Here is a 115,343-nt window from a genome sequence, read left to right as displayed (position 1 = left end):
AACGTCGGCGAACATTGCGCCGAGCTGGTTAGCCTGCTGGATCTGCTGGATGAACTGCTCCGGAGCCATGCCGTAACGCTGCGCCTGGAACAGGATGCGCTCGGTGAGCTCGTCCTGGCCGACGGTGATGTCGTTGGCATCGGCGATGGAGTCGAGCAGGAGCTGCGTCTTGACGGAGCGCTCAGCGGACTCCAGCGTTTCCTTGTCGAACTCTTCGCGGCTGCTGCCCTGCTCTTCGAGAGCCTTGTTCAGTGCCTCTTCGTCATGGTTGAGACCGTGAACGGCGTCGTGCAATGCAGCGTCGACCTCAGCCTTGACGACAGCGTCAGGCAGCGGAACCTCGACGGTCTCGAGCAGCTGCTCGAGGACCTTGTCGCGGATCTGACCGGCCTGCTCGACCTTACGGACGCGTGCGACGCGCTCGCGGAGGTCTGCCTTCAGTTCTTCGAGGGTGTCGAACTCGCTGGCGAGCTGAGCGAACTCGTCGTCCTCAGCGGGAAGTTCGCGCTCCTTGACCGTCTGCACGGTCACGGTAACAACAGCTTCCTTGCCTGCGAACTCGCCGGCAACCAGCGTCGACGTGAAGTCCTTGGACTCCCCCGCCTTCAGGCCGACGATAGCTTCGTCAAGACCCTCGATGAGCTGGCCCGAACCGACCTCATGCGACAGTCCGCTGGCGGTTGCCTCGGCAACATTCTCGCCGTCGACGGTGGCCGACAGGTCGATGGAGACGAAGTCGCCGTCTTCGACTGCACGCTCGACGCCCGTGAGGGTGCCGAAACGCTGACGCAGCGAGAGCAACTGCTCTTCGATGGCTTCATCGGTGATCTCGATCGGATCGACCGTGACGTTGATGGAGCTGAAATCCGGGAGTTCGATCTCGGGGCGCACGTCGACCTCGGCCGAGAACTCGAGAACCTCGTTGTCTTCGAGCTTGGTGACCTCGATCTCGGGCTGGCCGATGGCCTTTACGCCGGCGCTGGTGACAGCCTCCGGGTAACGCGACGAGAGAGCGTCGTTGACGACCTGCTCGAGCACAGCGGCGCGACCGACGCGTGCCTCGAGGAGGCGTGCCGGTGCCTTGCCGGGGCGGAAGCCGGGGAGACGAATCTGCTGCGCGAGGGCCTTGTAGGCCTTGTCGAAATCAGGCTTGAGTTCCGCGAAGGGCACCTCAACGTTGATACGGACTCGCGTCGGGCTGAGCTGCTCGACGGTGCTCTTCACGAAACTTCGCTCCTTCGTCTGGTCTTGCTCACAACTTGTGTACTGCTGAACTTCTGATCTTTCGCGGCACTCCACCCCTACGCAAGTAGTGGTGAAGTACCGAGTTCGTACTGGTCGGGATGACAGGATTTGAACCTGCGACCCTCCGCTCCCAAAGCGGATGCGCTACCAAGCTGCGCTACATCCCGTTTTTCGAACATACGAAGCAAATCACACGATACGAGCGTCGCTCGCCGGTGACCGGATAGAACCTTATCGCGCTCACTACTCTCTCACGAATCCGCCCACCATTTGTACACGGATGGGAGTTGTTCACAGTGGGGCAGAACTGCCGGACCGCCCCGCCTGCACCCACAGTCACACCCTCTACACAACCGAGAAAACCAACCTTGTGAACATTTTGCCTGGTGAGAGCGTTGCCGACCCCCGATTTTGAATTCCAGACAGCCATTGGGTACAGTTTCGAATCGCAGACGACGAACACGGCGATCCCGGGTTTCTCGTATGCACGGGGATGTAGCTCAATGGTAGAGCCTCAGTCTTCCAAACTGATCACGCGGGTTCGATTCCCGTCATCCCCTCCATTGGAGGGAAACTTCCACAAGATCCGCATCGGCCTCGCCGGTGCGGATTTTTTGTTGTACCGGTCCGTATCCTGGAGTTGTCCGGATCTTTTGCAGCTCGGGAGGCCACTCGTGACCACGATTCTTCTCATCCTCGTTGTACTGGCCGTTGTCGTGTTCCTGGTCATGAAGAGCCAGCAACGCGGTTCCGGCAACAGCGCAACACAACTCGACGACGCAAAAGCCGATGCCCGGCAGGCGATCGAGCGCCTCGGCGGCCAGGTCTACAACCTCACGGGCAGCGACGACGCGTCGCGCCAAGCACTCGCCGACGCAGCCGAGCGTTACAACGCAGCGGGCTCGCAGATCGATCAGGCCAGCACGCCGGTCCAGGCCAGGCTCGCGAAACAGACTGCACTGGAAGGGCTTTACTACATTCGCGCGGCCAGAGTCGCCATGGGCATGGATCCGGGACCAGAGATTCCCACCATCGACGGCCAGAAAGCTGCGGGAGCAGTGACCGAAGCACGTGAGGTGGAGTTCGAAGGCCGCGAGATCGCCGCGTCCCCCACGCCGTCCTCACGAACCCCCAACTACTACCCCGGCGGACGCGTTGCCGGGCGCCCGGTTCCGGCCGGCTGGTACTCCGAACCGTGGTGGAAGCCTGCCCTGGTGGCCGGCGCCTGGGGCCTAGGTTCGATGATGCTGTTTTCGAGCATGTTCTCCGGAATGGCCGGAGTTCCTTACGGCGCACAGGAATTCGAAGCCGGCGGCGATCCGAATGCGGACCAAGGCGCCGACGCGGGCGATCAAAGCTATGACTCAGGCGATCAAGGCAATACCGACAACACCGCAGACGGTGGCAACTATGACGGCGGCGGGAGCGACGGCGGATTTTTCGACGGCGGCGACGGCGGAATGGACTTCGGCGGAGGAATGGACTTCTAGACCGCCTGACACACGGGGCACCAGAACAGGTTTCGTGCCTTCATGACGGAATGCAGGATCGGTGTACCGCATACGCGGCACGGCGATCCTGCTCTTCGGTAGACGTACGTACGCGGACGATCCTTCGCATAGGCAGGATCTCCGATGTCGTGCTCGTCGCGTACGACGTGCATCTGACCTCGTCGTACGCCCACTTTCATGAGCTCGACCAGATCCGCCCACATTGCAGCCCACTCGCCGTAGGTGACGAGGTTACCGGGGCGCTCGGGATTGATTCCGTGACGGAAGAGAAGTTCGGCGCGATACACGTTTCCGACTCCGGCCAGCACTGCCTGATCCATGAGAAGCGCACCGATTGCAGTCTTGGACTTGGAGATTCGCGCCCAGGCCCCGTCCGGATCTGCGCCACGTCGCAAAGGATCGGGCCCGAGACGGGCTTCGATGGCGGCTACCTGCGGCGGCATCAGAACCTCGCACGCAGTGGGGCCACGAAGGTCGGTGCCGAAATCGGCACCGACCATTCGCATCCGAACTTGCCCCACCGGTTCTTCCATCGGCAGGACGCTGTCGGTGAACTTTCCGTACAACCCGAGGTGCACGTGGACGATCAGCCCGTTGTCGTAGGTGTGCCAGAGGTGTTTGCCCCAAGCATCGGACGATACGAGTACATGACCGTCCACCAACCGCGCATCTTCCGCGAATCGACCTTGCGGACTGACAACGCGGACTGGTGAACCGACAAATTTACGGGCATGCAACCGTGCCAGTCGATGCAGAGTATGACCTTCGGGCACGGGACTATTCTTCGATCAGGCCTGCGGCAAAGCCGGTGCGACGCCGGTCTTCTCGTATTCGGACAGGATGTCGATGCGACGCTGGTGTCGCTCTTCGCCCGACCATTCGGTGGCGAGGAACGCGTCGACAATTGCCAGTGATTCCTCGAGGGAATGCATGCGGCCACCGATGCCGATGAGCTGAGCCTTGTTGTGCTCGCGGGCCAACTTGGCCGTCTCGACGCTCCAGGCCAGGGCGCAGCGAGCGCCGGGGACCTTGTTGGCTGCGATTTGCTCGCCGTTGCCGCTTCCGCCGAGGACGATGCCCAGGCTTCCTTCGTCGGCTACTACTCGCTTGGCTGCTTCGATGCAGAAGGCCGGGTAGTCATCCACGGCGTCGTACTCGTGAGCACCGCAGTCGATGGCCTCGTGGCCGTTCGCTTTCAGGTGTTCGATGATCTCGTTCTTACGTTCGAATCCGGCATGGTCGGCACCCAGGTATACGCGCATGCCGACAATTCTCTCAGGCCCAGCAGACACTGCTCACCCGGGCCTATCCTGGTGCAAATGTATCCCCAGCAAGGCCGAGTATTACCGGGAAACTCTCTCGTTCGACATCCTTGGGAGATCCCGCTCCTCGTTCTGGCCATTCTGACCACTGTCGCGACGTACGTCGTCGCGCTTGTCCTGATCGCGACCGGCAGCCTGTCGACGTGGATCTTCATTGTTCTGGCAGCACCGATCCTGCTGTTTTTCGCGCGTGGCCAGTTGTACGGTTCCCAGCAGGTCAACGGAATCAAGATGTCGCCCACACAATTTCCGGACGGCTATCAGCTGGTGGCAGAAGCCGCAGCTCGCTTCGGCCTGAAAACTGCTCCCGACGCCTTTGTCGTGCTGGGGAACGGCCAGATCAATGCGTTTGCGTCGGGCCATGGGTTTCGCCGGTTTGTTGTCGTCTACAGCGACCTCTTCGAGGTGGGCGGCGAAGCTCGTCAGCCGGATGCACTGGCGTTCATCATCGGCCATGAGGTGGGGCATATCGCGGCCGGCCACGCGTCGTATTGGCGTCAGTGGGGCCAGTTCGCGTCCAACTACATTCCGGTGATCGGATCTTCGCTCTCACGATCGATGGAATACACCGCCGACAATTTCGGATTCCACATGCGTCCGCAGGGAGCCGCCGGCGTGATGGGAGTGCTGGGCGCCGGAAAGTACCTGGTGGGTCTGGTGGGTTTCGACGAGCTGGCCGACCGGGCGACTCTCGAATCCGGATTCTTTCCCTGGTTCGTGAACATCCTCGCGAGCCACCCGGTGCTGACCTGGCGTGCGGCTGCATTACGCAACCGCACGCGCTCCGGTCATCTTTTCTTTCGGCCTAGTCAGATCTTCCGTTTCGATCTGGTCCGAACGACTCAGTCGAACTGAGGATCTTCGTTCCGGGTGCGCTTGAGTTCGAAGAAGTGCGGGTAGCTCGCGAGCGCAACGGCACCGTCCCAGACGCGTCCGGCGTCCTCGCCCCGCGGAATACGCGAGAGTACGGGGCCGAAGAAGGCAACTCCGTTGACGTGGATGGTGGGCGTTCCGACGTCGGGGCCGACTGCGTCCATGCCGTGATGATGGCTTTCACGCAGGGCTTCGTCGTAGTCCGTCGACTCGGCGGCATCCGCGAGATCTGCCGGGAGACCAACTTCCTCGAGTGAACTCTTGATGACGTCGGCAAAGTCCTGGTTGCCTTCGTTGTGGATCTTGGTGCCCATTGCCGTGTAGAGCGGCAGCAGGATGTCGTCACCCTTGAGTTTGGCCGCGGCGATCGCAACCCGAACCGGCCCCCACGCCTTGCTCATCATGTCGCGGTACTCCTCGGGCAGGTCGCGTCCCTCGTTGAGGACTGCCAGGCTCATGACGTGGAACTTCGCGTCGATGTTGCGCACCTGCTGGGCTTCGAGGATCCAGCGGGACGTGATCCAGCACCACGGGCAGAGGGGGTCGAACCAGAAATCAGCTCTGTCGGCGCTTGTATTCGGGGTTGCACTCACGAAGAAAACTCCCTCATATGTTCATGGTCTTATCGAGCGCGAAAGATTCCGCGCCCGCCAGGGCAACAATTATCCACCGACAATCCTTCCCGCGTACTCCCGAAGTACCTTCGCGCAGCAGTAATGTCGAAGTGACACGAGTGCGAAGGAGTGGTTCAGACATGAGCGCAAACCGGAGATTCGTCATCATCGGCGGCGGCTTGGCCGGCGCAAAAACCGCGGAGGCCCTGCGTGCACGAGATTTCACCGGCGACATCGTCCTGCTGAGTGAAGAAGATCATCTCCCCTACGAGCGGCCGCCACTGTCCAAAGAGTTCTTTGTCGGCAAGAAGACACTCCCGGAGTTCACGGTTCATGACGGCGAATGGTTCCGCGACCACCACGTCGACCTACGCCCGGGCACCACGGTGACAGCCGTGGACACTGCCGCACACACGGTCACGTTGCCCGACGGCTCGACCATGGTCTACGACAAGCTGGCATTGGCCACAGGCTCACGCTCACGACTCCTCGACATTCCGGGATCCGACGCGGCCGGCGTTCACTACATCCGAACAGTCGATCAGGCCTCAGCGCTTCTCGGAACACTCTCGGCCGGCAAGAAACTCGTCGTGATCGGGGCCGGGTGGATCGGCCTGGAAATCGCGGCATCGGCCCGAATTTTCGACGTGGACGTCACTATTCTCGAACACGGCAATCTCCCGCTCGAAACCTCTCTCGGTCCCGAGATGGGTGAAGTGTTCGCCGCATTGCATCGAAGCAATGGTGTCGACCTTCGAACGAGTACCGACGTGAAATCCGTTGCTGTCTCCGACGGCCGCGCAACCGGAGTTACCTTGGCCGACGGAAGCGTTGTCCCCGCCGACGCCGTCTTGATCGCCGTCGGCGCCCTCCCCAATACCGAATTGGCGTCGGCTGCCGGAATTGCCGTCGACAACGGGATACTGGTCGATGCCGGTTTACAGAGCAGCGACCCGGACGTGGTGGCCGTCGGCGACATCGCAGCTGCGATGCACCCGATCCTGAACTCTCGAATCCGGGTGGAGCACTGGGCAAACGCCCTCAATCAGCCTGCAACTGCGGCCGACACGATGCTGGGAAAGCCCGCCGAATACGTCCGGATGCCGTATTTCTTCACTGATCAATACGACCTCGGAATGGAATATGTGGGCCATGCACCTCGGGGCGCCTATGCATCCGTCGTCACCCGCGGCGACGTCGACAAGCGCGAATTCCTGACGTTCTGGCTGGACGCGAACAACAAGGTTCTGGCCGGCATGAACGTCAACATCTGGGACGCCGGTGATGCCATCAAGGAACTGGTTGCCACGCCGCACCCCGTTGATCCGAAACGACTGGCAGATCCCACAATTCCACTAGCAGAAGCGTCCGCGGACACACAGTAGTTCCCGTCATGATGGGATGGACACACTAGATCCACACCATCGACGAGGAGATCTTTGTGGCCGCACCGAATCTGACCCGCGAGACCGCAGCCGAGCGGTCAGCGCTGCTGACGATCGACAACTACCTGATCGAACTCGATCTCACCGACGGAAACGACGGTCCGGGAGACGACACGTTCTTTTCCAAGACCACCGTGACGTTCGCTGCCACCGCCGGAGCGAGCAGTTTCATCGACATCATCGCCTCCCGCATTCACTCGGCGGTACTCAACGGCGCCGCGTTGGACGTGTCGAGTTACGACGAATCCACCGGAATCGCACTGTCAGAGTTGGCTGCCGACAATGAACTGGTCATCGAAGCCGATTGCGAGTACTCGCACACCGGCGAAGGCTTGCACCGCTTCGTCGATCCGACGGACGATGCCGTCTACCTGTACTCCCAGTTCGAGACTGCCGACGCCAAGCGTATGTTCGCGTGCTTCGATCAACCGGATCTCAAGGCCACCTTCGACGTTCGCGTCAGCGCCCCCACGTCCTGGAAGGTCATTTCCAACTCGGCAGCCGTAGAGTCACTGGCCGCAGACCCCGGCAAACACATATTCCGCACCACCCCGAAGATGAGCACGTACCTCGTCGCTCTCATTGCCGGACCGTACGCGCAGTGGACCGACAACTATTCCGACGAGCACGGCAACATCCCCCTCGGGATCTACTGCCGCGCTTCGCTTGCCGAGTTCATGGACGAAGAACGCCTGTTCACCGAAACCAAGCAGGGCTTCGACTTCTACCACCGCAACTTCGGTGTCCCCTATGCCTTCGGGAAGTACGACCAACTCTTTGTTCCCGAGTTCAACGCCGGTGCGATGGAGAACGCGGGAGCCGTAACATTCCTGGAGGACTACGTCTTCCGCTCCAAGGTCACCCGCTACTCGTACGAGCGACGCTCCGAGACCGTGCTCCACGAAATGGCCCACATGTGGTTCGGCGACCTCGTCACCATGACCTGGTGGGACGACCTGTGGCTTAACGAATCCTTCGCCACCTTCGCTTCCGTCCTGTGCCAGACCGAGGCCACCGAATACAAGAACGCCTGGACAACGTTCGCCAACGTCGAGAAGTCGTGGGCATACCGGCAGGACCAATTGCCGTCCACACACCCGATCGCAGCAGACATTCCCGACCTGGCTGCGGTCGAGGTCAACTTCGACGGAATCACCTACGCCAAGGGCGCCAGCGTCCTCAAACAGTTGGTGGCCTACGTCGGACTCGAACCTTTCCTCGCCGGATTGCGAGAGTACTTCCGCGAACACGCATTCGGTAACGCAACATTCGACGATCTCCTCGGAGCACTCGAAAAGTCCTCCGGCCGTGATCTTTCCGACTGGGGAACCCAGTGGCTCAAGACCACCGGCCTCAACATCCTGCGTCCCGACTTCGACATCGACGCCGACGGTAAGTTCACCCGCTTCGCGATATTGCAGGACGGCGCCGCGCCCGGCGCCGGTGAGTATCGAGTGCACCGTATCGCCGTCGGAATCTACGACGACGTCGACGGCGCACTGGTGCGAACCCATCGCGTCGAACTCGATCTCGACGCGACGCCCAGCACCGACGTCCCCGAGATGGTCGGCATCCATCGTGGCCAACTGGTTCTGGTCAACGACGACGACCTCACGTACTGCTCGGTGCGCTTGGACCCGCAGTCGTTGGCGACGGCGATCGACCGCGTCGGCGATGTCGCTGAATCACTCCCCCGCACCCTGGTCTGGTCGGCAGCCTGGGAGATGACGCGCCAGGCCGAACTGAAGGCTCGCGACTTCGTGGCACTGGTTCAGCGTGGCATCAGCTCCGAGACCGAAGTTGGTGTGGTTCAACGTCTTCTGCTTCAGGCGCAGACAGCAATCGGAAGCTACGCAGACCCTGCCTGGGCGTCGGCCGAAGGCTGGGCAGGTTTTGCCAACCGACTCCTGGAACTCGCGCGCGAGGCCGAGGCCGGGTCCGATCACCAGCTGGCATTTGTCAACGCGCTCACCGGCGTAGCGCTCTCACCGTGGCACACCGAGGTTCTGCAGGAACTGCTCGACGCAGACCCCGCGACGGTTGGCCTGGACGGTTTGGTTGTGGACACCGACCTGCGTTGGCGCATTGTCGGAGCGCTCGCCGCGGCGGGTGAAATCGACTCCACAGGAATCGAGACTCCGTTCATCGATTCCGAAGCCCAGCGCGATCCGACGGCTGCAGGCGCCCGCCAGGCTGCTGCGGCCGCTGCGGGCCGACCGCAAGCTGCCGTCAAGGAACAGGTGTGGGCAAAGGTCGTCGGCGACGACTCGGTACCCAACATCACGGCACGATCCATCATCGGCGGTTTTGCCCGTGAGGGCCAAGACGATCTCCTCGAGCCGTTTGTCTCGCGCTACTTCGGCGATATCGCCGCGGTGTGGGAGCGACGCTCGAGCGAGGTCGCACAGACCGTCGTCGTCGGCCTGTACCCGTCGTGGTCGATCACCGAAGAATCCGTCGCCGCGGCAGATCGTTTCCTGACCGGCGATATCCCGCCGGCATTGCGCCGCCTGGTCGTAGAAGGTCAGGCCGGAGTAGTCCGGTCGTTGGCAGCCCGAAAGTTCGACGCGAGCTGACAAAAACTCCCAGACATACACAAGGCCGGTGCCCGCTTCAATCGAGGCGGGCACCGGCCTTGTCTGGCTGGAAGAACTTACGGCGCAGAAATTGCGGCGCTCATGACGCGGATCGCGCTGATCAGTCCGTCGATGAGGTTGCCCTCGCTGAACGAGCTGACCGCTGCGGTTGCACCGAGCTGGGCAACGCGGTCGGTAACACGATCGGCGATGACGCGGCCACTACGGACCTCGACGACGCGCTGGTTGGGCGAGACTGCGATCAGGACCGAACGCTCAGCTTCGGGCGTGGTCGGGAACAGTGCGTCGGCACCGGCTGCCGGGTTGGCACCCAGGTCACCGATGTACGCGTTGAAACGCACCTTGGTGGCGCGCGTGGCCTCGGTCAACGCTACGTCGAGGGCAACAAGATCCTTCGTCTCGAATGGGAGGTCGTCCGTGAACGGCTCCCCCACCCGGTGCACGCCGGAAATACGGCCACTGGACGTGATGACGCTGCCCATAGGCAGGTCTTCGGGCGCTACTGCGACCGCTGCCGAATGATCACCACTTGCCACTTGCGGACCCTCCAATCAGATCAGCCGAACCGGCTTCGATCGCGTGTGCACTGCCGTGATGGCCACCGCGAACGGTCACCTCGTCGACAGCACTCCACAGAACGGGGGCGTGATCCCACGACTCACCCAGATGGAACGCCGGCGGAACCGGACCCGGCGTCTTCTTCCCGAGGAAGGACGCACCCGCGAAGAAGGCGGTGATCAGGGCCGGGATCCCAACGTATATCAGTACTACCTCGAGAATGCTCACCCCAGAACGGTAGCCCAGAACTCCCCGAAGGAAAGCGTCAGGGCCACAAATTCTCGGGCAATTTTTTCTCGGGCATCCGGTCAGGCAGCGCCGACCCCGAGATACGGCATCCAGGAGGGGTGCAGTTCCTTGGTCGCAGCGAGCAGTCGCCAGTGCGGACCGGTCGGCGGAACCAGCTCGGCTCGGAGCGTCCACCCCAGTTCGCTGAGCATTTTGTCGGCCTTACGGTGGTTGCACGGCGCACAGCAGGCTACGCAGTTCTCCCACGAGTGCCCACCGCCACGACTGCGCGGAACTACGTGATCGATGGTTTCGGCTTTAGCTCCGCAGTACGCGCATCGGAAATGGTCACGATGCATGAGCGCGGCACGGGTCATGGGAATTCTGGCGCGATACGGGACGCGCACGTAAGTACGCAGTCGGATCACCGAAGGCACCTGCACCGACCAGTCCGCGGAATGGACGACGGGGCCGTGCTCGTCCTCGTGAACCGTATCGGCCTTTCCGCAGGCCATGAGGACTACTGCGCGACGCGCCGGAAGGGCGGTCAGCGGCTCATAGGTCACATTGAGAAGCAGCACCCGACGTTTAACCCACTCGGGAACCACGTGGTCGGAAAAAAGTGGGTCAGCCATCGGACTGAACCCGTCAGGAACAACTTCCAGAACAGCCCCTGACGCATGGTCTTTCCGTGCGCCAGTGGGCTGGAGTTGTCGGTGATTGCGTGCAGCGTGTCGGTTCTTCATACGACCTCCGGGTAACTGCCCCCAAGTTGACCACGGATGATCGAGTTGCGCACTCCTATTTCGCACAAAATTGTGTCGGCACACGGTGAATTTCGGGTGAACACAGCCCGAGCAACCCGGAAACCGCTCTCCATCACCATCAGGCACAATGGGACTCGCCATGAATGACGTACAGCAGACCTTTTACGACGCCGTCGGCGGAGCCGAGACGTTCCACAAGCTCACCGCGCGTTTCTACGAGGAAGTCGCGAAGGACGACGTCGTACGCCCGCTCTACCCCGAAGATGATCTGGGGCCGGCAGAGCGGCGCATGCGAATGTTCCTCGAGCAGTACTGGGGCGGCCCGCAGACGTACTCCGAGGAGCGCGGACACCCGCGCCTGCGGATGCGTCACAACCCATTCGTGATCGGCCCGATCGAACGCGACGCGTGGCTACGCTGCATGCACGTAGCCATCGCGTCGATCGACGACAAAACCCTCGACGCTGCGCACCGCAAGCAGCTGACCGACTACATGGACATGGCTGCGGCATCCATGGTGAATTCGGCCATCTGAACTTCTAGCGCGAACCGACCATCCGGCTGATCTTGCGCGCGGCTCGAACCACGAACGAGACACTCGGATGCAGGGGCACGCTCAGGATTGCGTGCTTGCGGACATACTCGTCGACGTTCCATTCCGACCAACTTCCGGCGCGGAACAATGCAGCATCACCGACGCGCAGCGTGCGCTTCTCGCTGCCATCCGATTCGACGGTGACCGAGCCTTCGATGATGTGGACGATCTCGTCTGCGGGGAAGTACCAGCGAAACTGCCCCTTGGTGCAGTCCCAGACGTGTGTTGTAGTGGTGCCATCCTTGCTGGCCGACCACTGCGCTGCCCGTGCTTTCGGAGTTCCGGAGATAATCCAGTCCTCGTTGATCGGATCGTCGTTCAACGGCAGTTGGTCCAAACTGACCGATTCGATCGCTGACAAACTCATGGTTGTGCCCCCCCATACTTTTGATCCCCCGGTAACGCAAAGGTTGCTGAAAGCAATCACTTCGCAAGAGCAAAGTACACCAAGGTGAGGTAAAGAACCACAAAACTCCCGTGTCCAAGTCGTCGGAGCGCTCGAGGTTTGGCACTATTAATCGCTGTGAGCACCCCCGCGGATTCGACCGTCGCCAACCCACCTCGTCCACCCTGGTGGAACGAGGCGGTTTTCTATCAGATCTATCCGCGATCCTTCGCTGATTCCAATGGCGACGGCATCGGTGACCTTGGTGGCATCGAAGACAAACTCGGATATCTGGAACTTCTCGGTATCGACGCACTCTGGTTGAGCCCGGTCATGCGATCCCCGATGGCCGATCACGGCTACGACGTTTCCGATCCTCGTGACATCGATCCCCTGTTCGGCGACCTCGCCGCCATGGATTCCCTGATCGAGTCGGCACACGAGCGTGGCATCAAGGTCACGATGGACCTCGTCCCCAATCACACCAGCAACCAGCATGAGTGGTTCAAAGCCGCTTTGGCTTCAGCCCCGGGTTCGGTTGAAAGATCCCGCTATATCTTCCGCGACGGCAAGGGCGAGAACGGGACCGAACCGCCCAACAACTGGCCCAGCATCTTCGGTGGACCGGCGTGGACCCGCGTCACGGAAGCCGACGGAACACCCGGCCAGTGGTACCTCCACATTTTTGCGACGGAACAGCCGGATCTGAACTGGAACAACCCGGAGGTCTTCGAGGATCTCGCGAAGACCCTGCGCTTCTGGCTCGGCCGCGGCATCGACGGATTCCGCATCGACGTCGCCCACGGGATGGCCAAGCCTGATGGTTTGCCGGACCATGACTGGGAACTCAACGAGCTCATGCGCAACTCCGACGACGACCCCCGATTCAACAATCCGACCGTCCACGAGATTCACCGCGGAATCCGCAAAGTCATGAACGAGTTCCCTCAGGCAATGACCGTCGGCGAGATCTGGGTACGGGACAACGAGCGGTTCGGCGAATACATCCGCCCGGACGAACTTCACCTCGGATTCAACTTTCGACTGGCCGAAACCGAATTCTCCGCGGAGTCGGTACGCGCAGCGATCGACAACTCCATCGCTGCAGTCGCTGCAGTCGGCGGAACTCCCACGTGGACGCTGTCCAACCACGACGTCGAGCGCGAAGTCACCCGATACGGCGGAGGCGACATCGGGACCCAACGCGCACGAGCAATGGCCATGGTCGAACTCGCACTTCCCGGTGCCGCCTTCATCTACAACGGCGCAGAATTGGGATTGCCCAACGTCGAACTTCCCGAAAACGCTCTGCAGGATCCGGTGTGGGAACGCTCCGGCCATGCCGAGCGTGGCCGCGACGGCTGCCGAGTGCCGTTGCCGTGGGAAGGTGCCGAACCGCCGTTCGGGTTCACCACCGCTGCAACCACGTGGTTGCCGATGCCGACCGAGTGGTCCACGTTGACGGTCGAAGCACAGATCGAGGACGTAGATTCAATGCTTTCGCTGTATCGCAGCGCCCTCGAACTACGTGCATCGACGCCGGAGATCTCCGGCAGTGACATCGATTGGTACGGGAGCCCTCCGGGGTGTCTGGCGTTCCGTCGACGGGGCGGCTTGATCTGCGCTCTCAATACGACGGACGAACCCATCGCGCTTCCGGGTGGCAAGGTCCTGCTCACCAGCGCACCGTTGATCGACGGTCAATTGCCGACCAACGCTGCCGCCTGGCTGATCTAACAGAATTGCTATCGGGCCACCATCAGCGGAATTGACCCACCGCGGTGCCGATAGATGGAACCGAACCGTGCGTCGAGTCGAACCCACGATTTACTTGCCCGCACACGCACCAACTCCGACGCGTCGATGAGCGCGAGGTCGATATCGGCCGTCATCGCGTCGGAGCCCGCGTGTGGAATGAATCCCATTGCCGTCAAAGCGAATATCACGCGCATCGAGATTCCGACCGTGCCTGACGGACCGCTGACCTCGAGCACGTCCTGATCCAGCAACGACGCCGGCGGACCCTGATTGCTGCCGTGCTCCTGCGCCAAAGCATTTCCGCGCTGGGCTAATTCGATCAACACGCGAGCGGGAACATCATCGAGATGCTCGTAACCGTCCATCGGCGGCAATGCCCCGCGCCAGGCAGAATCCATCGCAAAACCGGGATCGATGAACTCGTCGGTCGATTGTCTGAGGGCGGCCAGCAACTGATCCCCCGCGGCCGAGGTGTCGTCCGGGTTGATCGTGCCCACCACGGTGCGGGTTGCCAATGCGTCAAAACCTGTTGCTGCCCAGGCACTCACATGATCCGGGCCCCGTCGACGCATCCGGATCACGGCAGATTCGTCCAACCTGAGCGCGTGCCCGATGAAACCGGCCAAGTTCTTGCGCTCGGCTTCATCGGGCACGGTGAGCATTCGTTCATGCACGCTGCCAGCTCTCCAAATACTCCCGCTCGGGTCCGCTGAGTCGACGCAGACGCTGAGTATCGATGTCGAATGCAGCGATCTGCGTCGACGCGACAATCGACGGCGACACGTCGAGACCGGCGCCCTTGGGCCGCACCTCGTAGGCGATCGTGAAGTCCACTGCCCGTATTTTTTCCACCCACATCAAAATATCGAGCGGTGAATCTTCATGCCGCAGTTGACCTCGGTACCGCACATGCAAATCTGCAATCACGGCGCCGTCGCGCAATGTGACTGTGGGGCAGCCGTCTTGAAACAGCCAAGGAATTCGAGCCTCCTCCAGCAACGTCACCATGCGGGCATGGTTGATGTGCTGGAAGGCATCCATATCGGACCACCGAACCACTACGTCGGCGTGAAATCCTTTGCTCAACGTCCTACCTCCGATCGGGTGCCCATGCTGCGCACCATGCTACGAACCTGCCGCGCCGCCACCGAGAGCGTCGCCAGGTCAAGCGTCCCAGACTCGAAGATCTCACCGAGAGCTGCCCTCGCCCGACTGAGCCTCGACGCGTTGGTCGATTCCCATTCGTCGATCTTTTCCTGAGGTGACTCCCCGGGCTCACCGCCGGACAGCACTTCCATCGTGAGTTGCCGCAGTGAGCTGTAGAGATCGTCGCGCAACGCCAACCGCGCCAGCGAATGCCAACGATCTCCCCGTTCGAGTCCGGACACTGCGGTGAGCAGCCAGTCGATTCCGAGATGCGCGTCGAGCGCGTAATACAGTTGCGCAACTTCCGCGATGTCGTGCTCGGCGATATCGGCGATGTCCGCGATGTCGAGGAGGCAGTACACGTCCAGTAGCCGAAAGACTTCGAGCGCCAGGTCTTCCGGGGCGCCGCGATCGATAACCGATTGGGATCGGGCCAGCAAATCTGTCAACTGATGTCCGCCGAGCAAGCCGGGAACAAGTGGGGCCGTCGATCGGTAGGCCGCGGAATAGCGCGACACTTCGGCCCCCACCGCAATCGGCTGTGGCCGACTCGCGAGGAACCACCGCGATGCCCGATCGAGCAGTCGGCACGATTCGATGATCAGATCGTTCTCGAGATCAGCGGTGAGTCCAGCCGACCGGATCCGCTCCCACACGTCGTCGAGAGCAAACACCTCACGGACGGCCGCGTACGCCCGGATCGAGTCCGTACTGCTGGCACCGGTCTCCTCCGCCAACCGGTACGCGTACGTGATGCCGCCGTTGTCGATGACCTCGTTGACGAGCATTGTCGCCACGATCTGCCGTCGCAGCGGGTGGTCCTTGATTTCCGAAGCAAAACGCTCACTCACCGCCGACGGGAAATACCCGGGAATCTGTTGTGCAAAATATTCATTGTCCGGCAGTTCGGTGGCCAGCAGATCGTCCTTGAGCGAGAGTTTCACATGTGCTGTGAGAGTTGCCAATTCCGGTGACGTCAAACCGGATCCAGCTTCCAATCGCCGCTCGATCTCCGTGTCCGTCGGCAGCGCTTCGAGCTTACGATCGAGCCCGCGAGTCTTACCCAGATCAGTCAGCTGTCGGCGGTGGACAGCGAGCATCTGCGGCGCACTGACGCGCGATATTCCGAGAAGCGCATTCTGAGCGATGTTGTCGGCCAGAACAAGTCTTGCAACATCGTCGGTCATCAAGACCAACAACGGGTTCCGCTCCATGACGGGCAATGATCCGGAACGAACCAGAGTGTCGAGAAGGATCTTGATGTTGACCTCGTGGTCGGAGCAGTCCACACCGGCAGAGTTGTCGATGGCGTCGGTGTTGATGTGTCCGCCGCCGGCACTGAACTCGATGCGCCCCAGCGCTGTCACTCCGAGGTTGCCGCCTTCGCCGACCACCTTGACCCGTAGATCCTGACCGTCGACGCGTACTGCATCGTTGCTCTTGTCGCCGACCTGGGCGTTGGTTTCGCTGGCCGCCTTGATGTAGGTACCGATTCCACCGTTCCACAGCAGGTCCACCGGTGCGGACAGGATTGCCCGCATCAATTCGGGGGGTGACAGTTTGGTGACACCCTCGTCCAGTCCGAGTGCAACACGCACGCTTTCGGCGATCGGAACGGACTTGACCGTGCGATCCCAGACTCCGCCGCCTTCACTGATCAGGCTGGCGTCGTAGTCAGCCCATGACGATCTGGGCAGTTCGAAGAGTCGCCCACGCTCCACAAACGACCGCGCTGCATCAGGGTTGGGATCGAGGAAGATATGCCGATGATCAAAAGCGCCGACAAGTCGGATGTGGCGGCTGAGCAACATGCCGTTGCCGAAAACGTCGCCGCTCATGTCGCCCACGCCGACGGTGGTGAAATCCTCGGACTGCGTGTCGACGCCGATCTCGCGGAAATGACGCTTGACACTCTCCCACGCGCCGCGCGCCGTGATCCCCATTCCCTTGTGGTCGTATCCCACCGATCCACCTGATGCGAAAGCGTCACCGAGCCAGAAATCATATTGCGCAGCAACAGAGTTCGCCAGGTCGGAGAACGATGCAGTCCCCTTGTCTGCGGCGACTACCAGGTAACGATCCTCGTCGTCCTTACGCACCACCCGCTCCGGGGTGACAACCGCTCCCGTATCGGGATCGACGTTGTCGGTGATGTCGAGAAGCCCCGAGATGAAGGTGCGGTAGCACGCCTTGCCGGACTCCAATGTTGCCGTGCGATCTACCACCGGATCACCGGTCGGCAACGGCGGATTCTTCACGACGAACCCACCCTTGGCACCCACCGGCACGATGACGGCATTTTTGACGGCCTGGGCCTTCACCAAGCCGAGAACCTCGGTGCGGAAATCTTCGCGCCGATCCGACCACCTCAAACCGCCGCGCGCGACCGCACCGAACCGAAGGTGCACTCCTTCGACTTTCGGCGAGTACACATAGATCTCGAAAGCCGGCCTGGGCTTGGGCAATTCACTGATCCGGGACGGATCGAGCTTGATCGACAGGTAGTCGCGTGAACGCCCGTCCTCGTCGATGACGTAGAAATTGGTGCGCAACGTGGCTTTCACCAGCGAGAACATGCCGCGCAGAATGCGGTCGGCATCCAGACTGAGTACCTCGTCGATGGAGGCCCGCAACTGCTCCTCCAACTCGGCGACGCGCGCTTCATCGCGCAACTGCGGATCGAACATTGCCTCGAACAACTCCACCAACGCACAAGCCGTCTTCGGGTGTGTGAGGGCAATTCCCTCGATATGGAACTGACTATAGGGAAAGGTAGCCTGCCGCAAGTACTTTGCGTAAGCACGCAGCACAACTGCCTGCCGCCACGTCATTCCGGCACGCAGCACCAGTTCGTTGAAACGATCGGCCTCGGCGCGTCCGAACCACACGGCACCGAAGGCAGCGGTGAAACGCTTCTGCACCTCGGTCAGCGGAACTGTGCTGGTTTCCAACGGAACTTGTGTATCGAGGTCGATTTCCACGGACGCCCGTAGATCCGCCGGAACTGACAGCCCGAAATCGTAGATCCAGCACTGCACTCCGTCGAGGCGCTCCACAACGTGTGGCCTTTCGTCGAGCACCTCCACTCCGAGCGACTGCAATACCGGAAGAACCTGACTGAGCGAGATACCGCCGCCGCCGACAAAGAGTGTGAACCGCCACTGACCCGGATCGGAATCCTCCGCCCGATAAAGCAATACATCGATCGCTCCGGGTGCCAGGGCCTCCAGTCGAGCGATGTCGGACAGCGCTCGGGAAGGTTCGAAATCTTCTTTGTACCCGTCCGGAAGAACACGCGAATACCGCTGCACAAGTTCAAGTTCCGCACTCGACGCATCGCGCACAAGGTCCGTGATTCGGTCGTCCCAACTGCGACTGACCTCAGTCAGTAACCCCTGGACCCGCTCACGATTCTCCTCGGACACATCCAGATGAACCGGTTCGCTGCCCGGCTCGCGGCGGATCGTCACGTGAAGCAACGCCAGATCGTTCTCGGTAACCCGGGCTGTGTAATCGAGAGTGCCCGGACCGAATTCACGCCACAGCGTGTGCTGCATCGCCAGGCGCACACGCGTCGTATAGCGGTCGCGCGGCAGATACACCAGGCACGAGACAAAGCGCCCGAACGTGTCTTCGCGTACGAACAACCGCACCTGCCGACGCAGTCCGATGCTGTGGACAGCATGGACGGTCTCGAACAAGGTTTGTGTGTCACTCGAGAACAACTCGGTACGCGGGAACGACTGGATCACTTCGAGCATCGCCTGGCCGGAATACGAATTGAGATCCACACCGGCCCGTTTGATCACTTCACGTACACGGCGCTCGATCAGCGGAATCGCGAGTACGTTCTCGTGTAGCGCCACCACCGTGAACACTCCGAGAAACCTGTGCTCCCCCACGATGTTTCCGTTGTCATCGAGGATGGAGACGCCGACGAAATAGGGGTAAACCGCGCGGTGAACCGTGGCCGGGAACGAGCCTTGCGTGAGGACCAGCAGCGGGCGGTCCGGGAGATCCGCAACGGGCGGCAAACTCATCGGCCCTTCGGTGACGACATCGGTGCGGAGCACTCCCAGAGCGCTACCCTCGACGGTGCGTGAACCGTCGGAGGTGCCCTCGAATCGGCGGTATCCCAGCACCGCATAGTTGCCGTCGGCCATCCAGCGGAGCAACCGCGCGGTATCGGAAAACTCTTCGGGCGAAATTCTCCCCGACGCCGTGGATGCCGATCGCTCGAGTTCATCAGCGATACCCAACTCGAGCGCAGTCATGGCCGGAGTGTCGCCGACGACCTGACGGACATCTGCGAGCACTTTGCCCAGATGCGCACCGATAGCGTCGAGAGCTGATTCGTCGACTTCGGAATCCAACTGAACGTGCATCCAGGATTCTTGAATCCCGTTGCCGTCCAAGGAAACCAGATTGCCAGAATTGTCGCGTTCCACGGTCAGGATCGGATGCGCGAACTGACTGATTCCCACACCGAGCCGATTGAGCATCGCCGTGACGGACTCGACGAGCAGCGACATGTCGTCGGTGACGATCTGCACGGAAGCTCCGAGACCTTCCGGTCCCCCCGGGCGGTACACACGCCACACCGCGGTTCCCGGCGTCCGGTGTCGCCCGAGTGCAAGATGTGCCAGTAAGACTCGATCAGTTCGGCCATTGATCACATCGTCGCTGTCACCCTCGTCGATATGTGTGAAAAAAGCCTCGCGAAGGCGCGTGAGTAACGTCGCTTCGTCGAGGCTTGAGGAGGTCTCTTGTCGGTCCGTCATTCTTGACTCACATCCCTGTAGGTCTAGATCACGGTGAGTTCTGATCACCGCGGCCAATCTCTGACTCGAGACTAGCCGCGGCGACCACCATCTAGGGCGAACTACGAGACGAAATCTTGCGGTTCATTCACCGAGACGAGCGCAGCTTCGAGAACCGAACGTTCACTCTCGGCAAGGGTTCTGGACTTTTCGGTCACCTTGTCGAATCCGACCATCAGCGCGTCGCCGAAGGCGCACTCGGCACCCGTGTTGTCGCGGATGATGTGACGGACCGTGAACGACGACTTGCCGACATGTGTCGTGACGACGTCGATCTGCAACGGACCGGAAGAATCCGTCACAGGCTTGAGGAATTCGATAGTCATCTTTCGAACGACGACGTACCCCGGCCGCCCACCGTGAGCAGCAAGCTTCGACTCCAGAAACTGGATTCGAGCTTCCTGCATGTACTCGGCGTACTTGGTGTTGTTGACATGGCCCAGGCGGTCGGAATCACCCCACCGAACCTGGACCTCGCAACTGAATGCGTCTGCCACAGGTCAGTCCCGGGTGAGCTTGCGGTGCGTGACGCGGTGCGGACGCGCGGCGTCGGCGCCGAGTCGCTCAACCTTGTTTGCCTCGTAGCCTTCGAAGTTGCCTTCGTACCAGTACCAAGCAGCTTCGTTGTCGCCGAAGCCTCCTTCCCACGCCAGGATGTGGGTACACGTGCGGTCCAGGAACCAGCGATCGTGCGAGATCACGACGGCGCAACCCGGGAACTCTTCGAGAGCGTTCTCCAGCGAACCGAGGGTTTCGACGTCGAGGTCGTTAGTCGGCTCATCCAGCAGGATCAGGTTGCCGCCCTGCTTGAGCGTCATCGCCAGGTTCAGACGGTTGCGCTCACCACCGGAGAGAACGCCGGCCGGCTTCTGCTGATCGTGACCCTTGAATCCGAACGAGCTGATGTAGGCGCGCGACGGGAATTCGGTCTGGCCGACGACGATGAAGTCGAGTCCGTCGGACACGGTCTCCCAGACCGTCTTCTTCGGGTCGATGCCACTGCGGTTCTGGTCGACGTAGCTCAGCTTGACCGTCTGACCGATCTTGACCTCACCCGAGTCCGGCTCTTCGAGACCGACGATGGTCTTGAACAAAGTCGTCTTACCAACACCGTTGGGGCCGATGACGCCGACGATGCCGTTACGCGGAAGCGTGAACGAGAGGTCCTTGATCAGGACGCGGCCGTCGAAGCCCTTGTCGAGGTTCTTGACCTCGACGACAATGTCGCCCAGACGCGGCGGTGCCGGAATCTGGATCTCGTCGAAGTCGAGCTTGCGGGTCTTTTCCGCCTCGATCGCCATCTCTTCGTAGCGATCCAGACGAGCCTTGCTCTTGGCCTGACGGGCCTTTGCACCGGAACGAACCCACGCGAGTTCGTCCTTGAGCCGCTTCTGCAGCTTCTGGTCCTTCTTGCCGGACACCTCGAGGCGAGCGGCCTTCTGCTCCAGGTACGTGGAGTAGTTGCCCTCGTACGGGTAGAGGCGACCGCGGTCGACCTCACAGATCCACTGCGCCACATGATCGAGGAAGTAACGATCGTGAGTGACGGCGAGGATAGCGCCGGGGTAGGCAGCGAGATGCTGCTCGAGCCACAGGACCGACTCGGCGTCGAGGTGGTTAGTGGGCTCATCGAGGAGCAACAGATCGGGCTTGCTCAGCAGCAGCTTGCACAGTGCGACGCGACGCTTCTCACCACCGGAAAGGTGGGTGACCATGTCCTCGGGCGGCGGGCAACGCAGCGCGTCCATGGCCTGTTCGAGCTGGGAATCGATCTCCCAGGCGTTGGCATGGTCAAGCTTCTCCTGAAGCTCGCCCATCTCTTCCATCAGCTCGTCGGAGTAATCCGTAGCCATGAGCTCGGCGATCTCGTTGTATCGCTTGAGCTGAACCATGGTCTCGCCGAGGCCCTCTTCGACGTTCTCACGAACGGTCTTGGTCTCGTCGAGCTGCGGCTCCTGCATGAGGATGCCGACCGTTGCTCCGGGAGCGATGAATGCCTCGCCGTTGCCCGGCTGGTCCAGTCCGGCCATGATCTTGAGGATGCTGGACTTACCAGCGCCGTTGGGTCCGACGACACCGATCTTCGCGCCGGGGTAAAAACTCATCGTGACGTCATCGAGGATGACCTTGTCACCGTGCGCCTTGCGCACCTTCTTCATCGTGTAAATAAACTCAGCCATGACCGTCAGCCTATCGGCGATTGTCGCATTACCCACATTGCGCGTGGAGGTTCACACGCTCTGCAGTTCGGACGGCAGTTCCGTAGCGTCGTTGCCGGTAGCCGCGAGAAGCTGCGCATACCGTCCACCCCGTTCCACCAACTCGTCATGTGTACCCTTCTCCACGACCACGCCCTGGTCGAGCACGGCAATCAGGTCCGCGTCCCGAACCGTGGAAAGCCTGTGCGCCACAACAAGAGTGGTGCGCCCAACCATGAGTTCATCCAGGGCGTCCTGGAGCGCACGCTCGGTGCGATTGTCCAGCGCGCTGGTCGCCTCGTCGAGAACCAGGATCGGCGGGTTTCGCAATACTGTGCGCGCAATGGCGATACGTTGCTTCTCGCCGCCCGAGAACCGGTAGCCACGCTCACCAACCATGGTGTCGTAACCCTCGTCCAGACCGACAATGAACTCGTGGATCTGCGCGATGCGTGCGGCCTGCTCGATCTCTACGTCAGTGGCATCGGGTTTCGCGAACCGTAGATTCTCGCGGATCGTCGTATGGAACAAGTATGTCTCCTGAGATACAACGCCGATCAGGTCGGAGACCGTGGACAGATCGAGGTCACGTAGATCGACGCCGTCGATCGTCACGGAACCGGCCGTCGGGTCGTACAACCGCGCGGCGAGGTATCCGAGGGTGGTCTTGCCGGAACCTGTTGATCCGACCAGCGCGAGGGTTCCGCCGGCGGGGACACTCAGATCGATATCGTTCAACGTCTTGGAGTCAGTCCCGGGGTACGAGAAGTCGACGTGGTCGAATCGCAATTCGCCAGTCATCGTTGCCCGGTCGAATTCCTTCGACTCCTCCGGATCGGCAATGTCGATCGGCAGATCCAGGTACTCGAACACCCGACTGAACAGAGCCATGGAACTCTGTACTTCAACGCCGGTGTTGAGGAGCATCATGGTCGGCCGGAACAACTGAGTCTGCAAAGTCGTGAAGGCAACCAGGGTTCCGACGGTAATGGTGTTGCCGTGGTCGAGCGTGAATCCGGCAAACCAGTAGACCAATGCGGGCATTGCGGCAAAGGTGATCGACATGGTTGCCATTCGCCATTTTCCGGCCATCATCGCGCGCAATTCGACGTCGGCTACTTCGGCGGAGCGTTCGCTGAAGCGGTCGGTGAGCGCTGACTTCGCGCCGGTGGTCTTGCCGAGCAAGATGCCACTGACCGAGAGGGATTCTTCCACCTGAACAGACAGGTCACTGAGCAACTTTTGCCGGGTACCCGAGATCTTGCGGCGCTCGTTGCCGATCTTTCGCGCAATGCGGATGAAGACCGGCAGGATCGCGAGCGAGAAAATCGCCAGACGCCAGTCGAGCAGGAACAACGCGACGATGGTCGCGGCAACTGTTGTTGCGTTTTGCGCAATCGACGTTGCGGTGTTGGTGACTACCGATTGCATGCCGCCGATGTCGTTGGCGATGCGCGACTGCACTTCGCCGGTTCTTGTCCGGGCAAAAAATCCGAGGGACTGATTCTGCAGATGCGAGTACACCCGCACACGCAGTTGATGCATCAGTTTCTGGCCGATGCTGTTGGACATCCAGGTTTGAGCCACGCCGAGGCAACTGGTGATGATCGCAATGGCGATCATGCCGATCGCCAAGAAACTGACGAGTCCGAGGTTCTTGTCCGGGATAGCTTTGTCCAGCATTTCGCGGAGAAGCAGCGGACTTCCTAACGCAACGATCGCGCTGAGAGTGATCACGGCTGTGACTATCGCGATTTGTTTCCGGTACGGCCTGAACAATTCGAGCACTCGTCGCGGTGATACGGGGTCCGCCGGAGCAAACGGGGCGGCGGGCTTGTCAAAATCTCTGATGTGATCTGGTCTCACGTTTACCTCCTGGAGGCGCTTCTCACCCACACTTCATATTGATGAGGTTACCTCACTATGAGGCTGACACCAACAACGCTAGACTGACCGCATGCATTCCCGAGAGCGCGAACTCACCGACGTAGTGATGTCCGTAGCCCGAACCATTCGGCGACGCCAGATCGCCGCGTTGGAACCGTTCGGCCTGTCGCCATCCCAAGGCCGCGCGATTCGGGTACTTGCACGCGCCGGCGAACCAGTACGTTTGGGCTTCCTTGCCGAGCGACTGCGTATCGTCCCCCGTTCCGCAACCGACGTCGTCGATTCCCTCGAGGCCGCAGGCTGGGTTACGCGCATGCCCGATCCGGGCGATCGCCGCGCAGTACTCCTCGAACTCACCGACTCGGGTGCCACCCTGGCGGCGGACATCACCGAAGCTCAGCGGCGCGAATCCGCCGATGTGTTCGACGACCTCGATGATTCCGAGCAGAGTGTTCTGTACCAATTGCTCGAGCGAGTAGACGCGGGTCACGACCATGGCCGAGCCCGCGACTGCTCGAAAACCCGGAGCGTGAGCTAGTTCACGCAGCGACGGTATCGCTGATATCGACAGCGTCGCTGATATCGACAGCGTCGCTGATGTCCACCGAATCCTCCGACGGTACGAACTCGTCGGTCGACACAGGCTTGCTGTGCCGCTCGATCTTCGCGATACACCGCGCCAGGTCAGGCCCCACTGCGGTGGCCCGCATCTCCAGATCGGAGCGGGGAATCCCCTCTTTGGTCGTGTACTCGTTGGTGCGCAACTCCCCCGCGGCCATGACCGGATCACCCTTCATAATGGATGCGCCAACGCCGGTCACCAATCGTCGCCAGCACGTGACCGTCAGATAGAGCGTCGCGCCGTCGGTCCATTCGCCCGTGGTCGTGTCTTTGCGACGAGCGTTGCTCGCCATCCGAAAGCTCAGCACCTCTTCACCATTGGTGGTCTGCCGCTTCACCGGGTTGGTGATGACCGTGCCTACGACGACTACAGATGTCTCGTACATGTCTAATCCCCCTCGAATCCCTTTAGCCACGCGCCGATCGATCGTCGGCCCCTTCGAGTCTGAATCGGGAATCGAGGATTGTGCGGAATCGATTTCCGCCTGTGGATGAACAGGACCCCTGTGGAGAAACAGCACTGCCCGGGCCTTCCGGCCCGGGCAGTGTCGGTGCCGGCTGTTAGAAGCCTCAGCGAGCTACAGTCCGAGCGCATCCTCCATCTTGTCAGCGGTATTCCACTCGGGCAGGTCGGAACCCGGTGCCCACGTCGAATGTGTTCCGCTCGAGACGCGTTCGGGGAGTTTGATTCGAGCAATCGGACCGTCACTCAGTCGTTGCGCGTCAAATACCAGGCATTCCGAGATGTCCTTGTTCATGTCGGAGATGATGGTGATCAGGTAGCCGTCGTCTTCGCACGTCGACCCGATACGCGGCGCCATCGCGGTTTCGCTGCCGTAGATACCCTCCCCGAAGGAATAGGTCTCTTCTTTGCCGGTCAGAGTGTCGTGCTTGACCAGTCCACTGAACAGGAACCAGCCCGGAACCGCCTGTGCCGCATAGGTGTACCGATGCTTGACTCCCGCGTGGTTGGCATTGATCATGCCGAATTCGGTTACGAGATCCGAAAGATGCTCTTCCCGAGTCGTTCCCGTTCGCATGTTCAGTCGCCAGCGATGCAGACGTGTTCCCATCCGCTCCTGCGACAGGAAGCGGAATGCACGTTGATACGCGGAACCGACGCCGTCGTCGGCCGGCTCGGGATTCTCCTCGTAGAAGCCATCGAGAACAATCTCCTCACCTTCTTCGTAGGCGTTGACGAAGTGCAGCACAAATGTCGGGTCTGCCTCGAACCACTTGATGTCAGCGGTGTTTCCACGTCTGGGCACTACCGCGATCCGCAAGGGAATGTCGGGATAAAAGCGGGTGGCGTGCTTACCTTCGGCGAGGGCTTCCGGGATCCAGAACAACGGGCAATCATTGAGAATTGCGTAATTCTCAGTGAACGCCATGTCGTGCGGTAGCCGAGGCCCGGGTAGCGGAATGTCGATGTAGTGCACCAACTGTTCCTGCGCATCGACGACTCCGTAGTGCATATACGGTTCGTCTTTGCCGTAGTTGAAGAACAGCATCTCGCCGGTGCGGGTGTCGATCTTGGGGTGTGCCGATACGCCGACGTCGGAAGGGAATTGGCCGTTCCAGTCAGCCTTGCCCAGCGTTTCCAAAGTAGTGGGGTTGAGCTTGTAGAGGTCTCCGCACTGATAGAAGCTGGTGAGTGCGACCCCGGCATGCAGTGTGACATCGGTGCTGGAAGAATCCTTCAGACGACCGCGCGCACCCCAGCCGTCCTCGCGAATCGACTTGTTCGGATTGCCCACGATACCGGTCCAGAGTGGTCCACCGGATTCCTGTTCTGCCAGAAATCCATCAGTCTTGACAAACCGATTGCGGTAGAACACTTTTCCATCATGAAAACCGACAACATGAACCATTCCGTCACCGTCGAACGGATGGTAGTTGCCCAACGATGGATGGACCGGGTTCTCGGTGTTACGTAGATAGACCCCATCCAAATCTGCGGGAATCTCGCCTTCGACCACCAGATCCGTTGCCGACCACTCGGTGGTTTGCGGACGCCACGGGCCAGTGCGGTACGGGTGATCGTCGTCGTCCGGAATCGTGGACAGAACGCGGCCCAGAACTTCGATGTCCATAGCTGGCACTCCTTCGATCAACAGAAAGTATGAAAGTTGCAACTAGGTAAGGTTGTTCGGAAATATACCGGCGAGACTGCGCAATGTTCGCTCGCCCGCAGGGTCTGCGTCGGTGGCCGAGGGCAGAAACACGATGTCGTCCACTCCCGCGTCGATATACGCCTCGACGCGCGCGCGTGCCTGATCTCTATCGCCGATCACACCGACTGCCGCGACAAGCTCGTCAGGAACTCGGGCGAGAAGATCTCGTGGATGCGGACGGGTGCGGGCATAGGCCACCACGTCACCGAACCCTGCTCGCTCGAACATCTCCGAATAGCCCGGCGCGGCCAGGTATCCCACGACAGCACGTCGAATCTGGTCGATCGCAGGCTTGCCCATATCCACCGCGGCAGACAACCACACGGCAATCCTCGGGCACGGCCGGTCCAGTGCTGCAGCTTCTCGACGCAGGTCCGCGATCAACGCTCGCGCAGTTTCGACGCTCACCAGATTGAGGACCATCCGATCCGCGTATCGCGCTGCGGTTCGAATAGCCGACGGCCCGAAAGCAGCCACCGTCAAACTCGATTTCGGCGCGGGTAGCCGCAAGTGGTAACCGCGACTTCGCACCACTTCGCCGTCCAGGGAAGACTTTTCACCGTCCAGCAACGGACGCAGTGCCTGAGCCGATTCCGAGAGAGCGCGCGCCGAGCGAGCCCGCGATCGACCGTGCCACTCCTCCACCACAACCTGACTCGACGTTCCCAACGCCACGTCTACAGTCCGTCCGGACAGCGATGCAACAGACGCAACGCCCATGGCGATCATCATCGGATCTCGCACGGCGACAGCAAAAGGCCGCAGGGTCAGGCTGATTCGCTCGGTACGCGCCGCCACCGCCATGCCGAGTGCGCACGCGTCGTAGGTCGCCATCTCGCCGATCCAGAGTGCCGGGAATCCCAACTCGTCGGCAAGGGCGGCTGTCTTGAGCGCCTCCTCGGCGGGGCGGTCCTGCCACAATCCGAGTGATACTTCCAGGCGCGTGTTCATCGGACCCTCTCGAGTAGTACTGCCGATCCCAGTCCGGCCGCACCGCTGACCGCCGCCACACCGTAGCGACCACCGGACCGGCCCAGTTGCTCCGCGGCCTGGCCGACGAGAATGGCACCCGTCGCTCCGAAAGCATGGCCCATTGCGATGGTTCCGCCGTTGACATTGAACCGCTCGTCGCCGAAGCGCAGGTCACGCTGAATCTTGAGGCACAGCGCGGAGAATGCCTCGGCAAACTCGATTACATCGAGATCATCGGGCGTATGACCCGTCCGTTCCAGTACCCGTTCAATTGCGTGCTGCCCCGCGTGCAGCATGCGAACAGGATCCGATCCCGAACTTGCCGCACTGACCACCCGGGCATGCGGGGTCAGTCCGGCGCGTTGCGCAGCCTCTACCGTTCCGATGACCACCATCGCGGCGGCATCAGCGACGGACGGCGATGTGCCGCGCGTGTGCAGATGCCGAATCTCCCCCAGTTCGGGGAGGTGTCGCAGCGCCAAAGCGTCCTGACCCGATGCACCCAGCTCGGCGAATGCCGGTGGGAGATCTGCCAACTGCTCTGCGGTGACCGAGGCTCGCACGTGCTCGTCGTGATCCAGCGCCACCGCGCCCGCACCGTCGAGAACGGGCATGACGGTCGAATCGAAGAACCCGTCGGCCCACGCAGCGGCAGCGCGATGCTGCGTCCGTACCCCGTAGGCGTCGAGTTCTTCGCGTTCGTATCCGCCTTCGGTCGCGGCAATATCAGCGGCGATACCCATGTGAACGCTGCCGATGGATTCGATGACGTCGCTATCAGCCCACAGCGGACCCTTGTCGGCGAACATCGGTACGGACGAGGAGGATTCAACTCCGCCCGCGATCACGAGGTCGGCCTGGCCCGAGCGCACCAGTGCCGAAGCGAGCGATACGGCGTCGATGCCGGACGCACAGAAACGGTTGACCACCAAACCTGGAATATGCTGAGGCCAACCAGAAGTAAGAATGGCGGTGCGGGCGATGTTTCCGCCCTGCGGCCCCACCTGGGTGGCGGAACCAAGAATGAATTCGTCAACCGCATTCGGGTCGAGACCCAGCCTCGTCACCAAACCGTTCAACAACTGCTCCACCAGCTGCAGTGGAGTTGTACCGGCTAGTCCGCCCGATGCCGAGGACTTCCCACGCGGAGTTCGGAGAGAACCGAGAACATACGCTTCGCGATCGCGACTCATCGGACACCTCTCGTCACCACAGTGGACACGGCGGTGGTGAACGACCCGCCGATGTTGACCGTCAAAGCAGTACGCGCACCGTCGATCTGGTGTTCGCCGGCCCGTCCCGTCACCTGCTTTGCAGCGTCGAGAACCATCCGCACTCCGGTTGCCCCCACGGGATGCCCGTTCGAGAGAAGGCCGCCGCCGGGATTGACGGGCAAGCTGCCATTGCGGCCGATCACCTCTTGTGTGACGGCTTGACCGCCCTTGCCCGGAGCCGCCACTCCGATATGTTCGAGTGTGACCAGTCCGTTGATAGTGAAACAGTCGTGGATTTCTGCCACGTCGAGGTCTTCCACGCCCGTGATGCCGGCGCGCCGGTACGCGTCCTCAACGGCACCGCGCAGATGCGGGAACATGTAATCTGCGTCGGCACTTTGCTCCAACTTGTCTGCGAGTAGCAGTGTCGCTGTGCGATGCCCGAAGCCCGCGATGTTCGCTTCGTCCTCGAGTGCGCGGCCATTGCGCTCAGCCCAGGCTTGAGCGAATTTCGGCCCGGCAAGGATGACTCCGGCGGCGCCGTCGGTGATCCGGCCGCAGTCAGTCTTGCGAAGCAGTCCTTCCACGACCGGGTTGACGTCGTCATTCTCGTCGAACGAACCTTCCGGAAAGTCCCAATCACGCGTCTGCGCAAGATTATTGGTAGCGCCGTTGCCAAATGCGATTTCGGCAAACCGCCCCAACTCGACATGGTCAAGTCCGTAGCGCCGGTCGTACTCGGTCGCGATCTCGGCAAAGAGAGCCGGCCACGGGAAGGTTGCATCTACTGCCTCGCGGCCGGCCCAGGCTGCCGAGCCCAGGTGTTCGGCAGCTGTCTGCGCCGAAACGTTGCGCATCAATTCGACGCCGACCACCAGGGCCACGTCGTAGCGTCCGGACTGAATGTCGGCGCAAGCCGCCAGAACGGCAGTGCCACCCGACGCACATGCCGCCTCGTGGCGAGTGCTCGGCACTCCGTCCAACCCCGGCTCAGCTGCGACTACCATTCCGCCGAGCTGTGCCTGACCGGAAAATAGTTCTCCGGCAAGGTTTCCCACATGGATGACTTCCACCTCTGTCGCGTCGACTCCGGCGTCGGACAGTGTGGCCGGAAGGATCTCCGCGAACATGTCGAAGAGACCGAGTCCCTCTTTGGTCCAGTTACGAGCAAAATCGGTCTGGGCTCCGCCCAGGACGTAAACGGGGTCAGTCATCGGACCTTCTCCTTAACTCTTGGACGCACTCGACGAAACTGCGGCGACCATCGTTCGAAGGTCACGCTTGGCGACCTTCCCGACAGGATTTCTCGGCAATTCGTCGAGCACGGTCAAGGATTCGGGCAGTTTGTAGGCTGCAATATTCTGTGCGCGAAGGAAACTCAGGATCTCGTCGAGTGTGGGGTCGACGTCGCCGGAAGCCACGATCACCGCTGCGACGCGCTCGCCCATTTCCGGATCGGGAATCCCGATCATGGCGGCCTCGGCCACCGCCGGATGTCCGGCCAGCATGGATTCGAGCTCGGCCGGTGAAATGTTCATACCGCCGCGCACGATCAGATCCTTGGCGCGGTCGACATACTGGAGGTACCGCAGATCGCCGGTCTCGTCGGCGACGTACTGAAAAATATCGCCGGTCGCGAAGTATCCCTGCTTGTCGAACGGGTTCGACGATGCCGTTCCCTCGAGATATCCCGCGAAAACCTGAGGCCCCTTGATTCGCAGTTCTCCGGGCACACCCGCTGTGGTGATCTCTTCCTCCGTCGCGAGATCGACCAGTCGATTGTCCATCCCGAGCGACGCGGTGTTGTCCCAGGTGTGGTCGGGCGAACCGAACCGCGGGAAGTAGACGGCACGACGGCCAAGCTCCGGCACGGTTACCTGGTCACCGACAAGGCACGTGCCCTCATTGGAGCCGAAGCAGTTGTTGATCTCGATATCGAAACGTTCTTTGTACTCCCCGATCATGTGAGGAGACAACGGAGCCGAGCCTGAGCCGATGACGCGGACGCTGTCGAAAACACCTGCGGACGCCGCGTCGCTTGCGAGTGCGCGGGTCAGTAGCGCGGGCGGTGCGACGGTGTACGTGACTTTGCGCTGCATCAACTGGCCGAAGAAGGTAGGCGCATCGAACGGATGATGCTGCACCAGCGTCGCACCGGTCATGAGCCAGGGCAGGAACATGCCGGCAATTCCGGCCATGTTGACCATCGGAAAGGGGTTGAGCAGCACGTCATCTCGAGTGAGAGCAGCGGCAGATACGCTCCCCATGGCGGAGCCGTACCAGTCGTTGGCACACCGCGGAACTGCCTTGGGCGTCGACTCCGTACCCGATGTCCAGCAGATCGTGACGCAGTCGTTCGGATCGGCGGTGAATGTGGCGCGGTGCTCGTGTAGAGCGCTGAAATCAGTGACGTCTGCCGATGCTGCTCCCATGTCCACGGCGCCGGCAGGGAGGTTGTCACCGAATGCGAACACTGTCGTAAGGCTGGGGACACCGCTCTTGACCGTCACGGCCGAGTCGACCAGCCGGTGACTGCCAACGCGACTGACCGTCACGAATGCACGGAACTTCGCGAGCTCGGCCAGCTGTTCGAGCTCGTACTCGCGGTACTGGACGGGCAGAGGCGAGGCGATGGCGCCGATACTGGTGATCGCGAGCAGCGCCGCCGAGAGCTCGACCGAGTTGGGCAATTGCACGCCCACCACGTCGTCAATACCGATTCCTGCGTCCAACAGCGTGACTGCGAGTCGATCTACGAGGTCTGAAAGCTCCGCCCAGGTGAGTTCTCGCGGCGGACCGTCAGTGATGGCGGCCCGATTTGCCGGGTCGACGATGGAAATGGCATCGGGTTGCGCTGCGACGTTCTTTTCCAGCAGCACGTCCCACGTGTCCTGCCCCCACAAGCCGGCTCGGGTGTACTCATCCACCGTCGTTTGAGGATGCAGTCTCATCGCTGTGCACTTCCTTCTCGGGAATCGTCCGCAGAATCTGGACAAGGAGCTGGGAACACGGTTGCCGACATCACAATCGCTTGTCCCGAAGATTAGCGCCTTGATTCGATTACTACAAGACCCATAGTGACTCGACGATGTCGCTCGACATACGGTTAACCGACTTCTAGGGCTTATCTACAGATGAATTCGCCGATGCGGAACGCCCTCCGCTTCGCGAGAGCTACGTCATCACTTCGTTTACAAGAGTGATTCTGACTTCGGCGAACGCGGCAAGCCGGTCGAACGCGAGTACGGAGGTTTGCAATGATGAAGTCCATGTCCACGAAGCCGCATACCCCTGCGAACGCGCCGCGCCCCGCGTCGTCCGCCTTGGGGCACGCGCTCCTGATCGCCGGCGACAAATGGAGCCTGCAGATCATTCGCCACACGTTGGGCGGCGCGCGACGTTTCCGGCAGCTGGGTGACGACTTACAGATCTCAGATGCGGTCCTGTCGCAACGGCTCACCCGACTGACTGCCGACGGCATTGTCGAAGCACGTCAGTACTCGACCTCACCGCCGCGAAACGAATACGTGCTCACCGAATCCGGCGAGCAACTCTGGCAGACGTTTGTTGCGCTCTGGACTTGGGACCGAGCGTGGGCACCCCGAGCAAGCCGCAGATCCGATACCGCCCTTCGGCATCTCGCTTGCGGGCACCTGATTGCACCCGTATTCGGCTGCGGAGAATGCCATGCGATCGGCATCTCGGCCCGCGATGTCTACACCGAGGTCGACGACAGATTGCTTCTCGATGTCAGCGATCGCCGATCCCGCCGATCTTCCGCCAACGACGTGGCAGCCAACATGGACTCGACAAGTGTTCTCGCCGACCGTTGGTCCACCTTCATCTTGTCTGCCGCCTTGCAGGGCATCCGCAGATTCAGCGACTTCCAGGACGCACTCGGCTCGATTTCCCCGGTCACCCTCGCTGACCGCCTCACTGTCTTCGTCGAGAACGGAATGCTGGCGCGAGTGCCTGTCACAGACGGCGCCCGCCGGCAGGAATACCGTACGACGCCCAAGAGCCTGGACTTCTTTCCGGTTTTCGCGGCACTCAACGAGTGGGCCAAAGACCAACTGTCTCCGGACGGACTGTCCGGGCTCGAGTTCTTTCACCGAGCCGGAGATCACATCCTGCTCCCCCGCTACACCTGCAACGCCTGCAACATCGAGATCAGCCGAACCGACGTGGTGTTCGAGGCCACGGAAATACCGGCACTGCACTGACCCGATTTATTGATCGGTACTCAGTCTGCCGACGAAGATTCTTCGGACTTCTCGCGCGTCGGCCAGCCGTCGCGGTCACGTCGCGCAAGTTCGGCGAACATCGCGTTGTGAGCGGCCAGATCGGCGTCGTGATCGCGTTCTGCCGCACGGTCTGTCCGAACGGCTGTTTTGCGGTCACTGCGCGACCACTGCACCAGGAGCGCAAGCATGACCACCATCAGCGGGATCTCACCCGTCGCCCAGGCGATACTGCCGCCCAACTGCTGATCGCCGAGCAGATCGTTGTTCCAGCCCAAGCCCAATGAGCGGAAGAACTCTCCGCCCATGATCGTCGTGGTACTCATCAAGGCGATGCCGAAGAACGCGTGGAAGGGCAACGAACCGAAGACCATGGCCAGCTTGGTCACCGGTTGGAGTTGGCGCGGCGACGGATCGATACCGATCGCCACCCAGTAAAAGAGATAGCCGCTGAGGATGAAGTGCAGATTCATCAGCAGATGCGCGCTGTGGGAACCGACTGTCGCGCCGTAGATACCGCCGAGGTAGAGCACGTAGAAGCCGCCGACAAACAGAACGGCCGCAACAATCGGGTGGGTAATGAACCGCGAGAACGGGCTGTGGAGCGCGATCAAGATCCATTCGCGGATACCCGGAACGCCATCTTTTCCGGCGGGGTCGAGTGCACGCAACGCCAGCGTGATGGGTGCGCCCAGAACAAGCAGAACCGGAGCCAACATCGACAGTGCCATGTGTCCGCCCATATGAACGCTGAACACAGCAGTCGCGTACTTGCCGACGCCCGAGGACGTGGCAATGAGAAGCACTGCGCAACCGCTCATCCAGGCGATGGTCCGGCCGACAGGCCAGGCATCGCCACGCTTGGACAGCTTGCGCAGACCGATCACGTAGAGCACCGCAGCGACGATTGCCGCTGTGCCGAACATGAGATCGAAGCGCCATTCCGTCACGAAAGCCATGAACGACGGCGGATCCGGCAGGTTGTAACCGAGTTCGACCTCGGGAATCGTGGGGATGCTCGACGGCGGTGGCGGCGGAGTGCGGCCCAGTCCGATGGCGAGGCCGATGGTTGCGGCAAAGATGATGCCCTCGCCGCCGGCAAAACGGATCAGCGCCGAACGAGATTGCGGGTTCTCGGCGAGCGCCGGCAACGAGCGCGAACGCTGAGCCCAACCGAAGCCACCGAGAATGATCAGCGCAACGATCTTCGCGACGATCAAACGCCCGTAGGTCGTCGTGAATAAGTCGTCGAGCGGGAGACGAACAATCGCGTTGATGACGCCACTGAATCCCATGACGACAAAGCAGATGGTTGCGACGGTTGAAAAGCGTCGAGCAGCTACATCCGTGTACTCGCCGGCGCGGCGAGCGTGCGCCAGGAGCGCAAACAATCCACCAGCCCACAGCGAGGCCGCGACGAGGTGAAGGATCAGGCTGTTGGTCGCGATGTCGTGCGATCCGCCTGAGGACGAGTGACCGGTGAGGGCCAACGGCATCAGGCCTAGCAGGCCAACGACCAGCAGCAGCGGCGTCCACCACCAGCGCAGTGTCAAGCGAGCGAGAATCGCGAGTACTACAGCGATGACAGCTGTCCAGCGCCAGGCGCCGGCAATCTCGATCTGATCGAGTCCCGACCACAGGTTCGCCGGTTTGATCGCTTCGGAGAAAGGCTGGCCCGACGTGTCCGAGAGTGTCAGCGGGATCATTACCAGCGAACATGCTGCCCACACGACCGACGCGACCGACGCGGTCCGGACCGCCCGATAACCGTCGATATCGAGCACGCCGGACTTTTGCGGCGGAACAAAAAACGCGGCCAACAGTAGTGAACCGATAGCGATGACCGCCGCAATTTCCCCGATCGCGCGGACTGCCGGCAGTCCGTAAGTGGTGATCGGGCCGGGATCCGGAATGCCGAGCAGTGTCAGAGCCTGCGAAGCGGAAAGCCCCACGACGATGGCTGCGACCAGCCCGGCGATCAGCCCACAGACCACAAAAATCGCGGTCGAAGAAGCGCGGACGCTGCTCTGTGGAGGGGAATCAGTCGGCGCAAGGTCGGGTGTAGCCATAGCTCAAGGGTAGGACCTCGCATATCGCCGATGACAATCCACCTACGACACAGCGTCGGAGACGCCATTGAAACAGCGTCTCAAACAGCGTCGGAGACAGCTCGAAACATGGCGCGAAGCGCGGTCAAAGTATCCGCCGGCAGCAGGGCGTCGCAGTAGGGCAAGGCCGCCGCCATCGACCCTGTCAATGGTTCGAATTTGTCTGCTCCGGCCCGCGGGTTGAGCCACACCACTCGGTGGGCGCGGCGCCTCACTCGGGCCATCGCACGGCCGAGAATTTCGGGATCGTCGCTGTCCCAGCCGTCGGAGGCTATGACAACCACGGCCCCTCGCAGGGTTTGTCCGTGATGCGAGGAGAGCAGTTCCGCGACGGAGGATCCGATGTGGGTGCCGCTGTATTTGTCCACGACTCGGTCGTTGGCTTGGGTGATAGCCGCGTCGGCGCTACGGTGCGCGAGTGTCGGGGTGAGCCGGGTCAAGGTGGTGGAGAAGGCAAACACTTCGGCGTCGCCGCGCCGTGCTGCAACTCTCATCAAATGCAGATACATGTCCGCATATCCGTGCATCGAACGGCTCACGTCGCAGATCACGACAATGGTGCGGGGCCGGCTCTGCGTGTGGGCGCGGGCCAGTCGGATGAATTCGAAACCAGTCCGTCTCGACGAGTGCATGCTCGCCCGCAGATCGACGCGTCCACGACTACCCAGTCGACGCCTTCGGCGTCGGCGCCGGGGCCAGTCCTGTGCGGCTTGTTCGATCCACGCTCCGAGCAATCGGAGGTCGCGTGCACTCAGTTGCGCAAAAGGTTCTTCGGATTTCTGGGCGACGGAGCTGGGGAGCACTCGGCCTGTCCGACGTTGTTGCTGAACGTCGGCTTGAGGACCCGAATTGCCCCGGCTGATCCAGGGCAAGACAACCTCGTCGGCGTCGGTCTCGAGCCGTCCGGCATCGACGGGTCCGAGGCGTGTGGACGCGTCTGAGTTGCGTTCGCGCCCCACGCGGCGAGCCGGCGGATCCAGCGCGAAAGTGACCTTGTCGAAAACCTCCGAGAATGCCGAGTCGAAAGCGTCGAGGTCTTCTTGGCGGTTGATCAGGGTGATCCTCGCCGCCCAATAGAGGCGCGTCCGAGTGTGCGGCGACGCCACATTCAGGGCCAGGCTGAAATTGGCTGCGCCGACGGCCGACACTCCGACCCCGCTTCGGCGAAGCCTGTCCGCAAATGCCGTCGCGAAGGCCGCCACATCTACTCCGCGCAGCAGCGTCGCTCCGGAGGTGTTGATCATCGGCCGCGTCGACGCCAGAGGACAATCACCACGATCGCCAAGGCTGCAGCGGCCAGCACCGGCAATGCCCGTTTGGCGACTGACCCGCCGGCAAGTTCGATGACGTCGAGTGGCTCGACCGGTTGCGGTTCCAGTACCAGCGGCACATCAGTTTCTACGGGCCCGGCCAGTTTCAATTCCAACGAGGCCGCGAACTCCCCCATGAGCTTTTCGGACACTTGAGTGATCATGGAACTGCCGAACTGCGCCAGCTTTCCCACGATCTTCACGTCGGTATCGACGCTCACCCGGGTCTGTGATCCTTCCGGATACAACTGCGCCGTGATGACTGCACTCGCGTTGCCCGATCCCCGAGATTCGCGACCGCGGGCGTCGATGACCGCTCGGTGCGTCGCTTCGTCCTTCTCGACAAACTTCGCGCGGCCTGCGAACTCGCTCAATACCGGTCCCACTTTGATCGTGACTTTGCCGAGAAACTGGTCTCCCTCTCGTCCGGTCATCTGCGCTCCGGGCAATAGAGGCGCGATTCCTTCCAGATCGGTCAGAGTTGTCCAGGCTTGCTCGACGGGTGCGTTGACGGTGAATTCGTGTGCGATCTTCATCGTGTGCCTTTCATCCGGTGATCTGCGTGAGATAGGCGTCGCGAAGCACGGTGCGATCGTCAGGCGTTTTTGCCAACGCCCCCAAACTGACAATCACATCGTCGGTGACAAGGTCTGCCACCCCCAGCGTCACAAGCGCGGATACCCAGTCGATGGTTTCGGCGATGCCGGGTGCCTTGTCCAGGTCGGCGCCGCGGATCTGCCCCACGAAGGCGGTGGCATGCTCGATCATCGCGAGATTCGCCGACGGCACCATTCGGCGCACTATTGCCACTGCGCGCTGCGGCTGCGGGTAGTCGATCCAGTGGTAAAGACAGCGCCGACGGAGGGCGTCGTGGAGGTCGCGACTTCGGTTGGACGTCAGCACTACCACCGGTGGGTGCAACGCTGTGAACGTACCCAGCTCGGGCACCGTGACCGCGGATTCACCCAGAAACTCGAGGAGCAAAGCCTCGAATTCGTCGTCGGCACGGTCAATTTCGTCGATCAGCAGTACCGGCGCGGCGGAGCCTCGGTGGCGGACACAGCGCAGGATCGGGCGTTCCTGCAAGAACTCCTCGGTAAAGAGGTCAGCCTCATCGAGTGCGTCCCCGCGAGCTTCGGACAGTTTGATCGCGAGCAGTTGACGCTGATAGTTCCAATCGTAGAGAGCTTCGTCGGCGCTCAGTCCCTCGTAACACTGCAAACGAATCAAGGGCACTTCGAGTGTTTGTGCCAATGCCTTTGCTGCAGTGGTCTTTCCCACTCCAGGTTCGCCTTCGAGCAACAATGGTCGGCCCAACTCCAGCGCCAGATACAGGGCGGTAGCGGTACCTTCGTCCAGCAGGTAGTCACGTTTGTCGAAGCGGCTGATCAGTTCGGCCACATCGGAGAACTCGCCGCTCATCTGTTCTCGAACTGACTGCTTTTTTCATACTGGCGGCGACAACCCGGGCAGCAGAACCAGACGTCGACGCCGTCAATCTCGAGGTGTGGTGTATCCGGTCCGATTGTCACTACCATCCCGCAGATCGGATCAACTGAGGTCTTCGGCGTCGGTACCGCCGTTTCAACGGCGCCAAGACCGTCGAGGCGAATAGCACGGACCAAGTCAGCGACAATGGACAGTGCAATCTCGGCCGGCGTCTTGGCCCCGAGGTACAGCCCGACCGGGGAATGTACGCGCTCACGCTCGGAATCGGTCAATTCCAATTGGTCAAGGACGGATGCGCCGCGGACACGGCTAGCCACCAGTCCGATGTATTCCACTCCGGCATCCAAGGCAGCGCGAACAGTCTGCGCTTCCTCTCCCCCGAGACTGGCGATGACAACGGCCATAGTCTCTTCTGGAATCGATTGGGGGGCAGCATCAACCGAGCAGTGCGCGATATCGAAGTGAAGCATCCCAGCGAACTCGGCCAGTGACTTCGCAATCGGAGTGTCACCGAAGACACCCAATACCGGCGCGGGCAGATTGGGTTCGAGGAAGATTTCCATCGCACCGCCGGACAGGCAAGGGTTGATTACCACGTCCGCACCTTTGGTTTTCGGAAACTCCGGCGCACCGTCGGGAAGCACTCGCAGCAACACACTTTCACCACTCTTCAGCGCTCCCCTGGCCGCAACTCGAACCGAGTTCTGGGCACACTGCCCTCCCACAAACCCTTCGATAGTGCCGTCCGAGAACACAATTGCCGAATCTCCGGGATGAGCCGACGTGGGTTGCTGGGCTCTCACGACGGTGGCGTTCACAAACGGACGTCGCTCGCCGAGCAATTGCTCTGCTCTCAATCGCAAATCGTTCGTGGTGCCGTTCATGGCGAAGATGTCCCGTCACTCAGTTTGGTGGTGTGGCCCGGCCCTGCATTGCTTCCCACACCCGCGACGGTGTCAGAGGCATGTCGGCGTGCCTGATCCCGAACGGCTTCAAGGCGTCGACAACCGCATTGACGACGGCGGGCGGCGAGCCGACGGTAGCGCTTTCACCAATTCCCTTGGCACCGATCGGATGGTGCGGCGAGGGTGTCACCGTGAAGCCGGTTTCCAGGTTGGGCACATCCAGTGCCGTCGGGATGAGGTAGTCCATGAGCGAACCGCCCAGGCAGTTGCCATCCTCGTCGAAACTGATGATCTCCATCAACGCCATACCGATACCGTCGACGATGCCGCCGTGCACTTGGCCTTCGATGATCATCGGGTTGATTCGCGTTCCGCAGTCGTCCACAGCCAAGAATCTGCGAACGGATACCTGCGCAGTTCCCGGGTCGATGTCGACTACACAGAAATAGGCACCGTACGGATAGGTCAGATTCTCTGGGTTGTAACAAATCTGGGCCTCGAGACCACCTTCGATTCCCTCCGGTAGATCGCCCGCGCCGTGTGCCCGCATCGCGATCTCTTGAATCGTGACTGAAGCCGACGGATCTCCTTTCACATGAAATGAACCCTTGACCCAGTCGAGATCCGCCACGGAAACCTCGAGCATTCCGGAGGCGATGATCTTGGCCTTGTCCCGAACCTTGCGTGCCACCAGGGCCGCCGCAGCACCGGAAACCGGAGTGGACCGACTGCCGTAGGTGCCCAGGCCGAATGGCGTGTTGTCGGTGTCACCGTGCACCACGTCGATGTCGTCGGGAGGAATCCCGAGTTCTTCTGCCACGATCTGCGCGAACGTGGTCTCGTGTCCCTGACCCTGAGTTTGGACTGAAATACGCACTACCGCTTTGCCTGTCGGATGGATACGCAGTTCACAACCGTCTGCCATTCCGAGCCCGAGAATATCCATATCCTTACGCGGGCCGGCGCCGACCGCTTCGGTGAAGAAAGACATTCCGATGCCCATCAACTCTCCGCGAGAACGCTTCTCGGCCTGTTCGCGGCGTAGGGCGTCGTAGCCGATCATCTCCATCGCCTTGCGCATGGTGGTTTCGTAGTCGCCCGAATCGTATTTCCAGCCGGTTTTGCTGGTGTACGGAAACTGGTCCGGCTTCAACAAGTTCTTCAGCCTCAACTGCGCGGGATCCATCTCCAGATCAAATGCAAGGCAGTCGACCAACCGCTCCACCAGATACACCGCCTCGGTGATGCGGAAGGAGCACGCGTACGCGACACCACCCGGAGCCTTGTTCGTGTAGACCGCAGTCATCGAGCAATAGGCGGCCTCGAGGTCGTAACTACCGGTGAACACACCGAAGAACCCAGCCGGATACTTGGTGGGTGCTGCAGTTCCGTTGAACGCACCATGATCAGCCAATACATGCGTGCGGATAGCCTGGATCTTACCTTCCTTGGTTGCCGCAATCTCCCCCACCATGATGTAGTCACGCGCAAACCCTGTGCTGGTGAGGTTTTCGCTGCGATCCTCCATCCACTTGACCGGCTTCCCGGTCACCAGGGAAGCTACGATGGAGCACACATATCCCGGATAGATCGGCACCTTGTTTCCGAATCCACCGCCGATGTCCGGGGAGATCACGCGAATCTTGTGCTCGGGCAATCCCGCCACCAGGGCGTAAAGAGTGCGGTGTGCGTGTGGCGCCTGGCTGGTCGACCACAGTGTCAGCTTTCCGGTGACGCGATCATAATCAGCCACGGCCCCACAGGTTTCCATCGGCGCTGGATGCACCCGCGGATAGACGATCTCCTGCTTGGTCACCACCTCGGCAGCGGCGAACACCGCATCGGTGGCTGCCTTGTCTCCGGTTTCCCAGTCGAAGCAGTGGTTGTCGGTCTTACCATCGAGATCCGTGCGAATCACAGGAGCGTCCGGAGACAAAGCCGTCCGAGCATCGATCACCGGGTCGAGGATGTCGTACTCGACGTCGATCAATTCCAAGGCGTCGCGGGCCGAATATCGATCCTCGGCAACAACAAAGGCAACTTCCTGACCTTGGAACCGCACCTTGTCCGTCGCCAAGACCGCTTGAACGTCATTGGACAGCGTCGGCATCCACGCGAGACCTTGGGCCGCAAGGTCTTCGCCGGTAATCACAGCTTTGACCTTCGGATGCGCCTGCGCTGCACTGGTATCGATACTCACCAACCGCGCGTGAGCAACCGGTGACCGCAAGATTGCCAGATGCAGCATGCCGGGAAGTTGCACATCGTCGAGGTAATGACCTTGCCCCCGAATGAAGCGTGGATCCTCCTTCCGGAGCATCCGGCCGTGCCCACACGGCTTTCCGTCGTTCACCTCATGTTCGGGACCAGCGTCGACCGCCGTCATCACGCACCTCCTACCGGATGCGCCGCTGCCCACTGAACCGAACGCACAATCGTCGTATAGCCGGTGCATCTGCAGATCTGACCCGAGATTGCCTCACGAATCGTGGGTTCGTCCGGGTCCGGATTTCGATCGAGGAGGGCCCGCGCGGTAATCATCATTCCGGGCGTGCAGAATCCGCACTGCAGTCCGTGGCATTGCATAAATCCTTCTTGGATCGGATCGAGCACGCCGTCACGTTCGAGGCCCTCGACGGTCCTGATCTCGTGACCGTCGGCCATCGCAGCGAGCATGGTGCACGACTTCACCGGCTCTCCGTCCACCGCAACCACACACGTTCCACAATTGCTGGTGTCGCAGCCCCAGTGTGTTCCGGTGAGCCGCAATTGATCTCGGAGGAAGTGCACCAGAAGCATCCGCGGTTCCACCTCTTCCGAGACGGACTCGCCGTTCACCGTCATCGCTACCCGCACATCAGCCTCCAGTGCCTTGTTCACCGATCCGAGTTACAGCAGTTCGTAAGGTTCGCACCGTGAGTTCCGCTGCGAGATGGCGTTTGTAGTCGGCAGTTCCGCGCGGATCGGTGACAGGTTCGCAGGCCTGTGCGGCCATCTCTCCGGCGCGGCGATACACCTCTTCCGACGGTGTCTGTCCTGCCAAATACTCGGCAATCGATGCCAGAGCCAACGGATCGGAATTAACGGCAGTAAGTCCGACTCGCGCGCCGGCTAGGATATCGCCGTCCATCCACACCGCTGCGCCGGCGGCCGTGATCGCCCAATCTCCCACTCGTCGTTCTACCTTCGCGTAGGCACTCGAACTGTGGGGCCGGCGCGGAATCCTGATCTCCAGAAGTATTTCGTTGCCACTCACGGCGGTCTCGTACGGTCCGAGATGAAATTCGGCCATCGGGATCTCGCGGGTTCCCGACGGTCCTCGTACAACGCAGATCGCATCGAGAACCGAACACACCGTGGTCAGATCTTCGGCTGGATCGGCCTGACACAACGACCCGCCGATGGTGCCGCGATTGCGCACGACCGGATCAGCGATCACTTTTTCTGCGTCGCGAAAGATCGGGAAGACATCAGCGAGTGTGTCGGATTCGAGCAGTTGACGGTGACGTGCCATTGCTCCGATTCGAACCTGCGCCTCCGCGACGGTGACGTAGCCCAGTTGGTCCGCCAACCCGTTGATGTCGATCAGATACTCCGGGTTCGCCAGTCGAATCTTCATCATCGGAAGCAGGCTGTGGCCACCCGCGAGCACCCGCGCTTGGTCGCCCAACCTGTCGAGCAATCCGATGGCGTGGTCGATACCGGTTGCGCGTTCGTATTCGAACGGACCTGGAACCTGCATATGATGCACCCCACATTCGCCTGCTCTCCCAGCTTCGGCCGAGTGTCACAGCGAGTCAAGGGCACTGTATGTGAAGGATCAAATCCCCAGGTCAGAGCCTCTTCGATGGATCGGTCCGTCCAGTCCACTCAGCGATGTACCTTCCCCACCCCATCGCATCGCGATGATCTCCGCAGCAATCGAGACGGCAGTCTCCTCCGGGGTCCGCGCACCGAGATCCAATCCGATCGGACTGGCTAATCGCGCCAACTCGGTGTCCGTGAGGCCGGCAGCACGAAGGCGCTCGAGCCGGTTCTGATGTGTTCGGCGTGAACCCATTGCACCCACAAAGGCCACCGCCGGCAGTCGGAGCGCAACCTCGAGAAGTGGGACATCGAACTTCGGATCGTGGGTCAGTAAACAAATAACGGTGCGCGAGTCGATCTCTCCTCCTTCCGCCTGCGCTGCCAGATATCGATGGGGCCAATCGATCACCACTTCATCGGCCGTCGGAAATCGCGACGGGGTGGCAAAGACCTCACGCGCATCACACACCGTCACCCGATACCCGAGAAACGAGCCTTGCCGCGCAACCGCAGCAGCAAAATCGATAGCGCCGAACACCAGCATCCGTGCTCGCGGAGCGTAACTCGCGACAAATACGCGCATCCCCTCTCCCCGGCGCTCACCATCCGGGCCGTATGTCAGAACCTCGGTGCGCCCCGCGGCCAGTAGTCCCCGCGCATCATCAATCACGGCCGCATCCGCGCGCGCAGATCCGATCGATCCGTCCGCAGTGTCCGGTCGGATCACCAACCGTCTACCCACCCACGATGGATCCGGATGGGCGATGACAGTCGCCACCGCCACGGGCCGATGCTCCTCGATATCAGCGGCAACACTCTCGAGACTGCCGAAATTCTGCCGAGAAACCGACTCGATAAATACCTCGATCGTTCCCCCACAGGTCAGCCCGACTGCAAAAGCATCATCATCGGTAACGCCGTACTTCTCCAGCACTGGAACCCCGGATTCGATTACCTCCGTGGCAGTTTCATACACAGCACCTTCGACACACCCACCCGATACCGAGCCGGTGACAGCGCCGTTCGGGGCCACCATCATTGATGCGCCCGGCAATCTGGGTGCCGAACGGTACGTGCACACAACTGTCCCGACGCCGGCCGTCCCGCCCGCACGCCAGACCGTCAGCAGGTCTTTCAGAACATCGCGCATCATTCGGCTCCCATTCGGTGCACACTCGAGTACGAGCCTATTCCGCAGAGGGGTGTCAAACCCATTATCTGGGGAAGGTAATATCTTGTGCGCGCCTCCGTAGCTCAGGGGATAGAGCAAGAGCCTTCTAATCTCTTGGTCGCAGGTTCGAATCCTGCCGGGGGCACTCTCTGAACAGCGTTTATACCGCAACATCAGAATGACGTGCAGAGTACGTGCGAGCAGACACCACCGCCCCGACCCTCGAATAGGGCCGGGGCGGTGTTTCACGTGGGGCGGCCGCCAGCATTAACTTCGGACATTCCGCCGCCCTCTCAGGTCGGGACTTTAGTCACCACTCGAGAAATTCTGCGCGAAACTATGGACCTATCGCGAACTCAGCCATACCGTGACCGAGGCAGGGTCAGACATGAGGGGTCAGCTCGGCACGGATAGAGGGTCACCGCGTTGTGTGCTCAACGCGAATGACAGTGGTTCGACCCATCGGCACTTCAATTGGCAAGAGTCGATGGGTCGGACCCGTCGATTTGTACACAACTGGTACCACTCAGAACGGTGACGGATCGTCGAGCCCCGACGGAACACTGAACTGCGGTCCACTGATCTTCTTCGGCCGGGCTCTCCGCCACCCCGCAACCGTCGAATCCAGCAGATACTCCAAATCCGCCTCGACCCCGCGACCACGACACCGAAACAACCTCTCCACCACATGACTCTCCGACAAACGGAACCGCTCCGCCACATCCGGCGCGACATCGACATCACAGAACGCGCCGCGAGGCTTCGTCACCACCACCACACCCCGCGGATCGGTCCACTCCAACCGTGCGCTCCCAACCTGACGCACCGACCAATACCCGAACGTCTTGAGCCGATGATGTTTCCGGCACAAACATGCCAAATTAAGCTCAGTCGTCAACCCACCACGCTCAGGATCCTCGTGATCGAACGAAACTGTATGGTCGAGATCGCAACTCTCTGCCCGCACACCATAATTCGGAAACCGACACGTACCGTCCCGCGTGCGAACCGCCTGCGCTAACGCAACAGTCGGCCGGTACGTCCGCTCCTCTCGAAACTTCTTCCGAGCCGCAACCGCAGCCGGCGAAATCAGCGGAGCCGCAACCCGTTTACCCACCCCGAGAACAGGACCACCCCGAGCACTGGTGGCACACAACGTCTGCCGATCCTCATCCGAGAGAGTGAGTACCCGCTGCCACGTACCGTCCGCCGCGATCTCACGCGCCAACTCCGCATCAATAGCCCCGTAACCATGCAGAAACCCCGGAAGATCATCGAACCCCAGCAACGTCGACGCATTCACACCCACCAGAATCGTCGCCGGCGGCGCAGTCGAGGGTTGCAACGAACCGGCGCGCACACACTCACTCCCACAAGAACATTCGAGCATCAACTGACCCTCCGACAACGCCACCAATGCATCCGCACGACGCTGCGCCAACGTACGAGGATCACGCGCACACACCTGCAACGACATCGCCCTCAGTTTCGCCGCCAACGTCTGCGCCCCCACCGCCGGCAACACCCCATCCAACGTCGACATCCCGTCCACACCCGCACAGATCCGCACATCCCGATCCTCCTGAGCGCGGCGACGACGAGCCACCGCACCCTCCGGATCATGACGGGCAATCAGTCCGCGTGCCCTCGCCTTGAGTCGACTACTACTGCACCCCGCCGCACACTCGACCAACAACTTTTCGATCAGATCCAGCGCATCCTCGGACACATTCGATAGCGCCTCCGACAACGCGGTCGCCTGACCGAGATCGATCTCCCCCGAAGCGAACGCCGCCGACACCCGATGTAGCCGCAGACGAAGATCGCACCCCAACGTGATCATCCGCGTCGCCGCATATTCGGTGATGCTCAGAACAAACGCGACCTCGACATTGACGAACTCACCCTGAACTGCTGCATTACGCCCGGCCAGCTCGTCCTCGTCGCACCGCCGGAAATACAACGACGTGACCGCATCGACCTCGAGGAACTGAGCGCGCGCAATGGACGCATGCTGTTCCACCAACGCATCCGCGAATGCCCCCGCCGTATCGCTCATCGAACCCCCATTCGAATATTCACCCCAGCCTACCTGCGTCAATTACCAAAGGGAAGCCCTCTGTCACAACACTTTTGACAAAATTATCGCGGGCGCCGCTTGCTCGAGCCTACCGAGAGCAGCAACCAAACGCACAAAATGCTCGGTATGGGTATGGGCATCCAAATGCGCCTGCGATTGCCATTCCTCGACCAACATCAGCTCGCCCGGTTCGTCCGTCCGCTGCAGCAACTCGTAACTGATGCAGCCTTCCTCTCGTCGCGTCTCGCGAACAAGCTCGTCGTAAAGATCGAGCACCTCGGCAAGATTCTCCGACTTGACTGTGCTTCCTACCAACACTCGGATCGTCGACATCGGACGATCGTGCACCACCCCACCGACACAATTGTGGACGGCCGAAATATTTACGAAACATTCCCGATACACAAGTTTCGTATGGTGACCGCAATCGGGCTCGCAACCAGCTGCCCTGGGCCCGGGTGAGAGGTCAGTAAAGATGAGTGGAAACGCAGTCCGTCTGCAAGCGATCAAAGACGTCGAGGCCTACGTACCTCCCATCGTCAGTTTCACAACCGACGAAGCACCGGGTGAGGTGTTCGGCGCCAACGTCTTCAACAAAGTAGTGATGCAGAAGCGTCTGCCCAAGCAGATTTACAAGTCGGTGATCGCCACGATCGAGCAGGGCGCGCCCCTGGATCCGGCAGTCGCCGACGCCGTCGCTTCGGCAATGAAGGACTGGGCACTCGAGAAGGGCGCCACCCACTACGCTCACGTCTTTTACCCCCTAACCGGCCTAACCGCCGAGAAGCATGACAGCTTCTTCGAGCCCGTCGGCGACGGTTCCGCCATGGCCGAATTTGCCGGCAAGACACTCATCCAGGGTGAGCCGGACGCGTCGAGCTTCCCTAACGGCGGCCTGCGCAATACGTTCGAAGCCCGCGGATACACCGGCTGGGATGTCACCAGTCCGGCCTACGTTCTCGAGAACCCCAACGGCAACACGCTGTGCATCCCGACGGTATTTGTGTCGATGACCGGCGAAGCCCTCGACCACAAGACTCCGCTGCTCCGTTCACAGCAGGTCATGGGCCTGCACGCCGAACGCATCTTGAAGTTGTTCGGCCACAACGATCCCGAGCGCATTGTGTCCTTCTGTGGTCCGGAGCAGGAGTACTTCCTGATCGATCGCCACTTCTTCCTGGCACGCCCCGATCTGCTCAACGCCGGCCGCACACTCTTCGGCACCAAGCCACCCAAGGGCCAGGAATTCGACGACCACTACTTCGGTGCCATCCCCGAGCGTGTCCTCGGATTCATGATGGACACCGAGCGTGAACTGTTCAAACTCGGCATTCCCGCGAAGACCCGTCACAACGAGGTTGCTCCCGGCCAGTTCGAAATCGCGCCGATGTTCGAGCGCGGCAACATCGCTGCCGACCACCAGCAACTCCTGATGACGACGTTCAAGACCGTCGCCAAGAAGCACGGCATGGAGTGCCTGTTCCACGAGAAGCCTTTCGACGGTGTCAACGGCTCCGGCAAGCACGTCAACTTCTCGTTGGGTAACTCTGAGCTCGGCAGTTTGCTTGTGCCCGGCGACAATCCGCATGACAACGCTCAGTTCCTGGTGTTCTGTGCTGCTGTAATTCGCGCTGTCCACAAGTATGCGGGTCTGCTCCGCGCTTCGGTGGCGTCGGCAACCAACGATCATCGCCTCGGCGCCAACGAGGCTCCGCCGGCTATCATCTCGATCTTCCTCGGCGACCAACTTGCCGACGTCTTCGAGCAGATCGCCAAGGGTGCTGCCACGTCGTCGAAGGACAAGGGCACCATGATGATCGGTGCGGATACACTCCCCGTACTGCCCACCGATCCCGGCGATCGCAACCGCACGAGCCCGTTTGCTTTCACCGGCAACAGGTTCGAGTTCCGCGCACCCGGTTCCATGCAGACCGTCAACGGTCCGATGGTCACGATCAACACCATCATGGCCGAAGCACTCGACTACATGGCCACCGAACTCGAAACAGCAGTTGCCGACGGCGCCGACTTCGACACCGCCGTACAGAATCTGCTGACCGACATCATCACCAACCACGGTGCGGTTGTCTTCAACGGTGACGGATACTCGGAGAACTGGCAGATCGAGGCCGCTGCCCGCGGACTACCCAACCTGCGCACCACGTTGGATGCCCTGCCTGAGCTCATCTCCGAATCCGCGTTGGAACTATTCGACAAGTACAACGTCTTCAATCATCGCGAAATGCACAGCCGCTACGAGGTCGGCCTCGAGCAGTACGCACTGAGCATCGGCGTCGAAGCACGTCTGGCAGTCGAAATCGGTACGACGCTTATCCTTCCGGCGGCAGTGCGTCATCAGACGGAGATCGCCCAGAACTTCGTGGCACTCAAGGCAGCCGGGATCGAACCGGATATGGCACCGCTGCATGAGGTTTCGGAGCCGGTCACGGCGCTCCGCGGCGCCCTCGCCGCCTTGCGTGCCGGTATCAAGGCAATTCCCGACGAGTCTCCGCTCGAGCAGGCCACCCATGCACAGGAAGTACTGATGCCGGCAATGGCGGAAGTTCGGACTGCTGCGGATCTCCTCGAAACTATGGTTGCGGACGATCACTGGCCGCTTCCGACGTACCAGGAAATGCTCTACATTCTCTGACGACAAAAAGAGCTATGGCCTGCAACCGAATTCCGGGTTGCAGGCCATAGTTCTGTCGATATCTCTTACTGCTCTGCTGGCATTCTCATCTCGAGCAGCTCCGCTTCACCGGTTGTCGCGGGATCCGGCCGGTCACGAGAATCCGAGCCCGACATTCCCATGCCCGTGAGATCCGTCTGCATGTAGATCACGTTGTAGCGATCCCACGTGGTCGCAACGAACTCAAGGGTGTGGCTGCCTGGGCGCGAAGTCCAGGGGTGCATGAATCCGCCGTAGATGCCCGGCAGAGTAGCTCCGCTGACCAAGACCTGCGATCCACTCCAGGGACCTTCCGGATGCTCGGCCTGGCTCATCACGAGCCCCCTCGGACTGGTGTACATAGCGACGTACTTGTTCAGGTAGTCGTTCCACTGAACCGAGAGTTCACTGACCGGTGACTTGATTACCGTCACTGCGCCGTCTGGGTCCGCACTCCATCCGGACCCATTCCAGTACTCGTAGGCAAGGGGATTACGAAGTTCCGCCCCGGGAACCCGGGACAATAATGCGCCACCGGAACGTCCGGACGGGGTGCCGTATTCGTAGATGAACCCGTCACCGTCGTCTTCGGCTCTGCCCTCGAGGAAGGCACTCTGCTGGAAGTTCTTGTTGATCGGCGATATCGCGGGGATTCCCAGGATGCCGAGATCGATATCCCCGGTGTTCGCGCGCACCGTGACCGGATCGACTACCCAGTTCTCACCGTTGTCGGTCGAGTAGGCCAGAGCTGAGTAGTTGGTTGTCCACTCACCCGGTACATCCCAGGAACGGACGGACATAATTCGAATGTATTGCACTCCGTCATAAGAGATTCCGGCCGTTGGGATGGTGGTGAACTCGAACCCCGGGGCAAACTGGGGTTCGGGGATGATTTCCTTCGAGTGGTTCGGACCATCCTTAGGAGAACTGTCGATCCGAAACTTGTTCGCGATATCAGTATTGCTGCTGCGGAAGAGCACATTGCTGCGCCAGTCGTCGCCGGGGCTATCGCAGTCCCCGACCGTGTCTCCGAACGCCATCTGAACACCATGCTCGGAACCGGGAAGCCCGTTGTCCCACATGATTCCGAGGTCGGTACCGGAAACACTGAAGCGATTGATCGTGTCATTGGGGCTACCCGGCCCGGTCACCATTTCAATGGCCTGGGTTCGACCCCGGAGGACGGGCAGCGCGCCATTGGGTGCACCGGTGATCCACGGCAATCCGTTCATGAGCGAACCCGTAGCGGCAGAGCCGCTCAGTGATCCCGTTAGCGAACCGAGCGAACCCGTTATCGAGCCCAGCGAACCGTTGCCACCTTGACCACACGGGCCACCGACGGCCGACGCCACCGGCGCTGAAACGATTGTGGCCGCGATGGTGACTACACCTATGGACAACAACGCTGACATGGACCGTTTTGTACGCACACGCAGCCTCTCTGATTGATTAGCTCGATCCGACCTTGCAGATAGTAAAGAACGACCGGTCGCCCCGCCCCGTTACCTTCGTCCCGCCCAGCAAACCACCAGTGCACTGTTAAGCAAGTGAAACCTGAGCAAATCGTTATAAAACAGTCATTCGATTTTCGCGCAAAAGTCGGTGTGTCTGATTTCACGTTCGTTCACGGATGGTCGATTGCGCATCAAATGCGCCTACTATGTAACGGAAATGTAAGAAAATACTCACAATGTCAGGTAGGTGAGCGGTGTCCGTACGTGACCGCGTAGCGCAGATTTACGATCAGGTGTTGGTTCGCAATGCAGGTGAGCCCGAGTTCCACCAGGCTGCTGCCGAAGTTTTCGAGTCCCTGCAGGTCGTGCTCGAGCGCCACCCGCGCTACGCCGACGGCGGACTGATCGAGCGCCTGTGCGAGCCGGAACGCCAGATCATCTTCCGTGTGCCGTGGACCGACGACAACGGCAACGTCCACGTCAACCGTGGCTTCCGCGTTCAGTACAACAGTGCACTGGGCCCGTACAAGGGCGGCCTGCGCTTCCACCCCAGCGTCAACCTGGGCATTGTGAAGTTCCTCGGCTTCGAGCAGATCTTCAAGAACTCCCTCACCGGCCTGCCCATCGGCGGCGGCAAGGGTGGCTCGGACTTCGATCCCAAGGGTCGTACCGACGCAGAGGTCATGCGTTTCTGCCAGTCCTTCATGACCGAGCTCCAGCGCCACATCGGTGAGTACACCGACGTGCCCGCCGGTGACATCGGCGTCGGCGGCCGCGAGATCGGCTACCTGTTCGGCCAGTACAAGCGACTGACCAACACCTACGAGTCCGGCGTTCTCACCGGCAAGGGCATCACCTGGGGCGGTTCGCAGGTTCGCACCGAGGCCACCGGCTACGGCGTCGCATATTTCGTCGCCGAAATGCTCAAGGCCAGGGGCACTGATCTCGAGGGCAAGAACGTCGTGATCTCCGGATCCGGCAACGTTGCCATCTACGCTATCCAGAAGATCCACCAGCTCGGTGGCGTCGCCATCGCCTGCTCGGATTCCTCGGGTTACATCGTGGACAAGAAGGGCATCGACCTCGACCTCCTCAAGGAGATCAAGGAAGTTCGCCGTGGCCGCATCAGCGAGTACGCCGACGCAGTCCCCCATGCCGAGTTCATCGAAGGCGGTTCCATCTGGGACGTACCTTGCGACGTGGCACTCCCCTGTGCAACACAGAACGAGCTGGACGAAACCGCAGCAAAGACGTTGATCGCCAACGGCGTTCAGGCTATTGCCGAAGGCGCGAACATGCCCACCACCCCCGGTGGCGTCCAACTCTTCCGCGACGCCGACGTTGCTTTCGCTCCCGGCAAGGCAGCCAACGCCGGTGGCGTTGCTACCTCCGCACTCGAAATGCAGCAGAACGCTTCGCGCGATTCCTGGAGCTTCGAGTACACCGATGAGCGTCTCGCCCGCATCATGCGCGGTATCCACGAACGCACCATCAACACGGCTGCCGAGTACGGCAAGCCGGGCGACTACGTGCACGGCGCGAACATCGCCGGCTTCGTCAAGGTTGCCGACGCCATGATCTCCTTGGGCGTCATCTAAAAAGTATCTGCACATGACTATGGGCGCCTCCGCAATTGCGGAGGCGCCCATAGTCATGCAGTGTCAGTTGGCCGGCGGTTCCGTATCGTCATCCGCTTCGGCTTTCTTTGCAGCCTCGCGCATCTCGATACCGTCGGATACCCAGTCGCCAATCTCCCGCGTCACGTCCCGGACAGCACCGGCGATGATCATCGCGATGGAACCGACATGGGTGGCCGCAGATTCGGTCAGCTCCTGGACAGTGTCCTTGCGTCGTTCGAATTTCCCGACCATCAGTTGTGCCTCTCAGGATGCAGTGCGCTGGCGTTCGACGATAACACCGGCGAGGCTCTGCGACTTGACCAATGCGGGTGGCAAGGCAAACTTGAAGATCTTGCCCCACACCGAACCGATCTGCTTGAAGAACCCTCCCGTGTTGTACGGCAAACCGTACTTCACACACAACGCCTTGACCTCGGGCGCAAGTTCCGGATACCGGTGAGCCGGCAGATCCGGGAACAGGTGGTGCTCGATCTGATGGGACAGATTGCCGGACATGATGTGAAAGAGCGGGCTACCCTCGATGTTGGCACTGCCGAGCATCTGACGGACATACCACTGTCCGCGAGTCTCGTCAGCTGTCTCATCCTCGGTGAAACTCTGTACGCCAGTGGGGAAATGACCGCAGAAGATGATCGAGTACGTCCACACGTTCCGAACCAGGTTGGCAGTGACATTACCGGCGAGAGTGGTGACGAACAGCGGTCCCGTGAGTGCCGGGAAGATGACGTAGTCCTTGAGTACCTGTTTGCCGGCCTTGTTCCACCAGCCTTTGAGCAAAGGCTTGACATCATTCCACGTCCGCTTGCGTTGAATTACGTTCTCGATCTCGAGATCGTGCATCATGACGCCCCACTCGAAAAGCATCATCAACGTGAACGCCCACAACGGATTACCGAGGTAGTAAGGATTCCATTTCTGGGCTTCGTCAATCCGCAGGATGCCGTATCCGACGTCACGGTCTTTGCCGAGAATATTGGTGTACGTGTGGTGCATGTAGTTGTGCGAGTGCCGCCACTGATCGGCCGGGCAGACCGTATCCCATTCGAATACTTCGGAATTGAGTCCCGGTTCACGCATCCAGTCGTATTGACCGTGCATGACGTTGTGGCCGATCTCCATGTTGTCGAGGATCTTCGAGACACTCAGTGCGCCCACGGCTGCGAGCCATACCGGCGGCAGGAAGCCCAGGTACATCAGCCCTCGTCCGGCGACCTCAAAACCTCGCTGCGCCTTGATGACTTTGTAAATGTACTCACGGTCTTCCGTGCCGAGCGAGGCGACGGTACGCGCACGAAGCGCATCGAGTTCGCGGCCGAGTTCCTCGACTTGGTCGTAAGTAAGGACGACGGGCGCCTCGGTCTTCGCGCCGGAGCCGTTACCAAGAAGAGGGAAGGTGGGAAGTGACAGTCCAAACATGACAGTCTCCAAAGAGTTGTGGTGCGTTCAGATTTCGACGGTGACATCGCCGACGGGAGCACTGACGCAGAGCTGGATCTTCTTGTCCGGCTCGTCGTCGGTCTCACCGGTGCGAATGTTGCGTGTGCGGCCCGCCTTCTTGACGGAAGTGCAGGAGAAGCAGATTCCCATCCGGCAGCCGTATTCCGGCGTCAGACCTGCCGCTTCGGCCTGCTCGAGCAGAGTTTTGCCGGAATTCTCTGCTGCGACAGCACTTTTGGTGAAAGAAACCTGTCCGCCAACTTCACCAGGTTCAGCAATTGCTGGGGCAAACTCTTCGGTATTGAGCAGATGCTCGACGCCGATATCGCGGAACACCTCACGCACACCGCGCATCAGACCGGGAGGCCCACAGAGGTAGGCCTGAGCGTCTATTGCCTTCGGATCGACAATCCAGGGCGCCACGGCGTCGAGGTGACCGCGATCGAAGAATCCTTCGAGGTCTCCCCCACCGGTTTCGGTGTACACAAGTACCAGTTTTACGTTGGAATTCTCCGCAGCAATGGACGTCAACTGGCGTAGATACGCCACGTCCTTGTCGGTGTTCACGTAGTGCACAAACACAATTTCACCGGTATGCCCCTCATCGACCAGCGTCCGCAGCATGGACATCACCGGAGTGATTCCGCTGCCACCGCTGATGAGAAGCACTTTGGTCGGCCTCGGCGTCGGGAGCAAAAATACGCCGTCGGCCTGCGAAATGCTGACGACCAGTCCAGGTTGAGCCTCCCGATGTAGATACTGAGAGACCAGGCCGTCCGGCTGAGCCTTGACGGTCAATTCGATCAACCCATTGCGTGCGGAGGCGCTGCCGGCGGGCGAGTAGCAGCGGGTATGACGGACTCCGTCAATCACGATGCCTACCTGCACGAACTGTCCGGCACTGAAACCGCTCCACTGCCGGGTCGGGCGCAAGGTCAGAGTGACGGAATCAGCAACCGGATAGTCGACGGCCATCACCTGAGCGCGCAGGTCCCGCACCGTCGCCATCGGATTGACCAGCTCGAGGTAGCGGTCGATCTGATGTGGCGCTGCCATGGCCTCGACGAGTCCGATCAAAGACAATCCACGCTTGGCAATAGCCTTCGGAGCTGATGCGATCGTCATGACACTCCTCGAGTAGAAGATTTCAGTGCACGATTGTTCACTGACTATAGTGTGACAGGTAGACACAGGAACATGTCAACAACAATGTGACCCGCGTTACTCGAACCACTGAGGGGATGTCGGATGCCGGTACCTAGACTCGACATCGTGACCAAGGCCGGACCGGCACCATCGCCGAACGATGCGCCTGAAACCAGGGCCGCAAAGAAGGAACGCACCCGCCAAGCTCTCCTCGATACAGCGATGGACCTCCTCACCGATCGTGGCTTCTCAGGAATCAGCTTGCGCGAGGTGGCTCGCGAAGCGGGAATCGTCCCCACCGCGTTCTATCGCCATTTTGCGTCGATGGAGGACCTCGGCGTTGCGCTGGTCGAAGAAAGCATGCGGATGCTCCGCCAGATGCTGCGCGACGCGAGACGCAACCACAACACAAAGGACGCGGCAGCGTCACTCGATATCCTTGTACGCCAGGTGCATACCCACGAACGACAATTCCGATTCCTCTGCCGCGAACGGTACGGAGGTGTCAGCGAAGTACGACGCGCCATCAACACCGAGATGCGATTGTTCGTCAGCGAACTGACCGTCGACCTCTCTCGTATCGTCGGCCTGGAAGGTTGGCAGGATCCCGACCTCGAGATGGCAGCCGATTTGATCGTCGGGGCGATGTTCACCACCGTCGTCGAACTCCTGGATGCCGGTTCGCTAGGACACCGCAGCGAGGACGCGGTGATCGGCCGCGCCGAAAAGCAGCTGCGCTTGATCATGCTCGGAATGGCTACCTGGAATCCATCTCGAAGTTGATGTCAGGTGCAGACTTTCGCCGTACCGTGGGCAGCATGTCCTCCACCACTACGTTCCAGATTCCCGTCGGCGACCTCACTTTCGACGTCCTGATTTCCGGTCCGGACGACGGAATTCCGCTGGTAGCACTGCATGGCTTCCCCGAGAGTGCCGCATCGTGGGGAAAGGTCACGCCGTTACTGACGGCCGCCGGATATCGTGTGATCGCCCCGAATCAGCGCGGCTACTCGTCCGGCGCCCGACCCGAGGGCGTAGATGCTTACCGGATCGAACACTTGGTAGCGGACGTCGTCGGACTTCTCGACGCCCTGGGCATTCCCGACGCCCATCTGGTGGGTCACGATTGGGGTTCTGCCGTCGCCTGGCAGGTGGCCGGCCGGCACCCCGGCCGGATCCGCAGCCTCACTGCCGTGTCCGTTCCTCACCCCACAGCTTTCGGTTGGGCGCTGCGCGAGGACGCCGATCAGAAGCAGCGCTCGTCGTACATCGGATTACTACGTCAAGAAGGCAAGGCCGAAGAGGTGTTGTCGGAGGACAACTTCCGACGGCTGCGCGCAATGTTCGACGGTCAGATCGATCCCGAGTTCGCGAACGCTCACATCGATGTCTTGAGCGACGACGGTGCGCTGACCGGTGCATTGAACTGGTACCGCGCAATGACCCGCGATTTCGGAGACATCAAACCCACCACGGTGCCGACCACCTACGTGTGGAGCACGGACGACTCGGCCTTGGGCCGCGCCGGCGCCGAACGTTGCGGTGAGTTCGTGGACGCCCCCTACGAATTTGTCGTGCTCGAAGGTGGTAGCCATTGGATTCCGGAGGAACGCTCCGAGGAATTGGCGGACGCGATTATTCGGCGAGCCGGATCCTGAACTAGGCCCCACCTCGAACTCTATGTAAGTTGTCATACATAGAACCGTGTTGATTCCATCCTCAGGAGTTTGTCGTGACCGAGACTGCTACATCTCTGCATCCCTTCGACGCTGCAGTCGAACTGGAATCGCTGACCCCCGGGTTGTCCACCGGGCAGACCAGCCCGGCGTACAACAACATGGTGGGACCGTTCGGCGGCATTACCGCCGCCACACTGGTCGAGTCTGTGCAGCGTCACCCCGAATGCTTGGGCCAACCGCTGTCCTTGACCGTCAACTTCGCCGGCCCGATCGCGGAGGGCCCCTTCGAGATCACTGCCCGGCCGGTACGCACCAACCGGTCGACTCAGCACTGGTCCATCGAACTCTCCCAGGACGGCACCGTGGCGACCACCGCCACCGCTGTATTCGGAACCCGCCGCGAGACGTGGGAATCCACAGAAATCGCCATGCCGCCCGTTCCGGCAGCAGAAGATGTTGCTGTGCAACCCTTCCCCGAATTCATCGCCTGGGCCCAGAACTACGAGATGCGCTTTGTCGAAGGCGCAATCCCCGATCTGGAAGCCGTGGAACATCCAGATTCGGTATCAACGCTGTGGCTACGCGACGCCGTGTCTCGGCCGCTGGACTTCACGTCTCTGACCTCGATGTGCGACGTATTCTTTCCACGAGTGTTTCTGCGCCGCGGCAAGATGGCACCCGCCGGAACGGTATCGCTGACCATTTACTTCCACGCTGACGCCGCCGCCTTGGCCCAGCAAGCTGATCGCGCAGTTCTCGGAACGGCGCGCACCCAGCGTTTCGGCAAGGGCTACTTCGATCAGAGCGGCGAATTGTGGGGCAGTGACGGCGAATTGCTCGCCACCACCCACCAACTCGTCTACTTCAAGGACTGACAATCATCGAATCGGTCGGCTGACCGGGATATTCACGAAGCTCGGCGCAGTGGGGTCGAGCACGAGGTGCTGGGGTACCAGTTGGCTCTCGTTGAGAAGTGGACGCAGCAGCATCCCCTTGGGGAAGTTGCTCGCGTACACGTCAATTCGCACCCGGTGACCTGATTGCAGTATCGCGTCCGTCGCGGCCAGGCCCACGTCGAGAGTTGTGGGCCGACCGGGGACGATCGGTTGACGGGAATCCAGATCGAGGACATAGTACGGATCGGTGTAGTCTCCGTTGACCGATTTCACACTCTTCGAATCATCCACGGCGCGTAGCGACGACGTGAGCTGACCGCTGGTGATCACGCGCGAAGTTCCGTCGGGCGCCACGTCGTTGAGCGTCGCCGTCCAATATCCGTCGGTGGTGTCCAACGAGGTATTGAGATGCACGTTCACTGCGCCGGAGATCTCGGTGGGTTCATCGACGGGCACACTGGTAAAGCTGAGCGCGTCGCGTTCACTGAAACGGGCATCCTTGGCGCACATGTCCAGAATCGCCACGATGCCCATCGTTTCCTGCGCTGAATCGCGCGAACATACCGTCGCCAAACCTGGGGCGACCGTCAACGTTGCGAAGGCCCCGGGTGCCTGCGCGGTGAGACTGCCGTCGTGAGCACTCCCCGGACTCGTTCCGCTCGATTGCGCGCCGAGATACACACGCTGGTAACTCATTCCGGCGCGCGGGAACTGATCTGTACTGGTCCATCCGCCGCCCTGCTGGTAGAGGGTTACCGGACCGAAGGTGTTGATGCCGTTGTCGATTCCCTTGAGCCAGTGATCGAACCAGGCCCGCTGCAACACATCCAGACGAGGCGGAGCGTCCTCGCCGCCGAACCCGGATCCGAAATTCAAGTGGTAGGAATCGCCCATGATCAGCTGCTTCCGACCGGGTGGCAACGGAATTGCGTTGTAGATCTTAGGCTCACTGTTGGTGAAGATGTCATGCCAGCCGCCGTAGACCATCGTCGGCACGTTGATGTTCTCCGGATGCGAGATCAAGTCTTTCCGCAATGAACTATTGCTCTCCAGAAGGTCTTTCAGGTCCGGGGTGATGTCCGCAATACTGGGGACGGTCAGCGCATTGAGGAGCAATCCTACAAACGTCATCGGATCGGCCTGCCGGTCCGCGAGCCAGGTCCAGTCAAACGTCCCGTCGAGCATCGACTGCACATTCGGCAGCCATTTGGTTCCGTTCACGGCCGCGAGCCACACGGGCATGAATCCGATTCCGATACCGCCCCCGGGAGCGACGACGTCACGAAGAACGTCTCCGCCTGGTTCCATCGGGAAAATTGCCTTGAGCGCGGCCGGTTGCTTACTTGCCGCCTGGACTTGATTGATCGCGGAGTACGACACACCCGTCATGCCGACGTCTCCGTCGGACCAACTCTGGCCGCTCGCCCAGTCGATGACCTCCACAGTGTCCTGCTGCTCACGCTGCTGCAGAACCTGCCACTTACCTTGAGAGAATCCGGTTCCGCGAACGTCGACAACCACCTGGGTGTAACCGCTCCGGATCAGACTCTGATCAACAGTGAAGGTGCGCAGGCCACCGCCCGTGACTACTTCGGCCAAATCTTGCAGTCCGCTAACCGGCGTACCGGACAGGTTCAGCTCAGCCACGAACTTCATCAGCGGATCTTCGAGTTCCGGGAGAGAAAACGCTGCGTTTGCCAACGCCGAAACCATCTTGGTGTACGGCGTCAGGTTGAGAATGGTGGGCGTCTGAGTGTCGACGGCTGCGCCGGAAGCATCCGCGGGCCGGTAGACATTAGCCTTCAGCACCACTCCGTCGCTCATGGTGATCGGAACATCCCACTGAACGTTGACGCCCGGATACTGTTGGGGACCATCCACATTGGCTGTCCACTCGGCGCCGAGAGGCCCTCCGTCCGGCGGCAGAGCTGAGGCACTCGGAGCAACAAGACTTACTGCCATCACAGTCCCCAGCGCAACTGTGATGAGGCCACGTACAGACATTCGCCACTCCCCTAGTTTGCCCGGCAACAACTACTAAAGCAGTCGAACCCGGCGAAAGTGCGGACATTCAACTGTTCGACACGTCCGGAATCGAATCCTGGTCGGGCGACTTCACCGCCGTCAGCGCCGCCAACCCGAGCGCCAGCACCAGCACCAATCCGATAATTCCGGCTCGATCTGCACCAAAGGCCCAGGCGAAAAATCCGAACAGCGTCGGCGCCAGGAAGGACACCGCACGCCCCGTCGTCGCATAGAGACCGAACAGTTGACCTTCGCGTCCCGGCGGCGTGATGCGTGCCAGGAACGTGCGGGACGACGATTGTGCCGGTCCGACAAAGAGACACAGCGCGAGACCGAAGATCCAAAACATCAACGGTCCCGATACCGCGATCAGAACCGATCCGACCACGATCATCGATGCCAGCGACACCGTGATCACTGTCTTGGGGCCGATCCTGTCGTCGAACCGGCCGGCAACCAAGGCGCCCACTGCCGCGATCACGTTGGCGGCCACGCCGAACAGCAGGACATCCGCTGCCGCAATCCCGTAGACGTTCACTGCCAGAACAGCGCCGAAAGTGAATACGCCGGCCAACCCGTCGCGGAACAGTGCACTCGCAATCAGGAAGTAGATGGTGCGGCGGTCGACCGTCCACAGTTCCCGCAAGTCCCGCCACAGCACTCGGTAGGAGTCGAGGAATCCCGCTTTGGCAGCGCCGGGGTCCGCATCCGGAGTGGGAAGTTCGGGAACTTTGAGGAAAACGGGAATGGCGAAGACTGCAAACCACACTGCCGCAAGCAGCGCCACCATGCGGATGTTGAGTCCGCCGTCCGTCGTCAAACCCAGGAACCCGCGAGTGTCACCGTCGCCGACTATGAATCCGAAGTAGCACAGGAGCAGCAGCACGATGCCACCGAAATAACCCATAGCCCAACCGAATCCGGATACCCGGCCGATATTTTCGGGGGTGGACACCTGACGCATCATCGCGTTGTACGGAACTCCGGCCAGCTCGAAGATGACCGAACCAACGGCTAACAACACCAACCCCAGCCACAGGTAGTGATACGAGTCCTGCACGAAGTACAGCCCGGCCATCGACAGAACCGTCAGCCCGGTGAGAACTGCCAGCGAAAGCTTTCGGCGTCCGGTGGCGTCGAACCGCTGGCCCGAGATCGGCGCCAGGACGGCGATGAAGAAACCGGCGATACCGAGCGACCAGCCGAGCCAAGAACTGGCCGAGATCGAACCGGGCAGATCGTCGCCGACCGCATCCGTCAGGTACACCGAGAAGACAAACGTCAGGATGACCGCATTGAAGGCCGCCGACCCCCAGTCCCACAGACCCCACGCGAACACCTGACTCCGTTTTGCCGCGCCGCCAATTCCGGCGGGCAACTGATCGGCGGGTCCCACAGCCGGTTCTGCGCTCATGGACGCGAGCCTATGCGAGCGTGAGCCACCGCACAGGCCAAAGTTTCTACTCACCTAGTTGCATACGCACCTCGTTGCATACATACTTTTGTGCATGGCCCTCGAACACGCGATCCTCGCCTCACTGACCGAGCAGGACGCGTCGGGATACGACCTCACGCGCAGGTTCGACAAATCCATCGGCTTCTTCCACAGCGCGTCGCACCAGCAGATCTACCGAGTCCTCAAACGAATGGACGAGGCCGGCTGGGTCGACGTCGAAACCGTGACGCAAGACGGTCGCCCCGACAAGAAGGTGTACCGAGCCTCGGAGGCCGGCCGCGTCGAGTTGACGCGCTGGATTGCCGAACCGTCAGAACCCAGCCACCTGCGCAGCGAGTTGGCGGTCAAGATCCGCGCCGCTGCCGACTCCGATATCCCAGCACTTCGAGGTGAGGTCATCCGCTACCGCGACGGCCACGCCGCCCGACTCGACGTCTACCGACTGATCGAGAAGCGCGATTTCCCGAACCCCGCAGCCCTTTCCGGCTCTCCCCTGCGCCAGTATCTGGTTCTTCGCGGCGGCATCCGCGTCGAAGAAGGTTTCACGAACTGGTGCCAGGAAATCCTGGATGCACTCCCCGCCGGAGTGCACGACACAGAAGGACACCCCCAGCCATGACGAGCACGCAGTTCCCACTCCTGTTCGAACCCCTGGACCTCGGATTCACGACGCTGAAGAACCGCGTCGTCATGGGTTCCATGCATACCGGCCTCGAAGACCGCGCAAAGGATACGGACCGTCTGGCCGAGTACTTTGCCGAACGTGCGCGCGGCGGAACCGGATTGATCATCACCGGCGGCTATGCCCCCAACCGCACCGGGTGGCTCCTCCCCTTCGGAGCCAAGCTCACCAACCGCGTCGAGGCGCGTCGACATCGACGCATCACCAAGGCAGTCCACGACGCCGGCGGAAAAATCGCGATGCAGATCCTGCACGCCGGCCGATACAGCTACCAGCCGTTCAGCGTCTCGGCGTCATCGATCAAAGCCCCCATCAATCCGTTCCGCCCGCGCAAGCTGACCGATCGCGGAGTCCGCTGGCAGATCCGCAACTACGTCCGCTGCGCCAAGCTTGCCCAGTCTGCCGGATACGACGGCGTCGAAATCATGGGCGGCGAAGGCTATTTCATTAACCAGTTCCTGTGTGAGCGCACCAACAAGCGGAAAGATCAGTGGGGCGACAGCTCCGAGAACCGTCGACGGATGGCCGTCGAAATCGTGCGACGCACCCGCGGTGCCGTCGGCCCGAATTTCATCATCATCTTCCGACTGTCGATGGCTGATCTGGTCGAGGGCGGTCAGACGTGGAATGAAATCGTCACTCTGGCACAGGAAATCGAAGCCGCCGGTGCCACCATCATCAATACCGATATCGGCTGGCACGAATCTCGCGTGCCCACCATCGTGACGTCGGTGCCCCGCGCGGCGTTTGTCGACATCACGGGCAAACTCGAAAAGCACGTCAGCATTCCGGTTGTCGCGTCAAACCGCATCAATATGCCCGAAACCGCCGAGGAAATCCTCACCCGCGGCGACGCACAACTGATCTCCATGGCTCGCCCGATGCTGGCCGACCCCGACTGGGTAAACAAAGCGCAGCGCGACGCGTCCGACGAGATCAACACCTGCATCGCCTGCAATCAGGCCTGCCTCGACCATGCCTTTGTGCGCAAACATGTTTCCTGCCTGCTTAATCCGCGCGCCGGACGCGAGACGACGCTCATACTTTCCCCGACCCGACGTAGCAAGAACCTTGCGGTTGTGGGCGCCGGCCCGGCCGGACTCTCGGCTGCGCTGAACCTCGCCCAACGTGGTCACGCGGTCACACTGTTCGAGGGCTCGAACAAGATCGGCGGCCAGTTCGGGATCGCGCAGTTGATTCCCGGGAAAGAAGAGTTTGCCGAGACCATCCGCTACTACACGCGCCAACTCGAACTCGCCGGCGTCGACGTCAAGCTCGAAACACGAGTCGCCCTGGCTGATCTCATCGGATCGTTCGACGAGGTGGTAGTTGCCACCGGCGTCACACCGCGCGTTCCGAGTATCCCCGGCATCGACAACCCCAAGGTCCTCACCTACGCCGAGGTGGTTCGCGAAGGCAAGCCCGTCGGCAAGACCGTCGCGGTGATCGGTGCCGGCGGCATCGGCGTCGACGTCAGCGAATTCCTCACTCACCCAATCTCTCCCACCTTGCACCTCAAGGAATGGAAGCAGGAATGGGGCGTCACCGAACCCGAGATGGCTCCGGGCGCACTCACCACGCCTGTACCCGAGCTCTCCGAGCGTGAGGTCTACCTCCTCCAGCGCAAGCCCGGACGCATCGGTGCCGGACTGGGCAAGACAACCGGCTGGGTTCACCGCGCCGCCCTCAAGAACAAGGGTGTCCACGAACTCTCGGGCGTCAACTACGAGCGCATCGACGACGCCGGTCTGCACATCACCTTCGGCGAGAAGCATGAGAAGCCCCGACTTCTCGAGGTCGACACCATCGTCATCTGCGCCGGCCAGGAGTCTGTCCGTAACCTGGTCGACGAACTGACCGTCGCCGGAGTCACCACCCACGTCATCGGCGGCGCCGACGTGGCCGGTGAACTCGACGCGAAACGTGCCATCGAACAGGGCACACGGCTGGCCGCAAAGATCTGACCGACTACGCTGACTGATCGTGAGCCTGCCGACACCCACCACCACAGCCCGCGCCGTCGTGACCGGCGCCTCCTCCGGCATCGGAGAGGCACTGGCCACTGATCTGGCATCCCGCGGACACTCCCTGATCCTCGTCGCCCGCCGCGGCGACGTCCTAGAGGGTCTCGCCGAGACGCTTCGTACCAAGCACGGCGTCGACGTCGAGGTCCGCGCCTGCGACCTCTCGGACAGCGCGGCCCGCGCCGTACTGGTCGAAGAGCTCGGTAAGCGCGAGATCAGCATCCTGTGCAACAACGCTGGTATCGCCACCTTCGGGCCGGTCGCAGAACTCGATCCGACCTACGAGCGCGCCCAGGTCGAACTCAATGCCGTCGCAGTTCACGACCTCACCCTGGCCGTGCTGCCCGGCATGCTCGAGCGCAAGTCCGGCGGCATCCTGATGGTCGGATCCGCTGCCGGCAACATGCCGATCCCCAACAACGCGACCTACGCCGCCACCAAGGCGTTTGTGAACACCTTCTCGGAGTCCCTGCGCGGCGAACTCAATGGCACCGGCGTCAACGTCACGCTCCTTGCCCCCGGCCCCGTGCGTACCGAGATTCCGGACCCGGCCGAAGCCTCCATCGTCGACAAGCTCGTACCGGACTTCTTCTGGATCTCGAGTGAGTACACCGCCAAGGTGTCGCTCGACGGCCTGGCCGAGAACAAGATGCGCGTCGTACCCGGCATCTTGAGCAAGGCGATGTCCGTCGCCGGCGGCTACACGCCCCGCGCGGTAGTTGCGCCCATCGTGGGCACCTTCTACAAGAAGCTTGGCGGCTGATTTACCCAAACTTCTCAATTCAGGCCAATACGGACCGTATAGTCGGTTAATGGCTACGCGGCACATGATGGCAGCAGGGGCAATCCTTCTCTTGACCGGAGGATTGCCCTTACTGCTACCCACGACAGCAAATGCGTGCTCGTGCATGGCTTTTGCATCGCCTGAAGAAGCAGTCAGTGTTTCCAGCACCATCTTCCTCGGGACTCCGACGGAGAAGTCCTCCGACGGTTTCGAGGACACCTACCAATTCGATGTCTCCCGCGTCTACAAGGGCAAAGTCACGTCTGTCACGTCGGTCGGGACGCTCGCAAACGGAAATGGTTGCGGCACAAGCTACATACTCGGCACTGAGCAACTGATGTTCCTCTCGAAGCCGTACGACGTCGATGCCGAATTCGAGGGATACAGTTGCGGCCCGCGCACCAGCAGCGATTTCGACGTCCCGGCCGCCGTCGAATCCGTCTACGGTGCCGGGTACGCTCCGGAGCCCGGCGGACCCACCGCGCTTGGTCTACGCGTCGACACACAAACTGTCATCGGCGCCGTCGCGGCCCTTGCTCTCTTCGCCCTCGGCGGACTCTATTGGAAACGGCGGCGGTCCAACTGAGCGCGCAGCATCAGGGGTGCGTCAACCTATCTCGGTAGCACGTCAAGTAACCGTCAAGACCGGTCTCGACCGCCTCGATCGAGAGTAGATCTGAAGTAGCCCCGCGACACAGCGGGTCACCTTCAGGAGATCGACGTGACGCTACTCGAAATCTTCCCGTCCTTACGCGGCGCCATGACGCCTCGCATGGATCCTGCGTTGTGGCCCATCAGTACTCGTCACGATCAGCGTGGCCGCGTCTGTATCGGCGACGTAGCCCTCGAAGACATCGCCGACCAATACGGCACTCCGACCTATGTTGTCGACGAGTCCGACGTGCGCCACCGTTGCCGTACATACCGCGAAATCTTCCCCGATTCCGAGATCGTGTATGCCGGCAAGGCCCTGATGATCCGGGCCATGGCCAAGTGGGTGTCCGAGGAAGGACTCGGAGTCGACGTCTGTTCGGCTGGTGAGTTATCCATCGCCCTCGCCGGCGGGGTCGACCCATCCCGAATTATCCTGCACGGCAATGCCAAAACGGTCGCCGAACTCCGAGCGGCAGCCAGGGCCGGCGTGGGCCGGATCGTCATCGACTCACCCAGCGAAGCTGCACTGCTTGCATCCGTGTGTACCGGTCCCCAGAAGGTGCTGATCCGGGTAACTCCCGGCATCGACATCCACGGACACAAAGCCGTGTCCACCGGCATTGTCGATCAGAAGTTCGGACTCCCAGCATTCTCAGAGGAATTGGAACGCACGGTTGCGGTCGTGAACAGAGCCGCCAATCTCCAACTCATCGGATTGCACTGCCATCTCGGTTCACAAATCACCGACCCGGAATATTTCCGCACTGCTGTAGCCACGATGATCGCGCAGATGAACGACATCCGACGAGCTCACAACCTGATCCTCACCGAGCTCGATCTCGGTGGCGGACACGGCATTGCGTACAGGCCCGGAGATTCGCAACTTGATCTCACACGCCTGGCCTGCGTCATCGAGGAATCCCTCGATGACGCCTGCATCCGTAACAGGTTTCCCCGCCCGGAAATCGTTCTCGAACCCGGACGGGCAATCGCCGCGCGCGCCGGGGTAACGCTGTATCGAGTACAGAACATCAAGACCGTCAGCGGCGGAAGAACCTTCGTCTCGGTCGACGGCGGCATGAGCGACAATCCGCGAGTATCCCTCTACGGGAGCACTTACGACGTCGAACTGGTGAATCGTCACTCGAACGCGCCGGTCCGTGAGGTGACCGTTGCCGGGCGCCACTGCGAATCCGGTGACGAAATCGCTGTTGGTACAAAACTTCCCGCGGACCTGCACGTTGGAGATCTGCTGGGTATCCCCTGCACCGGCGCCTATCACCACAGCATGGCGTCGACGTACAACAGCGTGTGTCGTCCACCCGTGATCGCGGTGCTCGGAGGCATCGCACGTCCGTTGATCCGGCGCGAGTCGATCGACGACCTACTCGCTCGCGAGGTCGGAATGTAGTCTCGCGAGCGAGTTGACGTCAGCGCTTACGTCGACTTCCGGTACCGAAGATGCTCCGCGAAATCTCGCGCCCGGCAGCCGATGCGGCCGATCGCAGGAAGCTCTTCACCGCCGAGCTACCGAGAATCTGCTCGGCGATGTTGGGCCCCTCCGGCTCGACCGGAGGGGGTGGCGGAAGCTGCGACAGATCCGGCAACGGCGGCAGGTCCAGCGACGGATCTGCCGTCGGAGCGCCGGCCACCTTCGCCGTCAGCTTTTCGTACGCCGATTCACGATCGATTGTCTGACCGTACTTCTGATTCAGTGGACTCGAGGTGGCCGCGGCCTTGATGGCGTCGTTGCCGATGGTGTCCATCAAGGATCGCGGCGGACGAATCTTGGTCCAGGCCACCGGCGTCGGCGCACCCTTCTCCGAAAGCACAGTCACGATGGCCTCGCCGATTCCGAGTGAGGTGAGCGCCTTCTCGAGGTCGTAGTGCTCCGTTTTCGGGTACGTGCGCACCGTCTTGTTGAGCGCCTTCTGGTCATCGGGAGTGAACGCCCGCAACGCATGCTGTACGCGCGCACCCAGTTGCGACAGAACCGAATTGGGGATGTCAGTAGGCAATTGGGTGCAGAAGAACACACCGACGCCCTTGGATCGAATGAGCTTGACGGTCTGTTCCACCTGCTGCAGAAAGGCTTTCGACGCGTCGGCAAAAAGCAGGTGCGCTTCGTCGAAGATGAAAACGAGCTTAGGCTTGTCCAGGTCGCCCTCCTCCGGCAAAGTCTGGAAGAGATCGGCCAGCACCCACATCAGGAATGTGGAGAACATCGCCGGCCTGGCAGCCTGCGCGCCGAGTTCGAAGAGCGTGATCACGCCAGCGCCGCCTACGACGCGCAGCAGATCTTCGGTTTCCAGTTCCGGCTCACCGAAGAATGTGTCGCCGCCGTCAGCCTCGAGGTTGACCAGCGCGCGCAGAATCACGCCCGCTGTTGCCGTGGATACTCCGCCGATTCCCTTGAGATCAGCCTTACCCTCGTCGCCGGTGAGGTGCGCGATGACCGAGCGCAGGTCCTTGAGGTCCAGCAATGCGAGGCCCTGAGTGTCCGCCCAGTGGAAGATCAGCCCGAGAGTGGACTCCTGGGTCTCGTTGAGTCCCAGAACCTTGCTGAGCAGAATCGGGCCGAAGCTCGTGATGGTCGCTCGAACCGGAATCCCGATGCCGCCCGTACCGAGCGAGAGAAATTCCACGGGCATCCCGGCCGGCGTCCAAGCGTCGTCGCCCGTCTCGACCGCACGAGCGGTAATCTTGTCGTTGCTCTCCCCCGCCCGCGACAGGCCCGAGAGGTCACCCTTCACATCCGCCATCACCACCGGCACTCCTGCAGCCGACAGTTGCTCCGCGATTCCCTGCAAAGTCTTCGTCTTGCCGGTACCCGTCGCGCCGGCAATCAGCCCGTGACGATTGATCGTGGCCAACGGAATGCGCACTCGGGCGGCTGGATCAGCAACACCGTCGACCACCACCGAGCCGAGCTCCAAGGCCCGACCGTCCGACGCGTAGCCCGCAGCGATCTCGGCAGCAGCACCCGACGGAGCCGACAGGTGCACTGCACCTTCTGCCTCGAGAGCCTCCCGCTCGGCTTCCTCGGCAGCTTTGGCAGCCTCAGCGGCAAGACGCGCAGCTTCGGCAGCGGCAGCCTTCGCCACCTTCGCCTTCTCTGCCGGCGTCAACGTGCTGTCCTTCGGATCCACGGTCATACAGGCCCCTCCTCAGTGCAGTAGGAAAGAAGATCTTTGCGCAGTACGAAAGAAGATCTTTGCGCGTCAAATTTTCACCGCCGACCTTATCCCGCGAGCGCGCGCACTACTGTGTTCCTGGTGCAGGACAAATTGGTATGGATCGATTGTGAAATGACCGGGCTGCGGCTGGAGTCGGACAAACTCATCGAGATTGCGGCTCTGGTAACCGACAGCGAATTGAACATCTTGGGCGAAGGCGTCGACATCGTCATCCACGCCGACGACGACGCTTTGGCCTCGATGCCCGACATCGTGAAGAAAATGCACGCCAAATCGGGATTGACCGAAGAAGTGCGCAAGTCGACGGTCACCCTCGCCGAGGCGGAGAAAGAGGTGCTCGCCTACATCCGCAAGCACGTTCCCGTCGCCGGAACCGCTCCCCTGGCCGGTAATTCCATCGCCACCGACCGCGGATTCATTTCCCGCGACATGGCGGCCCTGGACACTTACCTCCACTACCGGATGATCGATGTCAGTTCTATCAAGGAACTCTCCCGTCGCTGGTATCCCCGCATTTACTTCGGCCAGCCCGAAAAGGGTCTCGCGCACCGCGCGCTGGCCGACATCAAGGAATCCATTCGCGAACTCAAGTACTACCGCGGCACTGCCTTTGTCCCCGCGCCCGGACCGTCCAGCGCCGAGATCGCAGCCGTCGTCGAGGGTTTAGGACCCGCCTGACCAGCCGATTGGCTTCCTGACCAACTTTCGCGCTAGTATCTCTTTCGTCAAAGCAGCCGGGTCAAATCGGTCGCGGAGGCAATGGTGGGCGTAGTTCAGTTGGTAGAGCACCAGGTTGTGATCCTGGCTGTCGCGGGTTCGAGTCCCGTCGCTCACCCAAAGGGAACCCCCGGAAATGTTGAAAGACATTTCCGGGGGTTCTTTTGGTTTCGAAACCCCTCACTCCATCGCGTGAACGTATCGCTTCCCTCGCCCAACAGGGGTAGCGATACGTTCACGCGATGGGGACCGGAAGCGGAGCGGCCGAAAGCAGCCACAACTCCCCCAGAACGCAGAAATGCCCCCAGCCAACCGGCCGGGGGCATTCTTCACATTCAGGGCTTCACGACGCGCTCAGACGTCTGCGTTACCGGCCTTCCAGGTCGCCCACGGGATGTTCCAGTCACCCAAGCCGTCGGTTCCGGAGAGCGTGCCGCCCACAGTGTTCTTGACGATGACGATGTCTCCGCGCTTGGTGTTGTCGTACACCCACTTCGCGTTGGACGGACTCAGGTTGAGGCAGCCGTGACTGGTGTTGGAGTAACCCTGCTGCCCGACGGACCACGGTGCCGAGTGGAAGAAGATGCCGCTGTAGGACATCCGTGTGGCCCACTGGACCGGAGTCTTGTAGCCCTCGGACGAGGTGACCGGGACACCGTAGGTCGAGGAGTCCATCACCATGTCTGCGAGACGGTCACCGATGATGTAAACGCCGTTGTCGGTGGGCGTGCTGTCCTTGCCCATGGACGTAGGCATCGTCATGACGGACTTGCCGTTCACCTCGAAGGTGACTTGCTTGGTGTTGTCGTCGGCAATGGCAATGACGGAATCGCCGATCGTGAAGGACGTGGTTGCGTCTTCCTGACCGAATACACCCTTGCCGAGATCTTTTCCGTAGACGTTCACCTTCACGTCGACCTTGGTGCCGGGGGCCCAGTAGTCCTCCGGACGCCACCGCACCTCACGGTTGTTGACCCAGTAGAAAGCACCTTCGACGGCCGGCGTCGTGGTGACGGCGATTGCGTCCTCGGCGGCCTTGCGGTCCGGGATGTTCTCGTCGAACTGCACGGCGATGGGCTGGCCGATGCCGACGACGGAGTCTTCGCCGGGCATCACGTACGGCTTGGTGACATTGCCCGGAGCACTGGTGGTGAACGACGACACCGTGGTGCTCGCTCCACCCAATCCGTAGGCGCGCGCTTCGATCTTGTACTTGCGGTTGTATCCGAGCGGTTCGGTAGTCGTCCACGATGCACCGTCGGCGGCGATAGCGCCGGCCACCCGCTCGCCGCTGGGGTTGACCATCCGAACCTCGGACAGGGTGCCGTCGGCAACGTCGATGCGTACCGGGTCGCCGGGCGAGAATCCGATCGCGCCGTCGGCGGCAGAGGAAGTGACTTTCGGCTTGATCAGTTCGGTCAACGGATTGGAGTCGATCGGTGCAGCACCTTGGTCGTCGACCGCCGTCCCGCCGGCGGTGCAGGCGGTCACGAGGACCAATGCACCGAGCGAGGCTGCGATCAACGCAGCACCCTTCGAGACCCGACCCGCCCCACCACGTTCGGACAGACCCCACCACTGACGACTCATTCTTCGACTCCGCTTCACATGTTTCCGACCAGCATTTTGCGCCAAGTCAATGATGCCAGGCACTTCGTTACCAACGGTCATCAAATGCCCACCCAACAGTAACGTTCGAGTATCAATCGCTTCGAACCGGACGTTTTGTTACCGATTCCGACGAGATCACACAATTCGACCCGGTCGCAGAGGCGTGGGCTCCTGCGGAATCGATCCCAAGCAGGCTCCCTCACCTGGCGATTTGCCCCCGGACGAACGCTTCGGCTAATGTTCTGTCTCGCAAGAGCGAGCGCCTATAGCTCAGTTGGTAGAGCAAGTGACTCTTAATCACTGGGTCCGGGGTTCGAGTCCCTGTGGGCGCACTTGCAAAGATCCCCACCTTGGAAACAAGGTGGGGATCTTTTTTGTCTCCCCCGGTCGAATACACTCCCCAGCGAACCCGACCGGCTGGAGCGACATGTCTGATCTACCTGATTCCGAACTCGCGTTTGCCGGCATTGTCGGCCAAGCCGAGCTGATTCGCTCCGGCCAACTCTCCGCACGTGAGTTGACGGAAAATACTCTCCGACGGATCGAGCGACTCAACCCGAGCCTCAACGCGTTCACCCGCATCCTTGCTGACGAGGCGATGAACGAAGCCACGCGCCGCGATCAGCATCAGGCCGACGGAACAGAATTGGGCCCCCTCCACGGTGTACCGATCGCCATCAAAGACGAGAACGATGTTGCCGGAACACCCACTACCTACGGCGGCGCAGCAGTCACGCGAATCGCAACTGCCGACTCCGAAGTAGTGCGACGCTTGCGCGACGCCGGCGCCGTGATTATCGGAAAAACAACGATGCCGGAGTTCGGAATTTGGCCGTTCACCGAAACCGCCGCCCACGGCTACACCCGAAACCCTTGGGACACCGGCGTTTCGACGGGTGGATCGAGCGGCGGTTCGGCAGCTGCAGTGGCGTCGGGCATGGTGGCCGGAGCAATTGGCGGCGACGGCGGCGGTTCCATCCGGTTGCCGGCCGCGTTCTGCGGACTGTTCGGACTGAAGCCGCAACGCGGTCGCGTGAGCACCGCTCCCAACCGGAACCTGTGGCGCGGGCTCGGCACTCTCGGTCCGCTGACTCGCTCGGTTCACGACAGCGCGCTGATGTACGACGCTATTCTCGGCACGACCGCCGTCGACGACTACCGCGCTGAGCCTCTCCCCATCAGTTTCACGGAAGCCTTGTCGTCGACACACAGTCCCCTGCGCATTGCCGTGTCTACTCGCAGCCCCGTCCGCGGCGTCAGCCCAGCGCCAGAGGTGGTTGCCGGAGTGCACGCCGTCGCAGAAATGCTGAGCGCTCTGGGTCATCATGTCGAGGAGTTCGACCCCGAATACCCTGATGCGACAGCATCATTCCTTCCGCAGGTACTCGGTGGAGTGCGGGATGAGGCGTTGCGCGTCGATCGGCCCGATCTCCTCGAACGACGCACCCGCGCCTTATCTGCGATCGGACGGATCGCGTCGTCGGGGCGTGTCGGCAAGGCGGCGTACCGCCGCGGCGAACGCATCGCGCACACCGTCAATCAGGTGTTCGACACTTTCGACGTAGTCCTGACTCCGACAACTCCCGCCTTGCCCCGCGCGATCGGCCAGCTCGAAGGTGCCGGACTCGTCTCTGCCGCCCGCAAGTCGTTGCCCATCGCGGCGTATTGCTCGATCTGGAATGTGTGCGGAAATCCGGCCGCTGCGGTGCCGGCCGGGTTCTCCGAAAGCGGATTGCCCCTCAGCGTCCAATTGGTGTCGCGACCGAACGGCGAACTCACGATTCTGGCACTGGCACAGCAACTCGAAGGGCTGATCGGATGGCCGAATTCCCGTCCGCCGCACTCTTGAACGGTCCGCGAAATGTAACTGCGATCACCTTTACGAGCATGCGTTTTGCAATCTTCTGAACCTGTCGGCTAATGTTCTGTCTCGCAAGAGCAAGCGCCTATAGCTCAGTTGGTAGAGCAAGTGACTCTTAATCACTGGGTCCGGGGTTCGAGTCCCTGTGGGCGCACTTGCAAGAAGGCCCCCACCTCATCGAGGTGGGGGCCTTCTTCATGTTCCGATCCGCTTATCGGCGAACGATCTTGCGCACCACGAGGAGTCCGACGAAGGATCCCACCGCGATCAGTGCGTACTTCACAGCCGGCTCGTTGAGCTTGGCAAGCACCGCGGACTTGGTGTTCTCGACCAGCCGCTTCGGGTTGGTACGGACCGTCAGTTCGTCGAGTGTGCTCGCGAGCTGGTTGCGCGCCTTCTCGATCTCGCGCTCGATGCTCTCGGTGTCCCTGGGCACGTGTCCTCCAACTTGTCTTATCTTGTCTGTGTGTACTGCTCCGTGGGTGCCGTGCGCCCACGCTTGGTTCTACCGTAGAGGAGCAGAATGCCTTCGCGCCCACCTGCTGCGCAATTTCTCGACTAACCTCGATTCTCGTGACCGAGAACAGTAGATTGTCAGCCGGCGACATTGCGCCGGATTTCACGCTTCCCGACGCCGATGGCAACGAAGTTTCACTGAGCGACTATCGCGGCCGCAAGGTCATCGTGTACTTCTACCCCGCCGCGAGCACCCCCGGCTGCACCAAGCAGGCCTGTGACTTCCGGGACAGCCTCGCGGAGCTGAACGGCGCCGGACTCGACGTCATCGGCATCTCCCCCGACAAGCCGGCGAAGCTCGCCAAGTTCCGCGACAACGAGGAACTGACTTTCCCGCTTCTGTCCGATCCGGAGAAGTCGACACTTCTGGCGTGGGGCGCCTTCGGCGAGAAGAAGATGTACGGCAAAACCGTCCAGGGCGTCATCCGTTCCACCTTCCTCGTCGACGAAGAAGGCAAGATCGAGGTGGCCCAGTACAACGTGCGCGCCACCGGACACGTCGCAAAGCTACGACGCGACCTTTCGGTCTAACTGCTGAACCGACTCAGAAATAGCGCTTCCGCCAGCGCGAGGTTTTCGATCTCCGAAGGATCGACGCTCTCGTTCGGGGCGTGAATGCGGCACTGTGGTTCCTCGACGCCGATCAACGCGATCTCGGCGTCGGGGAACTGCTCTGCGAGCGCGTTGCACAAGGGAATCGACCCTCCCTGTCCAGCAAACCCGACTTCGGCCCCGTACGCCTCGCTCAGCGCCGTTCTGAGCTGCTTGTATCCGGGACCGCCCGTCGACGCACTGAACGGCATACCCGTCGACTCGGGTTCGACCGAAACACGAACATCCCACGGCGCTGCAGCCAGCAGATGTCCGATCAGTAGGTCCTGCGCGACGACGGGATCTGTGCCGGGCGGGACGCGCAGGTTTAGTCGCGCCGACGCCCGGGGCGCGATCGCTGCGGCCGAACCGACTACCGGCGGGCAATCGATCCCCAGAATCGTGAGTGCTGGACGAGCCCACACCTGTTCGGCCACCGAACCCGAACCGCTCAGGCCGACACCGTCGAGCACGCCGGCATCAGCCCGAAACCGACCCTCGGCATACTCGACGCCATCCCAGCGCTGATCATTCGTCAATCCGTCGACGGTGGTGTTGCCGTTCTCGTCGTGGAGAGTCGAGAGCATCTGCACCAACGCGGTAATTGCATCCGGCGCGGAGCCCCCGTACGCACCGGAATGAACCTCCCCCTCGAGCGTCGACACGTGCACCACGACGTTGGCCATGCCCCGTAGGGACGTCGTGATTGTCGGCGCCCCGACCTCGGCGTTTCCCGTATCCCCGATCAATATCATGTCTGCAGCAAAGAGTTCCGGCCGATCCCGGAGCAAATCCTCGAGGCCGCCGGTGCCCATCTCCTCCGAGCCTTCGGCGATGATTCTCACACCGACAGTTGGTTCGAGGCCTGCCGCAGCGAGCGTACGAAGGGCAGTCAGATGCATCACGACATTGCCTTTGCAGTCCGCTGCCCCTCGCCCGTACCAGCGCCCGGCCCGCTCGGTCAGCGTGAAAGGCGGCGATTCCCAAAGCTCTTCGTCTCCGGGCGGTTGAACATCGTAGTGGCAGTACAGGAGAACTGTCGGGGCACCGGTCGGGCCGGGCCGAAAGCCCATGACTGCAGCGGAACCGTCCGAGGTCTCGATCGATCCGACGTCGGCAAATCCTTGCTCTCGGAAAGCTTCCAGGACCCACTGCGCGGCCGCAGCGCATTCTTGCGGCGGGAACTGCCTCGCATCGGCGACGGATCGCAGAGCTACCAGAGTTGCCAGGTCTTCTCGGGCCCGGGGCATGAGCGTGGACACCACTGCGCGCAAATGTTCGGTCATTGTCTCCCTCTCCGTCATGACACTTTTCAGTGTGCCCGAATCTCCGATCAGCAACCGTTTGATCAGTTGGACACTTGGTCACCTAGAATCGGAGTGTGGCAACGTCGTGGGATTTCGAGCACTCGCAGCGACGCATCGCATTTCTTGCGCCTGCCGTCGGACCGGTGATCACTCGATGACCTCGGATATTCCACAAGTACCAAATTCTGCGACAAACCCCGATAGCCTCGAAGCCGTGCAGCCATCCACCCGCAGTCGCGTACGGCGACGGCCGGACCCAGCACTCGAGAATTCGCACCATGAGGAACCTCAGGAACTGCTTCCGCGTAAGCGCCCGACGCAGGAACGAAGCCAACGCAAATTCGACGCTCTTCTCGCCGCGTCTCGGGATCTACTCACCGATGTCGGTTTCGAATCGTTCACGTGCGAAGAAGTCGCGGCGCGCGCCGACGTCCCCATCGGGACGCTGTATCAGTTCTTTGCCAACAAGTACGTCATCGTGTGCGAATTGAACCGTCAGGACCTGGTCGGCGTCCAACACGAACTGGCTCAGTTCGGCGGCGAAGTGCCGTCACTGGATTGGCTACGTTTCCTCAACAGCTTCGTCGATCACATGGCTGGCCTCTGGACGTCGGATCCGTCACGCCGTGAGGTGTGGCTGGCAATGCAGTCGACTCCGTCTACCCGGGCAACGGGAGTCATCCACGAGAAGCAGTTCGCGGAGACAGTCGCCAAAATGCTCGGGCCACTGACACCACGCTCCCCTCGCGACCGCCGCATGATGATGGCGGAAGTTCTTGTGCACGTGGTGTATTCGATGTTGAACTTCTCGGTCCAGGACGGCCAGAGCCATGCCGACGCGGTAGTCGAACTCAAACGCCTCATGGGCGCTTACCTTTTGGTGGCGGAGAAGGAATCTCGCTCGATGGGTCTTGGCACCGAAAACGACGGTTAATCCACTCGTCAGAGCGATTCGATGACGGCGAATGCGCCGGCCATATCTCCGTCATGTGTCAGCGAGATATGTATTTTCACGTCGGTGAGGTGTTTCGCGACGTCGCCGCGCAACCTGATGCTGGGACGCCCCCACGCGTCGGAGACCACTTCGATCTGATTGTGAATCATCTCCCCCAGCACCGGTGGGCTGGCGAAGAGAGCAGTGGACCACGCTTTGATCACTGCTTCCTTCGCAGCCCACCGGGCGGCGAAATGTCTTGCCGGATCGGAACTCCGGGTATTGGCGTCCCGACGCTCGCCCGGTGTGAAGTTGTCGAGCATAGCCGTTCCCGGCCGTTTCAGCTGCTCGGCAAACTCCGACACCGTGACCAGGTCGAAGCCGATACCCAGAACTCCCATGCCGTTATTGCTACTTGCAGCCAGGCAGGTTCGAGCGGTAACGATCGTCGGCGCCCAGGCGAGCATCCTCACTCAGGAGCATGTCCGCTTCGAGCTGACGCGATGCCTTCGCGGGCGTTCCGTCGGCGCCGAGGCGACGATCTGCGGGACGCTCGTAGAGGCTGTCGCCGCCGCACATCGCCTTGGCGAGACGACGCTGACCGTCGATGGTGCGCTGCTGCGCGGCGGCGATGTACGCCTCACGCTTGGCGACCGGTACCGACTCGACAAATGCCTGCGGGTGGACAACCGCGATCAGTCCGGAGACGTGACCGAAGCCGAGGCTGGTCAGCAGGCCGGCGCGCAGCGGAAGCTGCTCACCGAACTTGAGGGGCTGACGTGCCCACACGAGGTGTTCGAACTCGGCCATCTTGTCGTCGACGCAGTCGAGGCTGCGGTTCGGCGGGATGACGCCCTGGCCCAGCACCTGGCAGAGACCGATCAGCTGGAAGGCTGCGGCACCGCCCTTGGCGTGTCCGGTCAGGCTCTTCTGCGAGACGACGAACATCGGGGCACCTTCACTGCGTCCCAGCGCTCCGGCGAGGCGCTCGTGCAGTTCCGCCTCGTTGGGATCGTTGGCGGCAGTGGAGGTGTCGTGCTTGGAGATGACCGCGATGTCGTCTGCGGTAACGCCCAGAGCGTTCAGTGACAGCGCGAGCTGCGAATCCGGGCCGCCGCGTCCGGCACCCAGCGCGCCGATTCCCGGAGCCGGGATCGAGGTGTGGACACCGTCGGCAAACGAACCGGCCCAGGCGACGACGCCGAGAACAGGCAAGCCCATTTCCAGTGCCAGGTCACCACGAGCGAGCAGGATCGTGCCGCCACCGGCCGACTCGACGAAGCCACCACGTCGGCGATCGTTGGCCCGCGAGAAGCGGCGATCCTCGATGCCCTTGGCGTGCATGTCGGACGTCTTGGCTGTGGCCGACATGTCACCGAAGCCGATGATGCCTTCCGCGCTCAAGTCGTCGAAGCCGCCGGCAACAACCAACGTGGCCTTGCCCAAACGGATCTTGTCGACGCCTTCTTCGACCGACACTGCAGCGGTGGCGCAGGCTGCGACGGGGTGAACCATCGAGCCGTAGCCGCCGACGTACGACTGAACGACGTGCGCCGCAATAACATTCGGCAGTGCTTCCTGCAGGATGTCGTTGGGGCGGTTCTCGCCGAGCAGCGTGTCGATGTACAGGCTCCTCATGGACGTCATACCGCCCATGCCGGTGCCCTGTGTGTTGGCAACCAAGCTCGGGTGAACCCAGCGGAGCAGTTCACTCGGAGTGAAGCCGCCTGTAAGGAAAGCGTCCACCGTTGCGACGATGTTCCAGAGTCCGACGCGGTCGACCGAATCGGCCATGTCGGCGGGGATGCCCCACTTGGTGACGTCGAAGTTGGTCGGAATCTGGCCGCCCACACTGCGGGTCAGCTTCATCTTGCGCGGGACACGGATCTCGGTGCCGGCGCGGCGCGTGACCGTCCAGTCACCGGACTCGGCAGAAACCGAAGCCACGGTGTTCTCGGGATCGGACTCGACGAAGGCCTGTGCCTCGGCCTCACTGCCGACGACGAAGCTCAGATCCTTGTCCAGGAACACGGACGTGAGCAGCGGCGCGGTGTTGTCGATCATGTGGCCTTCGTCGACGTAGCGACGGATGCCGCAACGCTCGACGACGGTGTCGTGGTACTTGTCGGCGATTTCCGCCTCGGGCACCAGGTCACCGGATTCGACGTCGTACCAACCGGCCTTGGGGTCGTTCTCCCAGACGATCAGTCCGGTATTCCATGCGAGTTCCAGAACGCCGGCGGCAGAAAGCTGCTCGTCGACCTCCATCTCGAAGCGGGTACGCGAGGAACCGTAGGGGCCGAGCTCGCCGGCGCCCACGATGACCACGAGGTCCGAAGGATTGGTGTCGAGTTCGGGCCAGCTCGGAGCTTTGATCGTGACATCGATTCGAGCGGGCGCCGGCAGTGCGAGGATGCTGCTCTCGTCGACGGCTTCGTCCACTGCCTCTGCCAGTTCTGCAACCTCGGCAGCTTCGCGAGCCAGTGCGCCAAGATCGAGGTTCGCCTCGGAAAGTCCACCGGTCAAGTCGATTTCGAGCGGTGCCTTCGCAGCGCTACGACGCGACTCGGCGGTAGCCGTCTTCAGCAGTTCGGTCGCCATCTCCTGGGTGGACCAGGTACGGACACCGGCAGCTTCAACAGCGTCGACGATCGGATCATTGTGGCCCATCAGGCCGGTTCCGCGGACCCAGCCGATGATGGCGTGTGCCAACGTGACTCGCTCGGCCCAGTTCCGCTCGGCCTTCCAACGGTTGACCACAGCGATCAGCGAAGCCTTGGCCTCACCGTAAGCACCGTCGCCACCGAACGTTCCGCGGTTCGGTGAACCGGGCAGAACTACGTGCAGGTGCGTGTCGACATCGCTGTCGTAGCCGATCTTCGACAGACCACCGATGAGGCGCTCCACCGACCACAGGAGTACGCGCATTTCCATTTCGGCGCGAGCACCGGCGTCGGAAAGCTCGCCGCCGACGCGAGGAGCCGCGAACGGGAACAGCATCGTCGGCGTCATGGCCGGCTTGATCAGCTTCTTTGCGCCACCGGCATTTTCGGTGGCTTCGTTGCCGATCCAGTCGATCAGTGCATCGACGTCCGTGTACGACGCCATGTTGGCGGGAACCACCCAGAGTGCAGCGCCGGCGCGAGCGTTTTCGCGGTACAGGTCGCGGTAGAAGCCGAGACGCTTGCCGTCCAGACGTGAGGTGGTGACGAAAACCGTTGCGCCGCCGGCCAGGAGCTTGCCGGTGACCGATGCGGCGATGGAGCCCTTGCTGGCGCCGGTCACGACTGCGACCTCGCCGGCCCATTCGGGTGCGTCCGACTCGGCGGTGACAGCCGCGTCAGCGATGCGGGTGTACACCTCGGCCAGCGTCGTACGGCCTTCGTCGGTTGCGCGGGTGGCCCACCACTTCGCCTGGGCGGCAACGGTGGAACCCGATCCGATGAAGTTCTCAACCGACAAGGTCTCACTACCGAGCCAGATGCGAGCGAGATCCTCACGCGCACTTGCCCAACGGTCGTCGAGCAGGACTGCCTTCTGGGCGTCGAATGCCGGAGCAACCAGACGTGGCCAGTCGGAACCGAGCTCAGCCGATACGAGATCGACCAGTTCGGTGTCTTCGACCGTTGTGACAGCAGCTTCTTCATTGAGGCCGAGCTGCTCGAGCACCAGGCGTGCAGCCGAAGCCAGAACGCCGTTACGGCCCGTGATGTTCTCGGTGAATTCGCCGAGGGCTGCTGCGTCGACGGTTCCGCCGCTGCCGCCTCCGGTAGCCGGCAGAGCAACACTGACGCCGCGAGCCGATCCGACCGAAGCCACAGCGCTGTCGATGACAGCGTCCACAGCTGCTGCGTCGGCGAGTGCGCCGGAGGTCAGTCCGCCGAGGTCGCCGCCGCGGATGCTGGCGCCGTCACGAGTACCGAGCGCAACCGCTGCGGTGACGTGATGTGCCCAGCCGTCGCCCAGCTCCCAAACCTTCTTGACACGGTCGGCAATGTAGCCGGGGCGCTTGCCCGAAGGTCCGAAGACCTTGCGGAGGTGATCGTTGATCGAATCGGAAAGAACCGGTCCGAACGGCTTGTACGTACGAGCCAACTTGTCGACGGTGGCGCCGAGCGAGCCCATGTCAGCATCTGCCGCACCGTCGATGGCGCCGAGGGAAAGCTCGGAGCCGAGGTCGACGAGGAGCTGGTTACGACGTGAGGAAACTCCGTCGCACAGTGCCTCGATCGTGTCGGCGGGGCCGACCTGATCGGGACGCAGCTTGGTCCAGAGGCTGATCAGAACCTTGGTGGCGTCGGGCGCCTTGAAGGTGAGATCGTCCGGACGCGGTCCGCTGGAGGTGGCGACCGGAGCGGCAGCAGCAACCGGAGCGGCGGCAGCAGCAGTCGGAGCAGCAGCGGGTGCTTCCACGTCGTCATCGTCGTCGACAGCCGGATCGACGTCCGTGCCGTAAACGATTCCGGCTTCACGCTCGATGTTCAGGACCTCGACCGGGTAACCGAAACGGCCCGGAAGCTTGAGGGTCTGCGACGCGAGGTTCGCGACGGTCGGGACTGCGCCCAAACCGATTTCGATGAAGCGCTCAACTCCGAGACCGCCGTCAGCTTCGTCGGCGAAGAGCAGATCCTGCGTCTCGATCCAGCGAACCGGGCTGGCGAACTGCCAGGCCAACAATTCACTGAGGATGGTGCGTGCCAGATCAGAAGGATGCTTGGCGGCATCGTCGAAATCTGCGAGCACAGCCGCAAGCGGCTCGGACGGAACCAGATCGGCGATCTCCTGCACGAACTCACGTCGCAGTGAGAACGGCTTGGGAACCAGGTTCGGGATGTAACGGCCGATCAGGATAGCCGGATCGATGTCCTGCGGAAGCAGATCCAGAAGGACGCGACGGAAATCGTCTACACCGCCACGCAGAACCGTGGAGTGGAACGGAACGTCGATGCCCGGGATCTGGATGTAGGCGCGCTTGCCACCGAAAGCAGCACGGCGGATGTCGATTTCCTTCTCGAGAGCCTCGAGACCAGCGATAGTGCCGGCGATCGCGTACTGCGAGCCACGCAGGTTCAGGTTGACGATCTCGAGGTATTCGCTCGACGCGGCAGCAACCGAATCGACGAAGTCCTTCAGATCCTCGTCGGCAACGCCGATCTGCGAGGGACGGATTGCAGAAAGGCGGTAGTTGGAGCGACCAGCCTCGTCGCGCGGGACCAGAGCATGCATGGCCGAACCACGCTGGAACACAACTTCGAGCACAGCCTCGAGAGGCAGAACGCCGGCGACGGCGGCAAGAGCGTTGTACTCACCGACCGAGTGACCGGCCAGCAGTGCACCCTCGACGAAGGCGCCCGACTCACGCAGTTCCGCAACCTGGGCAACACCGAGAACCGCCATCGCGACCTGAGTGAACTGCGTCAGGTGCAGAACACCGTCGGGATGCTTGTGCTCGACACCGCGAGCCTTGACGATCACCGGATTGTCGCGCACCACAGCAAGAATGGAGAATCCGAGAGCCTTGCGGGTGTGCTTGTCGGCACGATCCCAGATCTCACGAGCAGCCTTGGAGCGAGCACGGGCGTCGAGGCCCATGCCCGGACGCTGGATGCCCTGGCCGGGGAACGCGTAGACGGTCTTCGGGGCGGCGGTGCGTCCCGTGGCGACCATGACGAGTTCACCGTCGATGCGGCAACCGACCTCGACGATTTCGGCGCCCTGATCGATGCCGACACGATCGACACGAACGTCGATCTCGGCGCCCGGGCGAACCATGCCGAGGAAACGAGCGGTCCACGCGGTCAGACGACGCGGGGGCGTTCGGGTTTCGCTGGGATCGACAGCGGTGACAACCTGCTGGGCAGCAGCGGAGAGCCACATGCCGTGCACGATTGGGCTTCCGAGGCCAGCCAGCAGAGCAGCGTTGTCGGACGTGTGAATCGGGTTGTGGTCACCGGAGACCTGGGCGAAAGCGCCCATGCTGACCGGAGCCAGGATCTTGGCGTCACGACGACGACGACGCGGGGTGTCGATGGCAGCGTCGGTGATCGATCCGCCGGCGCGTGCCGGATCGGAGAGTTCGCCGGCACCGGTGCGTCCACGGATGGCGAAGCGCTCGGTCATGGTGACCACGGCGGGAGCGTCGAGGCCCTCACCGAGCATGGCACCGACCTCGACCTTGACCTCGACAACGCGACCGAGGTCTGTGTCGAGAACCGAGGCGACCTCGGCGTTGACAACAAGAATGCTTGTCTCGGAGGGCAGCTCACCGACAAGTTCGACGGTGTGATCCAGGTGAACCAGATCGAGCATGCCTTCGATGACAGCCAGACTGTCAAGTTCCGCTGCGCCGAGAACCGCGAAGACTGCAGGCCAGCAAGCTCCGACAACGACGTCCGGAACAGCCTTGCCGCTGACACTCAGCGACGCGGGCAGACCGGAACCGGTGACACCGGCATGGTCAGCGATGCGATCGGGAACCCACGCGACGTTGACGCGCGCCTTGCCGTTCTTGACGGTCGGAAGTTCCTGTCCGGCAGCAACTGCCAGGAGTGCGGACATCGCAGCTTCTGCGTCGGCCTCGGTGACAACCGGAGCGCCACCGTCGACGACGGATGCCGGGATGGTGATGGTGATGTCAACGGACTTGGCGGCGACCAACGGAACCGAAAGTAGAACGTGCGTCTCGTCGACGACGGTCAGGCTTGCACCAGTGGTGCCGTGAACAGCCTTTTCTGCCGACTGAGCTGACCACTGATCGAGATCGCCGAGGCGACGGACCGGGTTCTGGGTCAGACGACCGGCCCACTGGAGATCCGGTGCCGAGAGAACAGCGTCGAGCAGTCCGGGAGCGGCATCTTGATGACGACGGCTCGCGAGGGTCACCGGAGTTGTTCCGGCAGCCACCAACTCGTCGTACGTGGCCTTCTCGAAGCGATCGAGCAAGGCACCGACGGGCTCGTCGACCTCGGTGATGCCGGCGACGGCAACGGTTCCGGGGATGACGCAGACCTGATCGGCGGTGTACCGCGGATCGTGTGCCTGCCACAGGGAATCGCTACGCCACCAACGACGTACGTCGCCGTCGACAACCGGTACGAAGTTGACGGGCTTGCCCGGCGTCTTGCACAGGGAGATGAAGAACGAGATGTCGGCCGGGTGCAGAACCGTGGTGTTGTAGTCCGGGTACGACGCCTGCAGAGCGCAGATCGCAGCCTCGGGACGCTCGAGAGTTGCAGCGTCGGCGAACAGGGTCGGGATGGGGCCACGGTCGACCGGGTGTAGACGAGCCTCGGCGCGCTGCAGCATGTCACCGAAGCGTGCACGCCAGCTGATATCGAGCCACGGGCTCGACGTTGCCTCGGCGATTGCTTCCTGCAGGTCTGCGCCGCAGTCGAATTCCTTGGCAGCATCGATGCCGACGGTCAGCTCGAGGTAACGACGCAACCACTGCGCGTACGTCATCGTCTCGACGTCACCGAAGTACGGCTTGGCCGTGACGTTGAGCGCGGCAATGATTTCGTCACGACGCTCGGCAACGGCGTCGGAATCGCCGGCGACCTCGTCGAGGAGGCGTCCGGTGCGCGAAGCGGCATTGTCGATCTCGTGAATGTCGGCACCGAGTTGGCTACGGCCCGAAGCCATTCCGCCTTCGGCAGTGCCGGCGCCGACCCAATCCGGGGTACCCGGTGTGTCGACGAGAAGCTGCTTGACCTCGGGCGAGGTGGTTGCCTCGAGCGTTGCCATGGCAGCGGTTCCGACGAGGATGCCGTCGACGGGCATTGCCGGGAAGCCCGCTGCGGCCGACCAACGGCCGGTCAGGTAATCAGCTGCGCGCTCGGGTGTTCCGATGCCACCGCCGACGCAGATGACCAGGTTCGGACGTGCACGCAGTTCGGCGTAGGTGTCGAGAAGCAGATCGTCGAGGTCTTCCCACGAGTGGTGTCCGCCGGCGCGGCCGCCTTCGATGTGGACGATGACCGGGAAGTTCGGAACCTCGTTGGCAATGCGGATCACGGAGCGGATCTGCGCCACGGTGCCGGGCTTGAACGCGATGTTGGTGATGCCAATTTCGGAGAGCTCATCGATAAGGGCAACTGCCTCTTCGAGTTCCGGGATTCCGGCGGTGACGATGACACCGTCGATGGGTGCACCGGCAGTGCGAGCGCGCTGCACGAGGCGCTTGCCACCGAGCTGCAGCTTCCACAGGTACGGGTCGAGGAAGAGGGAGTTGAACTGGATCGCGCGGCCCGGTTCGAGCAGCATCTTCAGTTCTGCGACACGGTCTTCGAAGATTTCTTCGGTGACCTGGCCGCCACCGGCGAGCTCGGCCCAGTGGCCGGCGTTTGCTGCGGCAGCAACGATCTTGGCGTCGACTGTCGTCGGCGTCATGCCGGCGAGCAGGATCGGCGAGCGACCGGTCAACTTCGTGAAGGCTGTCTCGACGCCGATGCGTCCGCCGGGCAACGTAACCGGCTTGGGCGCGAATTCGGTCCACGAACGTGAGACCTCAGGCGTAGCACCGGGAGTGAGAAGGTTGCGGTGTCCGCCGCGAGTGGCAGCAGCGATGATGCCGACGCCCTGTCCGCGCAGCGACGACGCCGTCATGCGGGTCAGTTGGTCACTCGGTCCGAGATCGAGGATCCACTGGGCACCGGCTTTGATGGCACCATCAACTTCCTGTACCCAGTCGACCGGATCGACGAGCACTGCCTGCGCGAGTGCGCGGGCGCGATCTGCATCCAAGCCGCAGCGGATTGCCCAGCTACCGACCAGGTCCACGGCGTCGGCAAGTGCCGGGTGGTGGAAGCCGATCTCGGTGTCGAGTGGGTCGAAGGACGGCGCGAATACCGAACCGCCACGCTTCTTGCCTTCGCGTTCACGCGCTTCTTCAGCTTCGATCTGCTCGCAGCGTTCCTGAACGCGCGCAAGCTGAGCGGGGGGTCCGGCGAGGACGACGCGGCGGCGGCCGTTGCGGATAGCGAGAACAGCTGCGCCGTCGGGCGTCGTGGTCTCGGCCAGTTCGGCAACTACAGCGGCGAGTCGCTCGGGATCGACGTTGGATACGGCAACCATCGGCTTGCCGGCGGCGCCCGCGATGATTCCGCGGCGACGTCCGATCAGGCTGGCTGCAGCACCGACGAGCTGTGCGACGGCCAGAAGCTCCCCGTCGTCGTTGCCGCGGGCGGCAACGGCAGCGGTCGCAAGAACGCCCTGCGAGTGGCCGATGACAGGTACGGGCGCATGAACGGCGGTATCGAGACCCTGCGCAGTGAGCGCACGCAACGCCGCAAGCTGCGTGAGGAACACACCGGGAAGTGAAACTGGTGCTGCGGTGAGTGCTGCAGCAGACGGTCCTGCCGGCTTTTCACCTTCTTCTTCGTCCACGATCTCGGCTTCGAGCATCCACGCGATCGGGTCGAACCCGATCGGGCGCACAACCACGAGATCCTGAGCAACGGGAGCGAGGCGCGCAGCTGCATCGTTGACCAGATCGGTCAGAACCGGCTCGAGCCCGTTGTCGCGGCTGAGTTCTTCGAGCGTGCTGAGCCACGGAGCACCCTGCCCACCGAACGCAACCGCGTACGGGAGTCCGTTGTTCAGTGAATCGACGAGGGCACCTTTGCTGGTCGTTCGAGAAACTCCCCCGTCGACGCCAACGCGGCGTCCGTCCTTCGAGTCGCGTCCGTTTCCTGTAGGTGTCGTGTCATCGATCGTCACGCGTACGTCCTCTCCTGGTCACCTCTGCGGCGAGGTGGGATTTGCAGTGTCCTGCCCGGTGCGAATTGCTCGCGTATCCACCGAATAAATCGGCACGATCAAGGCATCCGTGCACAACAAGGTTTGCACAGGATCATGAGGATTTCCTCACGTTTGCCAGCGGGGCGGTTTACGGGACTTTCCCGGCGGTGATCTTCCTCACCGCACATCGAGAAAGTGACTCGCGAGTAGGTCGCAAAGCACCTGCCAGGGACTGTTACTTGCATTTCCACAAACCTGAGGAACTCCTCATATTTATTGTTACCAATTCGTGACCCTCTTGACGGTTGGCGCGTCACATGCGTTCAACGGCCAAACTTGTCGGACCCCCTCGCTACGTTGAGCGCGTCCATTCGGACCACATTCTCTGGGGGGAGAAATCATGGGTATCACCAACACACAATCGGCCGTCAGTTTCATCGAGAGCGAGCTACCACTCGCCGCCTGGCCACATTGGAACGACGGCTGGCAGCAGGAAGCAGAAGCCGCAATTCTCGACGCGATCTTCTCGGCCCGCGCCGCCTACGGGACGCCGTCCACGGGCGTCCGAGCCGTCATTGCCAAGTGGCGCGGCTATCGCCAGTCCAGTGAACCTCTTGACGATCTAGCCGCACTCGCAGCTTTCGCAGACCGCGCAGACGAACTGGCGATCATCCTCGGCAACCGTCAGCGAGTACCGGGAAATTACTCCACCAAAGCCGAGGCAGTCGCACTGGCCGCTGCCGCACTGATCGCAGCGGAATGCACCGGCAGTAGCGACATCAGCGACACCGACGCTCATCGCGATGCCATCATTTCCGTGCCCGGACTCGGAGCGCGCACCTTCGAATTGCTGCTGTTCCTTTCCGGCACACTCACACCAGCTTCTGTAGACCTACTGACGCGCTTTGCCGCCGAGGCAATCGGGAGTGAGGAACCACTGAGCACTGCTGACGGGACTGCACTTCTGACGGCAGTGTCCCAAGAACTGGGCGTATCAATCGCAACCCTGACCCACGCGGCCTGGCGGTATCAACGCACCGCCGAGCAACCGCGACGGCAATCGAAACCTGTCGTGGCGGACGTCCTCGCTGAATCGGCTTGATCTGGGGTTTCGAGTGCTAACTGAACGCTGAGCCCGCTAGACCAGGGCGGTGACTACGACGGGTACTGCAGTCGCGTATCCTTTGAGTTCCGCGCGCGAGTGGCGGAATTGGCAGACGCGCTGGATTTAGGTTCCAGTGTCTCAGGACGTGGGGGTTCAAGTCCCCCCTCGCGCACAAGACGAGTTCGATTCAAGAACTCACAGCAGGTGGGCCCGCCGACAGGTTGGGCTCACCTGTTTTTCCTGTTTTTGTTGCGCCCGGCCTTCTACCGACGTGCTCTTCTGCTCTCATCCTTTCGACCATATGTGGGTAGTGCAGTTCGAACGCCGGTCGTTCGCTGCGAATTCGGGGTAGTTCGATGAAGTTGTGCCGCGGCGGCGGACAGGTGGTTGCCCATTCGAGTGAATTGCCGAACCCCCACGGATCGTCGACCGTCACAACCTCCCCGTATCGGTAAGACGTGAAAACGTTCCAGACAAAGGGCAACAGCGACGCCCCGAGGACAAACGAACCGATCGTGGAGATCGAGTTCAGGGTGGTGAATCCGTCCGACGGCAGGTAATCCGCATACCGGCGCGGCATACCTTCGGCGCCGAGCCAATGCTGGACCAGAAACGTCATGTGGAAACCGACGAAGGTCGTCCAGAAATGCCATCTGCCGAGACGTTCATTCATGAATCGTCCGGTCATTTTCGGGAACCAGAAGTAGATCCCGGCGTAGCTCGCGAAGACAATGGTTCCGAAGAGCACGTAGTGGAAGTGTGCGACGAGAAAATACGAATCGGTGACGTGGAAGTCGAGTGGTGGACTCGCCAGAATCACCCCGGAAAGGCCTCCGAAAAGGAAGGTGACCAGAAAGCCGATCGAAAACAGCATCGGCGTTTCGAAGGTCAACTGCCCCTTCCACATCGTGCCGATCCAGTTGAAGAATTTCACCCCGGTCGGCACGGCGATAAGGAAGGTCATCATCGAAAAGAACGGCAGCAGAACAGATCCCGTGGCATACATGTGATGGGCCCAGACCGCCGCCGAGAGAGCGGTAATGGCGATGGTCGCGTAGATCAGACCGAGGTATCCGAAGATCGGTTTGCGGGAAAAGACCGGAAATATCTCCGACACGATGCCGAAGAACGGTATCGCCACGATGTACACCTCGGGATGCCCGAAGAACCAGAACAAGTGCTGCCACAAGATCGCACCACCATTTGCGGGATCGAAGATATGACCGCCGAGGTGTCGGTCCACGAGCAGTCCCATCAGCGCTGCGGTCAGAATTGGGAATGCCAGCAACACCAGGATCATGGTCATGAACACATTCCAGGTGAAAATCGGCATCCGGAACATCGTCATTCCGGGTGCGCGCAGGCAGATCACCGTGGTGATCATGTTGACCCCACCGAGGATGGTCCCGACGCCGGCCAACACCAACCCCATAATCCACAGATCGGCACCGACGCCGGGCGAATGCAACGCGCTGGTCAGCGGGGAATATCCGGTCCAGCCGAAATCGGCGGCCCCGCCGGGTGTGAGAAAACCCGAGACGGTGATGAGCGCACCGAACAGGTAGAGCCAGTAACTCAACGCGTTCAGTCGCGGAAACGCCACGTCGGGCGCACCGATTTGCAGCGGCAGAATATAGTTCGCGAAACCGAAAACAATCGGCGTCGCGTACAGCAGCAGCATGATTGTGCCGTGCATGGTGAAGAGCTGGTTGTACTGCTCACTCGAAAGAAACTGGAGACCGGGAACGGCGAGTTCGGTCCGGATCAACAGAGCCATCAATCCGCCGAACATGAAGAAGGCGAACGACGTGACCAGGTACATCACGCCCAACTGCTTGGGGTCGGTGGTGGTGGCAGCGGAATAGAGGAACGAACCCTTTATCCCGTGCCGCTTCGGATAGGGCCGCGAGGGAACGAGTTCTGTAACTACTGGGGTCACTGCGCACCATCACTGGGTAGGGGTGATGTGGGGCTTCCCGTTGATCCGACACCGGAAACCTGCACGCCTTTACGGCATGCCGTCGCACGGCAACTACGCCTCTACGACACAGTGTCGGAGATCGCAGAGCGAGGCACTATAGCTCTCAGGTACCGTCATAGTGTGTCCAAGAAAGCTACGAAACGCCGACCTGCGCTTGTTCTGCTGGTCCTTGTCTCAGCCGCGGGCTGCTTGGCGCTCGGCTGGTGGCAGTGGGAGCGTTTCGAGGCCGTCGGCGGTTCAGGCCAGAACCTCGGTTACGCGTTCCAGTGGCCACTCTTCGCAGCGTTTGTGGTGTACGCCTACCGCAAGTTCGTGCAGCTCGAGGATGCCGACCCCGAAGAGGTTGCTGCCGAGGAATCGGCTGCTGAGCCCCGCGAGATTCCGGCTGACCTGCTTCCGCAGCGCCCCAAGGCTGAGTTCGACGACGTCGATGATCCCGAGGCTCGCCAAATGCTCGAATACAACGACTACCTTGCGCAGCTCGCCGCTCGCGAGCCTGATAGGAGCACTACGTGAGTACCGGCAAGGAAGCGAGTACCGCTACCCCCGCAGGCACTGCCGCCCAGCAGTCCGAGAAGCAGAAGAAGGTGGCGTCGGCTCTTGTTCGATACCGCGTTCTGGCGTGGATCACCGGCCTATGGCTGCTGTTCCTGACCGGCGAGATGGTCTACAAGTACCTGATCCTGGAAAACTCCGCGGATGCTCCGTCGTGGCTGTTCTACATCGGCCAGATTCACGGGTTGTTCTACATGCTGTACCTGGTGTTCACGGTCGACTTGGCAATCAAGGCGCGGTGGAAGGCAGGTACGACGGTTGCCACGGCACTTGCCGGCACCATTCCGTTCCTGTCATTTGTCTTCGAGCACAAGCGGACCATCCAGGTCAAAAGCGATTACAACCTCTAATTTCAGGTAAAGCGAAGGCCCTGAACGTTATTGATGTTCAGGGCCTTCGTTGTAGCTGGGATCAGCCTGCGAGCGCTGCCAGAGCCGGGACCAACTGAACGAGGGCCCTCCCCCGGTGTGAAGCCGCGTCCTTCTCGGCCGGCGTCAATTCCGCAGCGGCGCGGGTATCGCCGTCGGGGCGGAAGATCGGGTCGTAGCCGAACCCGCCGTCGCCGGCCGGTTCGCGACCGATAACTCCGCGCCATTCGCCGCGCACTACCGTCTCGTCACCACCGGGGATCACCAGTGCGCAGGCGGAAACGAATGCCGCTCCCCGACGCTCGTCCGGTACGTCGCCCAATTGCGCGAGGACGAGCGCCGTGTTGGCGCCGTCGTTGCCGTGGGTTCCCGACCAGCGGGCCGACAATACTCCCGGCATTGCATTGAGAGCGTCGATCTCGACACCGGAATCGTCTGCAATGCAAGGCATTCCGGTAGCTGCAGCACCATCACGAGCCTTCGCGAGTGCGTTTTCTTCGAACGTCGCACCTGTCTCCGGGGCTTCCGGGAACGGCGGCACTTCGTCGAGTCCGACGAGGTCGATGCCGCTTACTCCAGCGGCGTCGAGCACGCGGTGGAGTTCCTTCAATTTCTTTGCGTTTCGGCTGGCAACCAGCACTCGGACATTCACAGTTCAGGCACCGAATTTCTTCTTGGGTTCGGGGTTCTTGGGTTCGGGCAGTACACCCGGGTAGGGCTCGGCCAACGCGAGCTTCTGAATTTCGAATATCTGCTCGCATCCGGCCAGTGCGGAGTCCAGCAGTTTGTCGAGAGTCGAACGCGGGAAGGTCGCACCCTCACCGGTGCCTTGGATCTCGACCAGAGTTCCGGTGTCGGTCGCGACGACATTCATGTCGACCTCGGCACGCGAATCCTCCTCGTAGGGCAGATCCAACCGCACGCGTCCGTCGACAACACCGACGCTGACAGCCGCGATGCCGCATGAGATCGGCTGGGGATCGCTCAACAGGTCGGCGGCACGCAGGTAGGTGACCGCGTCTACCAATGCGACGTACGCGCCCGTGATTGCGGCGGTACGGGTTCCGCCGTCAGCCTGAAGTACGTCGCAGTCCAAGGCGATGGTGTTCTCACCGATTGCTGCGAGGTCGATGCATGCGCGCAGTGATCGACCGATGAGTCGGCTGATCTCCTGGGTGCGGCCGCCGACCTTGCCTTTGACGGATTCGCGTCCACTGCGCGTATGTGTCGCAGCGGGGAGCATCGCATATTCTGCGGTGAGCCAGCCCAGCCCGGAACCCTTGCGCCACCGCGGAACACCTTCTTCGACGCTGGCGGTACACATCACACGGGTGTTCCCGAACTCGACCAATACCGAGCCTGCCGGATGGCTGGTGAACCCGCGGGTGATCTTGATCGTGCGGAGTTCGTCGTCCGCCCTGCCGTCTTCTCGTGTAGTCACCTTCGTGAGCCTAGCGTCCCGCGCCGGCGAGCTGTCAGATGTCGTACACACTTCCCGCGGAGACCGCGTGTACCGGTCCGGAGAATTCGGATTTCGCTTCGGCGATGACGTCCTCGCGGGACGTCCACGGCGGGATGTGTGTCAGGAGAAGTTCCTTCACACCGGCCAGGGCGGCTACACGGCCGGCTTCCTTGCCCGACAGATGAATGCCCGCGGGGCGATCAGGACTGTCGGTCCACGACGCCTCGGACAGCAACACGTCGGCGCCTCGGGCAAGCTCGACGACGTTGTCGCACATTCCGGTGTCTCCGGTGTAGACGAGAACCTTCCCGGCAGCGTCGGTGAATCGGAATCCGTAGGCCTCGGGCGGATGATTCATCCGACTCGGAACGACGGTCAGTTCACCGAACGTGACGGGCTCGTTCTCGGCCCACAATTTCAAGTCGATGGTGTCGGAGATGTCATCGATTTCTCCGGCGCATTCTGCGGACGACGTCCCGATCCGGCAGGCCGTGTCAGTCGGGCCGTAAACCAGCGCGCGACCTTCGGGACGATTGGGATGGTAGCGACGCCACACGAGCAAGCTCGGCATGTCGAGACAATGATCGGCGTGCAGATGCGAGAGCAGGATCGTCGCCTCGCCGGGGTCTGCGTAACGCTGCAGAGCGCCCAGCACTCCGGGGCCGAAATCTATGACGAGCGGCGGGGTACCCGGCGCCGTGAGCAAGTAGCCCGAAGCCGGTGAATCCGGCCCCGAGACGCTGCCGGAACACCCCAGGACGGTCATGCGCATACCGGTCATGCTGCCACGTCTACCCACGAACAAAAAAGCTCCCGTCCGTTTTTGCGAGTCGAAGTCACACCCGCCGACGGGTGTGACCCACGTCCGTATCGAAAGTGCCTGGTCAGAACGAAGTTACAGCGCCGGCCCGCTTGGTCCGATCGCCCGACGCCAGCGCCCAGGCAGCGACCACGCCGCCAATCGCGCCGAACAGGTGCCCCTGCCAGGAAACCTGTGGATCACTCGGCAACACGCCCCACAGCACTCCGCCGTAGATCACGAAGACAACAACCCCGATCAGAATCTGAGTGAAACTTCGGGTGAAGAATCCTCGGACCAACAGATACGTGACCCAACCGAAGATCAGTACCGAAGCCCCGACGTGGTTGTACCCGGCCCCCGCAAAAAGCCAGACGCCGACGCCGCCGATCAACCAGATGATTCCCGTCGCCGCGAGCCCGCGAGAGATGCCCGACACCAGCACGAGATAGCCGAGAATCAGCACGGGAATCGTGTTCGCAATCAGATGCGCCCAGTCGTCGTGAAGCACCGGCGCAAAGAGAATGCCCCACAGTCCGTCCAACGTGCGAGGTGTGACTCCGGCATTCTGGATGTGCTGCCCGGAAATGGCGTCCGCAATTTCGATGACATACAGCGCCAGGACAAATCCGCCGATCAGCACTGCGGACTGCTTCCACACCGACGGTGGTTTCGATGTGGGAACCGGTGTCCGGGCACCGAAATCCGGACTGTTGAAATCCATCGTCATCGCGGGCGTCCTTACGGTAGTTGTTTCTACCTCGAGATTACCGTCGCGGGCCTGGGGCGTACGGAGGAACTAGATGAACGCGGACGGGAACAAGTCTCGATAGCTGGGAATACCCGCAACCTCGGTCGCGTCCAGAATTGCCTTGACGATTGCCCGCTCGACAACCTGAGCGGCAGCCGCGCACACCGCGTCAAGGATGGGCAGGTCCGCCGGAAAAGCTGCCGGTACCGCGATCTCGAATTCCGGGACGTGCGTTCCGGTCGCAAGGGCAAAAATCGTGTCACCGTCGAGTGGCGAGTGGGCAGGCCGGATGGCCCGTGCCAAACCGTCGTGTCCGGCGACGGCGACGCGTCGGCAACCGGCTTTGGTCAGCGCCGCGTCCGTTGCCACAACCCCGATCGTGGTGTTGAGAACGGTCCCCTTGGCGGCGACGGCATTGGCGGCGTCAAGTTCGGACGGCACGGGCAGACGCAGTCCGAAGGACTCGGCACCGTCGGATCCGACGCCCCACGGCAAGCCGGTTCGTGGATCGAACACCGAGCCCACCGGGTTCGCGACGATCAGCGCCGAAACCGTTGTCCCCTGCGCCGGTCCGTCGGCAATCACCACACTTGCAGTGCCGACTCCGCCTTTGATCGCTCCGGCGCGAGCCCCGACGCCGGCGCCCACGGTGCCGGTCGCACATTCGCTCGACGCCGTATCCGCGGCCAGAAAACCGAAATCGGAGTCGGGCCGAATCGTCCAGTCCCCCACCGGAAGATCGAAGATCACAGCGCCGGGCACGATGGGAACCACCTGACCCGGTGCACCCATCGCGATTCCGTGGCCGTGTTCTTCGAGCCACCGCATCACTCCGTCGGCGGCCGCTAAACCGTAGGCACTTCCGCCGGTCAGCAACACTGCGTTGACTTGCTGAACCGAATGGCTCGGATCCAGCAGATCAGTTTCCCGGGTGCCTGGTCCGCCGCCGCGAACGTCAACTCCCGCAACCACTCCGGCCGGCGCAAGGACAACCGTGCAGCCCGTCGCAGAGCCAGTTCCCAGGGTTGCATTGTCATCGAGTCGGTGATGGTGACCAACCGAAATTCCGACGACGTCGGTCAATGAATCCGTGGGTCCGATGGTCGTTGCAGTCACGGCATGAGCGCCTGAACGAGCGAATCCTGCATCCACGTCAACCAGTGATACACGTCCAGATGAGGCGCCCGGGGGTCGTCAGGGTCCAAACTTTCCGGCGTATCCGCGTCGATCCCCAGGTTGGTTCCGAGAGCCAGGCGTACGTCGTTGAGTGCCGACAACCATGCGTCGGCTTGTTCCTGCGTCAACAGGATCTTGCCGCCGCTTTCGGGGAGCGAAGCCAACAACGCCCGACCCGACGCCTTCTTGGCGTCGATGATCTCGGGCTCGTGCAAACTCCGCAAGGCACCGTTGACGTTGGCGCCGGCGTCGTCGAGATCGTCCGGATCGGGCGACACCTTGTCGGGGTCTGGCCGATGAAAATCGGGAAGCAACCGCGCCAGCACCGGATTATCCGGGGACTCGGAATTCCCGGTTCGCAGTCCGGTGAGCGCGGCAAGCTCGTCCTGCGGAGCCGACGATTCGCGTTCGTCCAACAGTCCGATCACCGACTCGACCAGCGAACGAAGGACTGCTGCCTCGTGAGCGTCCATCTCGGATCTGAACTTCACTCCGGAAAGTGAATTCTTCCTGCTCCACGTCCGCACGCGTCGGACTCCCATCTGTCATCGAGTCGAGATTTATTGAAAGTAAACGAGACTTACGTGTCTTCGCGTTGCATCGTGGCCCAGAGACCAGCCGCGTGGAGGCGCCGAACATCGGCTTCCATCTTGTCGCGTGAACCGCTGGAAACGACGGCCTTGCCCTCCGAATGGACCTTCATCATCAGATCGTTGGCCTTGGCCTTGCTGTAGCCGAACAGCTTCTGAAAAATGTAGGCGACGTAATGCATCAGGTTGACCGGGTCGTCCCAGACGATGGTCACCCAGGGCCGATCGACGGCTTCGATAGTCGCGACAGCCTCCGACTGCTCGGGCACGGCACGCGGTGAAGACACCGTCGCGCCCTTCATCGAGACGCGCGCCGAGGCGGTCGTGGGAACTGTCGCGCCGCCGGAAACCATGCCTCCAGGGTACGACGCGATACCGGGTGACAACACCCACCCACGCACTCTCCCGCTTAGAGTTGTGTGCGTGCCTACGCAAAATTCCGATCGTCCTGACACTGATGCGAGTACCGCACTGCTCACCGACCAGTACGAGCTCACCATGCTCTCGGCTGCGCTTGCCGACGGATCTGCATTCCGTACCTGCAGTTTCGAGGTTTTTGCCCGCAGACTCCCCGACGGTCGCCGCTACGGTGTCGTTGCCGGCACCGAGCGTGTGCTGGATGCGCTGGAGCACTTCCGCTTCGGGGAACCCGAACTCGCGATCGTCTCGAAGTTCCTGGACGACGCGACGGTCGAGTGGCTGCGCAACTACCGATTCTCCGGCGACATCGACGGGTACCGCGAGGGGGACTTCTACTTCCCCGGCTCGCCGATCCTCTCGGTCCGCGGAACGTTCGCGGAATGCGTATTGCTCGAAACGCTGATCCTCTCGATCCTCAACCACGACAGCGCCATCGCTTCGGCTGCAGCACGCATGGTCAGTGCCGCAGACAATCGCCGGATGATCGAGATGGGTTCACGACGCACCCATGAGCAGGCTGCGGTCGCAGCATCCCGCGCCGCCTACCTGGCCGGGTTCGACGCCACCTCCAACCTCGAGGCTGTCCGCCGCCACGGCGTTCCCGGCGCCGGCACCAGCGCGCACGCCTTCACCCTCCTGCACACCACCGAAAACGGAACCGACGAGGCCGCTGCCTTCCGCGCGCAGGTCAATGCGCTCGGTGTCTCGACCACCCTGCTGGTCGACACCTACGACATCACCGAAGGCGTGAAGACCGCTATCGCCGTTGCCGGCACCGAACTCGGTGGAGTGCGCATCGACTCCGGCGACCTCGGAGTGATCGCCCGTCAGGTGCGTCGCCAACTCGACGACCTCGGTGCCACCAAAACCCGCATCGTCGTCTCGGGTGATCTCGACGAGTACGCGATCGCTGCCCTTCGCTCCGAACCCGTCGACGTCTACGGCGTCGGCACCTCCCTCGTTGTCGGCTCGGGCGCTCCCACTGCCGGCATGGTCTACAAGCTCGTCGAGGTCGAGGGAATCCCCGTCGAGAAGCGCAGCACCAACAAGGCGTCGCGCGGCGGAGCAAAGAAGGCCCTGCGTGTCGCCCGTCCGACCGGAACGATCATCGAAGAAGTCATCTACCCCGCCGACGCTCCGTCTCCCGTGTCGGCTGCCGAGGGCGCTACGGAACTGATGATTCCGCTTGTGCGCGGCGGCAAGACCGTCGACGGTGTCCCGACCCTCGAGGACAGTCGAGCGGTCGTCAAGGCCGGGCTCGTCAGCCTCCCGTGGGAGGGCTTGAAGCTCTCGCGCGGAGACTCCGCGGTACCCGTTCGATTTGTCGGAGGTCAGTGATGTCCGCGCGTGCCTTGATCGTCGTCGACGTGCAGAACGATTTCTGTGAAGGCGGGACACTTGCCGTCGACGGCGGCGCTGCGGTTGCCGCTGCGATCAATGATTACGTCGGCTCTCACGAGTACGACGCCGTCGCCGCAACCAGAGATTTCCACATCGATCCGGGTGCTCATTTCTCCGAGGAACCCGATTACGTCGACACGTGGCCGGCGCACTGCGTGGTGGGTACCGACGGCGCGGAGTTCCACCCCGCGTTCGATGCGACGGTTGCGGGTTCTGCCGTGTTCTCCAAGGGCGCGTACAGCGCGGCCTACTCGGGGTTCGAAGGTTTTGCCGACGACGGCACCACGTTGGAGCAGTGGTTGCGCGCCCACGACATCACCGATGTCGATGTCATCGGTATCGCGACAGATCATTGTGTGAAGGCCACTGCGCTCGATTCAGTGCGCGCCGGCTTCGGCACCACAGTGCTCCTTCCGCTGACCGCCGGTGTGGCACCGGCCACCATCGAGGCCGCGATCACGCAGATGCAGGCCGCCGGAGTGCAGCTCACAGGCCGCGACGAGAATGCTCCTTCCCACAGCGTCGGCATTTCTGACGTAGGGATCCACTAACCTGCTTGGGTGGCCGATCAACTTCCGAATGTCCCCGAACTGCTCCGAGCGGCGGTGCAGTCTCTGGGCGGCGCCGAGCGGACCAGCCAGCTCACTATGGCGTCGGCGGTAGCGCATTCGATCGATACCGGCGAGCATCTGGCCGTCCAGGCCGGCACGGGCACCGGTAAGTCGCTGGCATACCTGGTGCCCAGTCTGCGTCACGCCGTCGAGTCCGGGCGCACCGTCGTTGTCTCGACGGCCACCATCGCGCTGCAGCGGCAGTTGGTGGATCGTGATCTCCCCCGCCTCGCCGACGCGCTCAAGAAGCCGCTCGGTCGACGCGCTGAGTTCGCAATTCTCAAGGGCCGCAACAACTATCTCTGCATGAACAAGATTCACACCGGAGCTTCCGAGCAGCCACCCGAGGATGAATTGTTCGATCCGTTCACCGTCTCGCGTCTGGGCCGCGAAGTGGTTCGCCTCACCGAGTGGTCCTCCGATACCGACACTGGTGACCGCGACGAACTGGTTCCCGGTGTCTCCGATCAGGCCTGGCGACAGGTCAGTGTGACGTCCCGTGAGTGCATCGGAAAAAACCAGTGCCCGGTGGGCGAAGACTGCTTTGCCGAGCGCGCCCGAGTCGAAGCGTCCAAGGCCGATGTCGTGGTCACCAACCACGCACTGCTCGCCATCGACGCCATCACCGGCATTCAGATATTGCCTGAACATGACGTCGTGGTCATCGACGAAGCCCACGAATTGGTCGACCGCGTCACCGGCGTCGCGACAGCGGAACTCACGGCATCGGCAATCAGTGCTGCCGCGCGCCGTTGCGGAAAGATCGTCGAGGAACAGGATGCCGATCGCCTCGAAGCTGCCGGCGAAGGCTGGGCCGGACTCCTCGAGGAGCTTCGCCCCGGACGCTGGGAGTCGCTGCCCGACGGCGCCGCTCCAGCGCTGGCCGCAATCCGCGATGCCGCCTGGTCGCTCCGCACTGCCATCGGTCCGGCCAAGCCCGGCATGATGGCCGCCGACCCCGAAGCCGCTGCTGCCCGCAATGCTGCCCTCTCCTCGGTGGACGACATTCACGACAGCGCCGTCCGTGTCCTCACTGCCTTCGACGAACCCGACCCCGCGAAGCGCAAAGACGTAGTCTGGCTGTCCTCCGACGAGTTCCGGGGCAATGTCCGCCGATCGGTCCGCATGGCTCCCCTGTCCGTGGGTGGCCTACTACGCCAGCGCTTGTTTGCCGAGTCCACGGTAGTCTTGACGTCGGCGACACTCACGGTCGGCGGCTCGTTCGACGGCCTTGCCGTCAACTGGGGGCTTCCGTCGCAGTCGTCGGTTCGCCCCGACTCCGGTACCGCCGTCGGCACCGAAGCACCCTCGGACGCTTCGGCGTTCCGCTGGAACTCCCTCGACGTCGGTTCGCCGTTCGACCACGCCAAGGCCGGAATCATCTACATCGCCCGGCACCTTCCGACGCCCGGACGCGACGGCTTGGCTCCGGTTTACCTCGACGAGATTGCTGAACTCGTCGAAGCTGCGGGTGGGCGCACCCTCGGACTGTTCTCCTCGATGCGGGCCGCAAAAGCTGCGTCCGAAGCGATGCGTGAGCGACTCGACACCCCGATCCTGTGCCAAGGCGACGACTCCACCGGCACCCTCGTCAAAGCCTTCGCGAAAGACGAAGCGACGTCACTGTTCGGCACGCTGTCCCTGTGGCAGGGCGTCGACGTGCCCGGCCCGTCACTGAGCCTGGTCATCCTGGACCGGATTCCGTTCCCGCGTCCCGACGACCCGCTACTGATGGCCCGCCAGCAGGCCATCGAGTCCCACGGCGGCAACGGCTTTCTCAGTGTCTCCGCCAATCATGCCGCGCTGCTCCTGGCCCAGGGTGTTGGTCGATTGCTCCGCAGTGTCGACGACAAAGGTGTTGTGGCCGTACTCGATCCGCGCCTTGCTACTGCGCGATACGCGGGGTACCTGCGCGCATCGTTGCCTCCGTTCTGGGAGACTACCAAGCCGGAGGTTGTCCGCAAAGCGCTTACGCGAATCCGTGACTCACGGCCCTGACACGGGCGTCGATTCACGGCCCTGACACAGTTCTGCCCCGAACCCAACTGAGCCCGGGGCAGAATCAGCTACACAGCCGGCGTGGTTACCAGACCGAGCTCGGAAGCATTCACCAGTAGCCGGTGATGCGGAAGCACTCGAACCGTGTACCCGACCGAACCCGAAACCGGAAGCGCTACTTCAGCTTCGAATATTTCGATACCGTCCTCGGAACCGAAATGTGTCATCGGGAACGTCACAACGTCGGTGAGTTCCTCACCGGGGCTGACCCGACCGATCACAGCCTGTACCTCGACGTCCGAGACCGACAGACCACCGAGACGAACCTTTGCCTTCAACGAGATGGTCGCGCCGATCTCCGGAGTGTCCGGCAATCCGGATCCGTCAACCTGCTCGACACTCACCGACGGCCACTGCGATTCGATCCGTCGACGGAATTCCGCAACCTCGCGGGCCCCGGCAAAATTGTCGGCCACTACGGCCCGTGCGGATTCCGCAGACGGGGCGTAGTACTGAACCGCATAATCACGAACCATACGTGATGCCAACACCTTCGGTCCCAGATTCTCCAGCGTATGCCGAACCTTCTCGACCCACCGCATTGGCAGATCCTGGGCGTCACGATCATAGAACGTGGGCAGCACTGCATGTTCGAGCAGTTCGTAGAGCGCGCTGGCTTCGAGATCGTCGCGGCGAACGTCGTCCAGAACTCCGTCGGCGGTCGGTATTGCCCAGCCATTTTCACCGTCGTACATCTCGTCCCACCACCCGTCGCGGATCGACAGATTGAGCCCGCCGTTGAGCGCGGACTTCATGCCCGACGTTCCACATGCCTCGAGCGGGCGCAGCGGATTGTTCAGCCACACATCACAACCCCAGTAGAGGTACCGGGCCATCGACATGTCGTAATCCGGCAGGAACACGATGCGGTGACGCACGTCGGCCTCGTCCGCAAAACGAACAACCTGCTGGATGAGCGCCTTGCCACCGTCGTCGGCGGGATGCGATTTACCGGCCACCACCAACTGCACGGGACGCTTCTCGTCGAGCAGCATCGCGCGCAGACGATCAGGATCGCGCAGCATCAGCGTCAAACGCTTGTAGGTCGGTACACGCCGTGCAAATCCGACCGTCAATACGTTGGGATCAAAAACTCCACCGACCCAACCAAGTTCGGCTTCGGTTGCGCCGCGCTCGATCCACGACGCTCGGACGCGTCGACGCACCTCGTCGACCAGCTTGCCGCGCAACGCATTACGCGTGCTCCACAATTCGGTAGACGAAAGCTCCTGCAGACGCTCCCAGCCGCGAGACTCTTCGAGTTGTTCCTGCCCGACGATCCGTCTCGCAACGTCCATCCACTCCGGTGCCGCCCAGGTCGGTGCGTGGACGCCGTTGGTCACCGAGCCGATCGGAACCTCGTCGGCGTCGAATCCCGGCCAGAGTCCGTTGAACATGTCTCGGCTGACGATGCCGTGCAATTTGGAGACACCGTTGGCGCGCTGGCCCAGACGAAGCCCCATGTGCGCCATGTTGAAGATCGACGGGTCCGATTCGCGGCCCATGCCCACGATGCGATCAACCGTCAGGCCCGGCAGCAGCGTCGACTCGTTCTCCCCGTTGGAGCCGCCGAAATAGTGGCGAACCAGGTCGGCCGGAAAGCGGTCGATCCCGGCCGGGACCGGAGTATGCGTCGTAAAGACCGTGGCGGCACGCACCGCCGCCAGCGCGGAATCGAAGTCGAGACCGCTGGTGGTGACAAGTTCACGGATTCGTTCGATACCCAGGAACCCGGCGTGGCCCTCGTTCATATGGAAGACCTCAGGATCGGGCAATCCGTAGGCCGCGGTGTACGCCCGAACCGCACGCACGCCGCCGATTCCGGCCAGGATCTCCTGCTTGATGCGGTGGTCCTGATCGCCGCCGTACAGACGATCGGTGACACCCCGAAGCTCCGCGTCGTTCTCCGCGATGTCGGAATCCAGAAGCAGCAGCGGAACGCGGCCCACCTGGGCGATCCACACCCGCGAGCGCAGCACCCGCCCACCTGGCATCGCGACGTGAATGATGACCGGGGACCCGTCACCTGATGTCGGGCCGGCGTCGGTCAGCAAACGAAGCGGCAGACCCTGCGGATCATGGGGAGGGTAGTGCTCGGCCTGCCACCCGTCCGCCGTCAAGGACTGACGGAAATACCCGGACCGATAGAGCAGACCGACACCGATCAGCGGCAGACCCAGATCCGACGCAGCCTTGAGATGGTCGCCGGCCAAAATGCCGAGACCACCGGAATAGTTGGGCAGGACTTCGCTGACGCCGAACTCCATGGAGAAGTACGCGATTCCGCCGGCCAGCGAAACACCCTTGGCCTGCTGCGCCTGGTACCAGCGCGGAGTGCTCAGGTAGCTGTCGAGATCGACTGCCGCAGTGTCGAGGTCACGAAGGAAATCGGCATCGCCACTCAGTTCGTCGAGTCGCGCCGGGTCCACTTCACCCAGCATTCGAACGGGATCGAATTGAACCGCTTGCCAGAGTTGCGGGTCGAGGCGCGAGAACAAATCCTGGGTCTCGGGATGCCAGGACCAACGCAGGTTGGTGGACAAAGGGCCGAGCGCGGCAAGGCGCTCCGGCAGGTGGGCTCGGACAGTGAACCGACGCAAGGCTTTCACCCCGCGAACCCTAGTCGAGTTGGACGGGCTGTGTCCTTACAAGCACCGTGTCCACTGGAAGCGACGACATGCCGGTACACCCACTACGGTTGAACTCGGCAACACCAGTAACACTCCACCATCAGAAATGGAGCTTCCCGTGACAGGACGCCTCGGTATCGACGACGCGATACCCGCGATCTCGGGTAACTATCCAGCCAAGGCTGTAGTCGGTGAAGTGATTCCCGTACATGCGACGGTCTGGCGCGAGGGCCACGACGCCGTCGCCGCTACCCTGGTTGTACGTGGTCCTCGCGGAACCAAATCGCTGCGAATCACGATGGATCCCGGCGGGGAGCCAGACACCGTCGACGCCGTGTTTGTCCCTTCCGTAGAAGGACTCTGGACATTTCGGATCGAAGCGTGGAGCGACCCCGTCGCAACCTGGAAGCATGCCGTCGAAGCCAAATTGTCCGTAGGACAGGGCCCGGCAGAACTTGCCAACGATCTCGAAATCGGTGCTCGACTCTTCGAACGAGCCGCCCAGGAACTTCCCCGGGCCAATCGCTCGAGGCTGGAGGCTGTGACGGCATCGTTGCGTAGCGATCAGACCCTGACCGCCCGGGTCGCGCCCGCTTTTGCCTCGGACGTCGCGGAATTACTCCGCGCCAATCCGCTCCGAGAACTGGTGACCAAGGGCGAGTCGCATCCCGTTCTCGTGGACCGCCATCGGGCCCTGTTCGGGTCGTGGTACGAGTTCTTCCCGCGCTCCACCGGCGGCTGGGACGAGAACGGAGTGCCGAAGCACGGGACGTTCAAGACTTCCGCAGAAGATCTTCCGCGCATTGCCGCAATGGGTTTCGACGTCGTCTACCTTCCGCCGATTCACCCGATCGGCGAGATCAACCGTAAGGGCCGCAACAACTCTCTCACCACACAGCCCGGCGACGTCGGTTCTCCGTGGGCTATCGGATCTGCCGAGGGCGGACACGACGCTGTCCACCCCGAACTCGGCACCCTCGAAGATTTCAAAGCCTTTGTGGCGCAGGCCCGCAAGCTCGACCTCGAAGTGGCACTCGACCTCGCTCTCCAATGCGCTCCCGATCACCCCTGGGCCGCAAAGCATCCCGAGTGGTTCACAGTGCTCCCGGACGGCACCATCGCCTACGCGGAGAATCCGCCCAAGAAGTACCAGGATATCTATCCGATCAACTTCGACATCGACCCCGACGGCCTGGACAAGGAAATTCTGCGCGTCGTCCGACACTGGATCAAGGCCGGGGTCAAGATCTTTCGGGTCGACAACCCCCATACCAAGCCACCCAACTTCTGGGAGACACTCATCTCGGAGGTCAAGAAGTCCGACCCCGACGTCCTCTTCCTTGCCGAGGCATTCACACGGCCGGCTCGGATGTACGGCCTTGCCCGACGAGGCTTCACGCAGTCGTACACATACTTCACGTGGCGTGTCGCGAAGTGGGAACTGACGGAGTTCGGAAACGAGCTGGCCGCCAAGGCTGACGAAGCCAGGCCCAACCTCTTTGTCAATACACCCGATATCCTGCACGAGTCGCTCCAACACGGCGGACCCGGAATGTTCGCACTCCGAGCAGCTCTCGCGGCAACACTGGCGCCGACGTGGGGCGTCTACTCGGGGTACGAACTCTTCGAGCACCAAGCCGTCCGGCCCGGTAGCGAAGAGTACCTGGACTCGGAGAAGTACGAACTTCGTCCGCGTCGATTCGCCGAAGCCGCGGCGCGGGGTGAATCGCTCGAGCCGTGGATCACCGCACTCAATCGCATTCGCCGCGCCCACCCCGCCCTGCAACAGCTGCGCAACCTGCACTTCCACCACATCGACAACGACGCACTGATCGCGTATTCGAAGTTCGATCCGATCACGGGCGATGCCGTTCTCACGATCGTCAATCTCAATCCCTATGCCGCCGAAGACGGCACGGTGTGGCTGGACATGCCGGCACTCGGGCGTGAATGGCAGGATCAGATGACTGTCCTCGACGAAGTGACCGGCGAGCAATACCACTGGGGGCAGGCCAATTTCGTCCGCCTCGAGCCGTGGCGTGCCGTCGCGCACATCCTCGCACTACCGCCGGTTCCCTACTCTGCCAGAACGTCGTTGGCATACCGCGGAGGAAATTGATGGCCGCCGACAAATTGCCCGCCGGAATCGCGCCGGCCGCCCACGATCTGGATCTTCTGGCCCGCGGTGAACACCACGATCCGCACAGCTTCCTCGGAGCGCACCCCCACGCCGGCGGCACAGTTCTGCGGGCACTTCGTCCACACGCCGACGCTGTCAGCGCCGTCATCGGCGGGAAAACGTTTCCACTCCAACATATTTCGGGTGGAGTTTTCGCAGTACTGGTCCCCTACCCGGAACTGATCGACTACCGGTACTCGGTCACGTACCCCGGCGGACATACCGTCGTAGTGGCCGATCCTTACCGCTTCCTGCCCACTCTCGGCGACCTCGATCTCCACCTGTTCGGCGAAGGTCGACATGAGCGCCTGTGGGACGTCCTCGGCGCGCACCCCCGCACCTACGAAACACCGGACGGAACTGTCACCGGAACTTCGTTTGCCGTGTGGGCTCCGGCCGCCCACGGCGTCACCGTTATCGGCGACTTCGACGGCTGGGGTGGACAATTCGCACCCATGCGCGTTCTCGGTTCGACGGGAGTCTGGGAACTGTTCCTACCGGATATCGCGGCCGGAGAACTGTACAAGTTTCGCGTCCACGGACATGACGGGTCCGTAAAGGACAAAGCCGACCCCATGGCGTTCGGAACCGAAGTACCACCGGCGACGGCGTCGCGGGTCACGACGAGTTCGTATGTCTGGGAAGATCAGGACTGGCTCGACGCCCGAGTAGGTCTCGACCCCGCCCAATCGCCGATGAGCGTGTACGAGGTACATCTCGGTTCGTGGCGTCCCGGCCTCGACTATCGGCAGATGGCCGAGCAACTCGCGCAGTACGTCACGCAGACCGGATTCACCCACGTCGAATTGCTGCCCGTCGCAGAGCATCCCTACGGCGGGTCCTGGGGATATCAGGTGACGTCGTACTACGCCCCGACCGCTCGATTCGGAACGCCCGACGACTTCCGCTGGTTCGTCGACCGTCTGCACGCCGCCGGGATCGGCGTACTGGTCGACTGGGTTCCCGCACACTTCCCCAAGGACGACTGGGCCCTGGCCCGATTCGACGGCACGCCACTCTACGAACACGCCGATCCTCAACGCGGAGAGCAACTGGACTGGGGAACATACGTTTTCGATTTCGGTCGTCGGGAAGTCCGTAACTTTCTCGTCACGAATGCATTGTTCTGGCTCGAGGAATTCCACATCGACGGCCTGCGCGTCGACGCCGTCGCTTCCATGTTGTACCTCGACTACTCACGGCCTGTCGGCGGCTGGACACCCAACATCCACGGTGGTCGCGAGAACCTCGAAGCCGTTGCGTTCCTTCAGGAAATGAATGCGACAGTCCACAAAAACCATCGCGGAGTTGTCACCATCGCGGAAGAATCGACCGCATGGCCGGGAGTGACGCGCGCGACCAATGTCGGTGGGCTCGGGTTCAACATGAAATGGAACATGGGGTGGATGCACGACACCCTCGGCTTCCTCGGCCACGACCCGGTACATCGGACGTACCACCACCACGAGATCACGTTCTCGCTGATGTATGCGTGGAGTGAGAACTATCTACTCCCCGTCAGCCACGACGAGGTCGTGCACGGCAAGGGCACCTTGTGGACTCGTATGCCCGGCAACGACTTCGCCAAGGCAGCAGGCCTCCGTTCACTGCTCGCCTACATGTGGGCTCACCCGGGTAAACAACTTCTGTTCATGGGCCAGGAATTCGGCCAGACCGCGGAATGGTCGGAGGAGCGAGGGCTCGATTGGTGGCAACTCGACGACGCACACACCGGAACCCTCCACCGCGGTGTCACGCAGCTCGTCAGCGACCTCAATTCCGCCTACCGACAACATCCGGCAATGTGGACACTCGATACATCGCCTGGTGGCTACTCCTGGATCGACGCCAACGACACCGAGAACAACGTCCTGAGTTTTCTGCGTTACGGTACTGACGGTTCGATTGTCGCGTGCCTGTTCAACTTCTCGGGCAGCGAACATTCGAGCTACCGCGTCGGGCTACCTGAGCCCGGCCGATGGGTCGAAATCCTCAACACCGACGCCGAGTCCTACGGCGGCTCCGGTGTGGGGAACCTCGGTGCGGTCACAGCGACGTCGCAGTCGTGGCACGGTCGGCCGGCGTCAGCATCGGTCGCCCTCCCCGCCAACGGCGCGATATGGATCAGTCTGGAGCGTTGATGGTTGGCCGGCGAGCAGCAATAGTCACTTCGTCATTGATGGCAACTGCTGCCTTGTTGGTCAGCTGTTCGCAGGGCTCGACCGGTCATGCGGTCTCGATTTATCACGATCCCTTTCGGGTGGCCGGTCTCGACGCGTCCTCAGGTCCCAGTGGACTCCGCCCCGGGGCACCCGACGCACAGCGTGACATCGTCGGAACGGACGGTGGCCCGATCGACGCGCTTGCAGCTAACGCCATTACCGACATCGAAACGTTTTGGAAAACCCAGTATCCGGCACTGTTCAACGAGCCGTTCCAACCTGTCGACACACTGATCTCGTGGGATCCCACCGAGCCCGGTGGTCCGGAATTCTGCGAAGAGTCCACCAAAGACCTCATCAATGCCGGATATTGCAGTCTCGATCACACGATCGGCTGGGATCGGGAACTTCTCTTGCCCGAGGTGCAGGAAAAGTTCGGCGACGTCGCTGTCGCATTCATTTTCGCGCATGAGTACGGCCACGCCATTCAACGAAAAGCCGGCATCGTCGAAGGCGGATCCGAAGCAGCTCTGGTGCGTGAGCAGCAAGCCGACTGCTTCGGCGGTGCCTTCCTCCGCCACGTCGCCGAGGACAAGGCAATTCACTTCACGATGAATACCTCCGACGGACTGAACAAGGTCCTCGCGTCGGCCGTCGCCATCCGCGACGACGACCCGAACGACCCCGATTCTCACCACGGGTCCGCATTCGAGCGGGTCACCGCAACCCAAATCGGATTCACCGATGGTCCCGGTGCGTGCGCCAAGATGGACGACGCCGAAATCGAATCCCGGCGCGCCGATCTCCCGCAGCAGTTCAGCGAACAGAGCGAATCCGGTGAGCTGCCCGTCACCGAATCCACACTGCAAGAGTTCTTGAAAACTTTTCAGTCGATCTTCGAGCTGCAGAATCCTCCGACCGTGACCTTCGACGGCGCGGACACCGGCTGCACGGATGCCACGACCACTGAGCCTGTCTCCTTCTGCCCCGCCACCAACACCATCGGAATCAGCGTCGACGAGTTGGCGGAGCGTGGAACTCCCGGACGGGTCGGCCGACGCGAGTTGATGCCGACCACCATCACGGGCGACTACAACGCATATGTTCTGCTCGCGTCGAGATACACACTCGCCATGCAGAAGGAACGCGGCCAGACACTCGACACACCACAAACTGCCTTGCGTGCCGCCTGCCTGTCCGGAGTGATCACTGCGGCCCTGAGTCCCACCAATGCGGCAACATCGGGCGCTCAGGTCACGCTGTCCCCCGGAGACCTCGACGAAGCTGTCTCGGGCCTACTCACAGACGGTCTCGCCGCCAGTGACGTCAACGGTGACACCGTCCCGAGTGGATTCGCACGTGTCGACGCATTTCGCACGGGTGTGCTCGGCGGTCAGGTGGCCTGCGATAGCCGCTATACGGAGTAGCGGCCGGGATCAGTAGAGGGCTGCGGCCAGTTTGCGACGCGCGGCCATCACCATGGGCTCAGCGGGATCGAACAGCTCGAACAGTTCCAGAAGACGTGTCCGGGCGGCTGCCTTGTCGTCGCCTGCCGTGCGCGCGACAACACCGATGAGACGAGCAAAAGCAGTCTCCGGCTTCTGCGCGTACATCTCCCTGTCGGCGGCGGCAAACTGCAGTTCAAGATTTGACGGATCAGCATCGGCGGCAGCGACAGAATCCGGATCGGTGTTCTCGACGCGAGCCATGAACTTCACCTGACGAACCGCGTTGAGCGCTTCGGCATTGGTGGGCTCGTCGTCGAGGATTACCTGGTACGCCGCAATCGCGCCGTCAAGATCACCCGCGTCGAGCGCTGTTTCAGCAGCAACGAACCGAGGGTCCTCGACCTCAGGCTCATCCACGTCTCCAGCGGTCGGTACGGGACCGCTGAGCTTGCCCTCAGTCGCCTGCAGAACAGCGGCAAACCACTGACTGAGCTGCTCTTCGGGCTGCGCACCTTCGAAATCGGCCAACGGCTGACCGGCCGCGACGGCAACAACGGTGGGTACCGACTTGATGCCGAATGCCTGCGCGATCTGCGGGCTCACATCGACGTCGACGTTAGCCAGGATCCACTGGCCACCGGCTTGCGCAGCAAAACGCTCGAGCACCTCGGTGAATACGACGGACGGCTCGTAGGCGCGACCGCCGAGGTTGACGATCACGGGGACCTGGCTCGACTTGACCAGAACTTCCGACTCGAAATTCACTTCGTTTACGTCGATGACAGTCCCCGGGAGCGCCGAAACGGCCCCATCGCCGCTGGGCTTACGCGGAGGTGGAGCCGTCGCCCGCTCTTTGAGAGCGGATAAGTCGACTGCGCCGCTCATGGCGGCTGCTACTGCTGACGAACGCGCGGGGGGCCTGGATCCTGGTCGAGTCACGCGTTCCAGTTTGTCACGAGTTGACCGAACCTACGAAGAGGCCTGGTTGCTCAGACGAGAGCGGCGTCGGTGTCACGCTCTGGCTCAACGACAAGGTCACCGGACTGGCCGGATCGCGCGCCCTCTTCGAACAAGATGGTCCCAAAGGGAGGGACGCTTGCGAACAGCGCCCAGAAGAGGGTCCGCCTCTTCCATGAAAGCTTCTTGGCGGTCCAGAATGCGATCACGATATATATGACGAAGACTGTCCCGTGAACGGGTCCAAATATCTTGACCCCGATTTCATTGCCGTCTTCGGGGAGGTACTTGAAGGCCATGCCGATAAGCAAGCCAACCCAAGTGAATGCTTCCAGGATTGCGATGAAACGGAACCGCTTTGCGGTGGTGCTGAGATCGAAGACGTTCGCCATGAGCCTCATTGTGCCCGAACAACTACGACGCCCCGTAGTGGTGTGAGGAAACCCACGGGGCGTCGTAGAGCGAAACAGACATGCTCGGGTGTATTTAGGCTCGGGCTTGTCAGGCCTTCGGCACACGCACGATCAGAGCGTCGCCCTGTCCGCCGCCGCCGCACAGTGCCGCAGCACCGATTCCGCCGCCGCGACGCTGCAACTCCAGTGCCAAGTGCAGTGCAATACGGGCACCGGACATTCCGAGCGGGTGTCCGACGGCAATTGCGCCGCCGTTGACGTTCACCTTGGCGGGATCGAGCCCGAGCTCACGCGTCGACGCAATGCCGACTGCAGCGAAGGCTTCGTTGATCTCGACGAGGTCCAGATCCTTGGGGTCGATGCCTTCCTTTTCACATGCCTTGGCGATGGCACGCGCCGGCTGCGACTGCAGAGTGGAATCCGGTCCGGCGACAACGCCGTGCGCACCGATTTCGGCGATCCACGTCAATCCGAGTTCTTCGGCCTTGGCCTTGCTCATCACGACAACAGCGGCAGCACCGTCGGAGATCGGCGACGCCGAACCGGCGGTGATGGTGCCGTCCTTGCTGAATGCGGGACGAAGCTTGCCGAGGGATTCGGCGGTCGTATCGGCGCGGATGCCCTCGTCCTGCGCGAACACGATGGGATCACCCTTGCGCTGTGGGATGGAGACCGGAACAACTTCGTTGTCGAAGAGTCCGTCCTTCCACGCGCGGGCCGCGTTCTGGTGTGAGGCCGCGGCAAACGCGTCCTGCTCCGCGCGGGTGATGTGGCTGCCGTCCTTCTGGTTGACCTGCTCGGTCAGCAGACCCATCGCCTGGTCGGTGAAGATGTCGTGCAGACCGTCGTAGGCCATGTGGTCACGCATCGTGACGTCGCCGTACTTGAATCCTTCACGGCTCTTCTCGAGCATGTGGGGTGCCCGGCTCATCGATTCCTGGCCACCGGCGACGACGATCTCGAACTCACCGGCGCGGATCAGCTGATCAGCCAGGGCGATGGCGTCGACACCTGAGAGGCACACCTTGTTGATGCTCAGTGCCGGAACGCTCATCGGGATTCCGGCTGCGACGGCAGCCTGCCGAGCCGGCATCTGGCCGGCACCGGCGGTCAGAACCTGGCCCATGATGACGTACTCGACCTGCTCGGGGGCAACGCCTGATTTTTCCAGCGCGCCCTTGATGGCGATTCCGCCCAGATCGGACCCGGAAAGGTCCTTCAAGGAACCCATGAGTCGACCCATCGGGGTACGGGCTCCGGCAACAATCACAGAACTGGTCACGATTTCCTCCGGCTACAAAAGAGACATAGGCATCACGCGCACGCGGCATACGAGTCAAGTCACATCCCGACGTGTACTACTCAAACGGTAGCGCTACCGTGAAAGGTATGACACAGACGTCCCCCAGTCCTGCCCTTGCACCTTTGTCCTCCGACCTCGTCGTAGCGATCGACCACGTCGGAATTGCTGTTCCGGATCTCGATGTAGCAATTGCTTGGTACACCCAGCACCTGGGCATGGTCTCCACTCACGAAGAAGTCAACGAAGCTCAGGGCGTCCGTGAAGCCATGCTCTCCGTCATCGGTGCACCTGCCGGCTCACCGGCCGTCCAGTTGCTCGCGCCCCTCGACGAGAACTCGACCATCGCCAAGTTCATCGACCGCAGCGGCCCCGGTTTGCAGCAGCTCGCGTACCGCGTCACCGATATCGAGGCCATCTCCGAGGAGCTCCGCGCACGCGGCGTTCGGTTGCTGTACGACGCACCGCGACGTGGCACCGCCAACTCACGAATCAACTTCATTCATCCCAAGGACGCCGGCGGGGTGCTCGTCGAACTGGTCGAACCGGCCGCGCATCACTAGCAGCCCAAACTCCTGCACGTCTGCCAGGTAGATTATCGCCATGGCATACGAGCAGGACCGCGGTTCCATCCAACTTCCGTTTCAGATCGCCCGGAAGGGATACGACCGCGACGAGGTACGAAACTACTTCGAGCGGTTCGACGCCGAATTGCGGGTCACTGCGGCAGACCGCGATGCCGCGGCGTCACAGGCCCGTGACCTTGCCAAACAGTTGGACGACGCCCGCGACGACATCGACGACCTCCGCAAGGATGTCGACCGGTTGTCCGTGCCGCCCACCACAGCGGAGGGTATGAGCGATCGCATCAGCCGCATGCTCCGTCTTGCATCCGACGAGGCGTCCGAGGTTCGCGCCAAGGCCGAGGCCGACGCAGCGGAGATGACCTCGATCGCCGAGCAAGACGGCGTGCGGTTGCGCAGCCATTACGAAACCTTGATCGCGGAACTCGACGACCGTCGCAATGCCATGGAAACGATGCACGAGCAGACCATGCTCCAAGCGCGGACCGAGGCTGCGCGAATCGTCGAGGCCGCGCAAGCGGAACGTGATCGGCTCGCAGCCGAGTCCGAGGCGAAGCGCACCCAGATCCGTGAAGATTTCGATATTTCGATGTCGGAACGACGTGCAAAGGTCGTCGCCGCGGTCAACGATCTCGAGGCTTCCAGCAAGACCGAAGCGGAACGTCGTTTGACGGATGCCACCCGTGAAGCGCAACGCCGCCTACAGGCTGCAACCGACCAGTCCGAGCGAAAGATCGCGCACGCCAAGGAACTTGCCGAAGAACTGCGAGTTCTGCGTGGTCGAATCCTCGCGCAGCTCCTCGGAATTCGCGGCCAACTCGATTCCGTGCCGGCGATGCTCGCCTCCGTGAATCGCGAGAGCGAACTGCTCGACGCGGCCCCCGCACCTGCTGCGCCGGCTGCTCCTACTTACGACGAAGGCGAGTACAACGAGCCGGATTCGACGGACGAAGAACTCGATGATCGAGGCGACGCCGAAGAAACCAATACTGCCGAGATCGACACCCGTGCGGTCGAGCAGCGAGCCCAGTCCCGCAACTGAACTTCAGGACCACCTTCTGGTCAGGCTGCGAGTCCCGCGGCCTGACCAGCATCCGGTGTGCCAGTGCCGACGTTCGGTAGCGCCACCGGGTTCCGACGGCCAGGTCACTACATGCGCAACGCCGGGACTGATGTCATGGTCACAGCCAGGGCACCGATAGAACTTCGTAGCGTTGGCGCCGGGAACTGGCCGCACCATGAACGATTCGCCGCCCGGACCGGGTTCTTCGCGAACCACTGATCCGCCGAAAAGGACACCCCTCGGCTCGTCCGAATTCTGACCACGTCGATTGTCCGTTCGACGGGTCTGCTTCGGAATAGGTTTGCGGCGCGGCATGTCGAGAAGTCTAACGGCCTCAGAAAAGCCGGAACTCGGTGCTTTCGGTACCTCGCAACGCCTCGTAGTCGAGGACCAGGCAACGAATGCCGCGATCATTGGCAAGCGTCTTGGCTTGCGGCTTGATCTGTTGCGCTGCAAACACTCCCGTTACCGGAGCAAGCAACGGATCGCGGTTGAGCAGTTCCAGATAGCGGGTCAGCTGTTCGACGCCGTCGATCTCGCCGCGACGTTTGATCTCGACGGCCACCGACGCACCGTCAGCATCACGAACAAGAAGGTCGACCGGGCCGATTGCCGTCATGTACTCACGTCGCACCAAGGTGTAACCGGATCCGAGGGTTTCGACATGCTCGGCCAGCAGTTCCTGCAGGTGCGCTTCGACGCCGTCCTTGATCAATCCTGGATCGATACCGAGTTCGTACGACGAATCATGCTCGATCTCCTCGAGGGTGATCCGCAGTTCCTCGCCGGCCTTGTTGGTGACGACCCACAAGATGTCATCGCTGTCCCCCGTGGTCTCGACCAACCAGCAGGGAGGACTCATCCAGTTGAGCGGTTTGTACGCCCGGTCGTCGGCATGGATGCTCACCGAACCGTCAGCCTTGACCAACAACAGGCGTCGGGCGGTCGGGAGGTGGGAGGTCAATCGACCTACGTAGTCAACACGGCAACGAGCAATAACTAGGCGCACTGCACCACCCTAAAGGATCACCTCGACTACTCTCGACACACTATGCAGCGAAGCGATGTCCCGAGCGCACCCTTGGGGTCGTGGTTGCTCGGATCCACAGACGAGAACCCCCGACGACGACGGATCCGCGTCCAACTCCTCCTGACCGCTCCGCTCCTGATCACGAACCTGATCGGCGCCGGTCTGGCCATCATCTTGATCGGAATCGTTGTCCCCGGCCCGAGCATCATGCGGTCCGAGTTCGCGTTGATCAACTTCATTGCAGTTCCGGTCTTCATCGTGTGCGTTTTTATCGTTGGACTGCTGTGGGGTACCAAGCGCCTCATGCACGATCTTCGATGGGCAACGGAGGACACCCCTCCCAGTGAGGAAAACCAACGTGCTGCACTGCGCGGACCGTGGCGTCTCACCCGAGTTCAACTCGCCCTCTGGACTGTGGCTCTCGCCACTTTCACAACCCTGTACGGAATCGTCGACGCCGACACCATTCCAAAAGTGTTGTTCACCATAGCTTTCAGCGGAATCACGACTTGTGCGTTCTGCTATCTCCTCAGCGAGTTCGCGCTGCGACCCATCGCGGCTCGTGCCCTCGAATCCGGTGCACCACGCAAGTCTGCCGTTCTCGGACTCACCGGTCGGACCATCCTGATCTGGGTGCTCGGCAGCGGAGTCCCCGTCGCCGGCCTGATGATCGTCGCAATTTTCAGCTATATCCGTCCGCCACGGTGGCAAGATCTGGCGATCTCGATTCTGGTTATCGGCGGCATCACTCTGTGCGTCGGACTTGGGCTGACCTACATCAACATTCGATCTGCAGCAGCACCCATCCAATCTGTCCGGCGAGGGATGGAGCAAGTCACACGGGGAGATTTCAGCGCCCAGGTAGTCGTCTATGACGGTACCGAATTAGGTTTGCTCCAAACCGGTTTCAATCGGATGGCCGAAGGGCTCCGAGAGCGCGAACGGATCCGCGATCTGTTCGGACGTCACGTCGGGTACGAGGTTGCCGCGAATGCGATGCGCCGCAACCCTGAGCTCGGCGGCGAGGAACGTGACGTATCAGTCCTTTTTGTCGACGTGATCGGTTCCACCACTATCGCCGCAACCAACTCCCCCACCGACGTCGTCACACTGCTCAACAGATTCTTCGACGTCATCGTCGACGAGGTCGACGCGCACGGTGGTTTCGTGAACAAATTCGAAGGTGACGCAGCACTCGCCATCTTCGGCGCGCCCTCTCGGATCGACGATCACGCCGGCTGCGCGCTCGCAGCCGCCCGCAAGATTCAAGTTCGGTTATGCGCCGAGGTCCCCGAGATCAGCGCCGGCATCGGGGTTGCGTCGGGTATCGCAGTTGCCGGAAATGTCGGTGCGCGTGAGCGATTCGAGTACACCGTAATCGGGGATCCCGTCAACGAAGCGGCGCGCCTGTCGGAAGTCGCAAAGAATGTTCCGGGCAACGTGGCAGCGTCAGGTCGGGCACTTGCCTCTGCCTCGGAATCCGAACGTATTCATTGGGTCACCGCAGATTCGATAGTCCTTCGAGGCCGCACCCAGCAAACAGTTCTCGCCGTCCCCGTCACATCATTGGAAGCCCCGAACACCTCCGCATAACCCACTCCGTGCTTTCTCCCAGCCGGTGAGTAAGCCAGAAAATCTGCTGAATTGTGTTTTGCGACACTGCGATTCGCCCGGCTCGTCGGATTTCCGAATGCTGCGATGACCTCGACTTTGTAACACTGCAGACCCCACGAAGAGACAAACATATCGACAGTAAAACCGACGATGCACTTACCGCGGCGAGTCTTCAGACGCTGATTCGGGGAAAGACAATCTTGCAGAGAATCAAATTCACGTTGTCCGAGCGCAATACACGGCGGGCACGAGTGCTTGCCGCAGCGTTGTTATCGACGCTCCTTCTCGGCGGCACATTCGGGCCCACCGTGGCATCCGCTGCTCCTGAGCGTGCTGTGTCGCCGATCCATTCAGCACCGTGGGGTGGCTACGACGAGTTGTGGGTGCCGTCTTCGATGGGAAATATCAAGGTTCAGGTGCAGTGGGCAGCACGGGGCGGCAATGCCGCGCTCTATCTCCTCGATGGTCTCCGTGCGAGAAACGACAGCAATGCTTGGAGTTTCGAGACCAATGCGTTCGATCAGTATCGAAACGACAACATCACATTGGTGATGCCGGTAGGCGGAGAGTCGAGTTTTTACACTGACTGGTACGCACCGTCGAACTTCAATGCTCAGCCGATCACCTACAAATGGGAAACATTCCTCACGCAAGAACTCCCCAGTTTCCTTGCTGGGTACGGTGTTTCGCCCACCAACAATGCAATAGTCGGGTTGTCGATGGGTGGCAGCGCCGCATTGAACCTCGCGGGACATCATCGCGATCAGTTCAAGTTCGCGGGTTCATTGTCCGGGTACATCAACATCTCCGGGCCGGGGATGCGCGAAGCGATCCGCTTGGCGATGCTCGACGCCGGCCGGTACAACGTCGATTCCATGTGGGGTCCACCATGGTCATCAGGCTGGATTCGCAACGATCCGTTCGTCAATGCAGAGTTGCTTCGCGGATTGCCGATGTACATTTCGGCATCCAACGGTATCCCCGGTCCGTACGAGCAACCTTCGGCGCCGATCGAGTACTGGAACACCGCGACGGGAATGGGTTTGGAATTACTCGCATTGGTTCATGCGCGTTCATTCGAACTGCGACTGAACTCGCTGGGAATCCCGGCAACGTACAGCTTTCCGTCCTCAGGGATCCATTCGTGGGCAAACTGGTCGGCTGAACTGTGGATGGCTCGAAGTCAGATCCTCAACACCATGAATGCCTGGTGAGATCGGCACTTCGATCAGCCGCCCGGTGCGCCAACAACTAAGCGACGCCGGAGCCTCACCCAAGTCCTAGAGGCAGACAGAAAGATCCTCGCAGCTGATTGCTGCGAGGATCTTTCTGTCTGTCCAACCACCGGATAGGCGCTGCCATGTACGCCCTGGGATCGAGCGAGCGATACGTTCACCCACCCACCGCATCGCGTGAACGTATCACCACCCCTGCCGAACCCCGGCAGCGATACGTTCACCCCGTCCGGCCCAACCAGAATCGTTCCGGAACACGAAAAAACCCCCAACCACGAATGGTTGGGGGCTATCTCGTAAATTGTGTTCGGCGGTGTCCTACTCTCCCACACCCTGTCGAGTGCAGTACCATCGGCGCTGAAGGGCTTAGCTTCCGGGTTCGGAATGGGACCGGGCGTTTCCCCTTCGCTATGACCGCCGTAACTCTATG

Annotated in this window: 92 protein-coding genes, 7 tRNA genes and 1 rRNA gene (1 of these 100 running past the window's edge); 41 read left to right on the top strand and 59 right to left on the bottom strand. The window is 61.7% G+C overall.

What is annotated here, in order from left to right:
• Positions 1 to 1,224, bottom strand: the 5' portion of a protein-coding gene (gene tig / locus MTX36_RS07240) for a trigger factor (RefSeq protein WP_243619065.1). Its footprint begins 150 nt before the window's first position; only the first 1,224 of its 1,374 coding nucleotides appear in the window; its start codon is at positions 1,222 to 1,224; its stop codon lies beyond the left edge, outside the window.
• 111 nt (positions 1,225 to 1,335) lie between these two features.
• Positions 1,336 to 1,412 (bottom strand) — tRNA-Pro (locus MTX36_RS07235).
• A 322-nt stretch (positions 1,413 to 1,734) separates the two neighbouring features.
• Between MTX36_RS07235 and MTX36_RS07230 the strand changes: the two genes are divergently transcribed.
• Positions 1,735 to 1,808 (top strand) — tRNA-Gly (locus MTX36_RS07230).
• Positions 1,809 to 1,973: 165 nt separating this feature from the next.
• A complete protein-coding gene (locus tag MTX36_RS07225; protein WP_243619225.1) occupies positions 1,974 to 2,735 on the top strand; it encodes a DUF1542 domain-containing protein in 762 nt (253 codons plus the stop codon).
• Here MTX36_RS07225 and MTX36_RS07220 read toward each other — a convergent pair.
• Both MTX36_RS07220 and MTX36_RS07215 read right to left on the bottom strand, forming a co-directional pair.
• Positions 2,732 to 3,529, bottom strand: a complete 798-nt coding sequence (locus tag MTX36_RS07220; protein WP_243619064.1) for a DNA-formamidopyrimidine glycosylase family protein — start codon at positions 3,527 to 3,529, stop codon at positions 2,732 to 2,734. The genes MTX36_RS07225 and MTX36_RS07220 overlap by 4 nt on opposite strands.
• 15 nt (positions 3,530 to 3,544) lie before the next feature.
• Positions 3,545 to 4,018 carry a ribose-5-phosphate isomerase gene (locus MTX36_RS07215; RefSeq protein ID WP_094273967.1) on the bottom strand — a complete coding sequence of 158 codons (474 nt, stop codon included), beginning with the start codon at positions 4,016 to 4,018 and terminating at the stop codon, positions 3,545 to 3,547.
• Between the two features lie 57 nt (positions 4,019 to 4,075).
• Between MTX36_RS07215 and MTX36_RS07210 the strand changes: the two genes are divergently transcribed.
• Entirely contained in the window at positions 4,076 to 4,933 is an 858-nt protein-coding gene (locus tag MTX36_RS07210) for a M48 family metallopeptidase (RefSeq protein WP_243619063.1), read from the top strand.
• Here MTX36_RS07210 and MTX36_RS07205 read toward each other — a convergent pair.
• Positions 4,921 to 5,544: a DsbA family protein gene (locus MTX36_RS07205; RefSeq protein WP_243619062.1), complete on the bottom strand. Its 624-nt coding sequence runs from the start codon at positions 5,542 to 5,544 to the stop codon at positions 4,921 to 4,923. The two genes, MTX36_RS07210 and MTX36_RS07205, sit on opposite strands and share 13 nt — an antisense overlap.
• A gap of 161 nt (positions 5,545 to 5,705) precedes the next feature.
• Here MTX36_RS07205 and MTX36_RS07200 point away from each other — a divergent pair, with 161 nt between their 5' ends.
• Positions 5,706 to 6,950: an NAD(P)/FAD-dependent oxidoreductase gene (locus MTX36_RS07200; protein ID WP_243619061.1), complete on the top strand. Its 1,245-nt coding sequence runs from the start codon at positions 5,706 to 5,708 to the stop codon at positions 6,948 to 6,950.
• A 56-nt stretch (positions 6,951 to 7,006) separates the two neighbouring features.
• Positions 7,007 to 9,586: an aminopeptidase N gene (pepN, locus tag MTX36_RS07195; protein ID WP_243619060.1), complete on the top strand. Its 2,580-nt coding sequence runs from the start codon at positions 7,007 to 7,009 to the stop codon at positions 9,584 to 9,586.
• Between the two features lie 77 nt (positions 9,587 to 9,663).
• Here pepN and MTX36_RS07190 read toward each other — a convergent pair whose 3' ends face one another.
• The 3 genes from MTX36_RS07190 to MTX36_RS07180 all read right to left on the bottom strand — a co-directional run bounded on the left by MTX36_RS07190 (position 9,664) and on the right by MTX36_RS07180 (position 11,028).
• Positions 9,664 to 10,143: a DUF5130 domain-containing protein gene (locus tag MTX36_RS07190; protein WP_243619059.1), complete on the bottom strand. Its 480-nt coding sequence runs from the start codon at positions 10,141 to 10,143 to the stop codon at positions 9,664 to 9,666.
• On the bottom strand, positions 10,130 to 10,393 hold the full coding sequence (locus MTX36_RS07185; RefSeq protein WP_094273973.1) for a hypothetical protein: 264 nt from the start codon (positions 10,391 to 10,393) through the stop codon (positions 10,130 to 10,132). Before MTX36_RS07185 ends, MTX36_RS07190 begins: the two co-directional genes overlap by 14 nt.
• 80 nt (positions 10,394 to 10,473) lie before the next feature.
• Positions 10,474 to 11,028 (bottom strand): HNH endonuclease, encoded by a 555-nt coding sequence (locus tag MTX36_RS07180; protein WP_374230447.1) that lies wholly within the window; start codon positions 11,026 to 11,028, stop codon positions 10,474 to 10,476.
• Positions 11,029 to 11,299: 271 nt separating this feature from the next.
• Between MTX36_RS07180 and MTX36_RS07175 the strand changes: the two genes are divergently transcribed.
• Complete coding sequence (locus tag MTX36_RS07175; protein ID WP_243619057.1) at positions 11,300 to 11,695, top strand: globin; 396 nt, start codon at positions 11,300 to 11,302, stop codon at positions 11,693 to 11,695.
• A gap of 4 nt (positions 11,696 to 11,699) precedes the next feature.
• Here the strand turns inward: MTX36_RS07175 and MTX36_RS07170 are convergent, their stop codons facing one another.
• Positions 11,700 to 12,122: a cupin domain-containing protein gene (locus MTX36_RS07170; protein WP_243619056.1), complete on the bottom strand. Its 423-nt coding sequence runs from the start codon at positions 12,120 to 12,122 to the stop codon at positions 11,700 to 11,702.
• Between the two features lie 156 nt (positions 12,123 to 12,278).
• Here MTX36_RS07170 and MTX36_RS07165 point away from each other — a divergent pair, with 156 nt between their 5' ends.
• On the top strand, positions 12,279 to 13,877 hold the full coding sequence (locus MTX36_RS07165; protein ID WP_243619055.1) for a glycoside hydrolase family 13 protein: 1,599 nt from the start codon (positions 12,279 to 12,281) through the stop codon (positions 13,875 to 13,877).
• 8 nt (positions 13,878 to 13,885) lie between these two features.
• On the opposite strand, the gene MTX36_RS07160 is transcribed toward MTX36_RS07165, so the two are convergent.
• From MTX36_RS07160 to MTX36_RS07135, 6 genes are all read right to left on the bottom strand, one after another.
• Positions 13,886 to 14,572, bottom strand: a complete 687-nt coding sequence (locus MTX36_RS07160) for a hypothetical protein (RefSeq protein WP_243619054.1) — start codon at positions 14,570 to 14,572, stop codon at positions 13,886 to 13,888.
• A complete protein-coding gene (locus MTX36_RS07155; protein WP_279394298.1) occupies positions 14,565 to 14,984 on the bottom strand; it encodes a thioesterase family protein in 420 nt (139 codons plus the stop codon). Before MTX36_RS07155 ends, MTX36_RS07160 begins: the two co-directional genes overlap by 8 nt.
• Positions 14,981 to 19,825, bottom strand: a complete 4,845-nt coding sequence (locus tag MTX36_RS07150) for an NAD-glutamate dehydrogenase (RefSeq protein ID WP_243619053.1) — start codon at positions 19,823 to 19,825, stop codon at positions 14,981 to 14,983. The genes MTX36_RS07155 and MTX36_RS07150 overlap by 4 nt, the downstream gene beginning before the upstream one ends.
• Before the next feature lie 101 nt (positions 19,826 to 19,926).
• The gene (locus MTX36_RS07145; protein WP_243619052.1) at positions 19,927 to 20,361 is read right to left on the bottom strand and encodes a thioesterase family protein; all 435 of its coding nucleotides are present in this window, start codon (positions 20,359 to 20,361) and stop codon (positions 19,927 to 19,929) included.
• A gap of 3 nt (positions 20,362 to 20,364) precedes the next feature.
• Positions 20,365 to 22,044, bottom strand: coding sequence for an energy-dependent translational throttle protein EttA (ettA, locus tag MTX36_RS07140; protein WP_243619051.1), 1,680 nt, complete (start codon positions 22,042 to 22,044; stop codon positions 20,365 to 20,367).
• 51 nt (positions 22,045 to 22,095) lie between these two features.
• On the bottom strand, positions 22,096 to 23,928 hold the full coding sequence (locus tag MTX36_RS07135; protein ID WP_308198202.1) for an ABC transporter ATP-binding protein: 1,833 nt from the start codon (positions 23,926 to 23,928) through the stop codon (positions 22,096 to 22,098).
• 91 nt (positions 23,929 to 24,019) lie between these two features.
• Here MTX36_RS07135 and MTX36_RS07130 point away from each other — a divergent pair, with 91 nt between their 5' ends.
• The gene (locus MTX36_RS07130) at positions 24,020 to 24,487 is read left to right on the top strand and encodes a MarR family winged helix-turn-helix transcriptional regulator (RefSeq protein WP_243619050.1); all 468 of its coding nucleotides are present in this window, start codon (positions 24,020 to 24,022) and stop codon (positions 24,485 to 24,487) included.
• Position 24,488: 1 nt separating this feature from the next.
• Here the strand turns inward: MTX36_RS07130 and ssb are convergent, their stop codons facing one another.
• From ssb to MTX36_RS07100, 6 genes are all read right to left on the bottom strand, one after another.
• Positions 24,489 to 24,956: a single-stranded DNA-binding protein gene (ssb, locus tag MTX36_RS07125; protein WP_243619049.1), complete on the bottom strand. Its 468-nt coding sequence runs from the start codon at positions 24,954 to 24,956 to the stop codon at positions 24,489 to 24,491.
• Between the two features lie 192 nt (positions 24,957 to 25,148).
• The gene (locus MTX36_RS07120; RefSeq protein WP_243619048.1) at positions 25,149 to 26,663 is read right to left on the bottom strand and encodes a carotenoid oxygenase family protein; all 1,515 of its coding nucleotides are present in this window, start codon (positions 26,661 to 26,663) and stop codon (positions 25,149 to 25,151) included.
• A 42-nt stretch (positions 26,664 to 26,705) separates the two neighbouring features.
• Positions 26,706 to 27,695 carry an LLM class F420-dependent oxidoreductase gene (locus tag MTX36_RS07115; RefSeq protein WP_243619047.1) on the bottom strand — a complete coding sequence of 330 codons (990 nt, stop codon included), beginning with the start codon at positions 27,693 to 27,695 and terminating at the stop codon, positions 26,706 to 26,708.
• Positions 27,692 to 28,909 carry an acetyl-CoA C-acyltransferase gene (locus tag MTX36_RS07110; RefSeq protein WP_243619046.1) on the bottom strand — a complete coding sequence of 406 codons (1,218 nt, stop codon included), beginning with the start codon at positions 28,907 to 28,909 and terminating at the stop codon, positions 27,692 to 27,694. Before MTX36_RS07110 ends, MTX36_RS07115 begins: the two co-directional genes overlap by 4 nt.
• The gene (locus tag MTX36_RS07105) at positions 28,906 to 30,144 is read right to left on the bottom strand and encodes an acetyl-CoA acetyltransferase (RefSeq protein WP_243619045.1); all 1,239 of its coding nucleotides are present in this window, start codon (positions 30,142 to 30,144) and stop codon (positions 28,906 to 28,908) included. Before MTX36_RS07105 ends, MTX36_RS07110 begins: the two co-directional genes overlap by 4 nt.
• 12 nt (positions 30,145 to 30,156) lie before the next feature.
• On the bottom strand, positions 30,157 to 31,881 hold the full coding sequence (locus tag MTX36_RS07100) for a class I adenylate-forming enzyme family protein (RefSeq protein WP_243619044.1): 1,725 nt from the start codon (positions 31,879 to 31,881) through the stop codon (positions 30,157 to 30,159).
• A 306-nt stretch (positions 31,882 to 32,187) separates the two neighbouring features.
• Between MTX36_RS07100 and MTX36_RS07095 the strand changes: the two genes are divergently transcribed.
• Positions 32,188 to 33,153: a helix-turn-helix domain-containing protein gene (locus MTX36_RS07095; protein ID WP_243619043.1), complete on the top strand. Its 966-nt coding sequence runs from the start codon at positions 32,188 to 32,190 to the stop codon at positions 33,151 to 33,153.
• A gap of 20 nt (positions 33,154 to 33,173) precedes the next feature.
• Here MTX36_RS07095 and MTX36_RS07090 read toward each other — a convergent pair whose 3' ends face one another.
• The 9 genes from MTX36_RS07090 to MTX36_RS07050 form a co-directional block, all read right to left on the bottom strand.
• Complete coding sequence (locus MTX36_RS07090) at positions 33,174 to 35,240, bottom strand: cytochrome c oxidase assembly protein (protein WP_243619042.1); 2,067 nt, start codon at positions 35,238 to 35,240, stop codon at positions 33,174 to 33,176.
• An 80-nt stretch (positions 35,241 to 35,320) separates the two neighbouring features.
• Positions 35,321 to 36,523 carry a VWA domain-containing protein gene (locus MTX36_RS07085; RefSeq protein ID WP_243619041.1) on the bottom strand — a complete coding sequence of 401 codons (1,203 nt, stop codon included), beginning with the start codon at positions 36,521 to 36,523 and terminating at the stop codon, positions 35,321 to 35,323.
• Positions 36,520 to 37,125, bottom strand: coding sequence for an SRPBCC family protein (locus MTX36_RS07080; RefSeq protein WP_243619040.1), 606 nt, complete (start codon positions 37,123 to 37,125; stop codon positions 36,520 to 36,522). Before MTX36_RS07080 ends, MTX36_RS07085 begins: the two co-directional genes overlap by 4 nt.
• 10 nt (positions 37,126 to 37,135) lie before the next feature.
• Positions 37,136 to 38,011, bottom strand: a complete 876-nt coding sequence (locus tag MTX36_RS07075; protein WP_243619039.1) for a MoxR family ATPase — start codon at positions 38,009 to 38,011, stop codon at positions 37,136 to 37,138.
• Entirely contained in the window at positions 38,008 to 38,922 is a 915-nt protein-coding gene (locus MTX36_RS07070; protein WP_243619038.1) for an XdhC family protein, read from the bottom strand. Before MTX36_RS07070 ends, MTX36_RS07075 begins: the two co-directional genes overlap by 4 nt.
• Before the next feature lie 19 nt (positions 38,923 to 38,941).
• Positions 38,942 to 41,329 carry an aerobic carbon-monoxide dehydrogenase large subunit gene (locus tag MTX36_RS07065; RefSeq protein WP_243619037.1) on the bottom strand — a complete coding sequence of 796 codons (2,388 nt, stop codon included), beginning with the start codon at positions 41,327 to 41,329 and terminating at the stop codon, positions 38,942 to 38,944.
• Positions 41,329 to 41,799: a (2Fe-2S)-binding protein gene (locus MTX36_RS07060; protein ID WP_243619222.1), complete on the bottom strand. Its 471-nt coding sequence runs from the start codon at positions 41,797 to 41,799 to the stop codon at positions 41,329 to 41,331. The genes MTX36_RS07065 and MTX36_RS07060 overlap by 1 nt, the downstream gene beginning before the upstream one ends.
• Before the next feature lies 1 nt (position 41,800).
• Positions 41,801 to 42,685: a xanthine dehydrogenase family protein subunit M gene (locus tag MTX36_RS07055; protein ID WP_243619036.1), complete on the bottom strand. Its 885-nt coding sequence runs from the start codon at positions 42,683 to 42,685 to the stop codon at positions 41,801 to 41,803.
• Positions 42,686 to 42,763: 78 nt separating this feature from the next.
• Positions 42,764 to 43,903, bottom strand: coding sequence for an XdhC/CoxI family protein (locus MTX36_RS07050; RefSeq protein WP_243619035.1), 1,140 nt, complete (start codon positions 43,901 to 43,903; stop codon positions 42,764 to 42,766).
• A 90-nt stretch (positions 43,904 to 43,993) separates the two neighbouring features.
• Here MTX36_RS07050 and MTX36_RS07045 point away from each other — a divergent pair.
• Positions 43,994 to 44,066 (top strand) — tRNA-Arg (locus MTX36_RS07045).
• 381 nt (positions 44,067 to 44,447) lie between these two features.
• Here MTX36_RS07045 and MTX36_RS07040 read toward each other — a convergent pair.
• Both MTX36_RS07040 and MTX36_RS07035 read right to left on the bottom strand, forming a co-directional pair.
• A complete protein-coding gene (locus MTX36_RS07040; RefSeq protein ID WP_243619034.1) occupies positions 44,448 to 45,980 on the bottom strand; it encodes an HNH endonuclease signature motif containing protein in 1,533 nt (510 codons plus the stop codon).
• Between the two features lie 63 nt (positions 45,981 to 46,043).
• Positions 46,044 to 46,334, bottom strand: a complete 291-nt coding sequence (locus MTX36_RS07035) for a putative quinol monooxygenase (protein WP_243619033.1) — start codon at positions 46,332 to 46,334, stop codon at positions 46,044 to 46,046.
• A gap of 142 nt (positions 46,335 to 46,476) precedes the next feature.
• On the opposite strand from MTX36_RS07035, the gene MTX36_RS07030 reads away from it, so the two are divergent.
• Positions 46,477 to 48,654 carry a glutamine synthetase III gene (locus MTX36_RS07030; protein ID WP_243619032.1) on the top strand — a complete coding sequence of 726 codons (2,178 nt, stop codon included), beginning with the start codon at positions 46,477 to 46,479 and terminating at the stop codon, positions 48,652 to 48,654.
• 65 nt (positions 48,655 to 48,719) lie between these two features.
• Here MTX36_RS07030 and MTX36_RS07025 read toward each other — a convergent pair whose 3' ends face one another.
• Complete coding sequence (locus tag MTX36_RS07025; protein WP_243619031.1) at positions 48,720 to 50,084, bottom strand: DUF4185 domain-containing protein; 1,365 nt, start codon at positions 50,082 to 50,084, stop codon at positions 48,720 to 48,722.
• 296 nt (positions 50,085 to 50,380) lie between these two features.
• Between MTX36_RS07025 and gdhA the strand changes: the two genes are divergently transcribed.
• The gene (gene gdhA / locus MTX36_RS07020) at positions 50,381 to 51,724 is read left to right on the top strand and encodes an NADP-specific glutamate dehydrogenase (protein ID WP_243619030.1); all 1,344 of its coding nucleotides are present in this window, start codon (positions 50,381 to 50,383) and stop codon (positions 51,722 to 51,724) included.
• A gap of 63 nt (positions 51,725 to 51,787) precedes the next feature.
• Here the strand turns inward: gdhA and MTX36_RS07015 are convergent, their stop codons facing one another.
• From MTX36_RS07015 to MTX36_RS07005, 3 genes are read right to left on the bottom strand one after another with little or no spacing between them, the layout of a single operon-like run.
• Positions 51,788 to 51,997, bottom strand: coding sequence for a hypothetical protein (locus MTX36_RS07015; protein ID WP_243619029.1), 210 nt, complete (start codon positions 51,995 to 51,997; stop codon positions 51,788 to 51,790).
• A gap of 12 nt (positions 51,998 to 52,009) precedes the next feature.
• Positions 52,010 to 53,182, bottom strand: coding sequence for an acyl-CoA desaturase (locus tag MTX36_RS07010; RefSeq protein WP_243619028.1), 1,173 nt, complete (start codon positions 53,180 to 53,182; stop codon positions 52,010 to 52,012).
• 27 nt (positions 53,183 to 53,209) lie between these two features.
• A complete protein-coding gene (locus MTX36_RS07005; protein ID WP_243619027.1) occupies positions 53,210 to 54,328 on the bottom strand; it encodes a ferredoxin reductase in 1,119 nt (372 codons plus the stop codon).
• A 123-nt stretch (positions 54,329 to 54,451) separates the two neighbouring features.
• Between MTX36_RS07005 and MTX36_RS07000 the strand changes: the two genes are divergently transcribed.
• The 3 genes from MTX36_RS07000 to MTX36_RS06990 all read left to right on the top strand — a co-directional run bounded on the left by MTX36_RS07000 (position 54,452) and on the right by MTX36_RS06990 (position 56,903).
• On the top strand, positions 54,452 to 55,132 hold the full coding sequence (locus MTX36_RS07000) for a TetR family transcriptional regulator (RefSeq protein WP_243619026.1): 681 nt from the start codon (positions 54,452 to 54,454) through the stop codon (positions 55,130 to 55,132).
• A 35-nt stretch (positions 55,133 to 55,167) separates the two neighbouring features.
• Complete coding sequence (locus MTX36_RS06995; RefSeq protein ID WP_243619025.1) at positions 55,168 to 56,007, top strand: alpha/beta fold hydrolase; 840 nt, start codon at positions 55,168 to 55,170, stop codon at positions 56,005 to 56,007.
• A gap of 74 nt (positions 56,008 to 56,081) precedes the next feature.
• Positions 56,082 to 56,903 (top strand): acyl-CoA thioesterase II, encoded by an 822-nt coding sequence (locus MTX36_RS06990; RefSeq protein WP_243619024.1) that lies wholly within the window; start codon positions 56,082 to 56,084, stop codon positions 56,901 to 56,903.
• Between the two features lie 3 nt (positions 56,904 to 56,906).
• Here the strand turns inward: MTX36_RS06990 and MTX36_RS06985 are convergent, their stop codons facing one another.
• Together MTX36_RS06985 and MTX36_RS06980 are read right to left on the bottom strand one after the other, a co-directional pair.
• Positions 56,907 to 58,928 carry a CocE/NonD family hydrolase gene (locus tag MTX36_RS06985; protein WP_243619023.1) on the bottom strand — a complete coding sequence of 674 codons (2,022 nt, stop codon included), beginning with the start codon at positions 58,926 to 58,928 and terminating at the stop codon, positions 56,907 to 56,909.
• 67 nt (positions 58,929 to 58,995) lie between these two features.
• Positions 58,996 to 60,363: an MFS transporter gene (locus MTX36_RS06980; RefSeq protein WP_243619022.1), complete on the bottom strand. Its 1,368-nt coding sequence runs from the start codon at positions 60,361 to 60,363 to the stop codon at positions 58,996 to 58,998.
• A gap of 94 nt (positions 60,364 to 60,457) precedes the next feature.
• On the opposite strand from MTX36_RS06980, the gene MTX36_RS06975 reads away from it, so the two are divergent.
• From MTX36_RS06975 to lysA, 5 genes are all read left to right on the top strand, one after another.
• Positions 60,458 to 61,024 carry a PadR family transcriptional regulator gene (locus MTX36_RS06975; protein ID WP_243619021.1) on the top strand — a complete coding sequence of 189 codons (567 nt, stop codon included), beginning with the start codon at positions 60,458 to 60,460 and terminating at the stop codon, positions 61,022 to 61,024.
• Positions 61,021 to 63,051 (top strand): NADPH-dependent 2,4-dienoyl-CoA reductase, encoded by a 2,031-nt coding sequence (locus MTX36_RS06970; protein WP_243619020.1) that lies wholly within the window; start codon positions 61,021 to 61,023, stop codon positions 63,049 to 63,051. Before MTX36_RS06975 ends, MTX36_RS06970 begins: the two co-directional genes overlap by 4 nt.
• A 19-nt stretch (positions 63,052 to 63,070) precedes the next feature.
• Complete coding sequence (gene cmrA, locus MTX36_RS06965; RefSeq protein WP_243619019.1) at positions 63,071 to 63,874, top strand: mycolate reductase; 804 nt, start codon at positions 63,071 to 63,073, stop codon at positions 63,872 to 63,874.
• Positions 63,875 to 63,923: 49 nt separating this feature from the next.
• A complete protein-coding gene (locus MTX36_RS06960; protein WP_243619018.1) occupies positions 63,924 to 64,481 on the top strand; it encodes a hypothetical protein in 558 nt (185 codons plus the stop codon).
• A gap of 135 nt (positions 64,482 to 64,616) precedes the next feature.
• On the top strand, positions 64,617 to 65,960 hold the full coding sequence (gene lysA, locus MTX36_RS06955; protein WP_243619017.1) for a diaminopimelate decarboxylase: 1,344 nt from the start codon (positions 64,617 to 64,619) through the stop codon (positions 65,958 to 65,960).
• Between the two features lie 19 nt (positions 65,961 to 65,979).
• Here the strand turns inward: lysA and MTX36_RS06950 are convergent, their stop codons facing one another.
• On the bottom strand, positions 65,980 to 67,704 hold the full coding sequence (locus tag MTX36_RS06950; protein ID WP_243619016.1) for a helicase HerA-like domain-containing protein: 1,725 nt from the start codon (positions 67,702 to 67,704) through the stop codon (positions 65,980 to 65,982).
• 120 nt (positions 67,705 to 67,824) lie between these two features.
• Here MTX36_RS06950 and orn point away from each other — a divergent pair, with 120 nt between their 5' ends.
• The gene (gene orn / locus MTX36_RS06945; protein ID WP_243619015.1) at positions 67,825 to 68,424 is read left to right on the top strand and encodes an oligoribonuclease; all 600 of its coding nucleotides are present in this window, start codon (positions 67,825 to 67,827) and stop codon (positions 68,422 to 68,424) included.
• Positions 68,425 to 68,508: 84 nt separating this feature from the next.
• Positions 68,509 to 68,581 (top strand) — tRNA-His (locus MTX36_RS06940).
• A gap of 236 nt (positions 68,582 to 68,817) precedes the next feature.
• Here MTX36_RS06940 and MTX36_RS06935 read toward each other — a convergent pair.
• On the bottom strand, positions 68,818 to 70,053 hold the full coding sequence (locus tag MTX36_RS06935) for an Ig-like domain-containing protein (RefSeq protein ID WP_243619014.1): 1,236 nt from the start codon (positions 70,051 to 70,053) through the stop codon (positions 68,818 to 68,820).
• 280 nt (positions 70,054 to 70,333) lie between these two features.
• Here MTX36_RS06935 and MTX36_RS06930 point away from each other — a divergent pair.
• From MTX36_RS06930 to MTX36_RS06920, 3 genes are all read left to right on the top strand, one after another.
• Positions 70,334 to 70,406, top strand: a tRNA-Lys gene (locus tag MTX36_RS06930).
• A 95-nt stretch (positions 70,407 to 70,501) separates the two neighbouring features.
• On the top strand, positions 70,502 to 71,923 hold the full coding sequence (locus tag MTX36_RS06925) for an amidase (RefSeq protein WP_243619013.1): 1,422 nt from the start codon (positions 70,502 to 70,504) through the stop codon (positions 71,921 to 71,923).
• 93 nt (positions 71,924 to 72,016) lie between these two features.
• Positions 72,017 to 72,089: transfer RNA gene (locus tag MTX36_RS06920), tRNA-Lys, on the top strand.
• Between the two features lie 57 nt (positions 72,090 to 72,146).
• Here the strand turns inward: MTX36_RS06920 and MTX36_RS06915 are convergent.
• Positions 72,147 to 72,371, bottom strand: a complete 225-nt coding sequence (locus tag MTX36_RS06915) for a DUF3618 domain-containing protein (protein ID WP_094274014.1) — start codon at positions 72,369 to 72,371, stop codon at positions 72,147 to 72,149.
• Positions 72,372 to 72,508: 137 nt separating this feature from the next.
• Here MTX36_RS06915 and bcp point away from each other — a divergent pair, with 137 nt between their 5' ends.
• Complete coding sequence (gene bcp / locus MTX36_RS06910; RefSeq protein ID WP_243619012.1) at positions 72,509 to 72,982, top strand: thioredoxin-dependent thiol peroxidase; 474 nt, start codon at positions 72,509 to 72,511, stop codon at positions 72,980 to 72,982.
• Here the strand turns inward: bcp and MTX36_RS06905 are convergent.
• Complete coding sequence (locus MTX36_RS06905; RefSeq protein ID WP_243619011.1) at positions 72,979 to 74,328, bottom strand: dipeptidase; 1,350 nt, start codon at positions 74,326 to 74,328, stop codon at positions 72,979 to 72,981. The genes bcp and MTX36_RS06905 overlap by 4 nt on opposite strands.
• A gap of 235 nt (positions 74,329 to 74,563) precedes the next feature.
• Between MTX36_RS06905 and MTX36_RS06900 the strand changes: the two genes are divergently transcribed.
• The gene (locus MTX36_RS06900; protein WP_243619010.1) at positions 74,564 to 75,283 is read left to right on the top strand and encodes a TetR family transcriptional regulator; all 720 of its coding nucleotides are present in this window, start codon (positions 74,564 to 74,566) and stop codon (positions 75,281 to 75,283) included.
• Between the two features lie 8 nt (positions 75,284 to 75,291).
• Here the strand turns inward: MTX36_RS06900 and MTX36_RS06895 are convergent, their stop codons facing one another.
• Together MTX36_RS06895 and MTX36_RS06890 are read right to left on the bottom strand one after the other, a co-directional pair.
• Positions 75,292 to 75,684, bottom strand: coding sequence for a holo-ACP synthase (locus tag MTX36_RS06895; RefSeq protein ID WP_243619009.1), 393 nt, complete (start codon positions 75,682 to 75,684; stop codon positions 75,292 to 75,294).
• A gap of 10 nt (positions 75,685 to 75,694) precedes the next feature.
• The gene (locus tag MTX36_RS06890; RefSeq protein WP_243619008.1) at positions 75,695 to 85,000 is read right to left on the bottom strand and encodes a type I polyketide synthase; all 9,306 of its coding nucleotides are present in this window, start codon (positions 84,998 to 85,000) and stop codon (positions 75,695 to 75,697) included.
• A gap of 421 nt (positions 85,001 to 85,421) precedes the next feature.
• On the opposite strand from MTX36_RS06890, the gene MTX36_RS06885 reads away from it, so the two are divergent.
• On the top strand, positions 85,422 to 86,123 hold the full coding sequence (locus MTX36_RS06885; protein ID WP_243619007.1) for a hypothetical protein: 702 nt from the start codon (positions 85,422 to 85,424) through the stop codon (positions 86,121 to 86,123).
• Between the two features lie 93 nt (positions 86,124 to 86,216).
• A tRNA-Leu gene (locus tag MTX36_RS06880) sits at positions 86,217 to 86,298 on the top strand.
• 15 nt (positions 86,299 to 86,313) lie between these two features.
• On the opposite strand, the gene ctaD is transcribed toward MTX36_RS06880, so the two are convergent.
• Positions 86,314 to 88,065: a cytochrome c oxidase subunit I gene (ctaD, locus tag MTX36_RS06875; RefSeq protein WP_243619006.1), complete on the bottom strand. Its 1,752-nt coding sequence runs from the start codon at positions 88,063 to 88,065 to the stop codon at positions 86,314 to 86,316.
• 162 nt (positions 88,066 to 88,227) lie between these two features.
• Between ctaD and MTX36_RS06870 the strand changes: the two genes are divergently transcribed.
• Together MTX36_RS06870 and MTX36_RS06865 are read left to right on the top strand one after the other, a co-directional pair.
• Positions 88,228 to 88,623, top strand: coding sequence for a transcriptional regulator (locus tag MTX36_RS06870; RefSeq protein WP_243619005.1), 396 nt, complete (start codon positions 88,228 to 88,230; stop codon positions 88,621 to 88,623).
• The gene (locus MTX36_RS06865) at positions 88,620 to 89,012 is read left to right on the top strand and encodes a DUF3817 domain-containing protein (protein ID WP_243619004.1); all 393 of its coding nucleotides are present in this window, start codon (positions 88,620 to 88,622) and stop codon (positions 89,010 to 89,012) included. The genes MTX36_RS06870 and MTX36_RS06865 overlap by 4 nt, the downstream gene beginning before the upstream one ends.
• A 61-nt stretch (positions 89,013 to 89,073) precedes the next feature.
• Here the strand turns inward: MTX36_RS06865 and rdgB are convergent, their stop codons facing one another.
• The 7 genes from rdgB to clpS all read right to left on the bottom strand — a co-directional run bounded on the left by rdgB (position 89,074) and on the right by clpS (position 94,110).
• Positions 89,074 to 89,682: an RdgB/HAM1 family non-canonical purine NTP pyrophosphatase gene (gene rdgB, locus MTX36_RS06860; RefSeq protein WP_243619003.1), complete on the bottom strand. Its 609-nt coding sequence runs from the start codon at positions 89,680 to 89,682 to the stop codon at positions 89,074 to 89,076.
• 3 nt (positions 89,683 to 89,685) lie between these two features.
• Positions 89,686 to 90,471 carry a ribonuclease PH gene (rph, locus tag MTX36_RS06855; RefSeq protein ID WP_243619002.1) on the bottom strand — a complete coding sequence of 262 codons (786 nt, stop codon included), beginning with the start codon at positions 90,469 to 90,471 and terminating at the stop codon, positions 89,686 to 89,688.
• Positions 90,472 to 90,505: 34 nt separating this feature from the next.
• The gene (locus tag MTX36_RS06850) at positions 90,506 to 91,264 is read right to left on the bottom strand and encodes a cyclic nucleotide-degrading phosphodiesterase (protein ID WP_243619221.1); all 759 of its coding nucleotides are present in this window, start codon (positions 91,262 to 91,264) and stop codon (positions 90,506 to 90,508) included.
• Positions 91,265 to 91,376: 112 nt separating this feature from the next.
• A complete protein-coding gene (locus MTX36_RS06845) occupies positions 91,377 to 92,021 on the bottom strand; it encodes a rhomboid family intramembrane serine protease (protein ID WP_243619001.1) in 645 nt (214 codons plus the stop codon).
• Positions 92,022 to 92,090: 69 nt separating this feature from the next.
• Positions 92,091 to 93,158 (bottom strand): P1 family peptidase, encoded by a 1,068-nt coding sequence (locus MTX36_RS06840; RefSeq protein WP_243619000.1) that lies wholly within the window; start codon positions 93,156 to 93,158, stop codon positions 92,091 to 92,093.
• Entirely contained in the window at positions 93,155 to 93,745 is a 591-nt protein-coding gene (locus tag MTX36_RS06835) for a DUF2017 domain-containing protein (protein WP_243618999.1), read from the bottom strand. The genes MTX36_RS06840 and MTX36_RS06835 overlap by 4 nt, the downstream gene beginning before the upstream one ends.
• Positions 93,746 to 93,798: 53 nt before the next feature.
• Positions 93,799 to 94,110: an ATP-dependent Clp protease adapter ClpS gene (gene clpS / locus MTX36_RS06830; protein WP_243619220.1), complete on the bottom strand. Its 312-nt coding sequence runs from the start codon at positions 94,108 to 94,110 to the stop codon at positions 93,799 to 93,801.
• Between the two features lie 121 nt (positions 94,111 to 94,231).
• Here clpS and MTX36_RS06825 point away from each other — a divergent pair, with 121 nt between their 5' ends.
• From MTX36_RS06825 to MTX36_RS06815, 3 genes are read left to right on the top strand one after another with little or no spacing between them, the layout of a single operon-like run.
• On the top strand, positions 94,232 to 95,566 hold the full coding sequence (locus MTX36_RS06825) for a nicotinate phosphoribosyltransferase (RefSeq protein ID WP_374230443.1): 1,335 nt from the start codon (positions 94,232 to 94,234) through the stop codon (positions 95,564 to 95,566).
• Positions 95,566 to 96,180, top strand: coding sequence for an isochorismatase family protein (locus MTX36_RS06820; RefSeq protein ID WP_243618997.1), 615 nt, complete (start codon positions 95,566 to 95,568; stop codon positions 96,178 to 96,180). Before MTX36_RS06825 ends, MTX36_RS06820 begins: the two co-directional genes overlap by 1 nt.
• Before the next feature lie 9 nt (positions 96,181 to 96,189).
• Positions 96,190 to 98,238 carry an ATP-dependent DNA helicase gene (locus tag MTX36_RS06815; RefSeq protein WP_243618996.1) on the top strand — a complete coding sequence of 683 codons (2,049 nt, stop codon included), beginning with the start codon at positions 96,190 to 96,192 and terminating at the stop codon, positions 98,236 to 98,238.
• A 68-nt stretch (positions 98,239 to 98,306) separates the two neighbouring features.
• On the opposite strand, the gene glgP is transcribed toward MTX36_RS06815, so the two are convergent.
• Positions 98,307 to 100,907 carry an alpha-glucan family phosphorylase gene (gene glgP, locus MTX36_RS06810; protein ID WP_243618995.1) on the bottom strand — a complete coding sequence of 867 codons (2,601 nt, stop codon included), beginning with the start codon at positions 100,905 to 100,907 and terminating at the stop codon, positions 98,307 to 98,309.
• A gap of 139 nt (positions 100,908 to 101,046) precedes the next feature.
• Between glgP and MTX36_RS06805 the strand changes: the two genes are divergently transcribed.
• From MTX36_RS06805 to MTX36_RS06795, 3 genes are read left to right on the top strand one after another with little or no spacing between them, the layout of a single operon-like run.
• A complete protein-coding gene (locus tag MTX36_RS06805) occupies positions 101,047 to 103,047 on the top strand; it encodes an alpha-1,4-glucan--maltose-1-phosphate maltosyltransferase (protein ID WP_243618994.1) in 2,001 nt (666 codons plus the stop codon).
• Positions 103,047 to 105,248 (top strand): 1,4-alpha-glucan branching protein GlgB, encoded by a 2,202-nt coding sequence (gene glgB / locus MTX36_RS06800; RefSeq protein WP_243618993.1) that lies wholly within the window; start codon positions 103,047 to 103,049, stop codon positions 105,246 to 105,248. The genes MTX36_RS06805 and glgB overlap by 1 nt, the downstream gene beginning before the upstream one ends.
• On the top strand, positions 105,248 to 106,696 hold the full coding sequence (locus MTX36_RS06795; protein WP_243619219.1) for a neutral zinc metallopeptidase: 1,449 nt from the start codon (positions 105,248 to 105,250) through the stop codon (positions 106,694 to 106,696). Before glgB ends, MTX36_RS06795 begins: the two co-directional genes overlap by 1 nt.
• Positions 106,697 to 106,705: 9 nt before the next feature.
• Here the strand turns inward: MTX36_RS06795 and MTX36_RS06790 are convergent, their stop codons facing one another.
• From MTX36_RS06790 to MTX36_RS06780, 3 genes are all read right to left on the bottom strand, one after another.
• Positions 106,706 to 107,602, bottom strand: a complete 897-nt coding sequence (locus MTX36_RS06790; RefSeq protein WP_243618992.1) for a tetratricopeptide repeat protein — start codon at positions 107,600 to 107,602, stop codon at positions 106,706 to 106,708.
• A 104-nt stretch (positions 107,603 to 107,706) separates the two neighbouring features.
• On the bottom strand, positions 107,707 to 108,066 hold the full coding sequence (locus tag MTX36_RS06785; protein ID WP_374230442.1) for a DUF3817 domain-containing protein: 360 nt from the start codon (positions 108,064 to 108,066) through the stop codon (positions 107,707 to 107,709).
• Positions 108,067 to 108,175: 109 nt separating this feature from the next.
• The gene (locus tag MTX36_RS06780) at positions 108,176 to 109,369 is read right to left on the bottom strand and encodes an acetyl-CoA C-acetyltransferase (RefSeq protein WP_243618990.1); all 1,194 of its coding nucleotides are present in this window, start codon (positions 109,367 to 109,369) and stop codon (positions 108,176 to 108,178) included.
• A gap of 107 nt (positions 109,370 to 109,476) precedes the next feature.
• Between MTX36_RS06780 and mce the strand changes: the two genes are divergently transcribed.
• On the top strand, positions 109,477 to 109,950 hold the full coding sequence (gene mce, locus MTX36_RS06775; protein ID WP_243618989.1) for a methylmalonyl-CoA epimerase: 474 nt from the start codon (positions 109,477 to 109,479) through the stop codon (positions 109,948 to 109,950).
• A 40-nt stretch (positions 109,951 to 109,990) separates the two neighbouring features.
• On the top strand, positions 109,991 to 111,013 hold the full coding sequence (locus tag MTX36_RS06770; protein WP_243618988.1) for a hypothetical protein: 1,023 nt from the start codon (positions 109,991 to 109,993) through the stop codon (positions 111,011 to 111,013).
• A gap of 3 nt (positions 111,014 to 111,016) precedes the next feature.
• Here the strand turns inward: MTX36_RS06770 and MTX36_RS06765 are convergent, their stop codons facing one another.
• Positions 111,017 to 111,349, bottom strand: coding sequence for an ATP/GTP-binding protein (locus MTX36_RS06765; RefSeq protein WP_243618987.1), 333 nt, complete (start codon positions 111,347 to 111,349; stop codon positions 111,017 to 111,019).
• Between the two features lie 19 nt (positions 111,350 to 111,368).
• The gene (gene nucS, locus MTX36_RS06760; RefSeq protein WP_243618986.1) at positions 111,369 to 112,043 is read right to left on the bottom strand and encodes an endonuclease NucS; all 675 of its coding nucleotides are present in this window, start codon (positions 112,041 to 112,043) and stop codon (positions 111,369 to 111,371) included.
• 42 nt (positions 112,044 to 112,085) lie between these two features.
• Here nucS and MTX36_RS06755 point away from each other — a divergent pair, with 42 nt between their 5' ends.
• Both MTX36_RS06755 and MTX36_RS06750 read left to right on the top strand, forming a co-directional pair.
• Positions 112,086 to 113,657, top strand: coding sequence for an adenylate/guanylate cyclase domain-containing protein (locus MTX36_RS06755; RefSeq protein WP_243618985.1), 1,572 nt, complete (start codon positions 112,086 to 112,088; stop codon positions 113,655 to 113,657).
• Between the two features lie 221 nt (positions 113,658 to 113,878).
• Positions 113,879 to 114,892: an alpha/beta hydrolase gene (locus MTX36_RS06750; protein ID WP_374230441.1), complete on the top strand. Its 1,014-nt coding sequence runs from the start codon at positions 113,879 to 113,881 to the stop codon at positions 114,890 to 114,892.
• A gap of 326 nt (positions 114,893 to 115,218) precedes the next feature.
• On the opposite strand, the gene rrf is transcribed toward MTX36_RS06750, so the two are convergent.
• A 5S ribosomal RNA gene (gene rrf / locus MTX36_RS06745) occupies positions 115,219 to 115,335 on the bottom strand.
• Positions 115,336 to 115,343: the final 8 nt, after the last annotated feature.

Origin of the sequence: Rhodococcus sp. ARC_M6, assembly GCF_022810305.1 — a bacterium.
In the GTDB taxonomy this organism is placed as follows: domain Bacteria; phylum Actinomycetota; class Actinomycetes; order Mycobacteriales; family Mycobacteriaceae; genus Rhodococcus_F.
Note: the sequence above shows the minus strand (reverse complement) of the source record. Positions and strands in the feature narration are given on the sequence as shown.

Bases quoted from the DNA above. Each gene is read 5' to 3' on its own strand.
- MTX36_RS07225 (WP_243619225.1), top strand. From the start codon at position 1,974: ATGAAGAGCCAGCAACGCGGTTCCGGCAACAGCGCAACACAACTCGAC.
- MTX36_RS07215 (WP_094273967.1), bottom strand. From the start codon at position 4,018: ATGCGCGTATACCTGGGTGCCGACCATGCCGGATTCGAACGTAAGAAC.
- MTX36_RS07210 (WP_243619063.1), top strand. From the start codon at position 4,076: ATGTATCCCCAGCAAGGCCGAGTATTACCGGGAAACTCTCTCGTTCGA.
- MTX36_RS07200 (WP_243619061.1), top strand. From the start codon at position 5,706: ATGAGCGCAAACCGGAGATTCGTCATCATCGGCGGCGGCTTGGCCGGC.
- MTX36_RS07180 (WP_374230447.1), bottom strand. From the start codon at position 11,028: ATGGCTGACCCACTTTTTTCCGACCACGTGGTTCCCGAGTGGGTTAAA.
- MTX36_RS07175 (WP_243619057.1), top strand. From the start codon at position 11,300: ATGAATGACGTACAGCAGACCTTTTACGACGCCGTCGGCGGAGCCGAG.
- MTX36_RS07170 (WP_243619056.1), bottom strand. From the start codon at position 12,122: ATGAGTTTGTCAGCGATCGAATCGGTCAGTTTGGACCAACTGCCGTTG.
- MTX36_RS07150 (WP_243619053.1), bottom strand. From the start codon at position 19,825: ATGACGGACCGACAAGAGACCTCCTCAAGCCTCGACGAAGCGACGTTA.
- ettA (WP_243619051.1), bottom strand. From the start codon at position 22,044: ATGGCTGAGTTTATTTACACGATGAAGAAGGTGCGCAAGGCGCACGGT.
- MTX36_RS07130 (WP_243619050.1), top strand. From the start codon at position 24,020: ATGCATTCCCGAGAGCGCGAACTCACCGACGTAGTGATGTCCGTAGCC.
- ssb (WP_243619049.1), bottom strand. From the start codon at position 24,956: ATGTACGAGACATCTGTAGTCGTCGTAGGCACGGTCATCACCAACCCG.
- MTX36_RS07120 (WP_243619048.1), bottom strand. From the start codon at position 26,663: ATGGACATCGAAGTTCTGGGCCGCGTTCTGTCCACGATTCCGGACGAC.
- MTX36_RS07115 (WP_243619047.1), bottom strand. From the start codon at position 27,695: ATGAACACGCGCCTGGAAGTATCACTCGGATTGTGGCAGGACCGCCCC.
- MTX36_RS07110 (WP_243619046.1), bottom strand. From the start codon at position 28,909: ATGAGTCGCGATCGCGAAGCGTATGTTCTCGGTTCTCTCCGAACTCCG.
- MTX36_RS07105 (WP_243619045.1), bottom strand. From the start codon at position 30,144: ATGACTGACCCCGTTTACGTCCTGGGCGGAGCCCAGACCGATTTTGCT.
- MTX36_RS07100 (WP_243619044.1), bottom strand. From the start codon at position 31,881: ATGAGACTGCATCCTCAAACGACGGTGGATGAGTACACCCGAGCCGGC.
- MTX36_RS07095 (WP_243619043.1), top strand. From the start codon at position 32,188: ATGATGAAGTCCATGTCCACGAAGCCGCATACCCCTGCGAACGCGCCG.
- MTX36_RS07090 (WP_243619042.1), bottom strand. From the start codon at position 35,240: ATGGCTACACCCGACCTTGCGCCGACTGATTCCCCTCCACAGAGCAGC.
- MTX36_RS07085 (WP_243619041.1), bottom strand. From the start codon at position 36,523: ATGATCAACACCTCCGGAGCGACGCTGCTGCGCGGAGTAGATGTGGCG.
- MTX36_RS07080 (WP_243619040.1), bottom strand. From the start codon at position 37,125: ATGAAGATCGCACACGAATTCACCGTCAACGCACCCGTCGAGCAAGCC.
- MTX36_RS07075 (WP_243619039.1), bottom strand. From the start codon at position 38,011: ATGAGCGGCGAGTTCTCCGATGTGGCCGAACTGATCAGCCGCTTCGAC.
- MTX36_RS07070 (WP_243619038.1), bottom strand. From the start codon at position 38,922: ATGAACGGCACCACGAACGATTTGCGATTGAGAGCAGAGCAATTGCTC.
- MTX36_RS07065 (WP_243619037.1), bottom strand. From the start codon at position 41,329: ATGACGGCGGTCGACGCTGGTCCCGAACATGAGGTGAACGACGGAAAG.
- MTX36_RS07055 (WP_243619036.1), bottom strand. From the start codon at position 42,685: ATGCAGGTTCCAGGTCCGTTCGAATACGAACGCGCAACCGGTATCGAC.
- MTX36_RS07050 (WP_243619035.1), bottom strand. From the start codon at position 43,903: ATGATGCGCGATGTTCTGAAAGACCTGCTGACGGTCTGGCGTGCGGGC.
- MTX36_RS07040 (WP_243619034.1), bottom strand. From the start codon at position 45,980: ATGAGCGATACGGCGGGGGCATTCGCGGATGCGTTGGTGGAACAGCAT.
- MTX36_RS07035 (WP_243619033.1), bottom strand. From the start codon at position 46,334: ATGTCGACGATCCGAGTGTTGGTAGGAAGCACAGTCAAGTCGGAGAAT.
- MTX36_RS07030 (WP_243619032.1), top strand. From the start codon at position 46,477: ATGAGTGGAAACGCAGTCCGTCTGCAAGCGATCAAAGACGTCGAGGCC.
- MTX36_RS07025 (WP_243619031.1), bottom strand. From the start codon at position 50,084: ATGTCAGCGTTGTTGTCCATAGGTGTAGTCACCATCGCGGCCACAATC.
- MTX36_RS07015 (WP_243619029.1), bottom strand. From the start codon at position 51,997: ATGGTCGGGAAATTCGAACGACGCAAGGACACTGTCCAGGAGCTGACC.
- MTX36_RS07010 (WP_243619028.1), bottom strand. From the start codon at position 53,182: ATGTTTGGACTGTCACTTCCCACCTTCCCTCTTCTTGGTAACGGCTCC.
- MTX36_RS07005 (WP_243619027.1), bottom strand. From the start codon at position 54,328: ATGACGATCGCATCAGCTCCGAAGGCTATTGCCAAGCGTGGATTGTCT.
- MTX36_RS07000 (WP_243619026.1), top strand. From the start codon at position 54,452: ATGCCGGTACCTAGACTCGACATCGTGACCAAGGCCGGACCGGCACCA.
- MTX36_RS06995 (WP_243619025.1), top strand. From the start codon at position 55,168: ATGTCCTCCACCACTACGTTCCAGATTCCCGTCGGCGACCTCACTTTC.
- MTX36_RS06985 (WP_243619023.1), bottom strand. From the start codon at position 58,928: ATGTCTGTACGTGGCCTCATCACAGTTGCGCTGGGGACTGTGATGGCA.
- MTX36_RS06980 (WP_243619022.1), bottom strand. From the start codon at position 60,363: ATGAGCGCAGAACCGGCTGTGGGACCCGCCGATCAGTTGCCCGCCGGA.
- MTX36_RS06975 (WP_243619021.1), top strand. From the start codon at position 60,458: ATGGCCCTCGAACACGCGATCCTCGCCTCACTGACCGAGCAGGACGCG.
- MTX36_RS06970 (WP_243619020.1), top strand. From the start codon at position 61,021: ATGACGAGCACGCAGTTCCCACTCCTGTTCGAACCCCTGGACCTCGGA.
- MTX36_RS06960 (WP_243619018.1), top strand. From the start codon at position 63,924: ATGGCTACGCGGCACATGATGGCAGCAGGGGCAATCCTTCTCTTGACC.
- MTX36_RS06950 (WP_243619016.1), bottom strand. From the start codon at position 67,704: ATGACCGTGGATCCGAAGGACAGCACGTTGACGCCGGCAGAGAAGGCG.
- MTX36_RS06935 (WP_243619014.1), bottom strand. From the start codon at position 70,053: ATGAGTCGTCAGTGGTGGGGTCTGTCCGAACGTGGTGGGGCGGGTCGG.
- MTX36_RS06925 (WP_243619013.1), top strand. From the start codon at position 70,502: ATGTCTGATCTACCTGATTCCGAACTCGCGTTTGCCGGCATTGTCGGC.
- MTX36_RS06905 (WP_243619011.1), bottom strand. From the start codon at position 74,328: ATGACCGAACATTTGCGCGCAGTGGTGTCCACGCTCATGCCCCGGGCC.
- MTX36_RS06895 (WP_243619009.1), bottom strand. From the start codon at position 75,684: ATGGGAGTTCTGGGTATCGGCTTCGACCTGGTCACGGTGTCGGAGTTT.
- MTX36_RS06885 (WP_243619007.1), top strand. From the start codon at position 85,422: ATGGGTATCACCAACACACAATCGGCCGTCAGTTTCATCGAGAGCGAG.
- MTX36_RS06850 (WP_243619221.1), bottom strand. From the start codon at position 91,264: ATGCGCATGACCGTCCTGGGGTGTTCCGGCAGCGTCTCGGGGCCGGAT.
- MTX36_RS06845 (WP_243619001.1), bottom strand. From the start codon at position 92,021: ATGACGATGGATTTCAACAGTCCGGATTTCGGTGCCCGGACACCGGTT.
- clpS (WP_243619220.1), bottom strand. From the start codon at position 94,110: ATGAAGGGCGCGACGGTGTCTTCACCGCGTGCCGTGCCCGAGCAGTCG.
- MTX36_RS06820 (WP_243618997.1), top strand. From the start codon at position 95,566: ATGTCCGCGCGTGCCTTGATCGTCGTCGACGTGCAGAACGATTTCTGT.
- glgB (WP_243618993.1), top strand. From the start codon at position 103,047: ATGGCCGCCGACAAATTGCCCGCCGGAATCGCGCCGGCCGCCCACGAT.
- MTX36_RS06795 (WP_243619219.1), top strand. From the start codon at position 105,248: ATGGTTGGCCGGCGAGCAGCAATAGTCACTTCGTCATTGATGGCAACT.
- MTX36_RS06790 (WP_243618992.1), bottom strand. From the start codon at position 107,602: ATGAGCGGCGCAGTCGACTTATCCGCTCTCAAAGAGCGGGCGACGGCT.
- MTX36_RS06785 (WP_374230442.1), bottom strand. From the start codon at position 108,066: ATGGCGAACGTCTTCGATCTCAGCACCACCGCAAAGCGGTTCCGTTTC.
- mce (WP_243618989.1), top strand. From the start codon at position 109,477: ATGACACAGACGTCCCCCAGTCCTGCCCTTGCACCTTTGTCCTCCGAC.
- MTX36_RS06770 (WP_243618988.1), top strand. From the start codon at position 109,991: ATGGCATACGAGCAGGACCGCGGTTCCATCCAACTTCCGTTTCAGATC.
- MTX36_RS06765 (WP_243618987.1), bottom strand. From the start codon at position 111,349: ATGCCGCGCCGCAAACCTATTCCGAAGCAGACCCGTCGAACGGACAAT.
- MTX36_RS06755 (WP_243618985.1), top strand. From the start codon at position 112,086: ATGCAGCGAAGCGATGTCCCGAGCGCACCCTTGGGGTCGTGGTTGCTC.